Genomic DNA, 107,908 nt, shown 5'->3' with positions numbered 1-107,908 from the left:
ACCGTCAGCACAATGGCTTCATCTGAACAATCCGGCGATGTTTTGAAGCGCTCGGACTCCAGGCGCTTTAGCCAAAGGCAGAAGCCGTTGCGCTCCCAGTACAAAATCTTCACTCGGTTTCGAGGCTTGTTGAGGAACACGAAAAGCACCGGGTCAAACACCGCGACCTTGATGTCCAGTTCGACCAGAGCGGCGAGGCCATCAATGGATTTTCGGAAGTCGACGGGCTTGGGGTAGAGATAGACTTTTTCAACTTTTGCGTCGGGACGCATCATGAGGTGCTGGCTCCGTAAAGGAATCGGGAGCACAGCATCGGGGATCAGGTGGTGACTTTGAATGTGGGGATTATGGAGCGCTTACGTTAATTCAAGCGTTATGGATGTAAATAGGGCGCAAGCCCGGAGCACTCTCACGCCGGATGCAGAATATCTCCGCGCTTTACCGGGCTTCTCGCCTGGTTCCGCAATAAGAAGATTGGCCAGCAGCGCAAACTCACCGAGGGCGACCAATCCAAGCCCCGGCGTCTCACCCACCTCTACCAGAGCAAGGCAGCTGCCAAGCCCGCTTTGATCGTGAGTGGAGACGGATGCAGGAAAAACAAAAGGCCCCGTGATGGGGCCTTCTTTGTCTCATCTATCACTTCGGTCGAAGCAAAGAATGGAGACGCTTGACGATCATGACAATGGTTAATAACAAATTCACCGTAACAAAAACAGTGATTGGAGTGAAAACTAGCTTAGACAAAATCAGCGATACTGATACTGAGGCTGCTTTAGGGTCAGCAAAACTATCCGCCATCGAAAAAGCAAAACATGTAGCAATAAGAACCAACGAAGAAAGAATTGAAAAGCTTATATTGTAATAAAGCTCATCGAGAAGCTTTTTCTTAGCAGCATAGAATGCGTCGACAGGACGTTTTAGCTCGATATCGCGCTGATGCTTGTCATCAAGCTTACTCTCCTGATCGTACACCAGAACTAGGACAGAAAGCAAAAGCGCGGTAAAAATGGCTCCAAAGTTTACCAGGAGTGACGAAACATCCTTGTTTAAGGAAAATCCAATAATGACGCTAGCAGTACTAAAGGCAATAGGAACAAAGCAAAACGTTAAAAAATCGAACCATGACCAACCGCCATCAACCTTTGACAACGTGCCAAGGTGGCCATACACAATGTCCTTAATATTTACTTTGCTGCTCATACTTTTATACCCATCCCAGGATACATGGTAAAAAGAAACTCATTAAGAAGTATCTTACACCATGCATCAAATTCTTTCATATCAGGATTGCCTGCGACAATTGTAACTTTTTTCTCATCGACATCAATCTCACAAACCTGATTACTCTGATTACCCCCGAGTCGAAAGGTTCGTTTCCTGCCATGCATTTCTACAACCGTCTTCACCTCGGCGCAAAGCGGCGCAAGAATTTCTACTGTCGCGTTTTGCTCAGTGCCAGGCGTCAGATAATCAACAAATGTGCCGAGGCTTTTGCTTCGAGACGCTTTGATGATATAGGTATGTTCGGCCTCGTCGTGGCCAAGCTTCTTAATTTGATCTTCGATGGTATTCATGCCGCTAAAGCGTACTAACTTTATCTCTTTTGTGGTGGCATTCTTCCATTCTTCAAAGGCTTTTTCATAAGAGAGGGGATTCATTTGCAAGACTCGACCAGTCACCCGCGCAAACTCTTCTCGCAGAAGTTCATAAACCAATGTCTTGATCCCTACATTTTTCTGGTTATGCAGAAGAACTACGCCCTCATTAAGCTCGGTCGGAACAAAAAATCTGACATAATGATTTAAAACTTCAGCATTTTCCTCCATGCGCTTAAAATCAATTTTGCCGGTCTTGATATTTACTATATCGGTTCTAGATCCGTAGCTTCCAGCCCTTATAATCCCTCGAATCTCTCGCTTAGCGTCATCAAACTTGAAACTGGCCAGAGCATATATCTGCTCAGTAGCTTGAAGTACATGATAGCCAGTGCCCTTAACAGTGATGTACGACTTAAAAACCTCATACATATCGAATTGACCAATCGTCCCGAGAGGCGAATAGGAGTCTACAACTTTCTTGCCCTTCATCAGAGGGTTAAAACAGCGAATTGTGTATGGCGAAATCGTATTCAAGTGCCCCAGCCCTTTTACTTATTAGTCTGCCTTCCTTGGTCTCGCCCTTATTTAGAGCACCTGTAGATCAGGCTTAGGACCAAGACCCCACCACCTGGCGGGGCTTTGTGGCCAGCACCTAGCCAGCCGTTATCAATCACTCACGTACCGTTTGCTCCACCAGCGCGGACAACATCCGTAATATCCATTCCCGGTCCTGCTTATACAGGCCGCGGTAATACTGGACGACCCTCCACTCCACCGGCGTCAAACTCTCAAATTCGGGAACCTCTCCGTCCATCTTCGGCTCTTGAACCGCTACAGCAACCTAGCAACCCGCCAGCTGCGCACCTTTCATGGCAGTGAGCGAAGGAACATAACGACCGGCTTATCGTTTCTCGCCAGACTAGACCAAAAGAGGAGAGGTCCAGCGATTAACCAGAGGTTGCACAACAATTCAGCGACGACATAAGGCCTGCGCGCGCTCCACCAGCGGGGTAAAATTCATTGGGATCTTCGGCATCTCTGGGTTCTGCTTCGCCACGTCGACGGAGTGCAGTTGTACCGTGAAGACGCCGGATGACCGCGAGGTACTGAACTATAAGGAACCCAGGGTAATCCCGCCACTGGATCACTATGGAGCGCGTCCTGATCGTTGAGCTTGAGGTGCAATATCTGGGCTCACAAGCAGCGTCGGTTGGGTTTCACAGGGTTTCGTACAGTGGCTAGCTTGGTCGCGTTCTACTGCGGCACCGAGAGTTGAACAAAATTCTGCAGACCTACGCCGTCGAATGTGGATGAGGTATATGGGCAGTCTTTCGGCCACTTATATGCACATGATGGACAGAGTAGTGGCAAAACTGTAGCGTTTCCGACTTGCGCGGGTCTGTGCTGTGGCTGAGGTTGCCGTGCATTTTGCTGCCCACTGGCATCACCGAGAATGGAATTCGTTTGATGAGCTTGAATTACTTAGAAACGCGATTCGACAAGGTCAGCTATTTACAAAATTTGCTGATCGCTCACGCTACAGGAAAACCTGCTGACTCGAGTGAATATCAGCAACTCCGCCACGAGCTGCTTAATGACAACGATATCGCGATTCGGCTCCCTGCATGGCTAAAGCACCACAGAGACCTTGAATCGTTCTGGGGCTTTATCCAGCCGAAATTCAGCACATATGCTGAACGAAGAACTTACCTGTCGCAACAATTTACTCAGTTACTTGACGAACTTGAATTCGGCGCTGTGGCGGCACCAAACCAGCAATCTGCTGCATTCAATGCCCTGCCGCTGCCCCAAAATATAAATGTTTTTCCTATTCCAGTTCACGACGCCTCTGGTAGTACCAAAATTGCAAGGAACAAACGGAATGTGTTCATCGTACACGGACGGGATAACGAGGTTAAACAAGAAGTCAGTCGTTTCGTTGAAAGCATCGGGCTAAAGTCGATTATTCTTCACGAACAGGCGAGTGGTGGGCGAACCATTATTGAAAAAATTGAGCACTACTCTGGCGAAGCTGACTTTGCCATTGTGCTCTATACACCGTGTGATCAGGGCCGGGGGCATCATGAAAAACAAGTGGTTGGCCCAAGAGACAGAGCACGACAGAATGTTGTATTCGAGCACGGCTATTTGATGGCGAAGCTCGGGCGGGAAAATGTTTGTGCCTTGGTGAAGGGGAACATCGAAACACCTAACGACATCAATGGCGTAATCTATGTAAATCTAGACCCAACAGGGGCTTGGCAGCGAGAAATCGTCAAAGAACTTAGGGTGTGCGGTTACGAAGTGACTAGTTGGTAGTGGCTGAAGTAATAGCTCTCTAGATATTTAACTGCAACAGTCATCCTGTAAGGTTCTTATGTTAACGATTGCTCGCTACTCCACACCTGTTGCACCAGCGGCATGCCAAACGATACTTGAGTTAGTGAGCGACAACGCCACCTCTTTGAGCATGACCCGCCCCCCGCTAGAGCACCCACTCTACGACGGTTATAGAGCGCTTATTGTCGAGGAAATTCGAACATATATTACTCGTCACGACTTCCCTCAAATTGAGGTACTCACGGCAGCGACAGTGGATGGCCAAGTAATAGGTTTTTTGCTTTTCGGACTGGTTATGACTGACGTCCTTGAATGCAATATCTACTACACCTCCGTGCATAGGCGGTTCCGTCGTAAGGGTGCGATGACTCAGATGATGAACTCTGTAATGGACATATCGTCTACTCTTGCCCTGTCCTGCGACCCGTCAATGGTGAAGATCTACGAGCGGTTCGGGTTTATGCCTGCTGACGTTCGTGAAACGCAAGTAGTGATGTTTATCGGTAAACCGAAGGGCATAACTCCAGTAGTCGAGCCCATGGATCTGATGCGTTTGGAAGTTGTAGAAAGAGCCTTCAGGGAAGCCATGGAAAAGACCAACAAACGAGACCTCAAACACGCTGACAAACGGTTTCAAGTGCAAATTACAAAGATGAAGACCCGTGCCAAAGAATTCTTGGAGACCCGGCGGTCTAAAGCACAAGAGCCTGTTTAAGGCCGGCTATTTACCACGATGCATCGCGGCGTGGACGAGAGGGATTGCGATGGCGGGCTTCCTAGATTCATTCGAAGTCCGCTTATGGCTGGTTTTTGCCAGTGCTGACAGGCAGCTAAGGGCAGTCCACTGCCAATCATGGTTACGAAGCTTGCTGATCAAATCGAATGCAAATGGCTAGTCAAGTGGAGTGCAGTATTCCAATTGGTATTCCAACTAAAAATTTAAATAGTTATTAATTTTATAAATCAATAACTTACCGAGCAGATTCAGATTACCCCGGCCCACCAAACAAACATCTAAAGACGTCCAAGGGCGTCTTTTTTTGTGCCTGAAATCGAGTGAAATCAAGGGTTTAAGGGCTACTGGGCTCCGCAGAGGTTTTCTGAGTTCCAGCCGTTTGGGTATTCCAAATGTAAGCGCTCCATGAACCCCACATTTTAAAGGTGGGGTTCATGGAGCGCTTACAAACGTGCGGCCAATACCTCCCTTTACGGTGTCACCGAAATCCCGTGATCGTTACTGGCGGGTTCCCGGTTCGTCTGGCTACTGGCATGCCGGGCCGCACGGCGGCCGGAGAACACGCAGTCGGCGGCAGACAGTCCGCTCACATACAGGTTCGATGGCAGTCCGATTGCCGTTCGTCCTGCCGCGTACAGGCCGGTGATTCGAGTGCCATCCGCGCGCAATACCTGGCCGCTGCCCTCATCGACCCGCAGCCCGCCTACCGTCATGGCGGAGCATGGGAACAAGGTGCTGGAGGCCGAGACATCCACGGCGTAGAACGGCGCGTCGCTGAGTGCGTGGCATTCCGAGCGGCTCTTACCGAACGCATCGGGTTCTGCCCCTCCGGCGGCCCGGTTGTAGTGGGCCACGGCGTCCAGAAGGCTGGCCGCTGGCATCCCGAGTTTCTTGCACAGGCCTTCCAGGGTGCGCGCCTTGCGGGTTTGGAAGAGCAGTGCCAGCACCAGTGGCAGGCGCATGAAGGGGAACAGGTTCTCCCGCACTGCCGCCTTCCAGGCGCCGCGATAAAGCGTCCGGTCGAGGATGATGTAGCCTTTGCCCTGCTGGTGCTCGTTCATCTCGAAGCCAATAGCGGCGCCATAGAGTTCCTCGTTCACAAAGCGCTGGCCCTGGCTGTTGACGAGAATTCCCTTGGGCCACTGAGCGGGTGGGTTGATGAAGCGCCAACTGCTCACCCGCTCCATCAGCGCGGCTTCGGCGCCTACGCTCTGCCCCAGGCGTATACCGCTGCCGTTGTCGCCACCGGGAGAGCCCATCGCCATATTGGAGGTGTATTTGGGGGCATGGGAGGCAAGCATCTGTCGGTTCCAGATAAACCCGCCGGCACTCAGGCAGACACCACGTGTCGCCCGGATACGCTGAACGATCCCATGTTGGCGCTGCAATTCGTCAGCCTCGCGCCAGTAACGTTCGGCCTTGCGCTCCAGGCGCGCGAAGCCCGGCATCGATGAGGGAAGCTTCTGCAACAGTTGCCGGGCTTTCTCCTGCGCGTGGATGTACGCCTGGGTATGCGGCGAATCGGGTGGCATTCGGATGACCACCAGCCCGATCACTTCACCGCTGGCGCAAAGCACCAGGCGCCGGGCTTCGGTTCGCGGCCAGAACGCCACGCCCCGAAGGTGCGCCTGGTGCTGCAGCGGCTCGGTCAGATGCACTCCGAAGCCGACGGCCTGGTTGACCGGCGGATGCCAATACTTGTGCCCCCGGGGTGCAGGCTTGGCAACCGCCGCACAGGTCTCGGCCAGTGAGCTGTCGGAGTGATAAAGGAAATAGCCGGAAGGGGGATAGAAGGTTTTCTTGGGGTAGTAGGTGCTGTCGAACCGCACGCCATGTCCCTGCAGCCACTCCACATCGGCCACGCTGCCTTCGCAGAAACGGCGCAGTGTTTGCGCACTGACCACCTCCTGTACCTCGAGGCTCAAGTAGCGGTACATCGCCTCGACACTGTCGGTAACGCCCGCCGTACGCTGAATCGATGTGCCACCCCCGGCATAGAAAATGCCGCCATTCATCGCCGTCGCCCCACCGCCGCCAAAGGCGTCAACCGCCAGTACCTTCAGGCCATCCTGCGCCGCCTGCAAGGCCGCACTGATGCCTGCGCCCCCGTAGCCGACCACGGCGAAATCGGTGATGACATCCCAGGTGACGTGGTCAGGGCTCTCGACCCGCTCCGGAGCCTCGATGCGGCTGAACCATTGGGGTGAATGCGGGCCAAAATCGGACGACATGGTGGATCTCCATGTGGCTCCCCCCTGTCGGAGGGTGGACGTGAGGATAAGCGGCAGCGATACGCAGTCCCGCATCAAAGACCGGCCAGGAATGAACAAAGGGGCGCCGCTATGACGCGGGCCCCTCCTCTATCAACCGTTCGTCTTGGCAGCCTCCAACTGCGCCCGTTTAGCGAGGTTTTCGCTAGCCTGCTGGTCCCACACTGGCTGTGCGTGACGGGTGTCGGTTTCGGCCTCGAAGCGCTCGACCATTTCCGGCTTGATATCGGCAACATCCTCGAAGAACTGCTGGTACCAGCGACGCAGTTGGTACAACGGGCCGTCGCTGTCGCAAAGCAGCGGATTGTCGATATGCGTCTTGGTTTTCCAGATCGCCACGTCCTGCAGGGTCCCCACGCGATACGCCTCGGCGACGGCAGCGGCGCGAGCGCCATTGTGTTCGGCTGGCAGCACCGCACTGTTGCGCGTGATAAAGCCCATATGCAGCACGAACTTGTTCGCATGCACCGGATAGTGCGCAAGGATTTCGTAGGTTTCTATCGGCTCGCTGCCGGGGATATTGGTCAACAGCCGCGACACCAGGTAGGAAGGGCCATGGTAGGTGGTTTCCCCACGCGAGAAACCATCCAGCTTGCTCAGGTCGCCGGTGTAAGCCGCGTCCTTCTGATAGCTGGGATGCTCCGGTTGCGCCCCCATTTCCAGGTACTGGGTGGCGAAATGATCCTCGAAGACGTTCTTGAAATAGGTACTGCCGCCGCCCAAGCCCTCGCCATGCACATAGAAGAAGTGCGCGACGTCCACCAGGTTGTCGACCAGTTCCCGACTGTTCGTATCGACCTCATGGGTTGACCAGGACCAGTCGCTCCAATCATCGCTGAAAACGCCCTCCAGGCGGGGGATGATCACACCCGGCGGTGGCGGGTTGCCCTCGGGGTCGTGCCAAACGAACAACTGCTTGTTTTCCTCGCAGGTCGTAAAGCTCTGGGTACGCGCGCGCGGCGGCACGCGCTTGGCATAGGGAATGGCCGCGCACTTGCCATCACCGGCCCAGCGCCAGTCATGGAACGGGCAGGCGATGGTGTCACCCTTGATGGTGCCCTCGCCCAGGTTACCGCCCAGGTGCGGACAAAACGCGTTGATCACATTGAGCGTCTTGTTGTGTTCGCCCTCGAACACCACCAGTTTGCTGCCGAACGCCTCGACAGTGTGCGGCTTGCCATCACGGAACGACTCACTCAACCCCAGGCAGTGCCAACCACGGGCAAAACGTTCGCACTGGTCGCTAATGATGATGTGCGGTTTCTCGTTGGCCAGGTTGCTCATAAAACACCTCCACTCGTTTTTATTGTTTACAGGCTAACGACCGTGAACGTCGCTGACCGTCGGGTTGTTGCAGACCGGGGCCTGCTGGAGATACCCGAGGGTCGAGGGGGGGCCCCGACCCTCGGGGCGTTAAAGGAAGAAATCCAGGCTCTGCTGGCCCAACTGCACCTTGGCCCAGTTCGTGCCGAACATCTGGAACTGATTGGCGGCGTGCTGGCGACACACGTTGATGTCGGCCAGGAAGCGCCCATAGGGGTTTCGGCTGTAGACCGCCGCACCGCCGGCCGCCTTGAACAGGCGCGCAGCCATCTCCGCGATGCGCTCCGGCGGGTAGCTCGCCTGGAACCGATACTTCACCCGTTCCTCGATGGGCGGAACCTCGCCTCGCTCGGCGTAGCCTTCGAGCGCCTCAAAATTGCGCTTGAGCACCAGGGTCAGCTCATCGATGGTGTTGATCGCTTCAGCGATCGCCAACTGCGCGACCGAGTCGTCGCTGGTTCTGGCGCCCACCACGTTGATCCGGGTCTTGGCGGTCTCCACAAAGCTGTCGACCATCCCGCGCAAGGCCCCGATTGAAGCCGTGGACACCGCCCGGCTGAACACTTGACCGAACGGCATGCGATACAACGGCGCGGTGTTCAACTGGTTGCCGGGGCTGTTGCAGGTGAAGCCATCGATCATCTTGTGCGTGCGGTAATCCGGGACAAAGACGTCCTTGATGACAATGTCCTTACTGCCGGTACCCTTCAGGCCTGCCGTATACCAGGTATCGACAATCTCGTAGTCCTTGCGCGGGATCAGCCAGGTGCGCGCATCGATCGGTTGCCCTTCGGCCGTTTCCACCAAGCCGCCGAGGAACACCCAGTCACAATGGTCGCAACCGCTGGAGTACCCCCAGCGCCCGCTGAACAGGAACCCGCCTTCGACCGGCTTGGCACGCCCGGTGGGCATATAGGACGACGAGATCCGGACGTTGCTGTCCTTGCCCCAGACATCCTGCGCTGCCCGGTCATCGAACAGCGCCATCTGCCATGCATGCACCGCGACCACCGAGTAGACCCATCCTGCCGACATGTCACCTTCGGCCAGGGTCATGACGATGTCGTAGAACACCTTGGGACTCATTTCATAGCCGCCATAGCGCTTGGGCTGCAGCACGCGGAACAGTCCTGCGGCTTGCAGGTCGGCAATGGTCTCCTGCGCCAGGCTGCGGTTTTCGTCGCCCTGCACGGCGCGCTCGCGCAACAGCGGAATCATGGCCCGTGCGCGGGCGATCAGTTCATCGCTGCCGGGAATGTCCGCGGCAGGCTGTTTCATCTCGACGGTTTGCATTGTTCTTGTCTTCCCAAGTAGTGAATCCAGCATTGGCGCAACGGTGGCTCCAGGCTAATGTTCCACAACGAAAAGCCCCGGCGCGCCCTGCATCAGGAGTAGGCGACGTTAATTCAAGAAGCCGACGGAGCGGCCCACTGATGGCCCCAGTGGCTGCCTCGGGTCGTTTCGAAGACCGAGTGCTCTTTCTCCCAGTCCACGACCATGCCACCGCAGCCGAACTCCAGGGCGAAGCCGCCCGGTGTCCAGACGTAGAACGAGACCATATCGTCGTTGACGTGGCGTCCAAGCGTGGCCGCCAGCGGGACCTTGTGCCGGGCGATGCGGTCCAGCGCGCGGCCCACTTCATCGAGCCCGGGCACCTCCATCATGATGTGCACGCAGCCACTGGGCTGGGGCATCTCGGCCAGCGCCAGGCTGTGCTGGCGCGGGTTGCAGTGCATGAAGTGGATGCGCGCCAGATACTCGGGAGAGAGCTGGACATGCAGCATGTCGGACAGCTGGAATCCGCAGACCTCTTTCCAGAACTGCATCGTTTCCTCGAACTTCATTGACGGCAGCACCACGTGCCCCATGCCCATCGGACCGGTGACGAAACGCTCGACGCCGACTGGCGAAACGAAGCGCACGAAGTCTGAGATCGGTCCCCAGGTCACCTCCTGCCGGTTCCCGGACGGGTCCAGGAAGGAGAACATCCCGGTAACGCAACGCAGCTGCCGATCCAGCGGTGTCGACTCGATGATCTCCACCCCAGCCCTGGCGAGCGATTCTCTAGACGCCAGATACTTCTCCTCGGAGGCAGTCTCCCAGCCTGCTGCATAAAAGCGGTCCCGCTCCCCCGGCACCACCAGGATGCGATAACGGCGGCCATCGGCCTTCAGATACAGCGCGCCATCCTCACCCGACTCCTCGGCCAGGCCGATGATCTGGGTGCCAAAGAAGCGCCACTTTTCAACATCGGTGGACTCGACTACCGCGTAAGCGAATTGATTGATGCTCATGACCTACTCCCTGAGTAATTGCTTGATTTCACCTGAACGTCAGCCGTCGAAGCTGATCGAAACTTTGTCGCTGATCGGGCGCGCCTGACAGGACAGCACCCAGCCCCCGGCCAGGTCGGCGGCACTGAGCACCTCGTTGCTACGCATGCTCACCTCACCCTCCGTCACCCGGCACATACAGGCACTGCAGCGCCCTTCGCGGCAGGAAAAGGGCGCACCAACACCCGCACCGAGTAGCGCATCCAATAAATCCACAGCCGGATTCCAGGCCAGCGCGTGACGCTCGCCGTCGAGCTGGGCCATGAGTTCGACCTGCGGGCCATCGGCAGCGACCAACGGCGCATCGGCCAAGACACCTGGGTCGCTGCTCAGCGAAACAAACCGCTCGATATGAATCCGGCTGCGCGCCACGTTCTGCGCCAGCAGCGTCTGCTCCACGGCGTCCATGAAGGGACCGGGGCCACACACGAAGGCGTGCGCATCCGACTGCCCGCGACAGAGACCGGCCAGTTGCGCCGACGTCGGCAGCCCCTGGACGGACTCCAGCCAGTGCATGACCGTGAGGCGTTGCGGGTACGCACGCGCCAGTTGCTGCAACTCATCGGCGAAGATCACCGAGCGCTCATCGCGGTTGGCGTAGAACAGGTAAACCCGACCGCTACCCTGGTGCAGGCAGGACTTGATGATCGACATCATCGGCGTGATACCGCTGCCGCCCGCGAACATGAGGAAATCGACATCCAGCGACACGGGGCAGAACACCCCTGCCGGCGGCAAGACCTCCAAGGTGTCGCCAGCGCGCAGGTTGTTCCAGATCCAGTTGGAGCCCAGGCCATCGCGTACACGCTTGACGGTGACCTTCAGTGCACCGTCCACCGCGGGTGCACTGGCCAGTGAATAGCAACGCGCGATGCTCCGCCCCTGGACCGGGATACGCAGTGTCAAGAACTGCCCCGGCTTGTAAGCGAATGCCCGTGGCTGCGCGGGGGAGGCGAACACGATCGATTTGCTATCGTGGGTTTCCTCGATGACCTCGACAACCTGCAGGTGGTGATAAAGAGACGTCGACATGACTTCAACTCTTGCGCTAGCAACGGAGCCGGGCTCCTTCACGTGCCCTGCGACCGCAGGGCACTCCCTGGCTCAGCCGAGGAAGTCGAGGACTTCCCGATTGAAGTAGTCCGGTTCTTCGAGCATGAACCAGTGCCCCGAGCGCCCGGAGATCACCACCCGCACATCCGGGACTCGTTCCGCGACGATCAGGGCATGGCGCACCGGCAGGAAGTTGTCCTTCTGCCCCCACAGGCACAGCACCGGCATCTTCAGCTCGCCCAGGCGCTCGGTGAGCACCTCGACCTTTATCGTGGCGTACACCGCCAAGGGTTGTTCGAGCCAGATCGGCAGACGCGAATCGATGATCTCCTCGGTGATGGTCGGCGCCGAGGCGACGATGTGATGCAGCAGCTCGCGGAAGGATTCCCGATCAGTCTTGCGCCCCGCAATAAAGGCGCCCATGCAGCGCAGCCCGCTCATCTGGGCGGCCCACAATGCCGGATCCTCGACGCCACCCGGCCCCATCACCACCAGCTTGTCGATCTGCTCCGGGTAGGTCAGGCCGTACTGGAACGCGATGGCTCCGCCCATGGAGTTGCCGACCAGCACCGCCCGGGTCACGTTCTTCTTGCGCAGCACCTCATGCAGCAACTCCACGTGCAGGGTGGAGGTGTACTGGACGTCCTCTGGTTTGTCCGAAAGCCCGTAGCCCAGAAAGTCTGGAACCAGCACGTGGAAGCCTTGCTCGGCGAAGAATGGGAAATTCAGGTGGAAGTTGCTGTAGCCGCTCGCGCCTGGCCCGCTGCCGTGCAGGAAGACCAGAGTCGGACGCTGCGCCGAGGCCTGGCCGACTTCGTGACAGTGCAGGCGATAGGCGTCGCGCACTTCAATGAAATGGCCCACCGGAATCGGCGACTGAAGGGTGTTTGATTGCGAAGACATAGCCGTTCTCCCTCTGTTGTTATGGCCTGACTATGCTGGGGCGAACGCGCACTGCGCATGATCCGCATGCAGTAGACGCAAAAAAAAATTGGCTCACGGTCCACGACCACTGAGCCCAGGCAGGCACCACTCATCGACCGCGGCAGATGAGCAGGGAGACCGGCGGGGAAAGACAGCGAGGGAAACAGCCAGGCAGGCTGCGTTAGCGGCAAGCGATGCGCGTGGGCGCGCTACGCGATCTTAGCGATGGGGTACGCCAGCGGGCGCGGGCGCCATTGCGCGAACCGCAATGAGCGCCTGCCTTTACCCACTAGCCTGCCGGGCTGGGACTGGGGCTTGAAAGACCGACCACCCCATTGAGCACCAACCTGACCAACTCCGCCTGTCGAGTCACCCCGGCCTTGGCGAAGATTGCGCGCAGGTGCGTGCGTGCGGTATTGCGGCGGATCCCCAGCAACTCCGCGGCCTCATCCAATGACAGACCGTTAGCCAATTCCATCGCCAGGTTCGCCTCGGCCGGCGTGAACTCGAACACCTGACGCATGATTTCGCGCGGCGCCGTGGTTTGCGCATCGGGATCGCAGACGAAGATCACCCAGGCCGGGCGGCACTTGCCTTCGGACTCCTCGCGCAAGGGGATGCTCCTGACCACCAACCCCAGCTTGCGCTTGCCGGAGGCCCGGGAGATGGACATCACCTGCGCCGTCGGGCCCGCCGAGTGGATCAGGTCATCAAGCAACCTGCGCTCGTTGCGGTAGTAGGCCTCCACGCCATTGCCCGCCCACTTCAGGCCATCGCTGTCATTGAGGATTGACTTGGCCATGTGGTTGCAGCGCAGCACCTGCTGGTTCTCGTCGAGCACGATCACACTGATGTGCAACCGATCGAGTGCATCCTCATAAAGCTCGGTCTGGGTCACCTGCAACTCGATACGGGTGGCCAGGTTCAGCGCCTGATTGAAATGCTCCAGCAGGTCGTTCAAACGACGCTTGTCGTGCTCGGTGAACGCCGGTTGGCTGGGCATGCGGTACATACGAATGCGACAGACGGTACCGTTAGTCGAAACGATATTGACGCCCAGGCCATGGATCGGCCCGCCCTGCCCCATGAATTGCTGATAGAAGTCCGATGCCAGCCAATTGTCCATCCCGAGGTGATCATTGATGGTCATCACCCGGCCAATCGGCAGTTCCAGGAACGGGTCCAGGGTCCAGAAATGCGAGCGATACGCATGCTCGACGTCAGGATTCTGTGGCTGGCATACCAGGAACCCCAGGTCCGAGCGGGTGGACGGTCGAATCACGATGACCGCGCTGGAGGACTCCATATAGGCGGCGAGGTGGCGCACCGTGTCGCGCCAGGGGTCATCGCCCAGCAGGCCACGGTAGATGGCGAGCGTCATCCGATTCTGGTCGACCCGCCCGACTATTTCCTCGAGCTCCTGGAGATCCATTTCCAAGGTGCGCGCCCCCGGCCTGGGGAAGATGGCCGGCAGGCACTCCCATACCGCGGGGCCGCTCTGCTTACTTGGGCTCACTGCGCGCGATGTCTTCCGAGCATGCATCACGATCACCTCTCGTTATTGTTGTTTGCAGTTATTTACGTCAACCCAACCTTGCCGTCAATCCGCCGCTAGCGCTCTGCTGAGGCGCGGATCATTGGCCCCGTTCAGCACGCAACGCACCCCGCCGGGGTCATAAATCCCCATCACACAACGGTTGCAACTGGTGCAGCCCGAACGCACCAGCCGCCCGTCGGCAAGCTTGTTGACGAAAGCGGCGTCGTGGATGAGAACCCTGGCCAAGGCAATGGCGTCGAACCCCTCCTCAATCACCCGCTGCGCAGACTCAAGCGACTTGACCCCACCCACCAGCGCCAGCGGCAGGGAGACGGCTTGGCGGATCCGACGGGCACTCTCAAGAAAGTACAGCTCGCGAAAAGACAGGTTCTTGGGCTGTTGCAGCCCCAGCACCCAAGGGCCGATGCGCGACAGTCCTCGCGCATGCGCCTGCATGTCGGCAATGGGCATCGGGCTGCCGAACAACGCCCAAGGGCTATACAGGTTGTGGCCGCCACTGAGCGTCAGCAGGTCCGCGCCATCTCGTTCGAGGGCGCGGGCCGTGACGCCCGCCTGCTGCACATCGATGCCACCGCGGGCCGCATCGGTTTGATTGATCTTGCAGGTCACCGCCAGCCGCCCACCGACAGCGTCCTTGACCCGCCGCAGCACCATGGCCGGAAAGCGGTTGCGGGCCTCGACACTGCCGCCATAGCGGTCACTGCGCCGATTGCTCAGGGGCGATAGGAACTGATTCAGCAGGTAGCCATGGCCCATATGGATCTCGACCGCGTCGAACCCGGCCTCCCGCGCCAGGATGGCCGCCTCGGCGAACTCATTGGCGACGCGATGCAGGTCGGCCTCGTCCATCGCCCTCTGGAACAGGATGCCATGCAGGGCGCCAAAGGCATTGAATCCCGAAGAGGCCGTCCGCGGGTAGCCTCGCGCCGGCTTGAGCAGCGTAAAGGAGCCGCCATGGGTGATCTGCAGGCAGGCTGCGGCCCCCTCGGCGTGGACGGCATCGGTCAGCACCCGCAAGTGGCGTACCGTCTCTCGCGTCATGTGGATCTGATGGTGGAAGGTTCGCCCTTCGGCCGACACCGCGCCATAGGCGACGGTGGTCATGCCCACCCCGCCCGCGGCAATATCGCGATGGTGCTTGACCAGCGCCTGGGTAGGCAGACCGTCGGGCGTCATTCCCTCGTTGGCGCCCGCCTTGATGAAACGGTTGCGCAAGGTGAGCGGGCCCAGCTTGAGCGAGGAAAAGGCAGACCGCACCTCGGCGCCCCTGATGCTCACCGTGTCCATGCCCTCAACCATGGGTGCCGCCATCGATACGCAGCACGGCACCGTTGACGAAGGCACCGTCATCGCTGGCCAGCATGGCGATCACCGCAGCCACTTCCTGGGGCGCGCCCAGCTTGCGGTCCGGGCGAGTCAAGTGCATGAACAGAGAAAGGTCGGCCTGCGCCGGGAAGCCCTGCGCCTGGGCCGCCACCATCGGTGTCGCGATGCCGCCCGGCGCCACGGCATTCACCCGCACGCCGCGCTTGATGTACTCACGCGAGAGCGCCTGGGTCAGCGCCGCCACGCCGCCCTTGCTGGCCGAATACGCGGCCATATAGGGATGGCCAAAAAATGCCGAGGTGGAGGCCGCATTGACGATGTTGCCTTTGCTTTCCAACAGAAAAGGCAAGGCTTCGCGGCAGCACAGGAAGGTGCCGCCCAGGTTGATCTGAACGACCCGCATGAAATCCTCGAACGAGGTCTCGGTGGTGTGAGTGGAACACAGCACCCCCGCCATGTTGACCAGCACATCCAGGCGACCCTGGTCTTGGGCAAAGCGCTGCACCGTACTGCGCACGGCCTGCTCGTCAGTGATCGACAGCCTGGCCGCGAACGCCCGGCCGCCATTCTCCACCGCGTTGGCCTGCGCCAGGGTTTCCTGCAGCCCCGCTTCATCGAGGTCGACGGCAAGCACTGTGCCCCCTTCGCCGACCAGGCGGATCACAGTCGCCCGGCCAATACCGGAAGCCCCGCCCGTGACGATGATGTTCTTGTTCTGGAAGCGCGATGCGGTGGTCATAACTAGGCTCCTTGTTGCAGGGTTGACTGGGCCCGGGAAGCGACGCCCCCAGCGCCTGAAAGTATCGCTAACGGTCCGTCAGGGCCGACTCCTGCGCCAGCTCCTTGCTGAGGGACGCGGGCCGTTGCACGTCAGTGACCGCCTGATCGCCAGCGTTGTCGAGCGTCGGCTGGCGGGTCTCCCCACGCAGCAGGAAATGCGACAGCGCAGGCGTCAGCACAAGAACCCCGAGCATGTTCCACAGGAACATGAACGTCAGCAGGATGCCCATGTCGGCCTGGAACTTGATGGGCGAGAACACCCAGGTCAGGACGCCCGTCGCCAGTGTCAAGCCGACCAGCGCGACCACCTTGCCGGTAAAGCGCAGGGCACCGGCATAGGCCTCTTCCAGACTCGCACCGCGTCGTTGCAAGGTCAGCTGCACGCTGAGCAGGTAGAGGGCGTAATCCACGCCGGCGCCCACCCCCAGGGCAATCACCGGCAAGGTCGCGACCTTCACCCCAATCCCCATGATCACCATGAGTGCTTCGCACAGCAGCGATGTGATGATCAGCGGAATCAGCGCCACCAGCACCGCGCGCCAGCTACGAAACGCGATCAGGCAGAGCAACACCACCGAAGCGTAGAGCATCAGCAGCACTTTCGAGCTGGCATCGGCAACGACCTGATTGGTCGCCGCTTCGATGCCCGCAGGACCTGCCGCCAGCAGGAACTGCCGGTCGTCGGAGTCGTGCTGCTTGGCAAAGGCCTGTACGGCGTCCACTACGCCCTGCAGCGTCCCGGCACGATGGTCGGACAAATAGGCGATCACCGGCGACACGGAACAACTGAAGTTGGCCAGCTCCGGCGATTGCATGGTCGCGATCTGCGAAGCCTGTGCCGCCACCTCATCCTGGCGCGGAATGCTCATCCACTTCGGGCTCGCCTCACCATAGCTGGCATTGATGAACCGCACGGAGCTGGCCAGGCTGGCGACCGACTGTACACCGGGCACGTCACGCAACATCTGGGTCAGGCGGTCGAGTTCGGTCAGGGTCTCGAAGGTGGAGCAGCCACCCGGCCGGGTCTTGATGATCACCGCGAACTGATCGGTGGAACGGCCAAAGCTCTGGTTGAAGAACGCCACGTCACGGTTGTACCGGGACTCGGGGCGCAACTCCGGCGCCCCGGCATCCAGGTCGCCGACCTGCAGCCCGGAACGCACCTGATAAGCCCCGACCCCCACCAGCAGTGACAACAACACCAGCACATGGGCCGGTCCCGGTCGTGTGCACTTGACCAACAACGTACCGATAGTGTCGAAGAACCGGCCTTTGCCTGCCCCTCCCTCCTCGCTTTCGTTGCGTACGCTGCGCCGCGCTGCCGACTGACTGACCCCCACGTAGGAGAGCATCACCGGGACCATGATCAGTTGCGTGAAGATCAGCACGCAGACCCCCATGCTGGTGGTGATCGCCAGGTCGCGGATCACCGGGATGTCGATCACCATCAGGATGGCGAAGCCGAAGACATTGGCCAGCAACGCCGACAGCCCCGCCAGGAACAGACGGCGAAAGGTGTAGCGCGCCGCCACATACTTGTCGGTGCCCCGGCCAATGTCCTGCATGATCCCGTTCATCTTCTGGGCGCCATGGGACATGCCGATGGCGAAGATCAGGAACGGCACCAGGATCGAGTACGGGTCGATTTCGTACCCCAGGAGCTGCATCAGGCCGAGTAGCCAGAGCACGCTACTGAGCGAAGCCACCAACAGCAACAGGGTGCTGCGCAGGCAGTGGGTGTAGCCAAAGATCACCAGCGCCACGATCACGGCCGAAGCGGCGAAGAAGCCCATGACCAGTGTCAGCCCATCGATCAGGTCGCCCACCAGCTTGGCGAAGCCGATGATATGCACGCGCACCTTGGGCAGGCCATCGGCGCCGGGCACCTCGTACTGCCCACGAATGTCTTTCTCCAGAAAGGCGGAGAACTGTCGGTAATCAAACGCCACACCGGTGACCGGGTCCTTGTCCATCAACGGCACCAGGATCACCGAGGAACGCATGTCCAGGGACACCAGGTCGCCGAGCAGATTGCCACGCAACACGTTCACCTGCAGCATCTGCAACTGCTCGAGCGAGCCGTTGTAATCGTTGGGCATGACCGGGCCACCTTCCATTCCCAGCTCGGTGACCTCGCTCCAGCGAACCGCTGGCATCCACAACGAGCGCATCCAGGCACGATCGACCCCCGGCGCCAGGTTGATCTTGTCGTTGATCTCCTGGAGCGCTTGCAGGTAGGCGGGGTCATAGATGGTCCCGCGCGGGTTCTCCACCATCACCCGCACCGAGTTGCCCAAGGCCGAGAGGTCGATCTTGTTGCGCAGGTAGTTGCGGATGAACTCATGGGAGCTGGGCATCATTCGCTCGAAGCTGGCGTTGATACGCAGGTCGGTGGCCTTGTAGCCCAGCAGCACGGTGAGGACCAAACACAGCACCACGAAGAACAGACGGTGATTGAAGATCAGTCGTTCGAGAAAGCTACCCGAGTGGACATCGAACTGGGCGCGATCGCGCAGCACCGGTGTCGCATTGTTGTCCTGAGATGTGGCCATCGTATCTTTCCTCTGAGTCAGGCCCGATAGAGCGTGCGGCCCGGCTCTACTTAAAATTCAGGGTGGTCACGCCATTGAGGCCGACCAACGCCAACTGGTCGCCGGACATCCCCACCACGCCGGAGAGCAGGCTTGGCGGCTGGATGTCGAGCGGCGTGAATGTCGCCCCTTGATCGCGGCTCATGGCTACTTGCGCGGACTGGCTGACCAGCACCATTTTTTGACCTGACAGGGCGGCACCGGCGACCACCAGGTTGTTGAAGTCATTCGTCACCGAGGCCCAGTGCTGCCCCTGGTCCGTGCTGCGGAAAACATGCCCGCGCAGCCCATACGCCAGCAGCGCACCCTGATCCCCCGTGAGACCGAACAGGGTGCCCTCATAGCCGGTCTGCCGCGCGCTGAAGCGCCCCGTGCCGGGTTCCAGGACCCAGACATGACCACGCTCGCCGGTGATGAACAGCCGCCCGCCCACCTCGTCGATGGCGGTCAGGTGCAGCAGGTCATCGTTGTCGATCCGGGTATTGCACGGCTGCCACGTCTTGCCGCCATCGTGGCTGCCGACGATCAGTCCGAAAGGACCGACGGCATAGCCGTTGCGCCCGGACGCGTCGAACCACACGCCCATGAAGAACTGGCCAGGCCCGGGCCGGCTCATGGCAAGGATCGCCGACAGGTAGCTGTCGGCGCGCGCAGGCTCCAGGCCCGACTGCCCGCCCTTGAAGTAGTCGACGACCATGGCTTCGAGCTGGCGGCCGTCGAGCTGCTTCGTCCAGGTTTCGCCGCCGTCGCTGCTGTGGAGAATCGCGGCGCCGTGGCCGACCGCCCAGCCGTGCTGCGCATCGGAGAAATACACCGCATTAAAATCGACGCTCACCGGGACCTGCGCCTGACGCCACGTGGCGGCCTGGTCGTCGGAAAAAATGATCAGCCCGTTGTCGCCGACCGCAATCAGGCGCTTGCCCGTATTGACGATATCGCGCAGCGGCTTGTGCGCCGCCTGGAGCACCGACCTGGCCGGCTGATCGAGGGGGTCGACGAACCCATTGGCCGTGACCGCGACAGAGGACAGCGCCAGCACCAACGCCAGCAGTGCTCCCGGGATCAGTTTGCGGTCGGTTGAGGTGACCGCCGAACGAGCAAAAGCACTCCGCATTGCACGCATGTTGTTCTCCGCTAGATCAAGTCTGCTGTTGTTCTTATTCAGCTTGCTGCCGCGTGGTGCAACCGAGTGCCAGGCCCGGCCAGGAACAGCTTCAGTCTCGAGAAAAACCGCCGTTGCGGCATGCCCCATCTGCAGTAGGCCGCGAGAAAAAACCAGCGACACCGGCACAGGCCTGTGTCGCCGAACGCAGGAGTGAACGCGGCGGCGGACTTCACTGCCGCCGGGCACTCAACGAATACCGCTACCCGCCATGGAGTCCGGGGTCATTTTGCTGTTGGCCCAGCGCGGAACACGCACGTAGCCGCTGCCACCTGCCAGGTGCATGGAGCTGCCGTACTGCCCCTTGCCCAGGTCGTAGATGACCATGGGGGTGTTAGGCACGGACTTGGTGTTCCAGTCGTAGGTCAGGAAGCCCTGGGCCGAACGCATCATCTTCCCTGCCTGGTCGTAGGCCTCGTAGAGCACAATCGACCAACTGTCTTCGTCCACGTAGAACACCTTCTTGCTTTGCGCATGACGCATGCCCGGCTTCAACGTTGCCTCCACGACCCATACACGATGGGGTTCCCAGCGGACCAGGTCGGGGTTGGCGAACTGCTTGCCGTAGGCCTCCTCGGGCGTGCTGTGCATCATGAACTTGTAGTTGTTGTACGGAACTAACATCTCTTTCTTGCCGACCAGCTTGAAGTCGAAGCGATCCAGTTGCCCCTCCCACATGCCGAGTTCGTCGAAGAAATACGCGCCACCGGCCATGGCCATCGGGATGTCGTAGCCGAAGTCCGGGGTCAGGCGCACACGACGCTGCCCCTGGTTGTAGACCCAGTTCTTGTTGCGGCCATCCTTCTTGAAGTTCACCACCATGTAGTTGAGCGATTTTTCACCCACGCTGCGTGGCGGACCGACGTACGTACTCAGGCGACGTTGAAAGTACTGGGCGGGCTCATCCGGACTCTCGTGATAAGGCGACTCCGTGTAGTTCTCCAAATCATGGGTCATGATCATGTTGCCCGAGGAGTCGATCAGATAACCCGCGAACCTGGAGCGATAGGCCGGTCCGTAGTAACGCAGGTTGTGGTTCCAGATCACCTCGGCGCCGCTCTTGGGAATCGGGAACGGATAGCCACCCATGGCTCCGCTGATATCGGCGCCGTCGGTGGTGCTCTGCACGCGGGTGGCGTTTTTCGCGGTGTCTTGCTTCAACCAATCGGGGAAGTCGACCACCCGATAACTCTTGTAGACCTCGACCTTGAAGTCCGGCCAGCGCGAGAGCAGCGCCTTGGTGCCCTCGCTAAGCTTGTCCGCATACTGCGCCATGTTGGCCGCACTGATGCTGTACTGCGGTTTTTCGCCGGGAAAGGGATCGGGATAGATACCGCCCTCCTGCGGCATGGTCGGCCCCTTCCAGTTCGGCGTCCAGGTGGGGATGCTGCCATCGGCGCTGGCCGCACGCTCGGCGCCGACCCCCGTCAGTTTGGCCCCATCCAACTGCGCGGCCTCTTCGCTGGAAACAACGGCCAGGGCGGGCATCGACAGTGACAGTGACATAGCAAGCGATAAGGCGAGTTGACTGATTCTCATCTTTTTTCTCCTCTTTGGGCGCGCCCCAACGAGCACGCGCAACCTTGCGCCCCACCGGGACGCAAGCCCCTTACAGGCTGGTTTGGAAGGTCAGGGTGATACGACCGCGGTCCGTGCTGCCCATCGCACCGAGGCGCTCTTGGGAATCGCCGGCATCCGAATAGAGGAGGCCAACCTTGTACCGCATGTTGATATCGGCAGTGACCCCGGTCGACCAGGCATACGCGCGTTCCGCCGGCCCGGTCGGGATCGGTGAGTTGCCTTGCAGGCCATAGCCGGCCAAGGTCAGGTTGCCGGTCAAGTCGACGCCGGGCATGACCTGCAGCCAGGTGGGCAACAGGATCAGCGAGAAGCTGCTGGCGTCGCGACTACCGCAGCCAGGGCCGTCCAGGGCGTCGCCGCATTTATTGAAGGCCGCTTCGTTGTGCGTCACCTTGTCCAGGTAGGTGTAGGAGAGTTCTGCGACCACAACCCCGGTGTCATACAGCGGCAACACGGGCATCGACGCCTGGGTATTGAGCAGTGCATGCCAGGTATTGCCGGTCGCACCGTCGAGGCTGCCATTGGGCAGTGGCCCCCCGGTGCTATCCAGTGCCGTGCCACGGCGATAGGAAAGCTCGGCGCCCCAACTGAGGTCCTGCCAACTGAAGTTGGTGAAGGCGCCAAACAGGTCGACGCCACGGTTGTACACCTGATGGAAGCGCAGCCCGGTAATCGGGTCCGTCGGGTCGACCTGGAAGTTGACCGGCCACGGCTGCATCTCATCCAGGTGGCGATACACCAGGCCAATGGTGCCGCCGTACCAATCGGGGCTCAGGCTCAACTGCACGCCATAGTTGCCCTTGCTCTTGTCATCCGGCTCGATGATCTTGCCCTGGTTGATGTAGATATTGCCGAAGCCGGGCACGGCAGCCGCAAATAATCGGCCATCGTCGCTGTATAAAAAGTCGGGGCCGCCCAGGAAGGTACCGCCCTCGCTCTGGCGGTTCGGTTTCCAATCCAGGTGGTAATAACCGGACAGCGAGACCTTGTCACTCAGTTGGCTCTGGAAGGACAGCTGCGGCAGCGGCAACGCCAGTTCCTTGGGTGACGCGCCGGGGATCTCCGCGCCCTTCTGGAAGTTGGCCGGTTGCTGACTCCAGGAGATCGAGTCACTGCCATTCACCTGGGACACCCCCCAAATCAGCGAGTACTGGCCCGCCTTCACCGACACCGGGATGCTGCCCATCGTGAATGCGCCGAACACAAACGCATCGAGAATCTCGCCGGACGGTCCGTTGTAATAACGCTGCGCCTGCCCCGAGAGTTTGCCGTTGGCATAGGCGGAGATGTCGCCCAGGCTGGGATTGCCCCTGAGGTCGTGATCGTCATAGGCGTTGTCGTACCAACCGGTGGCACTGACGCGAGCGCCGTAGTCCTCCTTGTAGATGACGTCCATCTCCGTCAGCACATCGAGGCGCCGTTTCCACATATCGCCGCTGTGGGCGGAGTAGTCAGACTGCTGGTTGATCGGATCATTTCCCAGATGCGAGTCTATCGACTCCGCACGCCAACCCAGCCCCAGACGAAAGTCCGTGGTCCAGTTGATCTGCAGGTCGGGGTTGCCGGTATCGATAGAGATGGCGTTAGCCAAGGGGCTGACCACGGCACCGAGCAACAACATCGGTGCCAATAGCCTGCGACCACCCGGGGTCGCAGCCTTCTGTGTCTTGTGCATGTTGTGCTCCGCAAGTCCAAGTCTGGTTTTGTTTTTTGTTCAACTTGTCCTGATGACAGCCCAGGCCGGTTCCCCGGGCCGTGGCTTCGAAGCTAGTTTCAACACAAAGACCCAGTGCCAACATCAACCGTTTGCAGTAGCCAGGAAGATAAATTTCCCCCTCCTCGCCGCGTTGTGCCGAACGAATGTGCTCATCTACTGCATACGGTTGATGATTCCGTAGAAGCATCGCGTTCAACCTATGTGCATCGAAGGACCGCGGCCAAAAACCGGCGGTGGCCTTCGCTCCCAAGAACAAAAAAGCGCCCCCGCTGGCGCGTGACAACGGAGATCGCATGCCATGAATGCATTCGTCGAGGACAAGCACTGCGCGGTCCTGGTAGTCGGTTCCGGGGCGGGCGCCCTGCTCGCCGCCAACCGAGCCCATGACCTCGGCCTGAAGGTCATCGTCATCGAGAAGAGTGACCGCTACGGTGGCACCTCGGCGCTGTCGGGGGGCGGTATCTGGATCCCCAACAACATCGGTATTCGTGAACAGGACACCTATGAAGAGGCATTGACCTACTTCAAGCAATGCACCCACGGGCTGGTGGCGGAGGAGAAACTTCGCGCGTACCTCGATTCGGCACCGGAAATGGTCGAATACATGCGCCACAACGTCGGCGTGAAGTACAACGCCGTCACTGGCTACGCCGATTACTGCCAGCACCTGCCGGGGGCCTCCGACAACGGTCGGACCATGTTCGTCGAGCCGATTGATGCCGGGGTCCTGGGCGATGATTTCTTCGCCCTGCGCGAAGCCGACATGGGCGCCAAACTGTTCGGCCGGGTGGCCCTGGACTACTACGACGGCCAACTGCTGGGGGCCCGCGCCAAGGGCTGGAAGCGCAAGATCTTCTCGCTGATCTGGAACTACTGGTCCGATATCGGCTGGCGCCTGAAGACCCGCCGTGATCGACGCGTCACCATGGGCAGCGCCCTCGTCGCCGGCCTGCGCATCGGCCTGCAGCAGCGCGGGGTGACGCTGCTGCTCAACACTCGACTGGAACGCTTCATCGTCCAGGACGGGGTCGTCCGGGGCGCGGTCGTCAGCCAGGACTGCAACCACTACCAGATCCACGCCAGCCAGGCGGTGATCGTTGCCAGCGGCGGCTTCGAACAGAGCCAGCCGCTGCGTGACGCTCACCTGCCCGGCAGCACCCTGGTCGAGTGGAGTGTGACGCCCATGCACAACAACACCGGCGACGCGTTGATCGCCGGCGAAAAAATCGGTGCCGACACCGAGTTCATGCATGAAGCCTGGTGGGCGCCAACCGTACGCATCCCGGCCGCGGACACGCCCAACGTCAACATGCGCAGCGCGCTGTTCATTGAACGCAGCTACGCCCACAGCCTCTGCGTCAACCGCCAGGCCCGGCGGTTCACCAACGAGGCCATGTCCTATAACGACTTCGGCCACGAGATGCTCAAGGACAACGCCAACACCGGCGCCAACATGCCGTGCTGGTTCATCTTCGACGCCACCTATCGCCAGAAGAACATCCTCGGCCGGATCATGCCCGGCTCGATCATGCCGGACGCCAGCCTCCCCCCAGAATGGTGGGACAGCGTGCTCTACCGCGCCGGATCCATCGGCGAGCTGGCGCGCAAAATCGGGGTCGATCCCGCCACCCTGGAAGCCACCGTGTCGGTCTTCAACGGCTATGCCAAGACAGGCATCGACCTCGACTTCAAGCGCGGTCACTACAGTTTCGACCGCTTCTACTGCGACCCGCGGCAGCAGCCCAATCCGAGTCTCGGCGCGCTTGAGCGGGCGCCCTACTACGCCATCCGGGTCGACCTCGGGGACCTGGGCACCAAGGGCGGCTTGAAAGTCGATCGCGACGCCAATGTGCTGGACATCGAGGGACGCCCGATCCCCGGTCTCTATGCCATCGGCAATGCCTCGGGCGCGGTGACGGCGGACGCCTATCCCGGCGCCGGCGGCACCCTCGGGCCGGCCCTGACCTTTGGCTATCGCGCGGCCAATCACATTGCCCAGCGCATGCCGTCGACTGCCAGCAGCGCCACGCCGCCCAGGGTGCACGCCTAGGACACGGCATGGCGTGCGCGCCGGGGCTCGTGAACATCAGCCTCGGCCAGGGCAAGCCGTGCCAACAACCCTCCCGTCGATTCATCCACGACTCAAAGAAGGAGCGCACCCGTGCTCGCACTATTGAACGACGAACAGCAGATGTTCGAACGCACAGCCCAGCGGTTGGCACAGTCGATTGGCATCGCCAACCCGCACGACCTCACCACCCGGGACCGGGAACAGGACTGGAACAGGCTGACCGAGGTCGGCCTGCTCGGCCTGCGCCTGCGCGATAACGGGATCCCCCTGGCTTCCGGCGTCGAAGTGATGATCGCCGCCCAGGCGTTGGGCGAAACCCTGGTTCCACAACCCTTTGCCTCCGCGGTCCTGGCCAGCGAACTGCTTGTACTGGCGGACGCGCCGCACGCGTTGATCGACGCACTCGCCGCCGGCGAAACCCGCTATGCACTGCTGCTGGACCGAACACTGCAGCGCCTGGCCTCCCCCGACGAACCCGGCTGCATTGCCTGGGATTGCGCAGGCGCCAGCGCGGCCCTGGGCCTGAGTGCTGGCCGCCTGGTGCGCGTCAGCCTGCAGCACGGTTTTACCCCGGGCCTCGCGCCCGCCGACCTGACCCGCGAGGTGCGCCACCTTCGCAGCGCGCCCGGCGCTGTCGAGGTACTCGGTCAACCGATCGACCTCCCCGCCCTCAAACGCTGGTATGCCCTGGCCCTGACCACCGTGGCGGCGGACATCGTCGGCGCCCTCAACGGCGCTCATGCCGGTGCGGTGGCCTACACCAAGGAACGGGTGCAATACGGGGTGTTGATCGGCAGTTTCCAGGCGATCCAGCACCTGTGCGCGGAAATGCTCGTCCAGACCCAGGCCGCCCACAGCCTCACCTGCTACGCCGCGTGGGCGGTAGACCAGTTGGCCCCTGACGAAGCCCTGCTGGCCGCACGGACCGCCAAGGCCTACGCCTCCAGCGTGGCACTGCCGGTGACCGAAGCGGTGATGCAGGTCTACGGCGGCATCGGCCAGACCTGGGAGCACATCGCGCACGTCTACACCCGCCGTGTCTTGCTCGACGCCCGCCTGTTCGGCGACGAGTCCCATCAACTGCAACTGATCGCCGACGCCCGACTGGGAGCACGCTGAATGGACTTTCGAGATACCCCCGAAGAGGCCACGTTCCGCCTCGAACTGCGCCAATGGTTCCAGCACAACACGCCGGCCAACTGGCGCGAAATCACCGACCCGCAAGGCCTGCGCGCGCTGCACAAGCGCTGGCACAAAGCGCTCTACGCCAGCGGCTACATCGGCCTGAACTGGCCCAAGGAGTATGGCGGCCAAGGCTTGCCACCCACCTTCGACGCCATTCTCAATGACGAAGCGGGCCGCGCCGACACCCCTCACCTGCCGGCGATGGTCAACTACCTTGGGCGGGCGATCTTCACCTACGGCACCGAGGCGCAGAAGCAACACTTCCTGCCCACGCTGCTCAGCGGCGAGGTGCAATGGTGCCAGGGCTTCAGCGAACCTGGCGCCGGTTCCGACCTGGCCTCCCTGCGCACCCGCGCCGAGCTGGACGACGACCACTATGTGGTCAACGGCCAGAAAATGTGGACCAGCGGCGCATTGCAGGCAGATTGGTGCCTGCTGCTGGTACGTACCGACAGCAGCGCGGCCAAGCACAAGGGCATCTCCTGCCTGCTGACCCCGCTCGATGCCCCGGGCATCACCGTCAAGCCCATCGTGCTGCACAGCGGCCACCCGGAAACCGCCGAAGTGTTCTTCGATGATGTGCGCATTCCCGCCAGCCAGCGCATCGGCGCACCGGGCGACGGCTGGCGCATCGCGATGACGACCGTGTCCTACGAGCGTGGCGCGTCGGACACCGGCTCCATTTCGACACTGCGCCGCCGACTGCACGAGATCGAGCGGATCGCCGCCGAGCGTGGCCTGCTCGCCGACACCAGCACCCGCCACAAACTGGCGCGCGCCCATGTGCAGATCGAGGCGCTGAGCCTGAACGTGGCACAGCAATTGTCGCTACGCCTGGCCGGTCGCGATCCGGGGCCGGAAGGTTCGGTGGGCAAGCTGCTTTGGTCCAACGCCGCGCAGTACACCATGCATGTCGCGCTCGATGTACTCGGCGCCGATGCCCTGACGGGCAATGCGCCCCGCTGGCTGGCCGAGTACTTCACCTCGCGCCCGGTCAGCGTGTACGGCGGCTCGTCGCAAATCCAGAAGAACATTCTCGCGCGCATGCTCGACATGCCGCGCTGACCTGACCAGGAGTCCCATCATGCGTTTGAACAACCGCATTGCCGTCATTACCGGTGCGTCACAAGGCATCGGTCGTGCCGTTGCCCGCCGCTATGCCGCCGAGGGCGCCCGCGTGGCCATCGTCGACGTCAACGTCAGTGGCGGTGAAGAAACCGTCGCACTGATCAACGCCGAGGGCGGCACCGCCCTGTTCGTGCACTGTGATATTGCCAACCAGGCCGACGTCAACGCTGCCGCCGCGGCCATCAAGGCCGAGTTCGGCCCGATCGATATCCTGGTCAACAATGCCGGGATCACCCGTCCGGCCATGCTGCACAAGATGACCGGCGCCGAGTGGCACCAGGTGATCGATGTGCATCTGCACGGCTCCTTCTACTGGTTGCAGGCGGTCGCCCAGGACATGATCGAGCGTCGCTGGGGGCGCATCGTCTTCGTCAGTTCTTCTACCGCGCAGAACGGCTCCATCGGCCAGATCAACTATGCCGCGGCCAAGTCCGCCATGCTCGGCATGATGCGCACCGCCGCCCGCGAGCTGGGCAAGTACAACATCCTGGTCAATGCCATCGCTCCGGCGGCGGCCACCGAGATGACCAAGACCATCATGAACGACCCGAAATTCGCCGATGCCCATGCGGCCGCGCTCAAGCAGCACCCGCTGCGGCGCTCGGCGGAGCCTGAGGAGATAGCTCCGGCGTTCCTCTACCTCGTCAGCGAAGAGTCCTCCTACATCACCGGCCAGGTGCTGTCGGTGGACGGCGGCTCAATGATGGTGCGCTAAGCGCAAACGCCCGTTCGGAACAGGACAACCCCAATGACTCGTATCGACACCGCCGCTCCCGATCTCGATCGCCTGCTGGCACCACGCACCATCGCCATGGTCGGTGCCTCCAACAACCTCTACAGCATCGGCGGCCTGCTATTCGCCAACCTCAAGCGCTCCTTCGGCGGCGCGCTGTACCCGATCCACCCCCAGGACGACAGCGTCCAGGGCACGCGTGCCTACGCCAGCCTGCTCGATGTGCCGCTCAGCGTTGACCTGGTGGTCATCGCGGTGGCCAACCAGGCCGTCGAAGGCATCATGGAACAGGCCGTGGTCAAGGGCGTGGGTGGCGTGGTGCTGCTTTCTTCCGGCTTCGCCGAGGCGGGCGCCGAAGGGCTCGCCCTGCAGCAGCGCGTCGCCGAGATCGCGCGTGCCGGTGGCGTGCGGGTGATGGGCCCCAACTGCATCGGCTACCTGAACATCGCCGGCGGCGTGATGGCCAACTTCGCCCTGAGCCCGGACGAGCCGGTGCCCCCAGGCGGCAGCGTGGCACTGATCTCCCAGAGCGGCGGCTTCGGTTCCTACCTGACCACCAAGGGCCTGCTCACCGGGCTGCGCCTGGGCTGGTTCGTCAGTACCGGTAACGAGCTGGACGTGAACATTGCCGGCGTCTTGCGCTACCTGGTGGAGCGACCGGAAGTGCGTGTGCTGCTGGCGTTCAGTGAGACCCTGCGTGATCCCGAGGTCTTCATCGCGGCAGCCCGCCGCGCCCAGGCGCTCGACAAACCGCTGGTGGTGCTCAAGGCCGGGCGCTCCGAGGTGGCGGCCAAAGCCGCGATGAGCCACACCGCGTCGGTGGTCGGCGCCGTCGATGTGTTTGACGCGGTCTGCCGTCAGTTCGGCGTGATCGTGGCCCACAGCCTGGAGGAGATGCTCGACCTGGGCATGATCTTCCAGGACGGCCGTCGTGTCACCGGCAACCGCCTGGCGATCATTACCGCCTCCGGTGGCACCGGGGTCTTACTGGCCGACGAAGCCAGCCTGAACGGCCTGGATGTCCCGACCTTCCCCCCCGCGCAGCAGGCCCAGATGCTCAACGTGCTGCATAGCCCCTTCTTCGGCAGCGTGAGCAACCCCATCGACACCACGGCCGCGGTGAAACCCGCGGCCATTGCCGCGCTGCAGAATCTGGTCGCACAGAGCCCATCGGTCGACATGCTCTCCCTGGTTACCTGGGCGCGCGCCACCGCGTCGAACACCGAGTTGGCCGCCCTCTACCAGCGCACTGACAAACCCATGGCCGTGCTCTCCACCAACCTGGTGGACTCCTTGACGCAGGCCGGCGTGCCGACCTACACCGATCCGCAGCGGCTCGCCCGATCGCTCGCCGCCCTGCACCGTTTCTCGACGCGCGCCAGCCTCGCGGCCGATCACGCCTGGGAGCCCAATGCCGAGCGGGCCCAGCGTGCGCGAACGCACCTGCAATTGCCCCCGGGCGAACAGGTGCTGATGGAGGCCCAGGGCAAGCGCTTGTTCGCCGAGTACGGCATTCCCCTCACCCGCGAGGAGTGGGTCCACAGCGAGGAAGAGGCCATCGCGGCGGCGGCACGCATCGGCGGTAACGTCGTGCTCAAGGTCATGTCCTATCAATTGCCACACAAGTCCGATGCGGGGGCCATCCGCCTCGGCCTGCAGGGCGCGGATGCGGTGCGGGACGCCTATCGGGACATGTTCGAAGAAGTCCGCCGACGCGCCCCCCATGCCGTCCTCGACGGCGTTCTGGTCCAGCAGATGGTGCCGGCGCGCCTGGAACTGACCTGCGGCCTGCAGCGCGACCCGGTGTTCGGTCCCATGGTGGCGGTGGGCCTGGGCGGCGTGCTGGTCGAGCAACTGGCGCAGACCACCCTGCTGCGCCCGCCATTCGGCCTGGACACCGCTCGCGCCGCACTCGGGCAATTGCTGCAGGGGCGCCTGGTGCAGGGGCGACGCGGCCTCAGTGCCGAGGAACAGACGCAGATCGCCGCGATCATGGTCGGCGTCGGCAACCTGGCCCTGGAGCTTGACGAAGTCAGCGAAGTCGACATCAACCCGATCCGGGTCGACGACGGCAAGGCCATCGCCGCCGATGCGCTGATCGTACTGGCCGACGCGGTGAAGGAGTGACCCCGATGGCAGACCAATCCCTGATCGGCTACCAGTTCCCCCCTTTCCGCTTCAAAGTGGAAGAAGGCAAGGTGGCCGAATTCGCCAAGGCGATCTTCTGTAGCGACGCCTATTACTTCGACTCCGAGGCCGCGCACCAACAGGACTTCGGCGCCCCGCCCGCGCCCGCGACCTTCAGCACGGTCTGCCTGCACTGGCAGCCCGCCCAGGACGGCAACCCGCTCAAGCTCGACCTCACGCGCGTGCTGGCCGGCGGCAATGAGTGGGAATACCTGCGACCGCTACTGGCCGGCGAGACGTTCACCGTCCGCTCGCACATCGCCGATGTGACCCACAAGCAAGGCACCAAGGGCCCGATGACCCTGATCGTGCGCGAGATGGTGTTCTATGACGAGCATGAACGAATGGCGTTGATCGCCCGCAGCACCATCATCGAACTGCCCCCCCTGCCGCCCATGGACAAGGCTGAGGTACTGCCAACATGAACAGTGTGATCAATGCATCTTCCCCGCACCTTCAGATCGGCGACATCGCCCCTGTGCGACGCGTCGGGCCGATCAGCCGCACCGATATCGTGCGCTACGCCGGTGCCAGCGGCGACTTCAACCCCATCCATCACGACGAGACCTTCGCCCATCGCGCTGGCTACCGCAGCGTGTTCGGCCATGGCCTGCTGACGGCGGGCGTCCTCTCGGCCTACGCCACCTCCTGGCTGGGTCTGGCGGCACTGCGCAAGTACTCGGTTCGTTACGTCTCCCAGGTCTGGCCCGGCGACACCCTGATCCTCAGTGGGCGCGTCACCGCGATCACCCAGCAAGGCCCTGGCGCCAGACAAGTGAGCTGTGAACTGCTGGTGCAGCGCGAAGCGGCCAACGGCCAGCGCCAGGATGTCCTGACGGCCACCGCCGTCGCGGCCTACACCACCCCCGGAGGCGCGCAACATGCCTGATATCCGCGAACAAGCGCCCTACCAGCGCTACCTCGAAGGCCTGAGCCGGGGCGCCCTGGTGTACCAACACTGTCACGAGTGCGGCCAGGCGGTGTTCTACCTGCGCCCTTGTTGCTCGCGTTGCGGCTCGGTGGAACTGCAGCTGCGCGACAGCCTGGGGCTGGGCACGCTCTATTCCTCCAGCGTGATCTTCGACAAGGAACGCAACTACAACCTGGTGCTGGTGGACCTGGATGAAGGCTTTCGCATGATGAGCACGGTCCCTGGCTGCGATGCGCCGTCCATCGGCGCCCGGGTCCGGGCGCGGGTGGAGCGCCTCGAAGGCGAGGAATCGCGCGTGGTATTCGACCTCACCGATGGAGAACGCTCATGACTCAACATGACCTGCGGGGTGCCGCTGCGATTGTCGGGGTCGCCGAATCGGACCTCGGCGACGTCGGCCCACAGCGCTACCCCATCGAGCTGGCCGCCCAGGCGGCGGTGCGCGCGCTTGGCGAGGCGGGCCTGCGCACCCGGGACGTCGACGGCCTGTTCGGCTGCGTCGCGGGCCGCTACATGTCGAACCTGGACCTGGGCGAATACCTGGGGATCCGCCCCCGCTACAGCGACAGCGGCAACATGGGCGGCAGCTCGTTCCTGTCCTATGTGTTCCACGCGGCGGCCGCCCTGAAGGCAGGGCTGTGCGACACCGCGCTGATCGTCTACGGCAGTACCCCGCGCGCGGATGCCCAACGCCGGCAACCGCTGGGCGGCGTGCTGGAGCTGCCGAACTACGAAGCGCCGTACAAGCCGCGCCACCCGTTGTCCGGCTATGCCCTGGTCACGGCCCGGCACATGTATCAATACGGCACGACCCGCGAACAACTGGCCGAAGTGGCCGTTGCCGCACGCGCCTGGGCACAGCTCAACCCCGTCGCGTTCTGCCACGACAAGGGCGCGCTGAGCATTGCCGAGGTACTGGCCAGCAAGATCATCGCCAGCCCACTCAGCGTCCGTGACTGCTGCCTGGTCACCGATGGCGGTGGCGCCCTGGTGATGACCCGTGCCGACCGCGCACGCGACCTGCCCAAGCCGCCGGTCTACCTGCTCGGCGCCGGCGAGGCGCACTCGCACCGGAGCATTTCCCAGATGCCTGACCTGACCACCACCTGTGCCGTCGACTCCAGCGCCAGGGCCTACGCCATGGCCGGAGTCAGGCCGGCCGAGATCGACGTGGTGCAGCTCTACGACGCCTTCACCATCAACACCATCATGTTCCTGGAGGACCTCGGGTTTTGCCCCAAGGGCGAAGGCGGCGCGTTCGTCGCCGACGGCCGCATCGCTCCGGGCGGAACGCTGGCGGTCAATACCAATGGCGGCGGCCTGTCCTACTGCCATCCCGGCATGTACGGCATTTTCGCCCTCATCGAAGCCACCCGACAGTTGCGCGGCGAAGCCGGGGCACGCCAGCAGGCCGGCGTGGAACTGGCGCTGGCCCACGGCAACGGCGGCCAATTCTCCAGCCAGGTCACCGCCATCCTCGGAACGGGGGCCACGCTATGAGTAGCGTCCTGCGTGAACGCCAGGGCTCGCTGCTGCTGGTCACACTCAACCGCCCAGAGGCGCTGAACGCGCTCGATGCGCAGATGCATGATGAGCTCTCTGACGCCTGGCATGAGGCCAGTGACCCACAGGTGCGCGCGGTGGTGCTGACGGGCGCCGGGCGTGGCTTCTGCGCGGGCGCCGACCTTAACGCACGGCCCGCCCCCGAGGTCATGGGGCATCGCACGATGCGCCACACCCTCAATGCACACACCCTGTCCATGGCCGCCCTGGACAAGCCCGTGATTGCCGCCGTCAACGGGGCCGCCGCAGGCGCCGGACTGTCGCTGGCCTGCGCCGCCGATATCCGCATCGCGTCCAGCAACGCCAAGTTCGTCCCAGCGTTCGTCGACATCGGGCTGGTCCCGGATGCCGGCGGCAGTTGGTTCATCACTCGGCTCCTGGGTTACTCCCGGGCGTTTGCCTGGCTGGCCAGCAATCGCCGGCTGAGCGCCGAAGAAGCCCTTGAGTGGGGCCTGGTGAGCGAAGTGCTGCCCCCCGAGCACCTGCTTGGACACGCACTGGCGCTGGCCGAGCAACTGGCCAGCAAGCCCGGACTCGCCGTAGGGCTGACCAAGCGCTTGTTGGCCCAGGCCGCACGCAACAGCCTGGCCGAGCAACTGGAGGCCGAAGTCACCCTGCAGCACCTGGCCATCCTCGATCCCGACCGCGAACGCGCGCGCGCGGCGATGCTGGAAAAACTTGGGCGCCGCTGACGCCCACTCATCCCCAGAATGGAGTTCCCCATGATCGATTACAGTCGTTTTCGCAGCATCCTCGCCGAGCGTCGTGGCCACGTCCTGGCGCTGACCCTCAATCGCCCCGAGCGCCTCAATGCCGTCGGCGACGACATGCATGAAGGCCTCGAAGCCCTGCTTGCCGACCTGCGCCACGACACCAGTATCCGGGCCGTGGTGCTCCAGGGTGCAGGGCGGGCCTTCTGTGTCGGCGGCGACGTCAAATCGTTTGCCGAGGCCCCGACCAACGAGCGCAGCCCTTACGAAACCATGGCCCTGGTCACCCACGGCGCGGCGAATCTGATCGAGCGTTTCCTCGACGTCCCGCAGCCGATCATCGCCGCCGTGCAGGGTTACGCCATGGGGCTGGGCGCAACCCTGGCCCTGCTCTGCGATGTGGTGCTGGTCGCCGATGACGCCCAGATCGCCGACACCCATGTGCCCATCGGCCTGGTCGCAGGCGATGGGGGCGCGCTGGCCTGGCCCCTGGGCATGCCCCTCGGCGCCGCCAAGTACTACCTGATGACCGGCGAGCGCCTCAGCGCCAGCGAAGCGGTCCGACTCGGCCTGGCCCTGCGCGCCATGCCGGTCGCCGAGCTTCACGATCAGGCACTGCAGATGGCCGAGCGCATGGCCGCCCTCCCCCCGCTGGCGCTGCAAGGCACCAAGCGCACGCTGAACCAGATCCTGCGCCAGCGCAGCCAACTGGTGACCGACCTGGGCCTGCAACTGGAAGCGGCGACCTTCCTCAGCGCGGATCACCAGGAAGCGGCCAGCGCCTTCGCGCAAAAGCGCCAGCCCACCTTCCATGGACGCTGAACACCCCATGGCCAAGGCCACTGCAGACACCGGTTGGCTGGCGGGTATCTCCACGGAAGTACGCTGCCTGTGCGTGATCAGCTTTATCTCCGCCGTGGGCTTCGGCATCCAGTCACCGGCCATCCCGGTGTTTGGCCAGGCCCTGGGCGTGGGGAGCAGCATGATCGGCATGATCATCGCCGCCTTTCCCCTCGCTCGCCTGCTGATGGCCTGGCCGGGCGGACGGCTGCTCAATCGCTGGGGCGAATACCGAGTGCTCTGCGCCGGTCTCGGGCTCATGACCCTCGGCAGCGTGGGGGCCGGGTTTTCCACCTCCGCCGAGCAGTTGCTGGCCTTGCGCGGGTTGTGCGGTGTGGGCTCGATCCTCTACAGCGTGTCGGCCATGAGCCTGATGCTGCGCACCACCGCCGCCAGCCACCGGGGCCGGGCAGCAGGCCTGTTCATGGGGGCCTACTACGTCGGGACCGTGACCGGCCCCGCCATTGGCAGCCTGTTCGTGGGGATGTCCGTGCGCCTGCCCTTCTTCATCTATGGCGCGGGAACGGGAGCCGCCGCCCTGGTCGCGGCACTGCTGCTGCGGCACCTGCGGCAGGCGCAACGTGCGTCGAACAGTGACGAGCAGGTGCCGGTCAGCTTTCCCCAGGCGCTGCAACGGGCCGCTTACCGATCCGCAATCGCCAGCAATTTCGCCATCGGCTTCGCCGTCTACGGCGTCAGGGTGTCCGTGCTGCCGCTGTTCCTGTTGACGGTGCTCAACCAGCCGGCGAAATGGATCGGCATCAGCCTGACCATCGGCGCACTGAGCCAAACCCTGCTGCTGCCCAAGGCCGGCCAATGGGTGGACACCTGGGGCCGCAAGCCCAGCCTGATGCTCGGCCTCGGTCTGGTGCTGAGCAGCTACCTGGTCATCCAGGGCGGACACTCGCTGGCAGCCTACCTGGCCGGACTGGCGCTGATGGGCCTCGGCACCGCGTTCTGCACCACCGCCGCAGCCGCCATCGCGGGCGACACCGCCAATGGCCGGGGGGGGACCGTCATCGCCGGCTACCAGATGGCCGCCGACCTCGGCATGGTCATCGGCCCCGTGCTCATCGGGGTGCTCGCCGAACGCTACTCCTACGCCCTGGCCCTGGGTTGCACCACCGGTCTGCTGGTACTGGCCGCCCTGACGACCCTGGCCATGGCGCACACAAAAAACCCTGTGCACCACCCATGAACGGCCGCAGCCTGTCGGCCAAGTCCCCCCAAACCCGAACACCATCGCCTGAACAAGGAGCCGACATGCCAAGCCAAACCCAGATAAAAAATGCCCTTCAAGCCTACATCGACGCCTTCAACCGCAATGACCTGCAGACCCTCATTGCCCTCTACCATGACGACGCGACGGTAGAAGACCCCTACGGCACACCACCGCGCCAGGGCAAGGCACAGATCGTCGAGTTCTACCGCGGCGCCATGGCCAACGGCGCCACCCTGCAACTCTGCGCGCCGATCCGCGGCTCTCACGGTGACGCTGGCGCGATGGCCTTCGATGCCGTGGTGAAGCTCCCCCAGGGTGAAGCCCGGGTGCGGGTCATTGATGTGATGACCTTCGACGACGCCGGGCTCATCACAACCATGCGGGCCTATTTCGGCCCTGGCGACATTGAGGTCAATGCCTCGACCGACAACCGCGACGGCTAGCCGAAGCGATAGGCCGAGACCGCAATGAGCCCCCCCAGCCGCTCGGTGTAGACCCGCCGCGCGGGCAGGTTGCCGGCCGCGGCGCTGGCCACCAGCAAGGGCAGCAGGTGTTCCTCGCGCGGATGGGCGAAGCGTGCCTGCGGGGCCGCCGCCCATTGGCACAGGCGCTGCCGTTGCATGGGTGGCGCCGACATTAGCGTCTCGAACAACCAGTCATCGAATGCCTGTCCCCGCTCAGCCTGGTCCGCGCCCGATGGGCGCATGTTGTGGAATGACATGCCGCTGCCCACGATCAGCACGCCCTGCTCGCGCAATCCCGCCAACGCCGCCCCGGCCGCCAGGTGCGCGGCAGGGTCCAGATCATCGCGCAGCGACAGTTGCACCATGGGGATATCCGCCTGCGGATAGATCAGCTTGAACGGAATGAAGGCGCCGTGATCCAGCCCGCGCGAGGCATCGAGCGTGGCCGCCAGCCCGGCGGCGCACAAGCGCTCGCACGCTGCCCTGGCCAGCCAGGGCGCGCCGGCCACCGGATACTGCAATTGATAGGTATGCGCGGGGAAACCGCTGTAATCGTAGATCAGCTCCGGGGTTGGGCTGGCGGTCAGCCTGAACGACTCGGCCTCCCAGTGCGCCGAAACGACCAGGATCGCCTTCGGCCGCTCGGGCAGGCTCGCCGCCAGACCCTGGAGCCACGCCCCCATCGCCTGCCACATCTCGCTCGGGCCGTAAGTCCAGCGCATGAAGAAACAGGGACCTGCCCCATGGGGGATGAACAGACTCGGAAGACTCATCGAAGGCACAACCTCATGAGGGTGATGGGACAACGGGCCTTGGGTACCTGGCCCATCGGCGTACCCGCGCTGGGTCGCGCAGCGACCCGATAAAAAGGGACGGCGACGTCGTCCAGCGCGAGCAAGCTCGCTCGCCACGAGTGTGGCTGCGATATCGGGACGCCCTTCAGTGAACAGCATTACGCCAGTGTGCGAGGTTCCCCGCCCCCGCGCCTCCCCCAAATCGATTACCCCTCAACGCTGCAAAATCCCCCGCTAAAAACCCGCAAAGAGTGTGGCGGCTACTGCATGCGGGTGAGGGCGGGCGCCGGCGCATCAGGCATGATTTGAACACGCCCGACAAAGAGGACCGTCCAATGTGCCCCATCATCGAACCCACCGGCGCAGCCCCCCAAGACAACAGGCGCCTGCGCCAGAGACTGGCCGAGCGCCTCTACCTGGCACTGCGCAACGGCGAGACGATCGAGCCGCCGACCACCACCGACGCGCTGGCAATCGACGACGCCTACCACATCTCCCTGGCCATTCTGGAACGGCGCCAAGCGGATGGCGAACAGGTCATCGGCAAAAAAATCGGCGTGACCAGCAAAGCGGTCCAGGAAATGCTCGGTGTCCACCAACCGGATTTCGGCTTCCTCACCGACCGCATGCAATTCGCCAACGACGCCTGCATCAGCCTGAGCCAGGCCAACCTGATCCAGCCCCGCGCCGAAGGTGAGATCGCGTTCATTCTCAACCGCGACCTGATGGGTCCCGGCGTCACCCGGGCGGATGTGCTGCACGCCACCGAGTCGGTCATGGCCTGCTTCGAGATCGTCGATTCGCGCATCCGTGACTGGAAGATCGCGATCCAGGACACGATCGCCGACAACGCCTCCTGCGGGATCTTTGTCCTGGGCAGCCAACGTGTATCGCCTGAGGGCCTGGACCTCGCCAACGTCCGCCTGGACATGAAGCGCAATGGCGAACCGCACTCCAGCGGGCTCGGCTCGGCCGTGCAGGGCCACCCCGCCGAAGCCGTGGCCTGGTTGGCCAATACCTTGGGCGCCTTCGGCATGCCCCTGCGCGCGGGCGAAATCATCCTGTCGGGATCGCTGGTGCCGCTGGTCCCCGTAAACGCTGGCGACCACTTCGAGCTGACCGTGACGGACATCGGGTGCGCCTCCATTCGCTTCACCGACTAACCCTGCCTCAATGCGAGAGAACTGGCCATGACACGCAAAATCAGATGCGCCCTGATCGGGCCCGGCAACATCGGTACCGACCTGCTCTACAAGCTGCAACGCAGTGACGTACTGGAGCCCGTTTGGATGGTCGGGATCGATCCCGAATCCGACGGCTTGAAGCGCGCCCGGGAGCTGGGCCTAAAGGTCACGGACCAGGGCGTGGACGGATTACTGCCCCACATCAAGGCCGACAACATCCAGATCGCCTTCGACGCCACCTCGGCCTACGTGCACGCCGAGAACGCGCGCAAGCTCAATGAATTAGGGGTCTTGATGATCGACCTCACGCCCGCAGCCATCGGCCCCTATTGCGTGCCACCGGTCAATCTGGCCGAGCATTTGGGCTCACGGGTGATGAACGTCAACATGGTGACCTGTGGCGGACAGGCGACGATTCCGATGATCTACGCCGTATCGCGAGTGCAACCCGTGGCGTACGGCGAGATCGTCGCGACCGTGTCCTCGCGCTCGGTCGGCCCAGGCACACGCAAGAACATCGATGAGTTCACCCGCACGACCGCGGACGCGATCGTCAACGTCGGCGGGGCCAAGGCCGGCAAGGCGATCATCGTGATCAACCCTGCCGAACCGCCACTGATCATGCGCGACACCATCCACTGCCTGACCGAGACCGAGCCGGACCGCGACGCCATCACCCGGTCCGTGCACGACATGATCACGCAAGTGCAGAAGTACGTGCCCGGCTACACCCTGAAGAATGGCCCGGTGTTCGACGGCAACCGCGTATCGATCTTCATGGAAGTCGAAGGCCTGGGCGACTACCTGCCCAAATACGCCGGCAACCTGGACATCATGACGGCAGCCGCGGCCCGCACGGCGCACATGTTTGCCGAAGACATGCTCAAGCCTTGACCACTCCTGAAGAGAAAATGCCATGACCGACTTACGCGGCAAGCACATCAAACTGCACGACATGTCATTGCGCGACGGCATGCACCCCAAGCGCCATCAGATCACCCTGAAGGAGATGGTGGACGTCGCCACCGGCCTGGACGCGGCCGGGGTGCAACTGATTGAAGTCACCCACGGCGACGGGTTGGGCGGTGCCTCCGTCAACTACGGCTTTGCCGCCCACAGCGACGAGGAGTACCTGCGGGCCGTCATCACGCAAATGAAACACGCCAAGGTGTCGGCCCTGCTGCTGCCCGGCATCGGGACCGTCGACCATTTGCAGATGGCCCATGATTGTGGCGTACACACCATCCGCGTCGCCACCCATTGCACCGAGGCCGACGTTTCCGAGCAGCACATCCACTACGGCCGCAAGCTGGGCATGGACACGGTCGGCTTCCTGATGATGGCGCACATGCTCGACGCCAATGGGCTGGTGAAACAGGCCAAGTTGATGGAAAGCTACGGCGCCAACTGCCTCTACATCACGGACTCGGCCGGCTACATGCTCCCCGAAGACGTCCGCGTGCGCGTCGACGCGGTCCGCCAGGCGCTGAAGCCGGAAACCGAACTGGGCTTCCACGGCCACCATAACCTCGGCATGGGCATCGCCAACTCGCTGGCCGCCATTGAAGCCGGGGCCAATCGCATCGACGGCTCCGCCGCCGGCCTCGGTGCCGGGGCCGGCAACACGCCGCTGGAAGTCTTCAATGCGGTGTGCGATCGCATGGGAATCATCACCGGTGTGGACGTGTTCAAGCTCGCGGACGTGGCCGAAGAACGGGTATTCCCCATGATGGAGCACATCGTGCGCGTCGACCGAGACTCGCTGATGCTGGGGTACGCCGGCGTGTACTCCTCGTTCCTGTTGTTTGCCAAGCGGGCCGAACAGAAGTACGGCGTGCCTTCCCACAAGATCTTGCTGGAGCTCGGTCGCCGCAAAACCGTCGGCGGCCAGGAGGACATGATCGAGGACCTCGCACTGGACATGGCCAGAGACCTGGGCATCACTTCCTGAGCCAGGTTGAGTCCTGTGCACGCCCACTGCAGGGCGTCCCGACATCGAAAGAACAGCCGTGGCGAGCGAGCTTGCTCGCCACGGGCCAAGCAGTACCCGAGGCACAGACCTCACGCTTCGCCCCACGTTCAAATCGTCCGATCGCTCAACATCGTCCGTTCTGACCATGCCAAAAATCGCGTTCAATCGCACACTTCAAACCACGGAACTCGCTCCCAGCGCCAGAGGACAACGAGCATGCACAACGAGAACGATCGCCTGCACGCAACCCCCCAAACGTCCAGTGATGTCACGCTGGACGCCAAGGCGTTCCGCCATGCCTTGGGCACCTTCACCACCGGCGTGACCATCGTCACCGCCCGTGGACAGGACGGTGCCCCCGTCGGCGTAACGGCCAACAGTTTCAACTCGGTGTCCATGGACCCGCCCCTCGTACTCTGGAGCCTGGCCCGCAAGTCGCAGAGCCTGGCGGCCTTTGAGCAGGCCAGCCATTGGGCCGTGCACATTCTCGCCCATGACCAGGGCGACCTGTCGGGGCGCTTTGCCCGCAGTGTCAGCGGTCCGGAGAAGTTCGAGGGCATCCACTGCGAAGAGGGCCTCGGTTCAACCCCCCTGCTGGTCGGCTGCACGACGCGCCTGCAGTGCCGCACAGCTCACATCTACGATGGCGGCGACCACATCATCCTCGTTGGCGAAGTCCTGACGTTCGACAAATGCGATGCACCGCCACTGGTGTTCCAACGCGGCAATTACGCCATCGCCACCAGCACCGCACAAACCATCATGCCGTCCCCGGGTGAAGACCCGCGCAACGTCAGTGAGATGAGCCCCCTGGGGTACTTGCTCGCCAGCGCGTACCTGCACTTCTCGACCAAGTCCCAAGAACAAGCCAGCCTGCTTGAACTGAATGACGTCGAGTACCTGATCGTCAGTGCCCTCGGCGCACGGGAAGGACGCACCTATCACGAACTCATCACCCTCGCGGCCTACACCGGCCGCCAGGTGGGCCCGGAGTCAATCAACGACCTGGCAGCCAGAGGCCTGATTCGCATCGACGATGACGGTGAGGACGAACACTACATGTCGCAGAACCAGGACCACGCACAAATCTATCTGACTCAAGAGGGCCACGCCTTGGTCTCCAGGATCGTCAGCGAGAGCCAACGGGTGGAAGAGAACATGATGCGGCAACTGGGCATACCCGAGACGATTGCGCTACGCACCCTGCTGAGCCGTTTCGTGCGGATCCACAGCCCGCTGATTCCCTACCGCTGGTTCTAGCGATCCCGGGCACGGCACCGGCGCCCGGGACACCTGCGCTTCAGTGATACCTGAATTGCCCCACCAGCGCCTGCAGATCAACCGCCAGGCGCGCCAACTGGCTACTGGCTTGCGCGGTCTGGCCGGCGGAATCGGTGACACGGTCAGCCACGTCGTTGATGTTGACCACGTTCTGATTGATCTCATCCGACACCGAGCTCTGCTCTTCGGCGGCGCTGGCGATCTGCGCGTTCATGTCGTTGATGCGCGTCACCGAGAGGGTGATCTGTTCCAACGCGCCGCTGGCCAGCTGTGCCTGTTCGACACTGTCGCGGGCTCGCGCCTGGCTTTGCTGCATGACGGCAGCGGCTTCGCGGGCGGCGGATTGCAGCTGTTCAATCACCGCCTGGATCTCGCCGGTGGATTGCTGCGTACGCGAGGCCAAGGTGCGCACTTCGTCAGCCACCACGGCAAACCCTCGTCCTTGCTCGCCGGCACGTGCCGCTTCAATCGCGGCGTTCAGGGCCAGCAGGTTGGTTTGCTCGGCGACCCCACGGATCACTTCCAGCACGCCGCTGATGCTTTTGCTGTCGTCCTGCAGGCGGGCGATCACCTGGACCGCGTGTTCGATATCGATGGCCACCGCATCAATCGCATTCACGGCACGCCCCACCACCTGCTGGCCTTGGACCGCCTGCTGATCGGTGCTGTCTGCCGAGTGCGCGGCCTGGGAAGCGTGACGGGCGACTTCCTGCACGGTGGCGGTCATTTCGTTCATCGCCGTGGCCACTTGTTCGATTTCACTGCGCTGGTTGGCCAGCTCACGCTTGAGCTCATCGGTAATCGCGGACATCTCCTCGGCGGCCGAGGCCACTTGATTGGAGGAACCGGCGACATCGCTGATCAGCACCCGGACCTTCTCGGCAAAGCTATTGAAGGCTTGCGCCAGCTCGCTCACTTCATCACGGCCATGGACCGTCAGGCGGCGGGTCAAGTCACCCTCGCCGGCAGCAATATCACGCATGGCCGCCACTGCCGCACGAATCGGCTGGACGATACTGCGCGCGATCAGCATGGCCAGGAGCAGGCCAATCACCAAGGCAATCACGGCCACGACCACCGCGGTGTTGCGCGCGCTGGTCAAGGCGTTGGCGTAGTAGGTGCGGTCCATGGCAATTTCCAACACCCCCAGTGGCTGGCCGGAGAAGTCACGCACCAGCGCCGCAAAGGCCGCGATGGGAAGGCCGTCGACCTGGGTTTGAATCGCTACCGGCTGACCACCGAAAGCGACTTCGCGCTGGGCGTCGGACAGCAGCCGGGTATCGCCGAAGGTGCTGGCGAACGAGGTGTATCGGCCGGCTGAATCCCTGAGCATCAGGCCAACGTCGACGTTGTAGCGTTGTTTGAAGGACTCAAAGAACGGCTTGCCGAACGACAGACCGAACTCCACCGAACCGACGTGTTGGCCGTTGGCCTGGATCGGCGCGACACCACGAATACCCAAACCCGCCACGCCGGACTCAATGCCCCGCAACGAGGTGTGCTGGCTGTTGACCTGCAACACGGTTTTGCGGATGGCTGACAAATCATCACCGAACTTTTGCGGCTCGTGCACACGCAAAAAGGAGGTCGCCGGCGGTTGATGAAACTGGAACTGGCGCACGTCGTACTGTTGCTTCAGGTTTGCATAGCCGGGCACGAACATCGCGGCAAGGCGCTCGCGATCACCGTTGGCCATGGCCTGTTGAACGTCGGGAATGGCGGCCACCAGCGCGGACATGCGCTCGGACATCACCGCTTCCGAGGCGATGGCGGTGCTGATGTTATCGAACAGACCACGCAATTCGCGTTGCTCCGCCTCGGCGACCACATCGCTGAAGCGGCCTAAAAAAAAGGTCAGCAGGACCGCGACGGTCAGGGCTAATAACAGCACCAGGCTGATGGCGATACGTTGGCCAATTCTCATATTGCTTAGCAAGGTGACGCTCCATCTAATAATAGTTTTTTTCGGTGTTATCGCTGGGCGAAGCGAGTGGGCCTGACACTTGGACGCGGCACACCACAGGGTGTTATCGACACTTCGCTGGCAATCTGAAGTACACCGCGGGTCACGCGGGATCCGCGTAAAAAAAAAGACGTCCAGGGACGTCTTTTTCGCTACCGGAAACCCACCCCTATCCCACGGCCACCCAATGCTCCTGCCCAACATCGCGAAACCGCTGCAACGGTGCTTCAAACCCCTTGGCCTTGATCGGGCTGGGTTGTTCGAACTCTTGCAGCAGCGCCTTGAAGTCGCGCTTTTGATCGACGTCCGGCATCGGCACGGCGCTGAGCAGGCGTTTGGTGTAGGGATGCTGGGGATTGTGCAGCACGTGATCGCGGCGACCGATCTCGACGATCTGCCCGCCATACATCACGGCAACCCGGTGGCAGATGCGCTCGACCACCGCCATGTCGTGGGAGATGAACAGGTAGCTGAGTCGATGCTGTTCGCGCAGGTGCTCCAGCAACTCAAGCACCTGGGCCTGCACCGATACGTCGAGGGCCGAGACCGACTCGTCGGCGATGATGACTTTCGGGTTGAGCGCCAACGCCCGGGCAATGCAGATTCGCTGGCGCTGGCCACCCGAGAACTGATGCGGGTAGCGGTACATCGCATCGACCGGCATGTCGACCTGGCCCAACAGTTCAGCGACACGTTCCTGTCGTTGCGCCAGCGGTAGCTGGTCATGAATCAACAGCGGCTCGCCCACCAGCTCCAGGATGGTCTTGCGCGGGTTCAGGGCCGCGTAAGGGTCCTGGAAGACCATCTGGATATCGCGTCGCACCGCTTGCAGATCGGCGCCCTGCAGGCCGTTCAGCTCTTTGCCGAACAACTGCACACTGCCTTGATACGCCAGCATGTTCATCAGCGCCTTGCCGGTGGTGGACTTGCCGCAGCCACTCTCCCCGACCAGCCCCAGGGTCTCGCCCTGGCGCAGTTCGAAGTTGACCCCCTCCACCGCGTGCACGTGCTTGTCTTCTTCGAACCAGCCCATGCGAATCGGAAAGCGCACCGACAAATCACTCACCCGCAAAATCACCGGCTGCTGGCTGACGTCATCCGGTTGGCCGGCGGTTCCCAGCACCGGCACCGCCGAGAGCAACTTGCGCGTGTAGTCGGCTTGCGGCTGAGTGAACAACTGCCGCACGGGAGCCTGTTCTTCGGTACGGCCGTGGTTCATCACCACCACCTGGTCGGCCATTTCCGCGACCACGCCCATGTCGTGGGTGATCATCAGCAAGCTGGTGCCATACACCTGTTGCAACTCGCGCATCAGCTCCAGGATCTGCGCCTGAATGGTCACGTCCAGCGCCGTGGTCGGCTCATCGGCGATCAGCACTTGCGGGCGACAGAGCATGGCCATCGCGATCATCACGCGCTGGCGCATGCCACCGGACAACTCGTGGGGGTATTGCTGCAAGCGCTTTTCCACCTGCGGCATGCGCACCGACTCCAGCATCTCCCGGGCCCGCAAGCGCAAGGCCTGGCGCCCCAATGGTTCGTGACGGCGCAGGGTTTCTTCCAACTGTTGGCCGACGGTCATCAACGGGTTTAGCGACGTCATCGGCTCCTGGAAAATCATCCCGATCTGCTTGCCGCGCAACCGTTGCAACTCTCGCTCGGGCACCCCGATCAAGTCGCGCCCGGCAAAGCTGATCGCGCCTTCGGCCACCCGCACCGACTTGGGCAACAGCCCCATGATCGCCAGCGACGACAGCGACTTGCCACTGCCGGACTCACCGGCGATGCACAGTGTCTGGCCGGGGTACAGGTCGAAGCTCAGGTTATCGACCACACGCCTCGGCGTGGTCCCCAGGCCGACATCGATGGACAAACGCTGCACCGACAGAATCGGTGGGGAGGTCCCGTTACTCATCACAGCTCCTCACGATTGAAGCGATGCAAATACATCAGGCAAACACCACTTTCGGGAAGTAGAACGACACCACCCAGTTGGGCATATCGACAATTTCGCTGATGCGCAAATCACCGCACACCGAGCACAGCATGTAGGCCTGCTCCGCTGGCATGTGGTGTTCACGGCACAGCCAGTCGATGGTGTTGCTCACGGCCTGCCGCGCCGCCTGCATCAGGTCCGGGCCGATGCCGGTAAAGGCTTCGTAGCCGGCGCTGTCCAGGTGACGGGTCACCGGCCCGGGGGTGCTGAATCGCGGCGTCGCCAGCGGGGTGTTCTTGATCAGGTCCAGCTTCACCACCACGTCCATCGCACTTTCAATCGCGGTGCCGCACACCTCGCCATCGCCTTGCGCCGCGTGGGTGTCGCCAATCGACAACAACGCACCGCTGACTTCCACCGGCAAGTACAAAGTGGTGCCGGCCGCCAGGTCGCGAATGTCCAGGTTGCCGCCGACCCGACGCGGCGGCACCACCGAATGCAGGCCCGCCAGCGCCGGCGCCAGACCGATGGTGCCGGCGAATGGCTTGAGCGGCACCTTGGCAAAATCACTGAAGGCCGCCGGGGTCAGTGCGAGCTTGTCGTAGTGCCACAGCATCAGCGCCGGGTCCTGGAACTGGTCCGCCAGCAGGCCAAAGCCCGGGATGTTGGCGGTCCAGCCAAAGCCGCTGGGCTTGAAGCTGTCGAGGGTGATCTTCAGCACATCACCCGGCTCCGCGCCCTCGACGAAAATCGGTCCGGTGACCGGGTTGATCTTGTCGAACGGCACCTTGCCGACATCCGCCACCTTTGAATCCGGCGTGAAGAAACCGTTGGAGGAATCGAGGCAGCAGAACTCCAGCATGGCGCCCGGCGCCACCCAGGCGGTCGGCTCGATGCTGTTGTCCCAGCCGAAGTGGCTGTTGACGCTGTGAATGGTCTTGACCAGGCAGTTCTGGCACATAAGGGAAAACTCCGCGTAAGGCTACAATGCGGCTCACCAAAGACAGTCTGGTCATCGAAAAAACACCTATGGCGAGCAAGCTAAGGTGTTGTTGCCAGAAACATCGCGCTTAGGCGAACCGCATTGAGCGTAAGGCCACGCCTTTTCGCGTGGCCGCAGGCGAGTCGGCTCGTAGACCGACAGCGCTTTATTTAAGGTAGATGTAGTTGTAATTGACCGGGATGTGCACCGGGTCGACGTACAGCGCGTCGCTGCCGCCCATGCGCGAGGAGCGCACAGTGAAACGTCGCTCGTTGAAGATCGGCACCCATGGCGCATCGGCCATCACGTCGATGAAGATCTTCTGCCACAGTGCGGTACGTTCGGCCTGCTGTTCCGGCTTGGCCATGCTGTCCGCCTTGGCGGCCAACGCATCCAGGGTCTTGTTGCAATACAACGCCCAGTTCCAGCCACCGTCCACCGCGCTGTCACAGCCCAGGATCGGCCCGTAGAAGTTCGACGGATCCGGGAAGTCGGCAATCCAGGCCATCCCGCCAGACCACACCATCGGCGCCTGGTCCTTGGCGCTGCCGGCCGCGATCACGTTGGCCTGCGCCAGGGACTTGATCTTCACCCGCACTCCGACCTTCGCCAGATCTTGCTGGATGGCCTGGGCGATACGCGGCTGCGGGTCGGTGTTCATCACGTACATTTCGGTGTCGAAGCCCTTGTCGAAACCGGCTTCGGCCAGGAGCTTCTTCGCGCCTTCGACATCGTAGGCGTAGCCTTTGTAATCCTTGTCGTAACCCGGCATCGCCGGCGGCAGCGGCTGATTGGCCGGGACCGCGCGGCCATTGATGATGCGCACGATGCGATCCTTGCTGATCGCCATGTTCACCGCCTGGCGCACCTTGAGGTTATCGAACGGCGGCAAGGTGGTCTTCAGGGTCAGGTAGCCGGTTTGCAGTTGATCGCCGGTGACCACCAGGTTCTTGAACTTGGGATCGTTCTTGAACTCCAGGAACTTGGCCGGAGGTACGCCGTCGCCGGCGATGTCGACTTCCCCCTTCTGCAAGCGCAACAGCGCCACCATTGGGTCCTGGCCGACCTCGAACGAGATGCTGTCGAGGTGCGGCAAACCGGCCTTGAAGTAGTTCGGGTTCTTCTTGAACAGAATCTGCTGCCCCAGCTTCCACTCCGCCAGGCTGTAGGCGCCGGTCCCCACCGGGTGCTTGCCGAAGTCGGCGCCCCACTTCTCGACCTCTTCCTTGGGTACGACAAAGGAGAAGTTGATCGCCATGACCTGCAGGAACGTCGCGTTCGCCGCCTTGAGCGTGATCTTGACGGTGTAGTCGTCGAGCACCTCAATGCCCGACAAGTGCTCGGCCTTGTTGCCGGTCATGTCTTCATAACCGACGATCGAGCTGAAGAAGCCGGCGCCAGGGCTCTGGGTTTTCGGGTTGACGGTGCGCTCCAGGGAGTACTTGACGTCACTGGCCTTGAGTTCACGACCGTTCTGGAACTTCACGCCCTTTTTCAGGGTGAAGGTATAGACGGTGCCATCCTCGGAGATGGTGTAGTCCGACGCCAGGTTCTTGGTCAGCTCCGTGGTGCCGGGCTTATAGTCCATCAGCCCGTCGAACAGGCTCTTGATCATCGACCAGTTCTGCCAGTCGTAACCAATCGCCGGGTCGAGCGTGGCCACGTCGTTCTGGTAGGTAATGACCGCAGCGCCACCGTCTTTTGCGTTTGGATCAAGGTCATCGGCCAGCAGATTGCCGGCGAATAAAGCAGCCGCGATGGCCAAGGATAATGCTTTGCGATTCATGCTCCAGCCCCTTACCTACGTTGAGTTTCTTAGTGTTTTTTGATGTCGATGCGCGGGTCGACCCATGGGATCACCAGGTCGGCGACCAGGTTGCCCAGCACGATGGCCACCGCCGACACGGTGGTCACTCCGACGATCACCGGGATGTCGACTTGCTGGATTGCCTGCCACGTCAACTGGCCGATCCCCGGCCAGCCAAAGACCGACTCGACCACCACCAGCCCGCCCATGAAGATGCCGATGTCGATGCCGATCATCGGGATCACCGGCACGATGGCGTTGGGCAGCACATGGCGCAGGACCACGCGCACCCGGCTCAGGCCTTTGGCGCGGGCGGTGCGGATAAAATCCTGGTGCAGCACCTCGATCATCGACGAACGCACCATGCGCGAGTACCAGCCGCTGCCCAGGATCCCCAGGGTCAGGGCCGGCAACAGCAGGTGTTCGAAGCCGCCATAACCGCCCATGGGGAACCAGTCCAACTGCACGGCGAAGAAGTACAGGAACAGCATCGCCGCAATGAACTGCGGGGCTGACACCCCAATGAACGAGAGCGCCATCAGGGCTTTGTCGGCCCAACTGTCACGGCGCAGCGCAGCAATCACCCCCAGGCTGATGCCGATCAACAACTCGAAGCCGATACCCGCCGCCATCAACTCCAGTGACGGGCGCAGGCGCGCGCCGATCAACTCGGTCACCGGGCTGCGCTGGATGTAGGAACGGCCGAGATCGCCCTGCACCAGGTTGCCCAGGTAGTTGGCGTATTGCTGATAGAACGGCAGGTCCAAGCCCAACTGCGTGCGAATCCCGGCCACCACTTCGGGGGTGGCGCTGCGCCCGGCGATCTGGCGCGCGGGGTCAGCCGGCAGCATGAACAGCAGCAAATACGTGATGAAGGTCACGCCGAGCAGGATCAGCAGCGAATAGCCGACACGACGACTGATGAAGGCGAACATTCAGCTTCTCCCTTGCAGGGTTGGATCGAGCTCGTCACGCAGCGCATCGCCGACCAGGTTGAAGGCCAGCGACAGCAGGACAATGGCGATCCCGGGAAAGAACACCAGCCACGGCGCGGAGGTGAAGTAGGTCTGGCTTTCGAAAATGATGTTGCCCCAGCTCGGCGTCGGTGGCTGGACCCCCACCCCGAGATACGACAGGGTCGCTTCAAGCAACACCGTGGTGGAAATGCCCAGCGTGGCCCAGACCAGGATGGTCGGCAGCAAATGCGGCAGCAGGTGCGAGAACAGGATGCGCAGCGAACTGGCGCCCAGGGTGCGCTCCACGGCCACGAAGTCGCGGGCACTCAGGGCAATGGTCTCGGAATAGATCACCCGGGCGATCTGCACCCAGTTGACCATGGCGATCACCAACGCGACGATCCACACGCTGGGCTGGAAAATCGCCGACAGCGCAATCGCCAGCAGCAAGGCCGGGAACGCCATCATCAAGTCGGTGAACCGCATCAGCGTGCTGCCGATCCAGCCGCGCAAGAAGCCCGCCGTCAGCCCCACCAGCGTGCCAATCAGCACCGCCAGGCCATTGGCGAGCAAGCCGATGAACAGCGAAGTGCGCGCGCCATAGATCAAGCGCGAGAGCAAGTCACGGCCGAGCAGATCGGTGCCCAACAGGTACGGCGTATCCGGCGGCAGCGGCGCACCCTCCAGCGACAGGCCTTCGACAAATTGCTCGGCGGGATCGTGCGGGCTCATCCACGGCGCAAACAACGCCAGCAACACCACCACCACGATGTACAACAGCGACAACGCCACAGCCGGACGACTGACCAAGGCACGCAACACCTTCATAGTTGGCCCCGGCTCGGTTGCAGATGATCGGCCGCCATGTCGGCACACAGGTCATCCAGGCTGCGGTTCAGGCGCATGGACAGGCTGCGCAGGCGCTCATACGCCTCATGCTCATCAATCTGCTGCTCGACCATCAACCGCGCCAAGGCCCGGGCCTGCAACGGCCGGGCCAAGAGCCGTTGCTGCAGTGTCTCGAGGGTGCGGGCGTCGGTGTCCAGTCGTTCACGCAAACCGACCGCCATCATCAGCGTGGTATAGACCGAGCCTTGGGTGATGGGCTTGTTTAGCAAAGCCGTCGCCCCCAACTCGATGGCCCGCTGGATATGCGACAGGGTTTCGTGGGAGGTCAGCGCAACGATCGGCACCCCGGCTGCGTTCAGGCGTTGCAGGGTGACGGGGCTGGCGAACGGCTCCAGCTCGACGATGGCGGCAAAGCACCCGTCGAGCGAATCATCCCCGTCCTCAAACAACACCTGCGCGGTGATCCCCAGGCGTTGCAGGCTCTTTTGCAGATTGGCCAGGGTGCGCGGTTCGCAGTCGATCAACAGCAACCGTCCCGTTTCAAAGTCCGGGCGTTTGAACAGGCTCATTTGACGATCCTCAGGCGGGGTGCGGGCGCAACCGCGCGCAGGCGATGGAATTCACTCAGGTCAGTGGCGGTCAGGTAAGGGTCCGCCGGCACGGGCTGTGCCTCACTGTGCAAGACCACGAAGCGCCCCCCGCGCAGTTCGGCAATGTGGCACGGCTGGCTGCTGTGGTTGTTGCGCTCGGCGACGTCCAGGGTGCCGAACACACTGTCCTGCGGGTGATCGTAGACGTAGCGGCAGATCCCCTCGGGATCATCGCTGCCGCACTGCTCCAGTGCGCGGGCAAACAGGTGCAGGGCCACGTACATCCCGGTGTAGAAGTGCGAAATCGGATAGGCCCCATGCAGCATGTGCTGCTGCTGGCTGAACGCCGGGGCAACGGCTTCAAAGAATGGCCCGCACGACAGCACGCGCAGGCTGCGCATGTCGCCGACATCCGCCAGCTCGGCCTCGGTCAGGTTGCAGCTCAACACCGGCAGGCGCCAGCCAACGGCGTGGCACGCGGCGTCCAACTGCTGCAAAAAGGCGTAGGAGGACGTCCCGATCAGATTGTTGAGGACGAACGCCGGCCGCTGCGCCAGCAGTGTCTGGATCAACTCACTGAAGGGCGTCGCGTCCAGGTGGATGTAGCGCTCCAGCAGCACCTCGGCGCCCGCCATTTCGAGCACTTCACGGGCAACGCGATTACTTTCCCAGCCCCAACTGTAGTTCGAACCGAGCAGCACGGCACGCGCGCCAAAGGTGCGCAAGGCGTAGCGCAACAACGGGATCAACGTCTGGTTCGGGCACCCGCCCAGATAAAGCACATGCTCGCTGCTCTCAAACCCTTCGTACGGGCAGGCGTACCACAGCAGGCCGGCGCTCTGTTCCAGGTCCGGGATGATCTCCTTGCGACTGGCCGAGGTGGTCGTGCCGAAGATGTGCCGAATCCCGGCCTGCATTAACTGCACAGCGCCTTCGCTGTACTGGTGCAACACACCTTGCGGATCAAGGTGGGTGGCCTTCAGGACAAAGTCATGATCGGCATTGGCATTAATCTGCGCGAGCGCGTGCGTGGCCCCGGCCAACGCATTGCGGCCAACACTTTTGTAAGTCCCCTCGGTGGAGAGCAACAGCCCAACCTCAATGGTTCGACGCATCTTTTTTTCCCAAAAAAAAACCTGATCGACCAGAGAACTGGTCGATCAGGCTTCATTACCTGGCGCTCAAGGCGTGCGATGTCTGTCGGCAAGACTTAATGGCCAGGGCCAGGCTTGCGCGTAGATTTTCCATGAAAAAAGCGTGCCACTTACTCCAGGTCGCGGCCATCAGGTGCTCCGAGCAGCCCAAAGTGGCCGGTTGCACTGACGTGGCGCACGCACCCGGTCGGTTTCCTCAAAAGGGAGCGCACCGCGTTCGATGAGGGGCATACGGGCTGACAGTCATTTTTTGCGAGAAAATGTAACGTTACTTCCCACCGTCCGCCAGCCCATGCGTGATGTGTCGCCTGCTTCGCGAGCAGGCTCGTACCCTGTCCGCGCCCGGCCTACCTCCTGGGGCTCAACCACATCCCCCGTGGGAGCGAGACCGGCTGGCCGACGAAGACGCCGGCTCAGGCCCCCTTGACGCTGGTTGGATTGGCCTCACCACGCCCCTCCACACTCATCGGCGCCCGGAACCCATTGAGCCGCAGCGCGTTGCCGAGTACGAAGATGCTGGAGAGCGCCATCGCGGCCGCCGCGAAGATCGGCGACAGCAGCGTGCCGTTCAGTGGGTAGAGCGCGCCGGCCGCCACCGGGATCAGCACGGCGTTGTAGGCGAAGGCCCAGAACAGGTTCTGCTTGATGTTGCGGATGGTCGCCTGGCTCAAGGCGATGGCATTCGGCACGCCACGCAGGTCGCCCGACATCAGCACCACGTCCGCCGCCTCGATGGCCACATCGGTGCCCGTGCCGATGGCAAGCCCCACATCCGCCTCGGCCAGCGCCGGGGCGTCGTTGATGCCGTCGCCGACGAAGGCGACCCGCGCACCGTTGGCCCGGAACTGCTTCAGCGCCGCGACCTTGCCGTCGGGCAGCACCTCGGCCGCCACTTCATCGATGCCCAACTGCTTGGCAATCGCGGCGGCCGTTGCCGCATTGTCGCCGGTGATCATCGCCACCTTGAGACCCAGCGCGTGCAGCGCCTTGATCGCTTCAAAGGTGGTTTCCTTGATCGGATCGGCGACCGCGATCACCGCCGCCAAGCGACCGTCGATGGCCGCGTAGAGCGGGCTTTTGCCCTGCTCGCCGAGGCGCTGGGCGGTCGCGACGAAGCTCGAGACATCCAACCCCAGCTTCGTCATGAAGCGGTCCGCGCCGACGGCGACGGTGCGCCCGGCGACCTGAGCCGACACGCCAAAGCCCGGTACCGCGTCGAAGGTCTCGATGGGCGCCAGGGTAATGCCCCGCAACTTGGCAGCGGCCACAATCGCTTCGGCAATCGGGTGCTCGGAGCGGGTCTCCACCGCCGCCACCAGCCCGAGCACTTCGTTGTACTCGAAGCCTTCAGCCGGGACCAAATCGGTCAGCTCAGGGCGGCCCTTGGTCAGCGTGCCGGTCTTGTCCAGCGCAATCACACTCACATCGCGCAACGCCTGTAAGGCTTCGCCCTTGCGAAACAGCACGCCCAGTTCAGCCGCGCGCCCGGTCCCGACCATGATCGAGGTGGGCGTGGCCAGCCCCATCGCGCACGGGCAGGCAATGATCAGCACCGCTACCGCGTTGACCAGCGCAAAGGTCAGCGCCGGGGCCGGCCCGAAGATCAACCAGACCAGGAAGGTCGCTGTGGCCGCCGCCATCACCGCCGGGACGAACCACATGGTCACCTTGTCGACCAGCGCCTGGATCGGCAGCTTGGAACCCTGCGCCTCCTCGACCAGGCGAATGATTTGCGCCAATACCGTGTTCGCGCCGATCTTGGTCACCCGGAAACTGAACGCACCGGTCTTGTTGATCGTGCCGCCGATGACCTCGCTGCCCACCCCTTTGGCCACCGGCACCGGCTCGCCGCTGATCATGCTCTCGTCGACATACGACGCGCCCTCGACCACCTCGCCGTCGACCGCCACCTTCTCGCCGGGACGCACGAACACCAGGTCGCCGGTGGTCACTTGATCCAGGGGGATTTCCAGCGTCTGGCCGTTGCGCTCGACCCGCGCCGTCTTGGCCTGCAGGCCGACGAGCCGCTTGATCGCCTGGGAGGTGCGCCCCTTGGCGCGGGCTTCCAGCGTACGACCGAGCAGGATCAAGGTGACGATCACCGCCGCCGCCTCGAAGTACACGTTGGCCGTGCCCAGCGGCAATACGCCGGGGATAAAGGTCGCCACCAGCGAATAGCCATACGCCGCCGCCGTGCCGACCGAGACCAGCGAGTTCATGTCCGGGGCACCGCGCAGCAACGCCGGCACACCTTTATGGAAGAACCGCAGGCCCGGGCCGAACAACACCAGGGTAGTGAACACGAACTGCACGTACCAGTTAGTCTGCTGCCCCATCACCCCCATCACCCAATGGTGCATGGCGGGGATCAGGTGCGAGCCCATCTCCAGGATGAACACCGGCAAGGTGAAGAGCGCGGCAATCGTCAAGGAACGGCGCAATCCACGGGCCTCGTCCTCGCGGCGTTCGGCGTCCTGATCGCCGGCATCCGTGCTGTCGTCGGACACGCGCCGAGCCTGGTAGCCCGCCAGTTTGACCGCGGCCTCAAGGTCGGCCGTGACCACCACGCCGGCCAGGTGGCGCACCCGCGCCCGCTCGGTCGCCAGGTTGACCGAGGCCTGGAGCACGCCCGGCACCTTGGCCAGCGCCTTCTCGACCCGGCCCACGCAGGAGGCGCAGGTCATGTCTTCAATCGCCAACTCGGTGGTCTCTTCGCGCACGCTGTAGCCGGCCTTCTCAATCGCACGCACCGCCGCCTGCGGGTCGGGCACGCCGGTGAAGGTGAGGTCGGCCCGCTCCGTGGCCAGATTGACCGACGCCTTCTGCACACCGGGCACGGCATTCAGCGCACGCTCGACACGCCCGACGCACGAGGCGCAGGTCATGCCCTCGACCGGCAGGCTCAAGCGAGTGACGGCGGTGGATGAGTGGGTCACTGATTGGACAGAAGACATTGGATCTACCCCTTGAATGCGGCTATTGAAGGAGAGCCTAAAGCTTCCCCGCGTGGGAAGGTCAAGGGGCAATGCCGATCCGACACCCAACACACCACATCCGTGAGAGCGGGCCTGGCAGCGAATGCGTGTTCGCCATGGATCCTTGTGGGAGCGAGCCTGCTCGCGAAGGCAGTGGGTCAGTCCACATGGATGGGTCAGACCTGCGGTTTCCCTCACACCTGCGCGCTAGGCATCACCTGGATCGCCGATTGGGTGCCACGTGTCAGCTCGCGGTACTCGTAGGTCACCTTGTCGGGCGTGACCTTGCCGGCGTAGCCCTTCTTGATGTTGGCGACGATGTAGTTGAAGTCGCTCTTGCTGCGGGTGGTGACGACGATGTTGGCCTTGCTGCTGGCGCTGGACACGTAGTTGCCCACTTGCGACAGCGGCTGCTTGAGACGCTTGTCGCGTTTTTTCACCAGGGTCTGCGGCACGTTGACCTGCATCGAGTCCATGCTCTCGACACTCGCGGCCCCGACGTCGTTGCGCTTGTCCGCCGGCACGGCTTCCTGGCGGGTGGTCAGTTGCACCACGGCGACATCACCCGACTGGGCCTCGATGGCCGCCTTGGCCTGCCGGGCGTTTTCCAGGTCCTTCTGACGCCCCACGTAGTAACCCGTCGGCGCCCCCAGGGCGGCGCCGATGGCGCAACCGGTGCCCGGGTGGCCGCCGGTCCCGGCCGCAATCGCCGCACCGCCAATGCACCCGAGCACCCCTCCGACCGCCGTGCTGCCCATGGGCGAATTCTGGCAACCACTCAACAACAAACCGGTGCAGGCGAGCAACACGGTCGATACAGCAAGTGCGCGCGACAAGGGCGACTCCTTTCGAGACTGAAGATGAGCATTCATTGAGGCTGATAACCGTAGGTCAGGCCGCCGAGCAGGTGCAGGCGCACCCGTTCGTTGAGCGGGTAAAACACCGGCTGGACCTGCGCTGTCCACTGCACGCCATGGGCGATGATCCAGCCCATGAGCCCCAGCGACGAGCCGCTTTGCTGCTTGAGGCTGAGAAACAGCGGCTGCTCGGTCACCTTGTTGGTCCAGAACATCGGCACCGTCAGCACCACCAGCGCATAGCCGACGAAGGCGGCCACATAGAGCCTCGGCGGGACGTAACACAGCGCCCGGGTGAAAAAGCCCAGGCACTTGAAGATGTGCGTGAACGCACCGAGCAGGGAAAACAGCAGGGCGATCATCGGCACAATCAGCGCGCGGTAGCTGTCACGGCCGATCTGCTCCTTTTGGCCTCGGTCGCGGTAGTTCTGCGGGTCGACCAAGCGATCTTCGATCAACTGCTGGGCATCGTAGCTGATGGTTGGCCGGTACACGGTTTGCTCGAAGCCGCTGGGCGACAGGTCGGGCTGCAGGGTGATCAAGTACGGCAAGTGCAACGCCTCGCGCCACTTGTTCTGGATCGGCAACTGCGCAAAAAACTGCCCGCGCGGCAAGCCTGGATCGATCCATCGACCGATCGACTCTAAGCCGGAGGCATAGGCGTTGCGGGCATCGCGTTGCACGCTCCGGGCCACGGCCTGGTTGAACCCCGCGCGATCATTGGGCCGCCAATCGTCAGCCACCGCGATGCCCTTCTCGCGCAGCGACTGGCGGACCGTGTTGACGTGGCGTCGGGGCACGTTGCTGGGGGTCAGGCGGCGATTGCGTTGCTTGAGGCTCGCCACGTAATCGCTCCAGGCCTGTTGCTGGTGCCGGGCGATGGAGGCCGCGCTGATGGCTTCCTGGTAGCGACTGCTGCCCTGCTGGTACTGGCGGTAGCTTTCATCCAGCTCGGCGAGGGAGTCCTGGTAGTGGCGATAATTAACCTCGGCATCGCCGCGCACGGTTTCGGCGAACAACTCGAAGAACCCCTGCGCCTGCTGCTTGATGCGATCCGTCAGGCGATCCACCGACAACAGCATGATGGGAAACGTCGCCAGCAGGGTCTTGCCCTCGGGGCGCTGCAAATCCTCGGCGGTGAGGTCCAGGCCCGTCAGGCCGAAATCGTGGTGCACCATCAAGTACGTCATCGGCACACCCAAGGCCGCGCGCGCGCGCTCATCGGGCGTCGAGCGATCCACCAGGTGATTGACCAGCGCCAACTGCGCAAAGTACGTGGTGCCCACACAGCCGACGATCACCGCGACCGCCCAGGCCGTCGTGCGAAGGCGGCTCCAGCCCAGGCGCAGACTCTTCTTCAGCACCATGCCCAGCCCCAGCAGGGCCACTGCCGTGCCGGCGATCAAGCGCCCGTAGACCTCGATGGACTCCACTTGATGATGACTGGCCAGGCCACCGACCACGTCCAGCAAACGGGCGTTGAACCCCATCTCGACTATCAGGTACGCCAGCGTCAGGGTCAGCATCACCAGGACCAGCACCCGTTCCTGGCGTCGTGGCAGCGGGTTCTTGTCTTCCCGTAGCCAGTGCATCAACGCACGGGCCGGCGAGCGGCGGGGAGCAAATCGCTTGAGCGACATCTGGCTGGTCACGACTCGGTCTCCAGCTTGGAGATCAAGTTGATCTCTACCCGGCGCCTGGGCGGCGTACTGGCCTGGGCATGTTCGACGACCGCATCGGCCACCGGCTGCGGCAGCGCGGAAGGAATCGGCACCTTGGCCGGCGGTTTGGCCACGGGCTTGGGCGCAGGCGGTGCGGGGGGCGTGGAAGGCAGCGTGCGCGCAGAGGGCACGGGGGGCACGGAAGCCGCTGCGGTCTTGGCCACCGGAGCAGGCTTGGTGGCCACGGGTGGCTTGGGCGCCGGTGCGGCGGGCAGTGGCGGCCGGGCCTTGGCCAGGCCTTTGAGCAGCCCCGGCAGGTCGACCTTCATCGGCCCACGGAAATTCTTATCCTTCGAGGAATAGGTCCAGGCCTCGGAACGCGGGCCATTCATCTGCATGGCGACGAAACTCTTGCCGTCTTCACTGCGCTGGAAGGCCAGCATGTCGCCACAGCCCCCCAGTCGATAAGGGCCCCAGACCGTCTTGCCGGAGATCACCACCAGGGCGGTTTGCGAGTCGCACTGGGCGGTGCGATAGCTCATGACCACCGCCGTGTCGCCGTCCAGCTCCATCGTGGTTTCAACGGTGCTTTCACGCCAGTCGTCCGGCAGTTGCACCTGCATCTTGCGCTCGTGCAGGCTCAAGTACGCCCTGCCGGCCGGGGTCTCCATGTGACTGAAAGGCCCGGCCACCGAATTGAAGCGACCGATCACCTGGTCGGCCTGCACCCCGAACGCGCTGCACAGCAGTACGAGCAACAAGCCGCGGGGAACCAGACTGGCCAGTGTTCGCAGCGCTCTGATGGGTCTCAACGTGGGTCTTCCTTTACCGGGTACCTGGGCGAGCCGACATTCCGCTACGCGCCCAGATGCTAGCATAAAGCCACAAAATCGCGATAACCCGCTTGGCCGGTGGACGCCCCGAAGCCCCGGTCTGAGCGCAATACGGCTCACTTAAGGACGTCCCGATATCGAAGAAACAGCCGGTGGCGAGCGCGCTTGTTCGCGCCCACAAGGGGATCGTGGCGAGCTTTAGCGCTTCTTCGCCTGTTCCTGGGCCTGGGCCCATACGCGTTCTTCCTGGGCGCGCAGTTCGGGGGTGAACTCGGCGCCGAAGTCTTCGGCCTCGAACACCTGGCGGATCTCGATCTCGGCCTCGGTGCCTGGCATCGGATTGGGGCAGCGCTTGACCCATTCGATGGCTTCTTCCCTGGACTTGACCTGCCACAGCCAGTAGCCGGCGAGCAGCTCCTTGGTCTCGGCGAACGGACCGTCGGTGACGATGTGCTGGCCGCCGGCGAAGCGCACGCGCGCGCCTTTGCTGCTGGGGTGCAGGCCATCGCCGCCGAGCATGATGCCGGCCTTGACCAGCGCCTCGTTGTAGTTGCCCATCGCCGTCAGCAGCGCTTCGCTGGGCATCTGCCCGGCTTCGGAATCGGCGCTGGCCTTGATCAGAATCATGAATCGCATGGCGGTTGCTCCTTGGGGATTGAGTGGCTGACTTCCTTGTCGAATAGCCGGGTCGAAAATCGACAGGGCCTCAATAATAATGGCCGATGTTTCATCCGGCGTTGGCTGGACCCGCCAGCGCTCTGCTCGGCCAGCGTCCACTGATCAGGTCTCTTCTTGCGCCGCATTCAGTGCATAAAACTCGTGCAACTTGGCCTGCAACAGCTGTTTGTCCGGCAATAGCGTCTGGTACTCGGCGACCAAGGCCGGCGACAACGAGCGATTCAGCGCGTACTCCACCACTTCGTCGTCCTTGCTGGCACACAGCAGCACGCCAATGGCAGGGTTCTCATGGTCTTTACGCTCGTTGCGGTCCAGCGCTTCGAGATAGAAGTCCAGCTTGCCCAGGTACTCTGGCTCGAAACGACCGACCTTCAGCTCGACAGCCACCAAACAGTTCAGCTCACGGTGGAAGAACAGCAAGTCCAGCGCGAAGTCGCGCCCGCCCACTTGCAGCGGGTACTCGCTGCCGACAAAGCAGAAGTCGCGCCCCAGCTCGGTCAGGAAATCCTTGAGGCGGGCCAGTAATCCTCGGTGCAGGTCAGCCTCGACATGGTCACTGGGCAGCCCGAGAAACTCGACCATGTAGGCGTCGCGGAACACGTCCAACGCCTTGGGATGCGTCTGTTCCAGCACTGGCGAGATCGTTGCCGGGCGGGTGACGCTACGTTCGAACAGCGCTGTTTTGAATTGGCGCTCCAGTTCACGGGTCGACCACTTTTCCTGGATGGCCAAGCGCAGGTAAAACTCACGTTCTTGCGGGTGTTTGCTTTGGCTCAAAATGATCAGGTTTTGGGTCCAGGGCAATTGTGTCAGCAGTGCTGACACTTTTTCATCATCCCGATAAGTCTCATAGAACTGGCGCATACGGAACAGGTTACGTCGCGTAAAACCACGCAACCCCGGCTGGGTCAGGGCCAGGTGGTCAGCCAACTGACTGACCACCGCGTCGCCCCACTCGGCCAGCGCCAACTTATGGCTGATGTACCCACCGACCTGCCAATACAGCTCGATCAGTTGCGTGTTCACCGCTTGCATGGCCTGCAGCCTGGCTCCCTGAATCAGCGCCAGGACTTCACCGAAGCGCTCGTCCTCTATGCGCCGAGGGGGATCAGCGGGGTTGGGTTGAGAGGTTTTTTGTGTACTCATGCGATGGCTCCAGGGAGCGGGAAAGGGATCAAAAGCCTAACGCTTCACACGGCATGCAGATCGCCAGGGCCGTGTAAACGCGCCCCTGATGCCAAACCCCACTCAAATATCGGATACGTCCTACACACAACCACAAAGCACTCTGCTCTCGTGCGTTGCAGCCCACTGGCCAACCCTCAATTCCCTGCTAGCGTTTGACTCATCCAACCCACGCCTGCCACCGCTAAAACGGCACTGCACACGCCTAGTAAGGGACGCCATGAGCACCACCGTCAAAGACCGCCTCAAACAAGGCAAGGATGCGCGCAAGCTGTGTCCGCGCAGTTCCCATGCCCACCCCGGGCACATCAAGCGCGACCCGATCCCGTTGATCAAACTCTCCAGCGAAGGCCGCGTGCAGTCGCTGGTGGCGCTGCGTTACGGGCGCATGCTGGTCTCGCCGTTTACCTTCTATCGCGGCAATGCCTTGTTGCAGGCCCACGACCTGGCCGGCACACCGGACATGGGCATGCGCTCGATGATTTGCGGTGACTGCCACCTGATGAACTTCGGCGGTTTTGCCACGCCCGAGCGCAATCTGCTGTTCAGCGTCAACGACTTCGACGAGGTGCACCCGGGGCCCTGGGAGTGGGACCTCAAGCGGCTGGTGGCGAGTTTCCTGGTGGCCGCCCGCGACCTGCGCCACGGGGTCTCGGTGGAGGAAGACGTCTGCCACCAGGTGGTGGCTGCCTACCAGAAGAGCATGGCCGAGTGCGCCGAACAGAGCGCCCTGGAAATCTGGTACGACTCCATCAGCTACACCGACCTGCTCCAGCGCGCCCGTTCGGAAAACACCCTGGAACACGTGCAACGGGCCATCGACAAAGCCGCACGGCGCACCCACGCCGAGCTGCTGCCCAAGATCAGCGAGCGCGATGCCCAGGGCCGCTTGTTGATTCGCGATGACCTGCCGGAAATCTTCCACCTGCACAACCACACCACCCTGCTCGACGCCGAGGACGACTGGTTGCGCCTGAGCGACTGGCGGCCGCTGTACGACACGTTCATGCGTGACTACCGCGCCACGCTGGTCGGTGACCGGCGCAATTTGCTGGGGCGCTTCGAGGTCCAGGACATGGCGTTCAAGGTGGTCGGTGTGGGCAGCGTCGGCACCCGTTGCCTGGTGGCGCTGATGACCGACAACCAGGAGCGCCCGCTGTTCCTCCAGTTCAAGGAGGCCCGGCCCTCGGTGCTGGCCAACTTCGTCAAGGTCAAGTCGCCCCGGCACAATGGCCAGCGGGTGGTCGAGGGCCAGCGCCTGATGCAATCGGCCAGCGACCTGTTCCTGGGCTGGACCACCGGCCCCAACGGCCGGCACTTCTACGTGCGCCAATTGCGCGACATGAAGGTCTCGGCGGAGCTGGAAACCTTCGACGACGAAGCCTTCGCCGCCTACGCCCGCACCTGTGGCCGGGCACTGGCCCGCGCCCATGCCAAGGCCAGCGGGCAAGCCGCGCAGATCAGCGGCTACATCGGCAAGAGCGACACCTTGAGCGAGGCGCTGATGCAGTATGCCAAGACCTACGCCGACCAGAACGAGCGGGACTTCGAGCGTTTTCAACTGGCCTGTCGCAAGGGCCGGTTGCTGGCCCGATCGGAGGCGGACTTTGCGGCGGACCACCTGCCGTAGATTTCCCGGCCCCTCGCGAGTGTGCTACCTATAGCGGCCTCTACCCCCGTGCGAGGCCCTGCATGAAGTTCACCACGATCTCTGTTGCGCGCAAACTCAAGTTCTATCAACTGGTGGTGTTCGACCAGGTGCTGCAAAGCGGCTCCCTGGTCCGGGCCGCTCAGGCGTTGAACCTGACCCAGCCGGCCGTGACCAAGATCATTCATGAGCTGGAGTCGTATTTCGATGCGCCGTTGCTGATTCGTGGCAATCGCGGGGTCAGCGCCACTGAGCTGGGCGAGTTGGTGGTGCGCCGGGCCAAGTCGCTGTTGGCGGAACTGCGCTCGCTGACCGACGAGGTCAACGCCTTCCAGGAGGGCACCAGCGGGCACGTGATGGTCGGTACGCTGATCTCCGCATCCACTTCGCTGCTGCCTCGGGCCATGCAATTGCTCAAGCAACAGGCGCCGGGGGTGCTGGTGTCGTTGCGGGTCGGGCAGATGGATCAGTTGTTCCCGGCCCTGGCGGTGGGCGAAGTGGACCTGGTGGTGGGCCGGGTGCCGGACGATTGGCGTTGGCGCAATGAGTCGCCGATGCTCGATGTCGAGGTGTTGTACGCCGAGGAGTTGAGCATCGTGGCCGGGGCGAACCACCCGCTGCACCAACAGTCGCCGGTCAGCCTGGCGGACTTGCATGCGTACCCATGGGTGCTGCCGACCCGCGATTCCCTGCTGCGGCGCACCGCCGACAAGCTGTTCGCCGACGCAGACCTGGCGACGCCGGGCAACGTGGTCGAGTCGCTGTCGATCCTCACCAACATCACCCTGATGCAAGACCAGCAGACCGTGGCGCTGATGCCCTTTGAGGCCTCGCAACAGTTCGTCAGCGCCGGCCTGCTCAAGGCCTTCGACCTGGGCGCGCCGTTGCAGTTTGGCGACATCGGCTGCTTCTTCTCCAACACCCGCGCCCTGGGCCCCGCCGCGCGGCTGTTTCGCGAGTGTTTGAACCAGGCGCGCAGCGAGTCGGATGAACGATTGCCGATCCCGTAGGAGCGAGGCTTGCCCTAATGCCAGTCAGTTAAGCGAAACCCACGTGGGAGCGAGCCTGCTCGCGATAGCAGTAGGTCAGTCAACGGAGATGTTGGCTGTGTTGCCGTCTTCGCGAGCAGGCTCGCTCCCACAGGTTTGGCGCCTTAACTGACTGGCATTAAGGCTTGCCCGCGAACAGGGTGGGTCAGGCAGCATCGATGTTGACGGTGCTGGCGCCTTCGCGGGCAAGCCCGCTCCCACAGGGGCGGCGGCGTAGCGCAAACCGTGTTTACCCCATTGATCCCCGTAGGAGCGAGCCCCATCTATTCCAGATCGCTATAGCCACCCCCAACCTTTTTATTATTCGCTAATAGCCACTCTCCCTACACTCCCTCCGACTACCCATGTTTCCGGAGGTTGATGTGTCTGCACCCTTGCCGTTGCTGCGTCACTACATCGCGGGCGAATTCGTCGCCAGTGCGCAGACCTTCCCGAATATTTCGCCCATCGACGGCACGCCCCTGAGCCACGTCTGCGAGGCCGACCAGGCCCAGGTCGATGCTGCCGTCGCCGCCGCCAAGGCTGCGCAGCACGGTCCGTGGGGCGACTACAGCGCCAGCCAGCGGGCACAGATGCTGCACAAGATCGCCGATGGTATCGAACGGCGCTTCGAAGACTTCGTCGCCGCCGAAGTGGCCGACACCGGCCGCCCGGTGCAGCAGGCGCGCACCCTGGACATCGCCCGGGGCATCCACAACTTTCGCACCTTCGCCGAGCTGATCAACCAGGCCGGCAGCGAGTGCTTCGAGATGCGCGCCAGCGACGGCAACGACGTGTTCAGCTACTCGGTGCGCAAGCCCCATGGCGTGGTGGCGATTATTTCGCCGTGGAACCTGCCGATGCTGCTGATGACCTGGAAAGTCGCCCCGGCCCTGGCCTGCGGCAACTCGGTGGTGATCAAGCCGTCCGAAGACTCACCGTCCACCGCCACCCTGCTGGCCGAGGTGATGCACGACGTCGGCCTGCCGGCCGGGGTGTTCAACCTGGTGCACGGCTTTGGCCCGGGCTCGGCCGGTGAGTTCCTGACCCGCAACAAGGACGTCGACGCGATCACCTTCACCGGCGAGTCGCGCACCGGCGAGACCATCATGAAAGTCGCCGCCGACGGTGTGCGTGATGTGTCGTTCGAACTGGGCGGCAAGAACGCCGCCGTGGTGTTTGCCGACTGCGATTTCGACGCGGCGGTGGCCGGCGTGCTGCGCTCCAGCTTCACCAACTCGGGCCAGGTGTGCCTGTGCTCGGAGCGGGTGTATGTCGAGCGGCCGATCTTCGAACGTTTCGTCGCGGCCATGAAAGCCGGCGCCGAGGCGCTGAAGATCGGCTACCCGGATGAAGACGGGGTGAACATGGGTTCGCTGATCTCCCACAAGCACCGCGACAAGGTGCTGGGCTATTTCGACCTGGCCCGCCAGGAAGGCGCCACGTTGGTGACGGGCGGCGGCGTGCCGGTGTTCGGTGATGCCCGCGACAACGGCGCCTACGTGCAGCCAACGATCTGGACCGGCCTGGGCGACGACGCCCGCTGCGTGCGCGAAGAAGTGTTCGGCCCGGTGTGCCACATCGCCCCGTTCGACAGCGACGAGGAAGTCATACGCCGGGTCAACGACTCCGCGTACGGCCTGGCCACCGCCCTGTGGACCCGCGACTTGAAGCGCGCGCACAAGGTTTCGCGGCGTTTCGAGGTGGGCATGGTCTGGGTCAACACCTGGTTCCTGCGTGACCTGCGCACCCCGTTTGGCGGCACGCGCCTGTCGGGACTGGGCCGCGAAGGGGGTCGTCACTCCCTGGATTTCTACTCGCAGATCACCACCATCTGCGTCAACCCTTAAGCCCCGGAGCCTCACTCATGCATGCAGCTCTCATCGAAGCAGCCGTTCGGCTGCGCCAGGCCGAACGCGACGGCCAGCCCTGCGCGCCCGTGCGCGAGCTGATCGCCACGGCGCTGGCCGCCGACCCTTCGGCCGACCCGGTGGCCTTGGCCTACGCCGTGCAGCAGTACAACAACCAAGCGGCCATCGAGGCCGGCCAGCGCCCGGTCGGGCACAAGATCGGCCTGACCTCACGCGCCGTGCAGCAACAGCTGGGGGTCAATCAGCCGGACTTCGGCCAACTGTTCGCCAGCATGGCCCGTGGTGACGATCAACCGATTGCCTGGGTCGACACCCATCAACCCAAGGTCGAGGCCGAAATCGCCCTGGTCCTGGAACACGACCTGTGCCACGAACGGCACACCGTCGCCGACCTGATCCGCGCCACGGCCTTTGCCCTGCCGGCCATCGAGATTGTCGGCAGCCGCGTCGCCAACTGGGACATCCGCCTGGTCGACACCATCGCCGACAACGCCTCGTCGGGCCTGTTCGTGCTGGGCAGCCGCCCGGTGCAACTGGCGCAACTGGACCTGGTACGCTGCGGCATGAGCATGACCCTGGGCGGCGAGCCGGTATCGGTCGGCGCCGGGGCCGCGTGCCTGGGCAACCCGTTGAACGCCGCCCTGTGGCTGGCCGACACGCTGGTGCGTTTCGGCACGCCGTTGCGCGCCGGCGACATCCTGCTGACCGGGGCGCTGGGGCCGATGGTCGCGGCACGACCGGGCCAGGTGTTTACTGCCCACATCCAGGGCCTGGGCAGCGTCACCGCTGCCTTCGAGCGGAGCGCTGAACATGACTGACAAACTCAAGGTCGCGATCATCGGCTCCGGCAACATCGGCACCGACCTGATGATCAAGGTCCTGCGCAACGCCAGGCACCTGGAGATGGCAGTGATGGTCGGCATCGACCCGGCCTCCGACGGCCTGGCCCGCGCCGCCCGCATGGGCGTGGCGATCACCCACGAAGGGGTTGAAGGCCTGGCGCGGATGGACGTGTTCAAGGACATCGACTTCGTGTTCGATGCCACCTCGGCCGGCGCCCACGTGGCGAACGACGCGTACCTGCGAGCTATCAAGCCCGGTATCCGCCTGATCGACCTGACCCCCGCCGCCATCGGCCCGTACTGCGTGCCGGTGGTCAACCTGGAACAGAACCTGGACCAGCTCAACGTCAACATGGTCACCTGCGGCGGCCAGGCGACGATCCCGATGGTGGCCGCCGTGTCGCGCATCGCCCGCGTGCATTACGCCGAGATCGTGGCCTCCATTGCCAGCAAGTCCGCCGGCCCCGGCACCCGGGCCAACATCGACGAGTTCACCGAGACCACGTCCAAGGCCATCGAAGTCATCGGCGGCGCCGGCAAGGGCAAGGCGATCATCGTGATGAACCCGGCCGAGCCGCCGTTGATGATGCGCGACACGGTGTTCGTGCTGTCGGCAGCGGCGAACCCCGCCGAGGTCGAGGCCTCGATCATTGCGATGGCCGCTGCGGTGCAGGCCTATGTGCCGGGCTATCGCCTCAAGCAAAACGTGCAGTTCGACGTGATCTCCGAGGACGCACCGCTGCACATCCCGGGCCTGGGCACCTTCTCGGGGCTCAAGACGTCGATCTTCCTTGAGGTCGAAGGCGCCGCCCATTACTTGCCGGCCTACGCTGGCAATCTCGACATCATGACCTCCGCTGCCTTGGCCACCGCCGAGCGCATGGCGCAGTCGATGCTTAATGCCTGAGGAGCCTTACGATGACCTTCAACCCCGGCAAAAAGCTCTACATCTGCGACGTGACCCTGCGCGATGGCAGCCATGCGATTCGTCACCAGTATTCGATCCAGAACGTGCAGGACATCGCCCGTGCCCTGGACAAGGCCCGCGTCGATGCCATCGAAGTGGCCCACGGCGACGGCCTGCAAGGGTCGAGCTTCAACTACGGCTTCGCGTCCCACACCGACCTTGAGTGGATCGAAGCGGCGGCGGATGTGCTCAGCCACGCCAAGATCACCACCCTGCTGTTGCCCGGGATCGGCACGGTCCACGATTTGAAGGCGGCCTACAACGCCGGGGCACGGGTGGTGCGCATCGCCACCCATTGCACCGAGGCGGACGTGTCCCGCCAGCACATCGAGTACGCCCGCGCGCTGGGCATGGACACCGTGGGCTTCTTGATGATGAGCCACATGATCCCCGCCGAGCAGCTCGCCGCCCAAGCCAAACTGATGGAGAGCTACGGCGCGACGTGCGTGTACATGGCCGACTCCGGTGGCGCGATGAGCATGCAGGACGTGCGTGATCGGTTCCGCGCGTTCAAGGCGGTGCTCAAGCCCGAGACCGAGACCGGCATGCACGCGCACCACAACCTGTCGCTGGGGGTGGCCAACTCGATCACTGCCGTCGAAGAAGGCTGTGACCGCATCGATGCGAGCCTGGCCGGGATGGGCGCCGGCGCCGGCAACGCGCCGCTGGAAGTGTTCATCGCCGCCGCCGAACGCCTGGGCTGGAACCACGGCACCGACCTCTACACCTTGATGGACGCGGCCGATGACATCGTGCGCCCGCTGCAGGATCGCCCCGTGCGGGTCGACCGCGAGACGTTGGCGCTGGGCTATGCCGGGGTCTACTCCAGCTTCCTGCGCCACGCCGAAATCGCCGCCGCCAAGTACGGCCTCAAGACCCTCGACATCCTGGTAGAGCTGGGCAAGCGCAGGATGGTCGGAGGCCAGGAAGACATGATCGTCGACGTCGCCCTGGACCTGCTCAAGCGCTAACCCAACCCCCCATAACCCCCCCTGTGGGAGCGAGCCTGCTCGCGAACGCGGTAGTCCAATCAACATCACTGTTGGCTGACCCACCCTTTCGCGAGCAGGCTCGCTCCCACAGGAGAAGCGGAGCACCACCCATGACCACCGACATCGCCTACATCGCCAGGGCCCTGGACCAGGCCGCGCAAAAGGCCGAAGCCCTGGCCCAGTTCAGTACCCAGGCACCGTTCAGCCTCGACGAGGCCTACCAGATCCAGCGCGCCTCGATGCAGCATCGCTACGACGCCGGCGAGCGCATGATCGGCCTGAAGCTGGGTTTCACCAGCCGCGCCAAGATGATCCAGATGGGCGTCGACAGCCTGATCTGGGGCTGGCTCACCGACGCCATGCTTGAAGAAGATGGCGGTGTGGTCGACCCGCAACGCTTCATCCACCCACGGGCCGAACCCGAGGTGTGCTTCATCACCCGGCGCACCATCGACCGTCCGCTGACGGCGCTCGAAGCGGTGGACTACCTGGAAGCCGTGGCCCCGGCCATCGAGATCATCGACTCACGCTACCAGGCGTTCACGTTCAGCCTGGAAGACGTGGTCGCCGATAACTGCTCATCCTCCGGCCTGGTGGTCGGCGCCTGGTCCCGGGACTTCGCCAACCTGGCCAACGCCGGGGTGCTGATGCGTATCAACGGCCGGGTCGTGCAAGCCGGTTCCACGGCAGCGATTCTCGGCCATCCGTTGCGCAGCCTGGTGCAAGCCTCGCAGTTGCTGGCCAAGGCCGAGATCGCCCTGCCCGCCGGCAGCCTGATCATGGCCGGCGCCGCCACCGCCGCCGAAGCCTTGACCCCTGGCGACGACGTCAGTGTCGAGATTGCCGGCTACGGCGAGTGCGGCTTCAGCGTCGCGGCACGCCAGGGAGCACACGTATGAACCTCAATCGATCCACCGTCGTCGCCGGCAAGGCCACCCCGCGCGGGCGCTTCCCGCACATCAAGCGGGCCGGGGATTTCCTCTACGTCTCGGGCACCAGTTCGCGGCGTCCCGACAACAGTTTTGCCGGTGTCGAGGTGGACGCCATGGGCACCACCGACCTGGACATCCGCGCCCAGACCCGGGCGGTGATCGAGAACATCCGCGACATCCTCGCCAGCGAAGGCGCCTGCCTGGGCGACCTGGTGGAGGTGTGCAGTTACCTCGTCGACATGAATGACTTTGCTGGCTACAACCAGGTTTACGCCGAATACTTCGACGAAACCGGACCCACCCGCACCACCGTGGCCGTGCACCAGTTGCCGCACCCGCACTTGCGTATCGAAATCAAGGCCGTGGCCTACGCCCCTCTCACTCGCTAAGGACAACAAGATGGACAAGCATCACTTCAGTCCACCCCTGAACTTCAATCGCTGGATCGAAGAGTACGCGCACCTGCTCAAGCCGCCGGTGGGCAATCGCCAGTTGTGGAAAGACGCCGACACCATGGTCACCGTGGTCGGCGGCCCGAACCAGCGCACCGACTTCCACGACGATCCGGTGGAAGAGTTCTTCTATCAGTTCAAGGGCAACGCCTACCTGAACATCTGGGACCGTGGCCAATACGAGCGCATCGATTTGCGCGAGGGCGACATGTACCTGATGGCGCCCCACGTGATCCATTCACCGCAGCGCCCCGAGCCCGGCAGCCTGTGCCTGGTGATCGAGAAGGCCCGGCCCGAAGGCCAGTTCGATGCACTGCAATGGTCCTGCGCCCACTGCGGCACCGTGGTCAAGCGCTACGAGTTGCAACTGCAAAGCATCGTCACCGACCTGCCGCCGGTGTACGAACAGTTCTACGCCACCAGCGACGCCGAACGGCGCTGCACCGGCTGCGGCGAAATCCATCCCGGTCGCGACTGGCAGACCTGGCACCGCACCCTGGAGGCAGTCAAACGCCCATGAAAATCGACATGCACTCGCACTTCTTCCCCACCATCAGCCAGGCCGAGGCCGCGCGCCTGAGCCCCGAGCGCGGGCCCTGGTTGCAGACCAGCGGCCGCACCGGGCAGATCATGGTCGGCGACAACGCGTTCCGTCCGGTGCATGACGTGCTGTGGGACATGCACCGGCGCATCGAGCACCTCGACGAGCAAGGCCTGGACGTGCAGATCATGTGCGCCACGCCGGTGATGTTCGGCTACGACGCGCCGATTGAACGTGCCCTGCCCTGGGCCCAACTGATGAACGACCGTGCCCTGGACATGACCGCCGTGGCCCCCGACCGGCTCAAGGTCCTGGCCCAGGTGCCGCTGCAAGACATCGACGCCGCCTGCGCGGAGGCCAGCCGGGCCAAGGCCGCCGGCCACGTCGGCGTGCAGATCGGCAACCACGTCGGCAACCTCGACCTGGACCACGAAGGCCTGGTGACCTTCCTCACCCACTGCGCCGAAGACGACATCCCGGTGCTGGTCCACCCCTGGGACATGATGGGCGGCGAGCGCATGCGCAAGTGGATGCTGCCGTGGCTGGTGGCGATGCCGGCCGAGACCCAGTTGGGCATCCTGTCGCTGATCCTCTCCGGCGCCTTCGAACGCATCCCGGCGTCACTGCGCCTGTGCTTCGCCCATGGCGGCGGCGGATTCGCCTTCCTGCTGGGGCGCGTCGACAACGCCTGGCAACACCGCGACATCGTGCGCGAAGACTGCCCGAACGTGCCGTCGAGCTACGTCAAGCGCTTCTTCGTCGACTCGGCGGTGTTCGATCCGGGCGCGTTGAAGTTGCTGGTGGAGGTGATGGGCAGCGAGCGGGTGATGCTCGGTTCCGACGCGCCGTTCCCGCTGGGCGAGCAGCGCATTGGCGCCGGCGTGATCGAACATCCGGCGCTGGACCCGGCCAGCAAGGCGCAGATCCTGGGGGGCAATGCCCAGGCATTCTTCGCCCTCTGATTGACCGGGCGCTGCCGTCTCCCCGTTGCCCAGCGCTGCAGCGGGGAGTGTCGGGATGCCCAGCACAGGGCATCAATCACCTACAGATTTTTTAGCCCTTTCCCTCCAACTCTAAAGAATCATCCTACTTATTCAGCTCCAGCTTCTTGTTAGCGTTCGCCTCATTTCGACGGCTAACAAGGAACATCGGATGATCACGCCTCACGCCCAGCCCCACGCCCGCTTCAGCCTGACCATCCTCGACGCCAAGCATGACCTCCAGGTGCTGTCGTTTATCGGCCATGAAGCCATCAGCCAACCTTACGCCGTTGAAGTCGAACTGGTCTGGTACCGCAGCGACCTGGACCTGGAGCACCTGCTGCACCAACCCGCGTTCCTGGCCTTCAATGAAACCGGGCAAGGCATCCACGGGCGGATCCACCGCATTACCCAGGGCGACACCAACCGGCGCCAGACCCATTACCACCTCACGCTGGTGCCACGCCTGGCCTACCTGCAGCACCGCATCAACCAACGCATTTTCCAGCACCTGAGCGTGCCGCAGATCATCGCCAATCTCCTCAAGGAACACGGGATTCTCAGCGACCAGGGCTTGTTTGAGTTGAGCAACGTCTACCCGCCGCGCGAGTACTGCGTGCAGTACCAGGAATCCGACCTGGATTTCATCCAGCGCCTGTGCCACGAGGAAGGCCTGCACTACCACTTCCGCCACAGCCGCACCGAACACCTGCTGGTGTTCAGTGACGACCAGAGCCACTTTCTCAGCCTCGAACCGCCGACGCCCTACCGACATGACTCAGGCCTGGTTGCCGACGACCCGATGGTCCAACGCTTTGCCCTGAGCCTGGCGACCCAGGCCAGCCGCACCACGCGCCGCGACTACAACTTCAGAAACGCGCGCTACACCCTGGAGACCAAGCACCGGCCCGACATCGACAACGTCCATCCCGACCTGGAGGACTACCGCTACCCCGGCGGTTTCCAGGACGGTGAGCACGGCAAGCGCTTGACCCGCCGCGCCCTGGAACGGCACCGCATCCGCTACTGCGAGGTCGAAGGCCAGAGCGACCAGCCGAACCTGATCAGCGGGCACTACCTGCAACTGGTCGAACACCCGCGTGCCGAGTGGAATGACCGCTGGCTGGTGACCTCGGTGCAGCATCAAGGCCGCCAACCGCAAGTCCTCGAAGAGGGCCAGAGCGACACCTTCCAGCCCACCGACGGTTTCTCCCAGGGCTATCGCAACCGCTTTGTCGCCACTCCCTGGGACGCGTTCTACCGCTCGCCCAAGGTCTACGAAAAACCCGTGCTCAGCAGCCAGACCGCGCGGGTCACCGGCCCGGAAGGCGACGACATCCACTGCGACCCACACGGCCGGGTCAAGGTGTTGTTCCACTGGGACCGCGAAGGTCAGCTCGACGAGCACAGCAGTTGCTGGCTACGCGTGGCGTCCGGTTGGGCGGGCAACGCCTACGGCAGCATGCTGCTGCCGCGCATCGGCATGGAGGTGCGGGTCAGCTTCCTGGAGGGCGACCCCGACCAGCCCGTCGTCACTGGCTGCCTGAGCAACAGCGCCAACCCGCCGCCCTACCCGCTGCCCGCCAACAAGACCCGCAGCGTGTTCCGCTCGCGGACCTCGCCCAACGGCGACGGCGCCAACGAACTGCACCTCGAAGACCGCGCCGGCCTGGAACTGATCTACCTGCGCGCCCAGCGCGACATGGAGCAGAAAATCGGCAACGACAGCCGCCTGGAAGTGGGCAACGAGCGGCACGAAATCATCAGCGGCAACAGCGTCGCCCAGCTCCGCGCCGAGGACCACCGCACCGTCACTGGCAACCGCATGACCCGGCTCAAGGCCGACGATCACCTGCAGGTCGATGCCAACAGCCACACCCGCGTCGAACAATCGCTGGTCATCGACGCCGGCCAACACGTGCACATCAAGGCCGGCGCGCACCTGACGCTCGATGCCGGCGCCAGCCTGACCCTGCTCGCGGGTGGCCAGCACATCGTGATCGGCCCCGGCGGGATCTTCAGCAGCAGCGCCATTGAACTGGGCGGCATCCCGGTCTCGGCAATGGTCGCCGCCTCACTGATCCCCGAGACCCCCGCCATCGCCCCGTCACAGCGGCGACTCATGACCGCCAGCAAAGCCCTGGCGGCGGACCTGTGTCCCGTCTGCGAGGCCTGCCTCGAAGGCGTTTGTCCAACCCCAGGAGCCACCGTATGAAGCCCTTGTTGCCCCACACCTGGATGAGCAAACAACGCAGCCAAGGCTACGGCGTCTGCCTGATCCTCGACTCGGCGGACGAGCGCAGCACGCGCCAGGCGTTGTTGAGAAGCACGCCGCCGGACCAGTACCAGAGCCTGTACAACCAAACCTCCGTGGCGGAGCTGGCCGACGTCGGGCCGTTCCTTTTCATGCTCGACAACCCTGACGACCGGCACCTGCTCAAACTGTTCAAGGCACCGCAACGCAACTGGGGTTGGCTCGCCAGCCTGCCACCCGGCGGCCTCGCCACCCTGGCCGAGCATTGGCGCGCGCGGGCGCTGGTCGGTGCCCGCCCGCAACAAGCGCTGTACCGCTTTCACGACAACCGCGTCTTGAGCCGCGCCCTCGAGCAGCTCGCCAACGACGCCCGCCCGACCTACCTCGGCCCGGCGATCAGCGTGTGCTACTGGCAAGGCGAGCACTGGGCCAGCGCGGACAACCCGGCCCCCGGTCGCTACCTGCTGCCGAACGATCCGCCCTGGTTACACACCACCCAACCCAAGCAGGAGGCCGCCGCCATCCTGCGGGTCAATGTGCGGCGCTATTTGCTGGCCGAGCACCTGGAGGCCTACACCCGCCTCGCCGATAAGCATTCCCATGAAGCCTGGCTGGACCAGTGGTTGGCCCAGGCCGACGCCTGGGGCTGGACGACACCGGAGGCACTGGCGCTGCTGCTGACCCACGCCCTCAAGACACCCGCCGCAGGACTGCCGACGTACTGGCAAGCCCGCCCCAACGAAAGCCCCAGCGTTCACTTCGAACGGGTGGTGACGACCACGGCCTTCTGGCAACAAGAGGGCCCGCTATGAATCGCCTCGGGCGCACCCTGGCCCTGGCCTGCGGCATCGCACTGACCCAGGGTTGCACCGCCAAGCCGCCGAACACCTTCACCTTCACCGCCGACTTGCCGCCGAACTTTGCGTATGTGGCCGCCGCGTACTACGGACCTGCCGAGGGCGAGACCTGCACCGTAGCAACCAAAGACAACCGGGCGCCGGTGTTTAACCATCAATGGCGAACCGAGTACAAACCCAACTCGGAGATAACCATTCGCCGCACCCGCAAGGGTTGTCCGTTAGTGATCCAAAAGATCAAGTTGGAGATCAACGCGACCTATGGCGCTGATCGAGGTGACTTTGGCGGAGACTGGGCCAACGTCGTCATCCGTCATGAATTGGAAGAACAATACAAGGGCACGTTCAACGAAGTTGGAACCAGCAACTTCTATGGACAATGTCAGTGGTTATTTCGCACAGCAGGGAAGAACAGGCGAATTGTAAAGATCCTCGACTGCAAAGAGACCAATGCACAGGGCGAACTTGTAAAAGGGCGTCCGTTCTCGGCTTACACCTTGGACCAACTGCCGGGCAAGACCGTGAAGATGGTGATCAGGCTAGCAAAAGAAGAACGGCCTTACATGGGTGATACCTGGGTCAAGTTCCCCAATGGTTGGAAACGTTGCCTGGGTGAAAACTTTGAGGACCAACACGCCTTTTGCTACGGCAACTACAAGGACTTCAGTGATTTTCAAATGCCCGACGGAACGAAATGCACCATCTATCCCGGCTGCACGGAATAAGGGCGACCAACATGACCACTACCCACACCTTATTTAAGTCACCGATAAAACTTAGCGCCCTGGCCTGTTGTTTCGCTCTGACCCTGGGCTGCACCGCCAAGCCGCCGAACACCTTCACCTTTACCGCCGACTTGCCGCCGAACTTTGCGTATGTGGCCGCCGCGTACTACGGACCTGCCGAGGGCGAGACCTGCACCGTAGCAACCAAAGACAACAAGGCGCCGGTGTTTAACCATCAATGGCGAACCGACTACAAACCCAACTCGGAGATAACCATTCGCCGCACCCGCAATGGGTGTCCGTTAGTGATCCAAAAGATCGAACTGGAGATCAACGCAACCTATGGAAATACTCGACGAGACTTTGGTGGAGACTGGGCCAGCGTCGTCATCCGTCATGAACTGGAAGAACAATACAAGGGCACGTTCAACGAAGTTGGAACCAATCACTTCTATGGACAATGCCAATGGTTGTTCCGCACGGCTGGAAAAAAAAGGCGCATTGTAAAAATCCTCGACTGCAAAGAAACCAATGCACAGGGCGAACTTATAAAAGGGCATCCGTTCTCGGCTTATACCCTGGATCAACTGCCGGGCAAGACCGTGAAGATGGTGATCAGGCTAACGAGAGAAGAACGGCCTTACATGGGTGACACCTGGGTCAAGTTCCCCAATGGCTGGAAACGGTGCATGGGTGAAAACTTTGAGGACCAACACGCCTTTTGCTACGGCAACTACAAGGACTTCAGCAGTTTTCAAATGCCCGACGGCACCAAATGCACCATCTATCCCGGCTGCACCGAGTAAGGAGATAACGATATGGCAGTAACCGACGAAAAACTGAACTCACAATTGAGCAACCGAACATTGGCTTGTCCCGCGCAGGGCAAATGGACCCGCTTTCAGTTGGTGGACGAGTTCGGATCGGGTGAGCCCTTTGAAGGACTGGTTTATGAAGCAATAGACGCAGAAGGGCAGAAGTACCGGGGTCGACTGGATGCAACAGGCTCTGGCAAGGTTGAAAACCACTTTGCCGGGCCGGTTGTACTCACCGTTGATCAGAAGTACCAAGGACAAGACAAGGCGTACACCAAGCTTCAACTCCGGGACAGCTACCCACTCAAGATCACCGAACTCCAAGTCCGCGCCGAACAAACCCGCTATCGCAACAAAAACGCCACGCGCCCCGTGGACAACCCGGCATTCGCCTGCGCCGACACGCACTACCAGGTGGAAGTGCGTCACCTGGTCGAGCACGTGTCCCATTTACCCCCCGAGGTCTATCGCCATTTCCCCCACTCCATGGGGGCGGCCCGGCTCATGGGCGAGCACGGCCGGTGCGGCGTGCCCCTGATCCCGCAACAGCACACCGTGCTGGAAGTGCGCCCGCTCAGGGCCTTGCGCCCGTTGCTGTCCACGGGACCTGAGTTCTGCGCGCTCAACCTCTACCAACTCGCACTGATGGCCTGCTTGGTTTACTGCCCCTTTGGCCAACAACCCAATGAACGGCCCATCAAGCAACCGCGGGTGAACTTTCCGGGGCAACCGAGCGTCGGCAACTGGTTCGGTGATGCGCTGGCCAAGGCCGATGAGATCTGGCAGGTCGATGCAGGGCAACCAAACGATTACTACCCGCTGTACGAAGACGTGCCGTATTCAAAGCGCCTGGAAATCGTGCCGTTCGATCCGGCGCTGTATGCCGTCAATGACCCCAAGCTGGGGCAGGACCAGGAGAACCCAGAGGGGATTCATTTCCTTGATGACCGGGGCCAGGACGTGGACACCGATACCCAGGCCTTCATCACCCACAACGATGAACTGATCCTGGTCTCCATACGGGGCACCTGGGAGTTGCCCGCCGACATCTTTCGCGATGCCGATGCCCTGCAAGTGCCGTTCGAGGAAGGCGTGGGCCACGTACACCAAGGCTTTTATGGGGCGGCACAGAGCGCCTATGGCTTCGTCGTCAAGTACCTCGAAAAATTCCACACCGGCCAGAAGCTGCTCATCTGCGGCCACAGCCTCGGCGGTGCCGTGGCCCTGCTGCTCTCGGAAATGCTGCGTCGAAGAGCAGGATTCAACTACGACATCGTCCTCTACACCTACGGTTCGCCCCGGGCCGGTGATGCCGAATTCGTCAAGGGTGCCGCCGCGCTGGTGCACTATCGCATGGTCAACCACAACGACCCGGTGCCGAGCCTGCCCGGCAGTTGGATGAACACCAAGAACGAAGTGATGGGCACGGGGTTGGCCCTGACGTTCACCAATGTCCCGCTCGGCGTCTCGGTGTTTGTCGCCGGGCTGAGCAATGTGACCGGCGAACCCTACACCCACCACGGCACCTTGCGGCACTTCATGACGGTGGAGTTCGACGCCCGGGAACACTCGGCCATCCTCTGGGAACCGGGCTGCACCACCATCGACCAACACGCCGCGTGCAGCATCGCCCTGAAACAGCACAAAGGCCTGCCGCAGCGCCCCTCGCTGCTCAAGCAAGTCTTCAGCGGCGGCGATCACTCCATGAGCAGTTCGTACATGCCCGCGAGCTGGGCCACCTTGCGCCGCTGGCAACAAGCCGAGCAGCACCGTAACTCAGTGCTGACCAAGCGCGAGTTCCAATGGGTCGATAACGCCCTGGTGAAGATCACTGCCCAGCTCAAGGCCGCAGAACGCAACCTGGACAATCGGCCAGAACCCTACGTGCGCGCCTTCGAAAAGGACTACGCCGCGATCCGCCGCGAGCTGGACAACATCCGCACCACCCACGCGCGCCTGGAGACCCTGCGGTTCGCCAGCATCTATCGGCATGACCTCTACGGCTCGCTGTCCGTACAACCCGAGCGCCTGGCCGAGAGCCTGGCGCGCTGGCAGGCGCATCCGCGCAATCAGGCCAAAGAACAACTGGCCATGGCACCCGCGCTCGACGCGGACGACGCCCTGATGGCGTCGCTCTACGGCACCGACCCCAGAGAACCCTACATCTTCGACATCGATTCGCTCACCTGACGGAACCCGGCGCCGGCTGGCGCCCGGTGCTGCGCCCGCCTCAGAACTTATAGCGCACCCCCATCTGCAAGCCTTCGGGGTTTTCGTTCTGCAGCGGGCTTTCCAGGTTCCAGCTCACCGGGTAGCGCACGTCCGAGTCGCGATTGTGGTGGACGTAGCCGTACACGGCGTAGAGGTCGGTCTTTTTGTCGTAGTTGTAGATGTACGCCAGGTTGATCCCGGTGGCGTCGCTCAGCGCTTGTTCCTTGCGGTCGTCCTTGAACACCACGCTGGCGGCGATGTTCTGGTTGTCCCAGAAGTTGTGGCGGATGCCCAGTTGCAGGTCGTTGCCGTTGGAGGAGAAGTCGACCCATGGCGCGTAGGCGTAGTAGCCGACATAGCGGTGGTAGACCGCCGTCAGGTCGGTGGTGCCCATGCTGTAGACCACGGTGAAGTAGGCGTCGGTCGCCTGCTCCATGGTGTGGTTGTCCCACAGGTTGCGCTGGTACTTGCGGTCCACGGCGGCGGCGAAGTACCACGGGCTGTCGGCCCAGTAGTCGATGCTGGTGCTGTAGACCACGCCATCGCGGCTACCGTCGTGCTTGCCCAGGGTGGTCATGCCACGGAACTGGAAGCCCTCGTAGCGCGGGCTGATGTACATCATCGAATCGTCTTCACGCCACGGCGCGTAGAACACCTGGAGGTTGTTGACCAGGCTGTAGTCGTTGCCGTACAGCGGGTCGGCGTAGCCGTAGCTGTTGGCCGACGGCGTGTCCTGGCGTCCACCGCTCAAGGTGCCCCAACGCTCGGAAATGATCTGGAAGTAGGCTTCGCGCTTGCCCCACGCGTCGTTGGAATGGGGGTTGTACATGGCCTCGTAGACACCGTTGAGCTTGATGTCCTCGGTCACGTTTTCGGTCCACTTGAACTGGATGCGGTTGGCCGACAGGCCTGCGCCTGTCCAGCGGTCCACGGTGTCGCCGCCCGAGCGCGCCACTTCGTACGTCAGGTCGACCACCCCGGACACCTTGAACTCGGCGTAGCAAACACTACTCATCATCAACGGGAGGGCGAACAATAATTTGCGCATGTAAAGCTCCGGCCACAGCGAACGTGCAGGGGCGGCCCGTGATCGAGCCGCCGCCAGACGTTTCTTATTTATTTTTATTGTTAAGGGTCAGCGAGTACGTGCTCAGTTTCGGGCCGGCCACTGCTGGGTCGGGGCATCGAAGCTCGGCTTGCCCAACAGCGGCGTCGACAGCGCGTAGAAGCCGTGGTTGGTGAAGACCCAGATCAGGTTGCGGTCGTACTCGGTATAGGTGCCGTGGGTCAGGTTGCCCATCGCGTAGCTGACCACGTTCTTAGTGTCGAACGGCGGCACGAAGTAGGCCCCAATGGTCGGCTTGCCCGGTGTACGCACATCGAACACCTGGACCCCGGCGTTGTAGAACGCGTACGGCAGAATGCCTTCGCGGGCGACGCCCGGTTGGGTGTAGTAGCCCGAACGCTTGGGCCCGAAGCTGCCCTTGCGCTGGCAGTAGTCGGTGAACGCGGCGTCGGCCGGTGGCGTCGGACGTGGCAACACGTACTCGATGGCGGGCTTCCGCGGGTTGCTGACGTTGACCGCGAAGATGTCTTTCTTGGCCTCGAAGCAGTCTTCCGACAGCGGGTAGCCGCTGAAGTAGATGATCCCGGTCTTCTCCACTTGCGAGACGTCGATGTTGTCGCCTTCGGTGCCCGCCACGCTGACCGGGAACTCCAGGTGGCCGACCACTTTCATGTTGGCGCCGTCGGTGATGTCGACGATGTACAGGCCCATCCCGCCCATGGCGGCGTAGCCGTACTTGCCGCCCTGCTCCACGGGTTTGGGAATGAACAACGACATGCGCGCGCCCATCCACGAGGCGCGGTTGCCGGCCCGTGGGTTGGCCTTGAACACCGCTTCGTGTTTCGGATCACCGACGATTTGCCCGGGGACGGTCAGCATCTGCAGCAGTTTCGGGTTGCTGGGGTCCGACATGTCCCAGGACTGGTAGCCGGCGTTGTACAGGTCGTTGGGGTATTCGGTGAGCGCGTACTTGTCGCTTGGCGCAGCGGCCACGTACATCACGTCGCCACCGAAGTAAGCCGGGATGTCGCGCACGCCGGAACCCTGCTGCTCGCCAATCGGCGCATCCGGGTGTTCGATGTCGCTGGTGCGGGTGGCGATCAGTTTCCAGTCCTCCGGCAGCGGGCCGTTCATCTCATAGACCTTGAAGCCCTTGAGGTGCTTGGACTTGCGGATCGCCTCGACCTTGTCCGGCTCGCGGTACTTGTCGCTCAGTACACCGAAGCGGCGCACTTCGAAGGACTGGACCATGATGTTCTTGCCCAGCTTCTTGTTCCACTGCACGGTGGCGGCACCGAACATGTCGTCAGCGGCGTACGGGTTTTCTTCTTTGCTCGGGCCCTCGGGGCCCCAGGTCGCCCCCTTGGTGTAGACCAGCTTCACTTCTTTGGGATGGGTGATGTCGAACACTTTGAGGTTGCGGCGCACGTACTGGTAGAGGTAGCGCTTGCCGTCGAAGTCGACGATGTTCTGCCAGGTGTGGAACGGCTCGACGGTGATCGGGTAGTAGGCCTCGACCGTCATGTTCTTGATGTAGCTCTTGGTGTCCCAGTAATCCAGCTCACCGGCAAACGGTTCGCCTTCATGGCTGAAGGGCGTGGCCACCGGGTGGGTGAACTTGCCCGTGGCCTTGTCCATGCCGTAGCTGCCCGGCGCGGGCATCGGCGGGATCTTGTCCACCGACATCGCCACCTGTTGCTTGACGAACGGGTCGGTGATGTTGACCGGCGCCGAGCTGTCGGCGTGGGCTGTGGTCCAGAGGCCGAGCATCACGCAGGTCGCCAGCGCACCTTTGAGGAACGGCAGGCGCGAGGATGTGGAGAGGTGCATTGTTTTCATTATTCACTCCAGTGGTTAGGCCCAAGTGGGCCGTTGAACAGTCAGGGTTGGCAGGCTTACAAGAGGTCGATGGGGTAATCGCTGATCAGGCGAAAATCATCCAGGTCGCCCGAGCCCTGGTCGGTGTTGGCCCGGTGCCAGGCCTGGCGTGCACGCACGCTCAGGCCCTTGGCCGGACCGGCCTGGACCACGTAGCGCACTTCCAGGTTGGTTTCGTGATGCTGGCCGTCGTCGCCATAACGCCCCGAGTACGGGCCGGTGGCGGCGATGTGGCTGCCGTCGATGCCCCAGCCGCGCACATAGCGGCTCATGAACGTCAGGCCCGGCACGCCGTACGACGCCAGCGACAGGTCGTAGCGCACCTGCCAGGAACGTTCCTGCGGGCCGTTGAAGTCGGAGAACTGCGCGGCGTTGGGCAACTGGATCGAAGCGCCCTGGTCGTTGCCATTGCGGCCGTTGCGATCCTTGTCGCCGACCCCCAGGTAATCGAACGGGGTGTCGCCATCGATCTTCTGCAAGCCCAGCAGCCAGCGATGGGCGCCGCTGCGCCAGAAGGTCGACAGGCCCAGGCTGGTGTTGTTGATGTCGCCGGCCTTAGCCCGCCCTTCGTCCAGGGTGCGATAGGCGGTCAGCCCGAGGCCGAGCTGGTGGTTGGCATCGAGGTCGATGCGGCTGTCGAGGTTGGCGTAGTACTGGTTCCAGATGTCTTCGAAGCGCGAGCCGTACAGCGTGACGCTCACCCCCGGCGTCAGTTGGTAGGTGCCGCCCAGATAGTCCGCCGCAGGCGTAGTGACGCCGGCCATGACCGCCCACAAGTCGCCATCGCCGTTGGTGGTCACCGGGCTGGTGCCCGAGGTGAAGTGCCCGGCCTGGACCTCAAGGCCGTCGACTTCACGGCTGACCAGCGACAGACCGGTGGCCGTCTGCGGCACGATGCGAAAGTGGCTGACCCCGAACACCGGGGTCTCGGGACGTTGTTCACCGACCTTGAGCACGCTGTTGGACAGGCGCAGTTTCAGCGCCGCGCCGGCCTTGCCGTAGCTGTCGGCCGGTTCACCATCATCGTGCACCGGCAGGTTGCCGGTGCCGGATTTGTCGGCCGGGGCATCGAGCTTCAGGCCCAGGTAGGCGAACGCATCCACGCCCAGGCCAAACGTCCCTTCGGTGAACCCGGAGTTGAACTGGCCGAGCACGCCTTGGGTCCAGTCGCGGGCATCGCGGCGGCCGTCTTCCTTGCTGCGGTTGAAATAGGAGTTGCGCAGCAAAAGCTCGGCGCTGCTGTCGGCGATAAAGCCGCCCGCAGACGCCGCCGCATACGAAGGCGACGCGCAGGCGCAGGCGCAGGCCAACAACAGAACGGTGGCTCTGGTGTGATTCATGACAACCCCAAGTGAAAGGTGGGTCGGAGCGCAGCGGTGGTGTGGGAGCGGGCTTGCTCGCGAAAGCGTTGTGTCAGGCGATAGGGATGTCGACTGACACGCCCTCTTCGCGAGCAAGCCCGCTCCCACAAGGGATGCGCTTAGCCCTTGTTCCTGGTGAATGCTTCAGGTGTAGAACGAGCCCAACCGTCCCTGGTCAGGCGGTGATGGTTCAGCGTTGCAGTGGCAACGGCTTGGGCGCGTCCGTCAGGACGGGGGCCTTTTGTCGAAAGCGCAGGTAGTAGATGACCAGGATCACCGCCAGGAACGGAATGCCGCAGTACAGCGTCGGGGCAAACTCTTCGGTGAACAGGGTGGTGATCATCACCGCCAGCATCAGCAGCAACCCGGCCAGGCTGGTCCACGGGTAGCCCCAGAGCTTGAACGCCAGGGGCTGGCCGGCCTGGGCGCGGCGGAAGAACAGGTGGGTGAGGAAGATCCCGGCCCAGGTGAACATCGCGCCGAACATGGCAATCGACATCATCAGGGTGAAGGCTTTCTCCGGGTAGGCCAGGTACAGCAGCGTGGCCAGGGCAATGCCCACCGAGGACAGCAGCAACGCCGGCAGCGGCACGCCCTTGCTGTTGAGGCGACCGAACACCTTCGGTGCCTGGTCGGCGCGCGACAGGCTGAACATCAGGCGAGTGGTGATGTACAGCTGGCTGTTCATCGCCGAGAGGGCCGCGATCAGGATCACCGCATTGAATACCGCACCGGCATACGGCACGCCGGTGGCCGCCATCACGGTCACGAACGGGCTCTGGCCGCCGGTGTTCTGGCCCCAAGGCACAATCGCCAGCACCAGCGCGATGGTCAGGATGTAGAACACCACCAGGCGCACCACGGTGATCCGGAAGGCGCGGGTCACGGCGCGTTGCGGGTCCTTGGCTTCACCGGCAGCGACGGCGATCATCTCGATGCTCAGGTAGCTGAAGAACGCGACAATCACCGCCACCCAGGTGCCCCACCAGCCGTTCGGGAAGAAGCCCCGGTCGTTGGTGTAGTTGGCAAAGCCAATCGAGGTGTCGGCCGGCGCGCCATAGACCACGTAGGCACCGAGCAGGATGAAGATGACGATGGCGCACAGCTTGATCAGGGAGAACACGTACTCGATGGCACCGAACACCTTGACGCTGAAGGCGTTGGCGACGATCAGGGCCATGGAGAACGCGACCATCCAGTAGCCGCCCGGGACGTCCGGGTACCAGTACTTCATGTACATCGCGGCGGCGGTGATTTCCGTGCCCACCGCGAACACGATGGACGACCAGTAGGCGTAGCGAATCGCGAAACCAAACCACGGCGACACATAGAACTCGGCGAACGAGCCGAACGAGCCCGAGGTCGGATGGCGCACGGTCATTTCCGCCAGGCAGCCCATCAACAACAGGGCAATCAGGGCGCCGATGCCGTAGCTGACCAGGACGCTGGGGCCGGCAAAGCCGATGGCGAAACCGCTGCCCAGGAACAGCCCGGTGCCGATGGCGCCGCCAATGGCGATCATCGACAACTGGCCGCTGGTCAGGCTTTGCTTCAAGCCCTTTTCACGGTCTATCAGGTGTTCGAAGGTGCTGGTTGTTTTTGTCATTGCACGTTTACTCCGAAGCGATGGGTGGGGAGCCTCAGGTCACTGACTTGCGCGCCAGGAACTCGGGGCGATCCCATTCTTTTTGTTCGAGGATTTCACGCAGGGCCGCCACGCTGTCCCAGATATCCACATAGCGGATGTACAGCGGGGCAAAGCCGAAGCGCAGGATGTCCGGGGCGCGGAAGTCACCGACGACGCCACGGGCGATCAGCGCCTGCATCACCGCGTAGGCCTGCTCATGGGCCAGCGACACCTGGCTGCCGCGCTGCTCGCCGTCACGCGGGGAACGCAACTCGATGCCCAGGCCCGCCAGTTGCTCGTCGCACAGGCGGATGAACAAATCGCCCAGGGCCACGCTCTTGGCGCGCAGCAGGTCCAGATCGACGCCGTCGAACACTTCCAGCGCGGCTTCCAGGGCCAGCACGCCGATCTGCGGCGCAGTGCCGGTGAGCATGCGGTCGATGGTCGGGTGCGGGCGGAAGTGGTGATCGAAATCAAACGGCTTGGCGTGCCCGTGCCAGCCGGTGAGCGGCTGGCGAATGTGCGGGATGTGGCGCTCGGCGACGAACACGAACGCCGGGGCGCCCGGGCCGCCGTTGAGGTACTTGTAGCCGCAGCCCACGGCGAAGTCGGCGTTCACCCCGTTGAGGGCAATCGGCATGGCACCGGCCGAGTGGCACAGGTCCCAGACCACCAGCGCGCCAACCGCCTGGGCCCGCTCGGTGATGCGCGCCATGTCGTAGCGCTTGCCGGATTTGAAGTTGACGTGGGTCAGGGACACAATCGCCACGTCTTCGTTCAGGGCGTCGTAGATCTCGTCCGGCTCCACGCACTTCAACTGCGTACCGGTCAGCTCGGCCACGCCATCGGCGATGTAGACGTCGGTGGGGAAGTTGCCCTTCTCCGCCAGGATCACGTTGCGCCCAGGACGCAGGCGGGTCGCGGCCACCAGGACTTTGAACAGGTTGATCGAGGTCGAATCGGCGACGATCACCTCATGGCCCTCGGCGCCGATCAACGCGGCAATCTTGGCCCCGGTGCGCTGTGGCGCCGGGTACCAGTCGGCATCGTTCCAGGAGCGGATCAGGCCGTGGGCCCATTCCTCCTTGAGGACTTTTTCGATGCGCGCCGGGATGTGCGCGGGCATCGCGCCCAGGGAGTTGCCGTCGAGGTAGATCTCACCCTCGGGCAAGTCAAAACGTTCACGGGATGCGCGCAGCTCATCAAGACGGTCAAGCTGCTCAACGTCCGCTCGGGTGGCGGGGGTGGACATGGACATAAACGCTCCTTCTGAATGCTTTCTTCTTCTAATGGGGGACCGCACGCCCTTGTGGGAGCGAGCCTGCTCGCGAAAGCGGTACATCTGCCATCCGTGCTATCGGCCAAGACGCCCTCTTCGCCGGCAAGCCGGTCGCTCCCACAGGGGTAGGTGAATAACTGGCTGATTCCCTGGTGCACAAGCCCTTACAAAGTGGCCTGATGCTACCCTCCCATGCCATTACCCGAAAATAGAAAAGAGCGCGTCAAGTATTCTCGACCGTTATAGCCAGCCCCTTCCCACACGATAAAAAACCTCAGCCCGGTGTGCCACGTTCACTAAACGTTCAGAAACCGCGTCCTATACTCCCCAGCCCATAGGTCTTCCCTCCCGGTATCGGTAGCCCACTGCACATGACTCGCCCTGCCCCGCTCCTCTTCCTGCTTGCCGCCCTGCTGTTGTTTTTTGCCCTGGGCAACCACCAACTGCAGGGCTCCACCGAAGCCCGGGTCGCGGGCATTGCCATGCAAATGCACCTGGACAACGACTGGGTCACGCCGCGCCTGTTCGGTACGCCGTTCCTGGAGAAACCGCCCCTGAGCCTGTGGCTCGACGCCGGTGCCATCCGCGCGTTTGGCGCCACGCCCTGGGCGGTGCGCCTGGCGTCGGCGTTTGCCGGGCTGTTCAGCGTGATGCTGCTGTACGCGATGCTGCGCCGTTTTGGCCGGCCGAAAGAGGTGGCCTTCACGGCGGGGATCGTGCTGGCGACGATGGCCAGTTACTGGGTCAACGCGCGCAGTGTCGGCGAGGATGCGCTGCTGGCCCTGGGGGTGAGCATGGCGCTGCTGGCGTTCTTCCAGGGGCTACGCCAATCATCGCTGGGCAACGCCTTGCTGTTTATCGCCGGGATCGCCATCGCCACCCTGAGCAAAGGCGTTCTGGGCCTGGCGATGCCGGGGGTGGTGATCTTCGCCTACCTGCTCACAGAGAGCCTGCTGGATAAACGCCTGAAGCCGACGGACTGGCTGCGGCCCGGGCTGTTGACGGTGCTGGGGCTGATCCCACTGCTGATCTGGCTGTTCATGCTCTATCAGCGCGGCGGTTCCCAGGCCCTGGCCGAAGTGCTGCTGACCAACAGCCTCGGGCGCTTCGACGGTTCGTTCGTCGAGGCCGGGCACTACGAGCCGTTCTATTACTACCTGGCCAAGCTGCCGGAAGCCTTCCTGCCGTGGAACATCCTGGTGTACCTGGGGCTGTGGCACTTTCGTAAACAGTTGGCGAGCAACCGCTACCTGCTGTTCTTCACCGTCTGGCTGCTGGCCCAGTTCCTGATGCTGAGCCTGGCCTCCAGCAAGCGCACGGTGTACCTGATGTCCCTGACCCCGGCCGCCGCGGTGATCGGCGCCGAATACGCCTTCGTGCTGCTGGAGCGTTTGCGCCTGCGCACTGACGCCTCGGGCCTGCTGGGAACTATCGCCCGTCATCGCCGGGGCATTGCCATCGGCATCATCAGCGTGCTGATCGCCGCCTACCTGGCCGCCGCACAATGGGCGGCACCGATGGCGGATCGCAAGCTGTCGTTCCTGCCGCTGACCGAGCAGATCCAGGCGATGCAAGCCAACGGCCAGAACGTGGCGCTGTACCAGGCCAACGAGCGCACCGCCGGGGCGACGGTGTTCTACACCCACAGCCTGCTCAATGACCTGGAGACCGAGGCCGAGTTGAAAGCGTTCCTCGGGGCCTCACCGGCCAACGTGGCACTGATCGCCAGCGACACCCCGCCCGCACCGCCATTGAAGGTGCTCAAGCAGATGATCGTGGGACGCCAGCCGTACTATTTCGTGGGGATGTGAAGCACGCTCGGGCCCGAGAGCACACCAGACCTGTGGGAGCGAGCCTGCTCGCGAAAGCCGAGGGGGCAGTCACCTTTAATGTTGACTGACTGGGCCCATTCGCGAGCAGGCTCGCTCCCACTCAAGAGTCGCTTGACCAACCGCCATCAGGCCGCTGCGGGATCACCACAGCGCCAGCTCATAGGTCAGGTACAGGCGGTTGTTGTCGCGGTCGCTGGCGAAGGTCGAGCGGTACGTCGCCTTGCGGTATTCCATCCCCACCCCCTTGAGCGCGCCGTCCTGGATCACGTAGCGCAGGTTGGTGTCGGACTCCCACTCGCGGGTCTCGCGGCCTTTGAATTCGCCGTTTTCGCCCTTGTAGTAGCGGGTCATGAACGTCAGGCCCGGCAACAGGACGGCCAGGTCGTGGTCGTAGCGCAGCATCCAGGTCTGCTCGCCGGCCTGGATGAACTTGCCGACCCCGGCGTTGGAGAAGGAGTAGACGGTGGACACGCTGGTGTAGGGCAGCGCGGTGGAGCCGCTGACTTTCTGGTAGCCCACGCCCAACGCACCCGCGCCCAGCTTATAGGTGAACAGGCCGCTGAACATGTCGGCGTCCACTGCCCCGTTGCGCGCCTCGCCCGCTTCGTTGCTGATGAAGTAACGCAGGTCACTGGTCAAGGTGCCGCTGCCCACCGGCTGCTTGTGCACCAGCCCGAGGAACTGCTGGCGATAGAACTCGCGCATTTCCCCGTAGTACCAGGTGCCGGTGAGCGTGGGGGTGAAGCCATAGGTGGCGCCGGCGAAGTCGAAGTCGGTGCCCTTGCCGCTGTAGCCCTGGGGATAAATATCGACGCTGTCGGTGGAGTTGCGCTGCTTGAACTTGTCCAGGTGGCCGGTGTGCAGGTACAGGTTGCGGATGCCGCTGTACTCCACTTGGGTGCCCTGGAAGGTTTGCGGCAACAGGCGCCCGTCGTTGGCGACCAGCACCGGAATCTTCGGCAGCAACGTGCCCGTCTTCACCAGCGCGGCGCCGATGCGCATCTTGGCGGTGAGGCCCAGGCTGGAGAACTCATCGGCCGCCTGGCCGTAATCGTGTACCGGCAGCAGGCCGGTCCCGGCATGGGCCGGGCTGGAATCGAGCTTGAGCCCGGACAGCGCCAGCGCATCGAGGCCAAAGCCGACGGTGCCTTCGGTGTAGCCCGATTGCAGGTTGAGCAAGAAGCCCTGGGCCCACTCCCGGCGGTCGTTGCCACCGTCGCGGTAGTCGTCATTGAAGTAGTAGTTGCGCAGGGTCAGCCTGGCGTGGGAATCCTCGATGAAACCCTGGGCCATCAGCGCTGGCGAGACCGTCGCCAGCAAGCCCGCGGACACGATGCCGCTTGTCGTGAACAGCTCACGCATGGTTGTTTCCTCAGTGCCGTCTTGTCGATTTTATGGGCAGTCGCAATGGTGTTGTGATGGATCGTCAACGTTGAACGCTAATGGGCTGGTGCATTCGCGAGCAGGCTCGCTCCCACAGGGTTCGTGTCGTGACGATCATGGCGCCGCGCTGGACTCGGCGGCGCGTTGGAGCGGACACTAACGACTCGTCGGCACGCCCACAACGTTATGCGAGAAGCGCATCAGGCTATGCGTAAGTTCGTCAGGCGGGGCGTCGCGCACCTGGAAACCATGGGAATCGTCGTGTGAACCTCAAGCAACTCGAAGCCTTCAAAGCCATCATGTCCACCGGTTCGACCATCGGTGCCGCCACGCGCATGGACCTGTCGCAATCAGCGGTCAGCCGCCTGCTCACCCAACTGGAAGAGTCCCTGGGCTTCGCCCTGTTCCTGCGCAAGAAGGGCCGCCTGATGGCCACCCCCGAAGCCGAGGAACTGCTGGCCGAAGTCGCCGGCCTGGTCGATGGCATGCAGCGCATCCAGCGCCTGGCCGATGAGTTGCGCATCGGTCGTTCACACAAGCGCCTGCTCAAGATCGGCGTGCCCACCAGCATGGCTTCGGAGTTGCTGCCCAGGATCGTCGCCGAGTTCCTCAAGGATCACGACGACGTGGTGATCGAGTTGCTCACCGGCTCCTACGACATGATCGAACGGGCGGTGCTGGACCGCTCCGCCGACCTGGGGTTTGTGCGCCTGCCCACCGAGCTGCCGGACTTCGAGATCGAGCCGGTGCTGCAAACCGAAGGCGTGTGCGTGATGCCGGCCAACCATCCGCTGAGCCGCCACGCCGAAATCGACGTGCGCCTGCTGCATGACGTGCCGTTGGTGCTGTTGGGGCGCCAGCGGGCCCTGCGCGCCGAGCTCAACCAAGTGTTCCGCGCCGCCCACCTGACGCCACAGGTGCGCATCGAAGTGCACTCGGTGGGGGCGGCGTGCGCCTTTGTCGCCGAAGGCCTGGGGGTGTCGATTGTCAACGGGCTGCTGGCCAGCCACTTCGCCCATTTACCGATTGTCACCCGCCCCTTCCGCCCTACGCTGCCCTACGCCTTTGGCCTGGCGTTCCGGCGCGACGAGCCGCGCTCGCTGATGGTCGGCACCTTTGCCGAGCACCTCAAGCAGCGCTTGAGCGCGTCGCTCACGACCCCGTCATAGCCACCGTGGCTTGGCCCCAAGATAACCGGAGCACTGTGCACGCCAGCGCGAGTAAGCTCGCTCGCCACACCCGCCCCATCACACCAACACGTTCCCCACCACACCTACACATTTGTCCTTCATACCCTTGAGCAGCACGTGGGTATTTGGTTACAAAACGCATAGCCCAACCCGCCCCACGCATAACGTTGTCGCCCTCAAAGGTTTGCCCTAGTGTCTGCCCCGTCCACGCGCCGACACCCACAACAATAACTTCCCGAGGGCACGCCTCAATGCAACCACCACCGATCACCCTCACTCCGCCGGGAGCCACTTCGGCACCCGCGCAGCCGGCGCAAGAGCGCCAGCGCAAGCAGATCAACCCGGCGATCATCCTGCTCAGCATCGTGTTGCTCGCCGTCGCGTTCACCTATGCGGTCAACTCCGGCAAGTTCCAACGGGCCAACGGCCTGGTTGTGCCGGGCTCATATCAGGTGCTGGAAAAAGATCACTCGCTGAGCCAGTTGTTCAACGCCGAACCGCGCACCGCCAAAGACCCGATCGCCCGCCCGGTGTCGTTGATCGAAGGTTTCATGGCCATCCCCCAGGGCATCGAAAAACGCGCGGCGCTGATTTTCATGGTGCTGTTCATCGGCGGCATGTTCGGCGTGCTGAACAAGGCCGGGGTGATCGACGCCGGGCTGGAACGCTTGCTCGGCATGACTCGCGGCAACATCTACGTGCTGGTGCCGATGTTGATGCTGGTGTTCTCCGCCGGCAGCACCTTCATGGGCCTGGCCAAGGAATTCATCCTGATCGTGCCGTTGATGGTGGCCATGGCCAACCGCCTGGGGCTGTCGAACCTGATTGGCCTGGCCATCGTGTGCATCTCGGTGAAGATCGGTTACCTGGCGTCCATCACCAACCCGGTGGCGCTGTCCGTGGCGCAACCGATGGTCGGCCTGCCGATCTTCAGCGGCATGAGCATGCGCATCGCCGCCTACGCGCTGTTCCTCGCGGTGGGCATCGTGTTTGTGCTGTGGAGCATCCGCAAGCACGGCTACGACGCCAGCGTCAAAATCACCTTCGAACACAAGCCACTGCCGCTGCGTCACTTGCTCAACCTGCTGGTGCTGGCCTTTGGCGTCGGCTTCATGGTGTATGCCTCCAACCGCTTCGGCTGGAAGTACCACGAGCTGTCGGCGTTCTACTTGCTGCTCAGCGTCGCCTTCGCGGTCATCGCCGGCCTGGGCGCCAGCGTCGCCGCCAGTGCGTTCGTCGATGGCATGAAGAAAGTGTTGATCGCCGGGGTGTTAATCGGCCTGGCCACGGCCGTGGAAATCATCCTCAGCACCGGCCAGGTGCTGGACACCATCGTCAATGGCCTGGCCAGCGTGGTCAGCGATCACGGCCCGGTGGTCTCGGCCTATGCCATGTTCTTCTCGCAGTTGGGCCTGGATGTGCTGATTCCGTCCACCTCGGGGCAGGCGGCCGTGACCATGCCGATCTTCGGTCCGCTCGGCCAGCTTTCCGGGGTCAGCCCGCAGACCACGGTCTATGCGTTCTTGCTGGGTAACGGCTTGACCAACATGATCACGCCCACCTCCAGCGGCCTGCTGGTGTTGCTCGCCACCGCGCAAGTCGGCTGGGGTCAATGGGCGCGCTACATCTTGCCGCTGTTTCTGATCTACACCGTGCTGGCGATGGTCTTGCTGGCGATTGCGGTGTCCACCGGCTACTGAGTTCCACGGCGCCCATGCCCCGTGTGATGGGCGCCGACTTGCACAAGGTTTTTTATGATGATCGCTTCTCTACCCGCCATGCAGCTACTGCGCAATCAAATGATCCCGATGCGCGACGGCGTGCGCCTGGCCACCGACATCTACCTGCCAACCGGCACGCCCGGGCCGTTTGCGGTGGTCATCGAGCGCACGCCCTACGACAAGCGCAAACCCTCGCGCTCGGAGAAGCAGCTCGACGGCCAGCACATCAGCCGCGAGCACATGGCCGCGCGGTTTACCGCCAAAGGCTTCGTCGCGATCTTCCAGGACTGCCGTGGGCGCTACGCCTCCGAAGGGCTGTTCACCAAGTACACCGCCGAGGGCGAGGACGGTTTCGACACCCTGGCCTGGATCGTCGCGCAGCCGTGGTGCAACGGCCGGATCGGCAGCATGGGCCTGTCCTATGCCGCCCACACCCAACTGGCGATGGCCTGCCTGCACCCCCCAGGGCTGGCCAGCATGGCGCTGGACTCCGGCGGCTTCGCCAACGCCTACCAGTGCGGCATTCGCCAGGGCGGCGCGTTCGAACTCAAGCAGGCGACCTGGGCCTTTCGCCAGGCCAAGGAAAGCCCCGCCGCGCTGGCCGATCCGCTGATCCGCGAGGCGCTGGAGCAGGAAGACATCCACCAATGGTTTGCCCGCATGCCGTGGCAACCGGGGCAGTCGCCGATTCGCCATGTCCCCGAATACGAAGCCTACCTGCTGGAGCAATGGGCCCAAGGCAGCTTCGGCCCGTACTGGCAAAAGCCCGGGATCTACGCCGAAGGTCACTACGACGAGTTGCCGGACATCCCGGTGTTGTTCATGTCCAGTTGGTATGACGCCTACGTCAGCTCGACGCTGGCCAACTACACCGCGTTCAAGCGCCACAACCGCGCGCCACAGCGCCTGATCATGGGGCCCTGGCTGCACGGCGACCGCAACATCACCCACAGCGGCGATGTCGAGTTCGGCCCGCAGGCGGCCTTCGATGGGGCGGTGGCCGAGAACTGGCTAGCGTGCCGGCTGGACTGGTTCGAGCGCTCGCTCAACGATTCGCCAGCCGCCTCGCCGGCCAGTGCCTCGGTGCAGGTGTTCCTGATGGGCGGTGGCGCCGGCACCCCGGACACCCACGGGCGCCTGCAACATGGCGGGCGCTGGCTTGAAAGCACGCAATGGCCACTGCCGGGGAGCCAGACGCTGAGCCTGTACCTGGATCACCACAAGCGCCTGACCCCGCACCCGCCCACCGCGCCAGACGCCCGCCTGGGCTATCGCGCCGACCCCGATCACCCGGTCCCGACCCTGGGCGGCGCCCTGACGTCCGGGGCGCCGGTGTTTGTCGGCGGCGCCTTCGATCAGCGCGAGCGCCCGGACTTTTTCGGCACCCACGGCAACCATCAGCCACTGGCCGAGCGCGCGGATGTGTTGAGTTTTGAGACCGAGCCATTGGCCGAGGACCTGATCGTCGCCGGTCCCCTGCAGATCGAGTTGTGGATCGACAGCGACGCCCCGGACACCGACTTCACCGCCAAGCTGGTGGACGTCTATCCGCCGAGTGCCGAGTACCCCGAAGGCTACGCGATGAACCTCACCGACGGCATTCGCCGCTGCCGCTACCGCGACTCCTGGGAGCACCCGACACTGCTCACCCCAGGGCAACGGGTCAAGGTGGTGATCGAGCCGTTCGCCACCTGCAACCTGTTCAAGCGCGGCCATCGCCTGCGCCTGGACATCGCCAGCAGCAACTTCCCACGCTTCGACGTCAACCCCAACAGCGGCGAACCCGAGGGTCAGGCCCAACACAAGCGCATCGCCAACAACACGGTGCACCTGAGCGCAGGCTTTGCCTCACGCCTGATCCTCACCACCCTGGCGCCGGATGCCTAGGCCTGACGCCGCCCGGTCAACCGCGCGGGCCCGTAAAAGGCCAGCGCGGTGAGCCAGCAGACCAGCCAGACGATGATCCCGGCCCACAGGTTTTGCGACATGAGGTGCCAGCCCTGCAGCACCCGGACGGCGCCGTAACCCAGGCCCAGCAACAACGCGCCCCACATCACCCAGCGACGATAACGCCACTGGTGCCGCAGCGCCACGAAGTACAACACCAGCATGCTGAAGCCGCTAGCCGCATGCCCACCCGGCCAGCAACGGCCTTCGTCCGCAGTGCCCGACAGTTCCATGTGACGAAACCATTGCGTCTGTTCATGGGGACCACCAAAGCGCGTGGTCTGAATCGGGCAATAGACCCCGGTATGCGCCTTGAGCCATTGGACCACGCCGATGCAGAGGACAAACGCCAGCACCACGTACCACAAGTCCCGACGATGGCGGGCGGCGAGCCGGAGCAAAGGCGCGGTGCGGATCGCGGTCAGGACGCCAACCGCACGCGGGTGTCGTTCAATCAGCGGCCAGATCAGCGACAGCAATGCCCCTATCAACGCCAGGCGCACAACACCATTGGTCAACCAGCGCGCCCAGGTCGCCGTGAATTGCTCGACCTGGGGAATGAGGTTGGCCGCGAAGACCTGGGTGGCCGGGTCATAGAACAGCTTGCTGATGGCGACATCCAGCGAAGTCAGGTCGAACAGCACCAGCACCAGCACCGCGCACAGCAACGGGATGCCGAGATTCAGCCAATAGAAACGCATCGAAGGCCCTTGTTGTAACGACTCAGACCCGCGCGTGCATCCGACTCGACACTCGCCCCACAGCCCGACCCGCCCTGCCTGATGAAACGTACAGGCGTCAACACGACGCCAGGATGACCCGGACAATAACGACAGGCAAATCGACCTTCCGTGAAAAGCCTGTGAAAAAACCGTGAGGTGCCACTGACGACGCCTACATCTGTACAGGCGTGACGCGCGTATTTTCGGAAACCTCCTACAACATCCATTTGAAGCCGTGTAATAGCATCTTCGCCCCCCTCGCCACTTCTTGTAACAAAAATCGGTTCAGCTATCGCCCGCCCTGCCGATACAGGCCATCTACACGCTCGCTGGCCGCCAAAAACAACAATCTTCCAGCCAACTGACGATTAAGCCACACACCGTTTCTGGAGGATTTTCTATGAACAGCTGGTTCGCCAACATCAGTGTCAATCTCAAGCTGGGCCTGGGTTTTGGCCTGGTCCTGGCCCTTACGTGCGTCCTGGCCCTGACCGGCTGGACCAGCCTGGGCGGGCTGATTGACCGCAGCAACTGGATGAGTGACATCACCCAGCTCAATTCGGGACTGACCAAGCTGCGTATCACCCGCCTGCAGTACATGCTGGCCAACGGTGACGAGGCCACGGCGCAAACCGTGCAAACCGCCCTCGACGATTTCGAGGCCCAGCAGCAGAAACTGGCGTCGAGCTTCAAGAGCCCGGAAAACGTCAAGCTGCTCAAGGAACAAGGCACGATCATCGACGCCTACCAGCAGTCGCTGGGCAAGATGCGCAACGCCTACCGCACAGCCAACAGCGCGCGCCAGGCCATGGGCGAGAACGCCGAAAACGCCGCGAAACTGATCAATGACATCAAGCACCGCGTGCGCCAGTCGCCCCTGAGCGACCAGCGCTTCGAGCAGTTCCAGGCGATCAGCGAAACCCAGCAGCTATTGCTCATGACCCGCTACAACGTGCGCGGCTACATCCTCGACAACAACCCGGCCACCGAACGCCAAGCCACCGACCAGTTGGACGCGGCGATTGCCAGCCTCAAGCCTCTCGACAGCCACTTCGCCGATACCCAGCAAGACGCCCTGCGCCAACTCGAACGCTACCTGGGCAACTACCGCAGCGCGGTGCACTCCTTCAAGGCCGCCACCAGCGACGCGGCGCAGGCCCGGGCGGAGATGACCGTGCAGGGCAATGACATCCTCAGCCGCAGTGATGCGCTGTATCAGATCCAACTGGAGCGTCGCGATGCCGAAAGCGCCCAAGCCCGAACTCTGCAGCTGATCAGCGCGTTGCTGGCGTTGCTGGTGGGCGTGCTGGCTGCCGTGATCATTACCCGGCAGATCACCCGGCCGCTGCGCGAAACCCTGGCCGTGGTCGAGCGCATCGCCAGTGGCGACCTGACCCAAAACCTGCACGTCACCCGCCGCGATGAGCTGGGGGTGCTGCAACAAGGCATCGTGCGCATGGGTGTGACCCTGCGCGACTTGATCGGCGGCATCCGCGATGGCGTGACCCAGATCGCCAGCGCCGCCGAAGAGCTGTCGGCGGTCACCGAAGAAACCAGCGCCGGGGTCAACAGCCAGAAGATCGAGACCGATCAGGTGGCCACCGCCATGCATGAAATGACCGCCACCGTGCAGGAAGTGGCGCGCAACGCCGAGCAAGCCTCGCAAGCGGCAGCCGCCGCCGATGGCGAAGCCCGCGAAGGCGACAAGGTGGTCAACGAAGCGATCGACCAGATCGAACGCCTGGCCTGTGAAGTGGAGCGTTCCACCGCCGCCATGAGCGTGCTGCAACAGGAAAGCGACAAGATCGGCAGCGTGATGGACGTGATCAAGGCCGTGGCCGAACAGACCAACCTGCTGGCCCTCAACGCCGCCATCGAGGCGGCCCGGGCGGGTGAAGCCGGACGCGGTTTTGCCGTGGTGGCCGATGAAGTGCGCGGCCTGGCGCAGCGCACGCAAAAGTCCACCGAAGAGATCCAAACCCTGGTCGCCGCGCTCCAGAGCGGCACCCAACAAGTGGCCAACGTGATGACCAACAGCCGCAGCCTGACCGACAGCAGCGTCGAACTGACCCGCAAGGCCGGTGTGTCGCTGTCGAACATCACCCGCACGGTGTCGAACATCCAGTCGATGAACCAACAGATCGCCGCCGCTGCCGAGCAGCAAAGTGCCGTGGCCGAAGAGATCAGCCGCAGCATCGTCAACGTGCGCGACGTCAGCGAACAGACCGCCGCCGCCAGCGACGAAACCGCCGCGTCCAGCATTGAGCTGGCGCGCCTGGGCAATCAGCTGCAGATGATGGTCAGCCACTTCCGAGTCTGACCGCTACCGATAGGCGCGAGGCGCGCCCGCGAAGGCATTGGGTCGGTCACATTGATGTTGGCTGTGCCGCCGCCTTCGCGGGCAAGCCTTAATGCCAGTCAGTTAAGCGAAACCCACGTGGGAGCGAGCCTGCTCGCGATAGCAGTAGGTCAGTCAACGGAGATGTTGGCTGTGTTGCCGTCTTCGCGAGCAGGCTCGCTCCCACAGGTTTGGCGCCTTAACTGACTGGCATTAGGGCAAGCCTCGCTCCTACGGGTGGTGCGCGACCCAACGCAATCCCCACCTGTAGGTCGACGGTGGGCACAGGACCATTCCCCTACACCGACCCGTGGTGTGGAGCCGGGCTTGAAAACACGGTGGGAACGAGTCTGTCGGCCATTAGCGTCGGATCAGCCAACAGGGGAGTTCTACCTCGTTCCCACAAAAACGTTACGGCTCGCTTACCGCGTACCACGCTGGCGCAGGGCCGATGGCATGAAGTAGGCGTCTTCCGGCACTGGCTGGGCGAAGTCGACCGTCTCTGACTCTTCGTTGTCCAGGTTCTGCACGTAGTAGCGACGAGCTTGCAGGTCGTGGAAGACGTCCAGCGCGCTCCAGGTGGTCGGCAGGTCGTAGAAGTTCTTCAGGTAACCCATCGATACCCGCCACAGTTCCCCGCGACCGTCGTACTGATCGACGATGGCGGCACCCCAGCTGTCTTCATCCAGGTACAGCGTGCGCTTGGAGTAGATATGGCGCGAGCCCGGCTTGAGCGTGCCTTCCACTACCCACACCCGGTGCAGTTCGTAGCGGGTGAATTTCGGGTTGAGGTGCCCAGGCGTGAGCAGCTCGGCGTATTTCACGTCGGGGGCGCCGACCTTGTAGTTGTTGTAGGGGATGTAGACCTCTTGCTTGCCCTTGAGCTTCCAGTCGTAGCGGTCCGGCGAGCCGTTGAACAGGTCGGTGTCATCGGCGGTGCGCAGACCGTCGGACGAGGCGATGGGCGTGTCGTAGGCCAGGTTCGGCGCACGACGGACGCGACGCTGGCCGGCGTCGTAGACCCAGGCTTGGCGCGGGTCCTTGAGCTGGTCGAGGGTCTCGTGGATCAGGGCGGCGCCACCGGCCAGGCGGGCCGGGCTTTTCACGAAGGCCAAGTAATAGAACAGGATGTTCTTCAGGTCAGCGAACTGACCGCCCGGGCGGTAGTAGTTGAACAGCGCTTCTTGCTGCGACGTCACCAGGGCGAAGCTGCCGTTGCGCTGCACCGGGGCTTCGGACGCACGGCGTACGACGTAGATGCCGCGGTAGCGGGTGATGTGGTTCCACAGTGCCTCGACGCCATCCTTGGGCACCGGGAACGGCACACCGCCATAGGCTTCGGAGAAGCCGCTGCCGCCATCCAGCAGCTTGGCGCTGGTGGCGTTCTTGAAGGTGTTGTCGTACAGCCACTGCGGCGCCGAACCCGAACGACGGCTGGTGTAGACCGGCATCTGGAAGGTGTCGGGGTAGCTGTTGAACAGGGCGATCTGGCCCGCGCTCAGGTGAGCCTTGTACTGCTCGAGGTTGGCCTTGGTGATGGTGAACTCAGGCTTGTCCGAGGCGTACGGGTCGGGGTGATGCTGGCCCGGCTTGTAGCCCGCCGGGGCCTGGGTGATCCCGCCGGTCCAGGCCGGGATGGTGCCGGCCGCGTTGCCAGCCCGCTCGGCGCCCAGCGGCGTGAGGGTGGTCTTGAGCTGTTGGGCCTGGTCGGCCGAGATGGCCGCCAGCGCACTGCCGGCTGCCAGGCTCAGGACCAGTGCCAGGGTGGTCTTCAATAATCGTGGTGTGTGACGCATGGAGGTTCTCCGAAATAAAGGTGCCCCCCCGTGGGAGCGAGCCTGCTCGCGAAATCGCGCTATCAGGCAACATCGCTGTTGACTGACACGCCCGCTTCGCGAGCAGGCTCGCTCCCACAGGGGGCGCACTTAACTGACTATGGCACTCACAAGAAGTACTTGAGGTTGAAGCCAACGTTGTCACGGTCACGAATGCTGTTGTTCTGGCCACCGCCGTAGAACTCGGTGTACTGCAGCTCCGCTTCCAGCTTGTTCTGGTAGTTGGCCTTGATCCCCAAGGTGTAGGCCTTGCGACCTTCGATGGTGTTGCCGGCCTGGTAGCTGTTGCCCTTGAAGTCGTCTTTGTAGACCACGTACGGCGAGACGTTGACCCCGGCGTACACGTCGTTCCAGGTGCCGTTGACCATCAGGGTGTAGCTGTAGGAATCGCGATTGATCTGATCGTCGCGATCACCGCCCGAGACATAGGAGGTGTTGCCGGTGCCGGCGTAGTAGCGGTTGCTGCCGTCGTAGGCGGTGTATTGCAGGCTGCTGCCGCGCAAGTGCTCGGAGGCCAGTTCGAACACGCCGAACATCGAATCGAACGACAGGGTCGGGCCGAAGTTGTAGATGCTGCCCAGCGAGGTGTTGAACGCTTCCACGCGCTCGGCGTTGTTGATCTGGCTGTCGAGGGTGACCATCTGCCCGCCGACGTTGATCGCCTGGCCGGTGACCGCCGCGGCTGCGCCGTTGGCCAGGTCGCCGATCAGGTCGTTGGTTGCCGCGATGCCAATCGGCAGGTTCGGTCGGTAGGCCAACTCACCGAAGACCGACGCCTGGCCCAAGGTGGTGTTGAAGCTGAAGCCATACATGCGGATGTCTTCGGCGTAGCGACGATTGGCCTGGATGTTGCCCATCACGTCGGCGGTGGCCAGGCCGCTGGCCAATGCACCGGCCTGGCTACCGGCCAGGCCGCTCAGCATAGTGGTCAGGGCGTCCATGTCGATGCCCTTGTAGCCGCCCAGGTTGGCGGCGATGGTCGGCTCCTTGGCGTGGTAGTTGACCATGTACAGGCCGAACTCGGTGCTGTTGAGTTGTTCGGCGATGTAGCGGAAGGCGAAGCCGAACTGGCCGTCGTTACGCGCGTTGATGTCCTTGCCGATGGACGCCACCTTGAGGGTGTTGCCGTAGGCCGGGGTCACGCCGTTGGCGTACAGGCCGGTGGTCTTGAGCGCATCGCTGAGCATGGGGTTGTTGCCCAGGGCGCTGTACAGGCCAATGACGTTGCCAAACACCGGCACCGGGGTGTCGAGGGCGGTGCCGCTGAAGTTGTTGTAGCCGGTGTTGCCGCCGTCGGCGAACAGGTCGCCCTGGGAATAGAAGGTGCCAACCGGGTCGATGCGGGTTTCTTTCCAGTTGGTCTGGTAGAAGGTTTCCATCGTCAGGTTGTCGGTCAGGCCGATGTTGAAGCTGATCGCCTCCACCGGCATCAGCACTTCCTTGACCTCGGCGCCCGGCAAGCGGTACTTGGCCGCGTCCACCGGGTTGGTGGTGTTGATGCCACCGCGATAGAAAATGCCCTCGCCCCAGTTGAACACCTGGCGCCCCAGGCGCGCGGTGACGGGCATCGAGGCCACGTCCCAGTTGCCGTAGACATAGGCGTCGAGCATCTCGACCCGGCTGCCGGCGATGTCGCGGGTGGCGTCGGTGAAGTGGTCGTCGTGGGGGGAGCTCTGGCTCGGTTGCGACGGGCTGTTGTTGCTGTAGTAGTCGTTGCGCTTGTCCATCAACTGGGTGTCATAGAACGCGGTGCCGCGCATGAACACCCCGTAGTTCTGGTAGTTGGCTTCCAGCTCGGAGGTGATCTTGTACACCTCGGAAACCAGGCCGGTATCGAAGTTGCGATTGCCGTCGTTGGTGTTGACGTCATCGTTGTTCTTGTCCCGGCCCTGGACCCGATACAGGCGGCCATAGGACAACGTGCTGTCTATCGAGCCGGTGACCTGTTTGTCCAGCACGCTGAACTCCACGGCCTGCGCCCCGTCGACGGCGAACAGTTGCAGCAGTCCCGCCAACCCGACGCCCGGCAGTGCGACCGCCGACAGACCTGAACGAATCCTCATTGCGTGTTCCTCCCTTTAAAACTGATCTTGTTGTTTTTGTGTGGCCCGGGCGCTCTATGGCGTCTCGGGCTTAGCCATGCCGGCACCCACGTAGTTGCGGCTGTGGGCGCCGAAGTGCCCGATCAATTGCAGCAACTGCTGGTTGAGAGCGGGGTGGTCGTAATCTTCGCGCTGCACCTGGTTGCCGGCGCTGAAACGGGTGGTCGGTGGCGCGGTGTCCAGCCATTGGCCGATGGCCGCGTCGAACGCAGCGGCCTGGGCCGCAGACTCGGCGCTGACCACGTTCGTCAGGTAGTCCACCGAATACGGCGGGTAGCTGGCGTCCCGGCGGGTATCGGCATAGGCCGCCAGCATCGGATGCGGCTGACCGCTCAGCAGCAGGCGCGAGAGCCAGGTGAATTGGTACTTCTCGACTTCCGTGTGGCGCGTGGCGACGCGTTCGATGGCGGCTTTTTTGTCGGTGTCGAAACCGGCCAGGGCCTTGCCTTCCATCAGCAGCATGCTGGGCAGGTCGACACCCGGCAGCGGCTTGGCGTGATAGGGCTGGGTCAGGTCCTGGATGTGGTGCAGGCCCCAGCCGAGAAACCGGTAGCCCCAATAAGGATGCCCGGTGGCAAACGCCAGGCGCGACAAGCCCAGGTATTGATAGGCCCGCCATTGCGGCCAACTGCGCTGCAGGAAACCGGCAGCGGCGTACACCACCGGGCTTTCATGGAAGAAGCCCATGTGGAACGGGGCCTGGGAGCTGAACTGGAAGCGCGCATCGCCAAACGGCTGCGGGCCGAAGCCGTACAGCGCGGCGACTGGGCCCGGGTTGTCGCTGAACAGGTTGATGTCGTGGCCGTAGTCCGGCTCGTCGGCCGCACTGGCCAGCACCGCCACCGGGCTCACGGCCTCCCCGCTGGTCAGCTGCACGAAGCGTTGCTGGTTCCACGGAGAGAGGGTCTGCGCCACCATCACCTGCTCGGCCTTGAGGTGCGGGTGTGCCGGCATGTCCTGCCCCGGCAGCGGCTGGATCACCATCGACAGGTGGATCAACGGATTGACGCGCAGGGCGTGCAGCAAGGCTTGTGACAGATCGTCCGGGGGCGTCGCGGGCAGTTTCAGGCTGTCGGGGCGTGGCGGGTAGGCGTTGAAATGTTCGCGGGCGAAACGCTCCTGCTCGTCCAGCAATTGCGCCACGGCGCTGTACTGCTGGGCGACAAATTGCGCCAGGGGCTCGACTTCGACCGGTGCGGCGTCACGCAAGGCGGGAACGTCCTGCAACGCCAGGTAGCTGCCCACCGTATGGTTGGACCAGCCCCAGGCTGCCGGGGCTGCGGTGCAAAGCAGCAGCAGGAGGAATCGGGGCATCATCGGCTTTTCGCTCTTATTGGATGGCTACGTTGAGGGGGAGCCTAACAATCGACCCCGGTGCTGACACTGTCCAATCTGGCCAAAAAAGCTCTCCGATGGCGCCATGCCAGCACGAAACCTGGCGCCAAATCCCCGGAGCAGCACAGATCCCACGCTGGATCTGTGCTGGACACGTAACCTGTGCTCGACACCGCCCCCTGTGGGAGCAACTGTCTTAGCCATGCCGCTCGTCACCGCCATTGCGAGCAGGAATCTGGGTTGAGCCCGTAGGAGCGAGGCTTGCCCGCGAACCGGCCAGCCCATTCAACATTGATGTCGCCAGACTTACCGCCTTCGCGGGCAAGCCTCGCTCCTACAAGGAATTGAGCTGCCCCCGGATGTGTGTTCGCCGTGGACCAGGGTGGGAGCGGGCTTGCCCGCGAATGCAATCTGCCAACCGATATCAATGTTGACTGACCCGACGCTTTCGCGAGCAAGCCCGCTCCCACAGGGGATTTACGGTGTTGATGAGTGCATCGTCAGGCCGGGTAGCCGGTGATCTGCCGGATGCTCTGGTACAACGGCTTGAGCTGGCGATACATGCGCAGGTAGACCTCGCTGTACAGCCGCTGATAGATCGCCTGGGCCTCGGGATTCGGGGTGAACACCTCGCCGACCCGGGTCATCGCGGCCATGGCCGAGGGGAAGTCCGCATGCAGCCCGAGCCCCACCGAACAAGCAATCGCCGCCCCCAGGCCGGAGGCCTCATACACATGGGGCCGCTCGGCCGGCAAGCCGAAAATGTCCGCCGTCAGTTGCATCGCCGCGTCGCTCTGGGAACCGCCGCCGGCCACCCGCAGGCGGGTGATCGACACCTTGGAGCGGCTTTCGATCTTCTCCATGCCCTGGCGCAACGCGTAGGCCAGCCCCTCAAGGATCGCCCGGTAGATGTGCGCGCGGGTGTGCACGTCGCCAAAGCCGATCATCGCGCCCTTGGCTTCCATCCCCGGGTCACGAATCCCCGGCGACCAGTACGGTTGCAGCATCAACCCCATGGAACCGGCCGGCACTGCATTGACCAGCGCGTCGAACAGTTGCTCCGGCTCCAGCCCCAGCTCCTTGGCCTGTTGCATTTCCCGCAGGCCAAACTCGTTCTTGAACCAACTGACCATCCAATAGCCGCGATAGATCATCACCTCGCAGTTGTAGCGATCGGGCATGGCGGCCGGGTACGGCGGAATCAGCGGGACGATTTCCAGGTAGCGCGAGCGGGTGCTGGTGATCGTCGCCGTGGTGCCATAGGACAGGCACACCGTGTTGGCGTCGACCACGCCTGAGCCCAGCACCTCGCAGGCCTTGTCGGCACCGGCGGCGATCAGCGGCAAGCCCTCGGGAATGCCGGTGTGGCGGCTGGCCTCGGCGCTGATCTGGCCCAGGGTTTCCCCCGGTTTGTAGAGGGTTGGCAGTTGCTCGGGACGCACCGCCAGCGCCTGCCACTTCCAGTCGCCGGGCGCGGCCCAGCGCAGGTGCTTGAAGTCGAACGGCAGGTAGCCGACGCAGCCGCCCACCGAGTCGACGAAGCGCCCGCACAGGCGATGGGTGAGAAAGCCCGACAGCAGCAGGAACTTGTCGGTAGCCGCCCACACCTCGGGCTGGTGGCGGGCGATCCAGTTGGCCTCGGCCTGGGCGCGGAAGTAGTCCACGGTGGCCTGGGCACCGATCAGCTTGAACAGCCAGCCCCACGGACCCTTGATCCCGCCTTCGACCTCGGTCTGGCGCTGGTCGAGCCACAGGATCGCCGGGCGCAATGCCTGGCCTTGCGCGTCGACGTTGATCAACGTGCCGCGCTGGGTGGTCAGGGACACGCCGGCAATCAGCGAACGGTCGATGCCGGTTTGCGCCCACAGTTGCTGGCAGGCTTCGCCCAGCTTGGCCCAGTAGTAATCCGGGTCCTGCTCGGCCCAGCCGGGCTGCGTGGAGTAATAGGCCTGGAGTTCGACCTTGCCTTTGCCCAGCAGATTGCCCTGCAGGTCGAACAACAACGCCCGCACGCTCTGGGTGCCATTGTCGATTGCCAGCAGGTAACGCGTGTTCGGATGGTTATCCATGGAGCTCTCTTTGATGGGCATCAGTGCGTGGCATCCGGTAAACCGTGATGGCGTTGCCACAACGCCCGGTAACGCGCTTCTTGCGCCAGCCAGCGCTCGTCACTCCACCCCAGCCGTGGCTGGCACAGCCGGCGAATGGCGGGCAGGTACTGCGCCGCGCCCTCGGGTAACAACAGGCCAAGCCGGGTGCGGCGCAGCAGCAGGTCATCGAGGTACAAGACCATCTCCGTGTCGCAGGCCAAGGCCAGCTCGGCCCACAAGGTGTCGCTGGCGCCCACGGTGTCGTGGCCCAGTTCGGCCAACAGCAGCGCCAACCGGGGCAGATCCCGGCCATGGCGCCCGGCCAGCCGCCGCCATTGGCGCGCACTCACGCTCGACAGGGGCAGCGCGACCACCGGCGCAAACACCGGCGCACCGTCATCCACCACCTCGCGACCGAGCATCGCCCCGCAGGCCTGGAGCACTTCGATGGCCTGCGGGCGAAAGGTGGTCAGCTTGCCGCCGGCCAGGGTCACGCAGCCGGGCTCCTGCCACAGCACGTGCTCGCGGGTTTCATTGGACGGCGCGCCCTCGCCGCTGCCGACCACCGGGCGCACCCCCGACCAGGTCGACAACACATCCGCCGCGCCCACCCGGGCCTGGGGGAATTGCTGGGCGCAGGCGGCCAGCAGGTAGTCGAGTTCTTCCAGGCTGATCCTGGCGCTCTGGTCCAGGTCCTCGGTGTGATCCAGGTCGGTGGTGCCGACCACCGTCGCGCCTTCCCACGGGAAGACGAACACCGGGCGCCGGTCATGCTCGTGGAGGAAGGTGAACGCCTGGGCCACCGGCAGGCGCCAGCCCGGCAGCAACAGATGACTGCCACGCAGCGGACGCAACTGACGCGGCACATCGGTCGGGCGCAAGCGCTCGGCCCAGGCGCCGGTGGCCACGGCCAGGGTGCGGCAACGCACCTGCAACGGCTCGCCGCCCTCGCTGTCTTCGACCTGCACCCCGCAGACCCGGCCGTTCTCACGCAGCAACTGCTGCACCCGCACGCCGTTGAGCGCCAGGGCGCCGTCGGCCCGAGCCTCGCTGAGCACGCGCATCACCAGTCGCGCGTCGTCGGTCAGGGCGTCGACAAAGCAGGTGCCGCCGAGCAAGTCGTGGTCCTTGAGGCCCGGCGCCAGGTAGCCCAGTTGCTGCGCAGTGTGAAAGCGATGGCTGCGCCGCCCCGCCAGGGCGTCGTACACCGTGAGCAAGCCGCCCATGACCCGTGGCCCGGGAAAGCCGCCACGGTAGTGCGGCATCATGAAGCTCATCGGTTCGACCAGCCCCGGCGCTTCGTCCAGCAAGCGCTGGCGCTCGCGCACCGAGTCGCGGGTCAGGCGCCACTGGCCCTTGGCGATGTAGCGCAAGCCGCCATGGACCATCTTCGAGGAGCGGCTGGAGGTGCCCCAGGCGAAATCCCGTTGCTCCAGCAACAGGCAACGCCAGCCACGGCGCGCCGCTTCACGCAGGATGCCGGCGCCACTGATGCCGCCGCCGATCACGATCAGGTCCCAGGTCTCATCCGCCAGGGTCGGCAGCACCTGCTGTCGCCACGCGGCATTCCAGTCCAGGCTCATCGCCTTACTCCTGCAACAACGTGCCGGGGTTCAAGCGCCCGGCCGGGTCGAAGTGCCGGCTCAGCGCTTGCAGGGTGTCCATCGCCAGGGCGCCCTTCTCCCGTGGCAGGTACGGCGCGTGGTCCTTGCCCACGCCGTGTTGGTGACTAATGGTGCCGTGGTTGTCGACGATGGTCTGGCTGGCGGCGTGCTTGAGCGCCTGCCAGCGGGCCAGCGTGGCCGGGTAGTCCGCCGCCGGGCGGAACACGTAGGTGGTGTAGATGCTCGACCCTTCGCCATACACATGGGACAGGTGAGTGAACACGTGGACCTGCTCGCCCTCGGCCGCCAGGCCCGCGCGCAGGCTGTCTTCGACGCGGTTCAACAGGTTGTCGACGTTGCTCCAGTCGGTGGCGGTCTCCAGGGTGTCGACCACGTAGCCGGCGTTCCACAGGTTCTCGCGCAGGTACGGGAAGCGGAAGCGGTTCTGCGCCCACTTCTTGCCCAGCAGGGTGCCGGTGAACACCCCGCCGAAGGCCTTGAGGTGCTTGCGCGCCTGGCGCAGGGACAGCGCGTTCTGCTGGCGGTTGCCGGTGACGCCGAAGGTCAGCATGCATTTGCCGGCCCCGGCACCGCGCAGGGCCAGGTACTTCTCCAGCCAGGCAATCTGCTGCGGATGACCGGCCAGGGCCAACTGGGTTTCGGTCTCCACGGCGTTGGACAGGCGCAGCATCGACAGCGGTACGCGGGCCTGGGCCAGCTGGCGGATGGCTTGCAGGGCGTGGTTCCAGTCGGGCAGGAACACCCCATAGAAACGCTCGTCGTCCGGCAGCGGGCTGATCCGCACCTTGACCTCGGAGATGATCCCGAAGCGCCCTTCGCTGCCCAGCACCACCTCACGCAAGTCCGGCCCGGCCGCCGAGGCCGGGAAGGTGGCGATGGCCATGGGGCCGGCGAAGGTTTCCAGGGTGCCACCGGCAAACATCTGCTCGATGCGCCCGTAGCGCAACGATTGCTGGCCACTGGAACGACTGGCGACCCAGCCGCCGAGGGTCGACAGCTCCCAGGACTGGGGGAAGTGGCCGAGGGTGTAGCCCTTGGCGCGCAATTGGCTTTCGACCTGCGGCCCCGTGGCGCCAGGGCCGAAGGTGGCCAGCAGGCTCTGCTCGTCGAGGTCCAGCAGGCGATTCATATGGGCCAGGGACACGGTCAGCACCGGACGCGTCGAGGCCGGCGGATTGATGTGCCCGGCCACCGACGTGCCGCCGCCGTAGGGGATCAGGCACAGGTCTTGATCCTGGGCCAGCGCCAGCAACTGGCGGATGTGCTCGGCACTCTCGGGGAACGCCACGGCATCCGGATACAACCCCGGCGCACCCTCGCGCAGCGCCAGCCAGTCCGCCAGGCTCTGGCCACGGGCGTGCAGCAAGCGGTCCTCGGCACTGACGCTGTACAGCGCGTGCGCCGCCAGGCGTGAAGCCGGCACCCTGGCCAGCGCCGTCTCCAGCGTGGCATCGGGCAGCGCCCGCCCGGTCCCCACCCGCGCGGCGAGAAACCCCGCGCCCTGGGCCGGCAACTCGACCACCGTGCTTGCATCTCCCCAGCCATTCCAGCGTCGCATGCGTGTGTCCTTTTGCGGATTCTTCAAGGTGTCATTTCAGGCGCCTATGTTAGTCAGCCGCCAAAACCTGTCACGGTCGCATCCGGCCAGTTCGAGTAGCCAATTGAGTCATCCTGACCGGCCGGTTCCAGGCATTTACTTTAGCTGTGCTTTGCCCGTACCTTTCAGGGTCTGCACCTGCGCCCGCACCTGTCTCGATCAAAGGACCCCGATCATGCACTCCCTCGGCTACACCTCGGTCCCGCCGCTGCTCAAGTATTTGCGTCACGCCGAACAACTGGGCGTGGCCATTGAGCCGGCGCTGGCGGCGGCGGGGCTGCAGGCCGAACAGTTGAACGACAACAGCCTGCGCTTGCCGGGCGAAGCCCATGAACACTTGCTCGACTACTTTTGCGAGCACTCGGGCGATCCGTTGTTCGGCCTCAACGCAGCGCGGTTCGTCTTGCCCAACTCCTGGAGCGTGTTGGGCTACATCACCATGAACTGCGCGACACTGGGCGATGCCATGAGCCGCATCATGCCGTTCGAGAAACTGGTCGGGGACATGGGCACCAGCCGCGCCGAACTGCACGCCCAGCACGTGCACCTGATCTGGACCTGCCGCCACCAACGCCCGCGCATCCGCCGCCACCTGGTGGAGAACGTCCTAGGCTCATGGTTGCAATATGCGCGCTGGATCGCCGATACCCAGCTCACGGCCGAGGCAGTGTGGTTCGAGCATGCCCAACCCGCCGACACCACGCTGGCCCAGTACGAGGAGTTCTTCAACTGCCCGGTGCTGTTCAGCCAGCCCTACTCGGCACTGATCGTGCCCCTGCCGTACCTGCAACTGCCCCTGCGCCAGTCCGATGCACAGTTGCTGCGCACCCTGGAGGAACATGCCCTGGGATTGATGGCGACCCTGGAGGACGCCTCGCTGGAGCAGCGGGTGAAGAACATCCTGCGCCAACTGCTGAAGGAGGGACTGCCGCGCAAGGAACAAGTGGCCGAGCAGTTCGCGATCTCCGTGCGCACCCTGCAACGCCAACTGCACCAGGCCGGCACCTCATACCAACACATCCTCGACGACCTGCGCCAGGAACTGGCCGAGCACTACCTGCTCAACAGCACCCTGCCGATCCAGGACATCGCCCAATACCTGGGCTTCACCGAACCGCGCTCATTCCACCGCACCTTCAAAAGCCGACGCGGCATGCCACCGGGCGAATTCCGGCAGATGCACCGGGCGGCGCATCCAGACAGCTGACGCCGTCTTTTTATAGGTGGGAGCGAGCCTGCTCGCGAAGGCGGTGGGCCAGCCACCCTGGACATCGACTGGAAAAATGCCTTCGCGAGCAGGCTCGCTCCCACAAGGGCTATCGGCCTGGAGCGATCCGTTCAAACACAGACTGCGTTGGTGAACACCAGCCGATTGCCGAACGGGTCGATGATCCTCATGTCCTCACTGCCCCACGGCGTGGTCTCGATGCCGGGCTTGGCGTAGCGGTAATCCTTGGCCAGCAGTTGCTGGTGAAACGCCTGCAACGCATCGGTCTCGATCCGCAACGCCGCACCCGGCGAACCATCACCGTGGTGCTCGGACAAATGCAACACACACTCGCCACGGGACACCTGCAGGTACAACGGGAAGTTCGCCTCGAAACGGTGCTGCCAATCGAGGGTGAACCCCAGGAACTCAACGTAGAACTCCACGGCCTTGGCTTCGTCGAAGATACGCAGGATGGGGGTGGTCTTTCCAAAGTTCAGGGTGGGGCTCCCTGATTGAAGGGCTGATCATATACACACGAGCGGCAGACCACCGCAACGGATGCGCCCCTCACCTCGGACATGATTGGGGCTGCGGTAACTGCAGCGCGGTATTGATCGGGTACTGGGGGCTGCCATAGGCGTGGCAGGAGGTGGTGACTTGTACTTCGTCACA

At 63.3% G+C, this 107,908-nt stretch carries 85 protein-coding genes and 1 pseudogene; 40 read left to right on the top strand and 46 right to left on the bottom strand.

What is annotated here, in order from left to right; genetic code table 11:
• The 3 genes from tnpB to BMW74_RS20865 form a co-directional block, all read right to left on the bottom strand.
• Nucleotides 1-275 (bottom strand): IS66 family insertion sequence element accessory protein TnpB (gene tnpB, locus BMW74_RS20875; RefSeq protein ID WP_139208440.1); only part of this gene is annotated, 275 nt, incomplete at its 3' end.
• Nucleotides 276-636: 361 nt separating this feature from the next.
• Nucleotides 637-1,200, bottom strand: a complete 564-nt coding sequence (locus BMW74_RS20870; protein WP_093425996.1) for a hypothetical protein — start codon at nucleotides 1,198-1,200, stop codon at nucleotides 637-639.
• Entirely contained in the window at nucleotides 1,197-2,132 is a 936-nt protein-coding gene (locus BMW74_RS20865) for a hypothetical protein (protein WP_139208439.1), read from the bottom strand. The genes BMW74_RS20870 and BMW74_RS20865 overlap by 4 nt, the downstream gene beginning before the upstream one ends.
• 933 nt (nucleotides 2,133-3,065) lie before the next feature.
• On the opposite strand from BMW74_RS20865, the gene BMW74_RS20860 reads away from it, so the two are divergent.
• Both BMW74_RS20860 and BMW74_RS20855 read left to right on the top strand, forming a co-directional pair.
• Nucleotides 3,066-3,917 carry a TIR domain-containing protein gene (locus BMW74_RS20860; RefSeq protein WP_093425991.1) on the top strand — a complete coding sequence of 284 codons (852 nt, stop codon included), beginning with the start codon at nucleotides 3,066-3,068 and terminating at the stop codon, nucleotides 3,915-3,917.
• Between the two features lie 124 nt (nucleotides 3,918-4,041).
• Entirely contained in the window at nucleotides 4,042-4,653 is a 612-nt protein-coding gene (locus BMW74_RS20855) for a GNAT family N-acetyltransferase (protein ID WP_175479273.1), read from the top strand.
• 491 nt (nucleotides 4,654-5,144) lie between these two features.
• Here BMW74_RS20855 and BMW74_RS20850 read toward each other — a convergent pair whose 3' ends face one another.
• From BMW74_RS20850 to BMW74_RS20790, 13 genes are all read right to left on the bottom strand, one after another.
• Complete coding sequence (locus BMW74_RS20850; protein WP_175479272.1) at nucleotides 5,145-6,905, bottom strand: FAD-binding protein; 1,761 nt, start codon at nucleotides 6,903-6,905, stop codon at nucleotides 5,145-5,147.
• 132 nt (nucleotides 6,906-7,037) lie between these two features.
• Nucleotides 7,038-8,228 carry a 3-ketosteroid-9-alpha-monooxygenase, oxygenase component gene (locus BMW74_RS20845; protein ID WP_093425985.1) on the bottom strand — a complete coding sequence of 397 codons (1,191 nt, stop codon included), beginning with the start codon at nucleotides 8,226-8,228 and terminating at the stop codon, nucleotides 7,038-7,040.
• Nucleotides 8,229-8,357: 129 nt separating this feature from the next.
• Entirely contained in the window at nucleotides 8,358-9,560 is a 1,203-nt protein-coding gene (locus BMW74_RS20840) for a flavin-dependent monooxygenase (RefSeq protein ID WP_093425983.1), read from the bottom strand.
• 113 nt (nucleotides 9,561-9,673) lie between these two features.
• The gene (locus BMW74_RS20835) at nucleotides 9,674-10,561 is read right to left on the bottom strand and encodes a VOC family protein (protein ID WP_093425981.1); all 888 of its coding nucleotides are present in this window, start codon (nucleotides 10,559-10,561) and stop codon (nucleotides 9,674-9,676) included.
• A gap of 39 nt (nucleotides 10,562-10,600) precedes the next feature.
• A complete protein-coding gene (locus BMW74_RS20830) occupies nucleotides 10,601-11,632 on the bottom strand; it encodes a ferredoxin--NADP reductase (RefSeq protein WP_093425979.1) in 1,032 nt (343 codons plus the stop codon).
• A gap of 72 nt (nucleotides 11,633-11,704) precedes the next feature.
• Nucleotides 11,705-12,556, bottom strand: coding sequence for an alpha/beta fold hydrolase (locus BMW74_RS20825; protein ID WP_093425977.1), 852 nt, complete (start codon nucleotides 12,554-12,556; stop codon nucleotides 11,705-11,707).
• Between the two features lie 310 nt (nucleotides 12,557-12,866).
• Nucleotides 12,867-13,958: a helix-turn-helix transcriptional regulator gene (locus BMW74_RS20820; protein ID WP_093425974.1), complete on the bottom strand. Its 1,092-nt coding sequence runs from the start codon at nucleotides 13,956-13,958 to the stop codon at nucleotides 12,867-12,869.
• A gap of 219 nt (nucleotides 13,959-14,177) precedes the next feature.
• Nucleotides 14,178-15,422, bottom strand: coding sequence for an NADH:flavin oxidoreductase (locus BMW74_RS20815; protein WP_093426012.1), 1,245 nt, complete (start codon nucleotides 15,420-15,422; stop codon nucleotides 14,178-14,180).
• 4 nt (nucleotides 15,423-15,426) lie between these two features.
• Entirely contained in the window at nucleotides 15,427-16,200 is a 774-nt protein-coding gene (locus BMW74_RS20810) for an SDR family NAD(P)-dependent oxidoreductase (RefSeq protein WP_093425972.1), read from the bottom strand.
• A 67-nt stretch (nucleotides 16,201-16,267) separates the two neighbouring features.
• On the bottom strand, nucleotides 16,268-18,793 hold the full coding sequence (locus BMW74_RS20805; RefSeq protein ID WP_093425970.1) for an efflux RND transporter permease subunit: 2,526 nt from the start codon (nucleotides 18,791-18,793) through the stop codon (nucleotides 16,268-16,270).
• Between the two features lie 46 nt (nucleotides 18,794-18,839).
• Nucleotides 18,840-19,955, bottom strand: coding sequence for a WD40/YVTN/BNR-like repeat-containing protein (locus tag BMW74_RS20800; RefSeq protein WP_175479271.1), 1,116 nt, complete (start codon nucleotides 19,953-19,955; stop codon nucleotides 18,840-18,842).
• Nucleotides 19,956-20,183: 228 nt separating this feature from the next.
• Nucleotides 20,184-21,533 (bottom strand): DUF1329 domain-containing protein, encoded by a 1,350-nt coding sequence (locus BMW74_RS20795; protein WP_093425965.1) that lies wholly within the window; start codon nucleotides 21,531-21,533, stop codon nucleotides 20,184-20,186.
• A 70-nt stretch (nucleotides 21,534-21,603) separates the two neighbouring features.
• Nucleotides 21,604-23,250 carry a DUF1302 domain-containing protein gene (locus BMW74_RS20790; RefSeq protein WP_093425962.1) on the bottom strand — a complete coding sequence of 549 codons (1,647 nt, stop codon included), beginning with the start codon at nucleotides 23,248-23,250 and terminating at the stop codon, nucleotides 21,604-21,606.
• A 340-nt stretch (nucleotides 23,251-23,590) separates the two neighbouring features.
• On the opposite strand from BMW74_RS20790, the gene BMW74_RS20785 reads away from it, so the two are divergent.
• The 13 genes from BMW74_RS20785 (at nucleotide 23,591) to BMW74_RS20725 (ending at nucleotide 36,305) form a co-directional block, all read left to right on the top strand.
• Entirely contained in the window at nucleotides 23,591-25,342 is a 1,752-nt protein-coding gene (locus tag BMW74_RS20785) for an FAD-dependent oxidoreductase (protein WP_093425960.1), read from the top strand.
• Nucleotides 25,343-25,453: 111 nt separating this feature from the next.
• Complete coding sequence (locus BMW74_RS20780) at nucleotides 25,454-26,482, top strand: acyl-CoA dehydrogenase family protein (protein WP_093425958.1); 1,029 nt, start codon at nucleotides 25,454-25,456, stop codon at nucleotides 26,480-26,482.
• Complete coding sequence (locus BMW74_RS20775) at nucleotides 26,483-27,613, top strand: acyl-CoA dehydrogenase family protein (protein WP_093425956.1); 1,131 nt, start codon at nucleotides 26,483-26,485, stop codon at nucleotides 27,611-27,613.
• Between the two features lie 19 nt (nucleotides 27,614-27,632).
• On the top strand, nucleotides 27,633-28,391 hold the full coding sequence (locus BMW74_RS20770; RefSeq protein WP_093425954.1) for an SDR family NAD(P)-dependent oxidoreductase: 759 nt from the start codon (nucleotides 27,633-27,635) through the stop codon (nucleotides 28,389-28,391).
• A 33-nt stretch (nucleotides 28,392-28,424) separates the two neighbouring features.
• Nucleotides 28,425-30,536 carry an acetate--CoA ligase family protein gene (locus BMW74_RS20765; RefSeq protein WP_093425952.1) on the top strand — a complete coding sequence of 704 codons (2,112 nt, stop codon included), beginning with the start codon at nucleotides 28,425-28,427 and terminating at the stop codon, nucleotides 30,534-30,536.
• Nucleotides 30,537-30,541: 5 nt separating this feature from the next.
• Nucleotides 30,542-31,021, top strand: coding sequence for an FAS1-like dehydratase domain-containing protein (locus BMW74_RS20760; protein WP_093425950.1), 480 nt, complete (start codon nucleotides 30,542-30,544; stop codon nucleotides 31,019-31,021).
• Nucleotides 31,018-31,485 carry a MaoC/PaaZ C-terminal domain-containing protein gene (locus tag BMW74_RS20755; RefSeq protein ID WP_093425948.1) on the top strand — a complete coding sequence of 156 codons (468 nt, stop codon included), beginning with the start codon at nucleotides 31,018-31,020 and terminating at the stop codon, nucleotides 31,483-31,485. The genes BMW74_RS20760 and BMW74_RS20755 overlap by 4 nt, the downstream gene beginning before the upstream one ends.
• Entirely contained in the window at nucleotides 31,478-31,858 is a 381-nt protein-coding gene (locus BMW74_RS20750) for a Zn-ribbon domain-containing OB-fold protein (protein WP_093425946.1), read from the top strand. Before BMW74_RS20755 ends, BMW74_RS20750 begins: the two co-directional genes overlap by 8 nt.
• Nucleotides 31,855-33,027, top strand: coding sequence for an acetyl-CoA acetyltransferase (locus BMW74_RS20745; protein ID WP_093425943.1), 1,173 nt, complete (start codon nucleotides 31,855-31,857; stop codon nucleotides 33,025-33,027). Before BMW74_RS20750 ends, BMW74_RS20745 begins: the two co-directional genes overlap by 4 nt.
• Nucleotides 33,024-33,782, top strand: coding sequence for an enoyl-CoA hydratase/isomerase family protein (locus tag BMW74_RS20740; RefSeq protein ID WP_093425941.1), 759 nt, complete (start codon nucleotides 33,024-33,026; stop codon nucleotides 33,780-33,782). Before BMW74_RS20745 ends, BMW74_RS20740 begins: the two co-directional genes overlap by 4 nt.
• Before the next feature lie 30 nt (nucleotides 33,783-33,812).
• Nucleotides 33,813-34,622, top strand: coding sequence for an enoyl-CoA hydratase/isomerase family protein (locus BMW74_RS20735; RefSeq protein ID WP_093425939.1), 810 nt, complete (start codon nucleotides 33,813-33,815; stop codon nucleotides 34,620-34,622).
• Entirely contained in the window at nucleotides 34,612-35,838 is a 1,227-nt protein-coding gene (locus tag BMW74_RS20730; protein ID WP_093425937.1) for an MFS transporter, read from the top strand. The genes BMW74_RS20735 and BMW74_RS20730 overlap by 11 nt, the downstream gene beginning before the upstream one ends.
• Before the next feature lie 65 nt (nucleotides 35,839-35,903).
• Nucleotides 35,904-36,305, top strand: a complete 402-nt coding sequence (locus BMW74_RS20725; protein ID WP_093425935.1) for a nuclear transport factor 2 family protein — start codon at nucleotides 35,904-35,906, stop codon at nucleotides 36,303-36,305.
• Here the strand turns inward: BMW74_RS20725 and BMW74_RS20720 are convergent.
• Complete coding sequence (locus BMW74_RS20720; RefSeq protein WP_093425933.1) at nucleotides 36,302-37,099, bottom strand: DODA-type extradiol aromatic ring-opening family dioxygenase; 798 nt, start codon at nucleotides 37,097-37,099, stop codon at nucleotides 36,302-36,304. The two genes, BMW74_RS20725 and BMW74_RS20720, sit on opposite strands and share 4 nt — an antisense overlap.
• A 356-nt stretch (nucleotides 37,100-37,455) precedes the next feature.
• Between BMW74_RS20720 and BMW74_RS20715 the strand changes: the two genes are divergently transcribed.
• From BMW74_RS20715 to BMW74_RS20700, 4 genes are all read left to right on the top strand, one after another.
• Nucleotides 37,456-38,283 carry a fumarylacetoacetate hydrolase family protein gene (locus tag BMW74_RS20715; protein ID WP_093425931.1) on the top strand — a complete coding sequence of 276 codons (828 nt, stop codon included), beginning with the start codon at nucleotides 37,456-37,458 and terminating at the stop codon, nucleotides 38,281-38,283.
• Nucleotides 38,284-38,310: 27 nt separating this feature from the next.
• Nucleotides 38,311-39,198 (top strand): acetaldehyde dehydrogenase (acetylating), encoded by an 888-nt coding sequence (locus BMW74_RS20710; protein WP_093425929.1) that lies wholly within the window; start codon nucleotides 38,311-38,313, stop codon nucleotides 39,196-39,198.
• 22 nt (nucleotides 39,199-39,220) lie between these two features.
• Nucleotides 39,221-40,255 carry a 4-hydroxy-2-oxovalerate aldolase gene (gene dmpG / locus BMW74_RS20705; protein ID WP_093425927.1) on the top strand — a complete coding sequence of 345 codons (1,035 nt, stop codon included), beginning with the start codon at nucleotides 39,221-39,223 and terminating at the stop codon, nucleotides 40,253-40,255.
• Between the two features lie 237 nt (nucleotides 40,256-40,492).
• Nucleotides 40,493-41,536, top strand: a complete 1,044-nt coding sequence (locus BMW74_RS20700) for a flavin reductase family protein (RefSeq protein ID WP_093425924.1) — start codon at nucleotides 40,493-40,495, stop codon at nucleotides 41,534-41,536.
• Between the two features lie 40 nt (nucleotides 41,537-41,576).
• Here the strand turns inward: BMW74_RS20700 and BMW74_RS25835 are convergent, their stop codons facing one another.
• The 15 genes and pseudogenes from BMW74_RS25835 to BMW74_RS20630 form a co-directional block, all read right to left on the bottom strand.
• Nucleotides 41,577-42,368, bottom strand: coding sequence for a methyl-accepting chemotaxis protein (locus BMW74_RS25835; RefSeq protein ID WP_371911821.1), 792 nt, complete (start codon nucleotides 42,366-42,368; stop codon nucleotides 41,577-41,579).
• A 69-nt stretch (nucleotides 42,369-42,437) separates the two neighbouring features.
• Nucleotides 42,438-43,481: pseudogene (locus BMW74_RS25830) on the bottom strand (cache domain-containing protein); the annotation flags it as partial.
• A 208-nt stretch (nucleotides 43,482-43,689) separates the two neighbouring features.
• Nucleotides 43,690-45,435 carry an ABC transporter ATP-binding protein gene (locus BMW74_RS20690; RefSeq protein ID WP_093425920.1) on the bottom strand — a complete coding sequence of 582 codons (1,746 nt, stop codon included), beginning with the start codon at nucleotides 45,433-45,435 and terminating at the stop codon, nucleotides 43,690-43,692.
• A gap of 34 nt (nucleotides 45,436-45,469) precedes the next feature.
• The gene (locus tag BMW74_RS20685; RefSeq protein ID WP_093425917.1) at nucleotides 45,470-46,417 is read right to left on the bottom strand and encodes an acetamidase/formamidase family protein; all 948 of its coding nucleotides are present in this window, start codon (nucleotides 46,415-46,417) and stop codon (nucleotides 45,470-45,472) included.
• Between the two features lie 187 nt (nucleotides 46,418-46,604).
• On the bottom strand, nucleotides 46,605-48,224 hold the full coding sequence (locus BMW74_RS20680; protein WP_093425915.1) for an ABC transporter substrate-binding protein: 1,620 nt from the start codon (nucleotides 48,222-48,224) through the stop codon (nucleotides 46,605-46,607).
• A gap of 29 nt (nucleotides 48,225-48,253) precedes the next feature.
• Nucleotides 48,254-49,180 carry an ABC transporter permease gene (locus BMW74_RS20675; RefSeq protein WP_093425913.1) on the bottom strand — a complete coding sequence of 309 codons (927 nt, stop codon included), beginning with the start codon at nucleotides 49,178-49,180 and terminating at the stop codon, nucleotides 48,254-48,256.
• Nucleotides 49,181-50,029 carry an ABC transporter permease gene (locus BMW74_RS20670; protein WP_093425911.1) on the bottom strand — a complete coding sequence of 283 codons (849 nt, stop codon included), beginning with the start codon at nucleotides 50,027-50,029 and terminating at the stop codon, nucleotides 49,181-49,183.
• Nucleotides 50,026-50,619, bottom strand: a complete 594-nt coding sequence (locus BMW74_RS20665; protein WP_093425909.1) for an ANTAR domain-containing response regulator — start codon at nucleotides 50,617-50,619, stop codon at nucleotides 50,026-50,028. Before BMW74_RS20665 ends, BMW74_RS20670 begins: the two co-directional genes overlap by 4 nt.
• Nucleotides 50,616-51,755 carry a transporter substrate-binding protein gene (locus BMW74_RS20660; protein WP_093425907.1) on the bottom strand — a complete coding sequence of 380 codons (1,140 nt, stop codon included), beginning with the start codon at nucleotides 51,753-51,755 and terminating at the stop codon, nucleotides 50,616-50,618. The genes BMW74_RS20665 and BMW74_RS20660 overlap by 4 nt, the downstream gene beginning before the upstream one ends.
• Nucleotides 51,756-52,207: 452 nt before the next feature.
• Nucleotides 52,208-54,748, bottom strand: a complete 2,541-nt coding sequence (locus BMW74_RS20655) for a heavy metal translocating P-type ATPase (RefSeq protein ID WP_093425905.1) — start codon at nucleotides 54,746-54,748, stop codon at nucleotides 52,208-52,210.
• A gap of 215 nt (nucleotides 54,749-54,963) precedes the next feature.
• On the bottom strand, nucleotides 54,964-55,605 hold the full coding sequence (locus BMW74_RS20650) for a glycine zipper domain-containing protein (protein WP_175479269.1): 642 nt from the start codon (nucleotides 55,603-55,605) through the stop codon (nucleotides 54,964-54,966).
• Between the two features lie 32 nt (nucleotides 55,606-55,637).
• Nucleotides 55,638-57,278, bottom strand: a complete 1,641-nt coding sequence (locus tag BMW74_RS20645; RefSeq protein ID WP_093425901.1) for a hypothetical protein — start codon at nucleotides 57,276-57,278, stop codon at nucleotides 55,638-55,640.
• Nucleotides 57,275-58,099, bottom strand: coding sequence for a hypothetical protein (locus tag BMW74_RS20640; protein WP_139208437.1), 825 nt, complete (start codon nucleotides 58,097-58,099; stop codon nucleotides 57,275-57,277). The genes BMW74_RS20645 and BMW74_RS20640 overlap by 4 nt, the downstream gene beginning before the upstream one ends.
• Before the next feature lie 219 nt (nucleotides 58,100-58,318).
• Nucleotides 58,319-58,756, bottom strand: a complete 438-nt coding sequence (locus BMW74_RS20635) for a YciI family protein (RefSeq protein ID WP_093425897.1) — start codon at nucleotides 58,754-58,756, stop codon at nucleotides 58,319-58,321.
• A gap of 144 nt (nucleotides 58,757-58,900) precedes the next feature.
• A complete protein-coding gene (locus BMW74_RS20630) occupies nucleotides 58,901-59,944 on the bottom strand; it encodes a PDDEXK nuclease domain-containing protein (RefSeq protein ID WP_093425894.1) in 1,044 nt (347 codons plus the stop codon).
• 259 nt (nucleotides 59,945-60,203) lie between these two features.
• On the opposite strand from BMW74_RS20630, the gene BMW74_RS20625 reads away from it, so the two are divergent.
• The 15 genes from BMW74_RS20625 to BMW74_RS20555 all read left to right on the top strand — a co-directional run bounded on the left by BMW74_RS20625 (nucleotide 60,204) and on the right by BMW74_RS20555 (nucleotide 77,077).
• Nucleotides 60,204-61,613, top strand: a complete 1,410-nt coding sequence (locus BMW74_RS20625; protein ID WP_093425891.1) for a DUF2252 domain-containing protein — start codon at nucleotides 60,204-60,206, stop codon at nucleotides 61,611-61,613.
• 62 nt (nucleotides 61,614-61,675) lie between these two features.
• The gene (locus BMW74_RS20620) at nucleotides 61,676-62,641 is read left to right on the top strand and encodes a LysR family transcriptional regulator (protein ID WP_093425889.1); all 966 of its coding nucleotides are present in this window, start codon (nucleotides 61,676-61,678) and stop codon (nucleotides 62,639-62,641) included.
• Between the two features lie 401 nt (nucleotides 62,642-63,042).
• Nucleotides 63,043-64,509, top strand: coding sequence for a 2-hydroxymuconic semialdehyde dehydrogenase (locus tag BMW74_RS20615; protein ID WP_093425887.1), 1,467 nt, complete (start codon nucleotides 63,043-63,045; stop codon nucleotides 64,507-64,509).
• Nucleotides 64,510-64,526: 17 nt separating this feature from the next.
• Nucleotides 64,527-65,348 carry a 2-keto-4-pentenoate hydratase gene (locus BMW74_RS20610; protein ID WP_093425884.1) on the top strand — a complete coding sequence of 274 codons (822 nt, stop codon included), beginning with the start codon at nucleotides 64,527-64,529 and terminating at the stop codon, nucleotides 65,346-65,348.
• Complete coding sequence (locus tag BMW74_RS20605) at nucleotides 65,341-66,279, top strand: acetaldehyde dehydrogenase (acetylating) (RefSeq protein WP_093425881.1); 939 nt, start codon at nucleotides 65,341-65,343, stop codon at nucleotides 66,277-66,279. The genes BMW74_RS20610 and BMW74_RS20605 overlap by 8 nt, the downstream gene beginning before the upstream one ends.
• Before the next feature lie 11 nt (nucleotides 66,280-66,290).
• The gene (dmpG, locus tag BMW74_RS20600; protein ID WP_093425878.1) at nucleotides 66,291-67,310 is read left to right on the top strand and encodes a 4-hydroxy-2-oxovalerate aldolase; all 1,020 of its coding nucleotides are present in this window, start codon (nucleotides 66,291-66,293) and stop codon (nucleotides 67,308-67,310) included.
• A 131-nt stretch (nucleotides 67,311-67,441) separates the two neighbouring features.
• Nucleotides 67,442-68,230, top strand: coding sequence for a 2-keto-4-pentenoate hydratase (locus BMW74_RS20595; RefSeq protein WP_093425875.1), 789 nt, complete (start codon nucleotides 67,442-67,444; stop codon nucleotides 68,228-68,230).
• Nucleotides 68,227-68,652, top strand: coding sequence for a RidA family protein (locus tag BMW74_RS20590; RefSeq protein ID WP_093425872.1), 426 nt, complete (start codon nucleotides 68,227-68,229; stop codon nucleotides 68,650-68,652). The genes BMW74_RS20595 and BMW74_RS20590 overlap by 4 nt, the downstream gene beginning before the upstream one ends.
• A 10-nt stretch (nucleotides 68,653-68,662) precedes the next feature.
• Nucleotides 68,663-69,235, top strand: coding sequence for a 3-hydroxyanthranilate 3,4-dioxygenase (locus BMW74_RS20585; protein ID WP_093425869.1), 573 nt, complete (start codon nucleotides 68,663-68,665; stop codon nucleotides 69,233-69,235).
• Nucleotides 69,232-70,218: an amidohydrolase family protein gene (locus BMW74_RS20580; protein ID WP_093425867.1), complete on the top strand. Its 987-nt coding sequence runs from the start codon at nucleotides 69,232-69,234 to the stop codon at nucleotides 70,216-70,218. Before BMW74_RS20585 ends, BMW74_RS20580 begins: the two co-directional genes overlap by 4 nt.
• 190 nt (nucleotides 70,219-70,408) lie before the next feature.
• The gene (locus BMW74_RS20575; protein ID WP_093425864.1) at nucleotides 70,409-72,451 is read left to right on the top strand and encodes a type VI secretion system Vgr family protein; all 2,043 of its coding nucleotides are present in this window, start codon (nucleotides 70,409-70,411) and stop codon (nucleotides 72,449-72,451) included.
• Nucleotides 72,448-73,302, top strand: a complete 855-nt coding sequence (locus tag BMW74_RS20570; protein WP_093425861.1) for a DUF4123 domain-containing protein — start codon at nucleotides 72,448-72,450, stop codon at nucleotides 73,300-73,302. Before BMW74_RS20575 ends, BMW74_RS20570 begins: the two co-directional genes overlap by 4 nt.
• A complete protein-coding gene (locus BMW74_RS20565; RefSeq protein ID WP_093425859.1) occupies nucleotides 73,299-74,072 on the top strand; it encodes a hypothetical protein in 774 nt (257 codons plus the stop codon). Before BMW74_RS20570 ends, BMW74_RS20565 begins: the two co-directional genes overlap by 4 nt.
• A gap of 11 nt (nucleotides 74,073-74,083) precedes the next feature.
• Nucleotides 74,084-74,878, top strand: a complete 795-nt coding sequence (locus BMW74_RS20560) for a hypothetical protein (RefSeq protein ID WP_093425856.1) — start codon at nucleotides 74,084-74,086, stop codon at nucleotides 74,876-74,878.
• Between the two features lie 12 nt (nucleotides 74,879-74,890).
• Nucleotides 74,891-77,077, top strand: coding sequence for a lipase family protein (locus BMW74_RS20555; RefSeq protein ID WP_093425854.1), 2,187 nt, complete (start codon nucleotides 74,891-74,893; stop codon nucleotides 77,075-77,077).
• Nucleotides 77,078-77,117: 40 nt separating this feature from the next.
• Here BMW74_RS20555 and BMW74_RS20550 read toward each other — a convergent pair whose 3' ends face one another.
• The 5 genes from BMW74_RS20550 to kynU form a co-directional block, all read right to left on the bottom strand.
• A complete protein-coding gene (locus BMW74_RS20550) occupies nucleotides 77,118-78,146 on the bottom strand; it encodes a porin (protein WP_093425851.1) in 1,029 nt (342 codons plus the stop codon).
• Nucleotides 78,147-78,248: 102 nt separating this feature from the next.
• Nucleotides 78,249-80,003 (bottom strand): LVIVD repeat-containing protein, encoded by a 1,755-nt coding sequence (locus BMW74_RS20545; protein WP_218189046.1) that lies wholly within the window; start codon nucleotides 80,001-80,003, stop codon nucleotides 78,249-78,251.
• A 56-nt stretch (nucleotides 80,004-80,059) separates the two neighbouring features.
• Nucleotides 80,060-81,382, bottom strand: coding sequence for an OprD family porin (locus BMW74_RS20540; protein ID WP_093425849.1), 1,323 nt, complete (start codon nucleotides 81,380-81,382; stop codon nucleotides 80,060-80,062).
• 211 nt (nucleotides 81,383-81,593) lie between these two features.
• Entirely contained in the window at nucleotides 81,594-83,009 is a 1,416-nt protein-coding gene (locus tag BMW74_RS20535; protein WP_093425847.1) for an amino acid permease, read from the bottom strand.
• Nucleotides 83,010-83,043: 34 nt separating this feature from the next.
• Nucleotides 83,044-84,288 carry a kynureninase gene (gene kynU, locus BMW74_RS20530; protein ID WP_093425845.1) on the bottom strand — a complete coding sequence of 415 codons (1,245 nt, stop codon included), beginning with the start codon at nucleotides 84,286-84,288 and terminating at the stop codon, nucleotides 83,044-83,046.
• A gap of 392 nt (nucleotides 84,289-84,680) precedes the next feature.
• On the opposite strand from kynU, the gene BMW74_RS20525 reads away from it, so the two are divergent.
• On the top strand, nucleotides 84,681-86,120 hold the full coding sequence (locus tag BMW74_RS20525; protein WP_093425843.1) for an ArnT family glycosyltransferase: 1,440 nt from the start codon (nucleotides 84,681-84,683) through the stop codon (nucleotides 86,118-86,120).
• A gap of 162 nt (nucleotides 86,121-86,282) precedes the next feature.
• Here BMW74_RS20525 and BMW74_RS20520 read toward each other — a convergent pair whose 3' ends face one another.
• On the bottom strand, nucleotides 86,283-87,503 hold the full coding sequence (locus BMW74_RS20520) for an OprD family porin (RefSeq protein WP_093425841.1): 1,221 nt from the start codon (nucleotides 87,501-87,503) through the stop codon (nucleotides 86,283-86,285).
• A 284-nt stretch (nucleotides 87,504-87,787) separates the two neighbouring features.
• Between BMW74_RS20520 and BMW74_RS20515 the strand changes: the two genes are divergently transcribed.
• From BMW74_RS20515 to BMW74_RS20505, 3 genes are all read left to right on the top strand, one after another.
• Entirely contained in the window at nucleotides 87,788-88,693 is a 906-nt protein-coding gene (locus BMW74_RS20515) for a LysR family transcriptional regulator (RefSeq protein ID WP_093425838.1), read from the top strand.
• A gap of 272 nt (nucleotides 88,694-88,965) precedes the next feature.
• On the top strand, nucleotides 88,966-90,414 hold the full coding sequence (locus BMW74_RS20510; RefSeq protein ID WP_093425836.1) for a YfcC family protein: 1,449 nt from the start codon (nucleotides 88,966-88,968) through the stop codon (nucleotides 90,412-90,414).
• Nucleotides 90,415-90,492: 78 nt separating this feature from the next.
• Nucleotides 90,493-92,322: a CocE/NonD family hydrolase gene (locus BMW74_RS20505; protein ID WP_093425834.1), complete on the top strand. Its 1,830-nt coding sequence runs from the start codon at nucleotides 90,493-90,495 to the stop codon at nucleotides 92,320-92,322.
• Here BMW74_RS20505 and BMW74_RS20500 read toward each other — a convergent pair.
• Nucleotides 92,319-93,083 (bottom strand): phosphatase PAP2 family protein, encoded by a 765-nt coding sequence (locus BMW74_RS20500; RefSeq protein ID WP_093425832.1) that lies wholly within the window; start codon nucleotides 93,081-93,083, stop codon nucleotides 92,319-92,321. The genes BMW74_RS20505 and BMW74_RS20500 overlap by 4 nt on opposite strands.
• Nucleotides 93,084-93,504: 421 nt before the next feature.
• Between BMW74_RS20500 and BMW74_RS20495 the strand changes: the two genes are divergently transcribed.
• Nucleotides 93,505-95,424, top strand: coding sequence for a HAMP domain-containing methyl-accepting chemotaxis protein (locus BMW74_RS20495; protein WP_093425830.1), 1,920 nt, complete (start codon nucleotides 93,505-93,507; stop codon nucleotides 95,422-95,424).
• Between the two features lie 440 nt (nucleotides 95,425-95,864).
• Here BMW74_RS20495 and BMW74_RS20490 read toward each other — a convergent pair whose 3' ends face one another.
• The 6 genes from BMW74_RS20490 to BMW74_RS20465 form a co-directional block, all read right to left on the bottom strand.
• Nucleotides 95,865-97,238 (bottom strand): DUF1329 domain-containing protein, encoded by a 1,374-nt coding sequence (locus BMW74_RS20490; protein WP_093425827.1) that lies wholly within the window; start codon nucleotides 97,236-97,238, stop codon nucleotides 95,865-95,867.
• A gap of 146 nt (nucleotides 97,239-97,384) precedes the next feature.
• The gene (locus BMW74_RS20485; protein WP_093425824.1) at nucleotides 97,385-99,340 is read right to left on the bottom strand and encodes a DUF1302 domain-containing protein; all 1,956 of its coding nucleotides are present in this window, start codon (nucleotides 99,338-99,340) and stop codon (nucleotides 97,385-97,387) included.
• A gap of 54 nt (nucleotides 99,341-99,394) precedes the next feature.
• Nucleotides 99,395-100,696 carry a phospholipase C/P1 nuclease family protein gene (locus BMW74_RS20480; RefSeq protein ID WP_093425821.1) on the bottom strand — a complete coding sequence of 434 codons (1,302 nt, stop codon included), beginning with the start codon at nucleotides 100,694-100,696 and terminating at the stop codon, nucleotides 99,395-99,397.
• A 518-nt stretch (nucleotides 100,697-101,214) separates the two neighbouring features.
• Nucleotides 101,215-102,783, bottom strand: a complete 1,569-nt coding sequence (locus tag BMW74_RS20475; protein ID WP_093425817.1) for an FGGY-family carbohydrate kinase — start codon at nucleotides 102,781-102,783, stop codon at nucleotides 101,215-101,217.
• Nucleotides 102,784-102,803: 20 nt separating this feature from the next.
• Nucleotides 102,804-104,387, bottom strand: coding sequence for a glycerol-3-phosphate dehydrogenase/oxidase (locus BMW74_RS20470; protein ID WP_093425815.1), 1,584 nt, complete (start codon nucleotides 104,385-104,387; stop codon nucleotides 102,804-102,806).
• 4 nt (nucleotides 104,388-104,391) lie between these two features.
• Complete coding sequence (locus BMW74_RS20465; RefSeq protein ID WP_093425812.1) at nucleotides 104,392-105,987, bottom strand: FAD-binding oxidoreductase; 1,596 nt, start codon at nucleotides 105,985-105,987, stop codon at nucleotides 104,392-104,394.
• 214 nt (nucleotides 105,988-106,201) lie between these two features.
• Here BMW74_RS20465 and BMW74_RS20460 point away from each other — a divergent pair, with 214 nt between their 5' ends.
• Complete coding sequence (locus BMW74_RS20460) at nucleotides 106,202-107,233, top strand: AraC family transcriptional regulator GliR (RefSeq protein WP_093425809.1); 1,032 nt, start codon at nucleotides 106,202-106,204, stop codon at nucleotides 107,231-107,233.
• A 131-nt stretch (nucleotides 107,234-107,364) separates the two neighbouring features.
• On the opposite strand, the gene BMW74_RS20455 is transcribed toward BMW74_RS20460, so the two are convergent.
• A complete protein-coding gene (locus BMW74_RS20455) occupies nucleotides 107,365-107,733 on the bottom strand; it encodes a glyoxalase superfamily protein (RefSeq protein ID WP_093425806.1) in 369 nt (122 codons plus the stop codon).
• Nucleotides 107,734-107,908: the final 175 nt, after the last annotated feature.

Origin of the sequence: Pseudomonas sp. ok272, from assembly GCF_900109995.1 — a bacterium.
GTDB lineage: Bacteria > Pseudomonadota > Gammaproteobacteria > Pseudomonadales > Pseudomonadaceae > Aquipseudomonas.
This window is presented reverse-complemented; position numbering and strand designations above follow the sequence as displayed.

Excerpts from the sequence above, each read along its gene's own strand:
- BMW74_RS20765 (WP_093425952.1), top strand. The coding sequence starts at position 28,425 with ATGACTCGTATCGACACCGCCGCTCCCGATCTCGATCGCCTGCTGGCA.
- BMW74_RS20595 (WP_093425875.1), top strand. The coding sequence starts at position 67,442 with ATGACCACCGACATCGCCTACATCGCCAGGGCCCTGGACCAGGCCGCG.
- BMW74_RS20700 (WP_093425924.1), top strand. The coding sequence starts at position 40,493 with ATGCACAACGAGAACGATCGCCTGCACGCAACCCCCCAAACGTCCAGT.
- BMW74_RS20460 (WP_093425809.1), top strand. The coding sequence starts at position 106,202 with ATGCACTCCCTCGGCTACACCTCGGTCCCGCCGCTGCTCAAGTATTTG.
- BMW74_RS20660 (WP_093425907.1), bottom strand. The coding sequence starts at position 51,755 with ATGCGTCGAACCATTGAGGTTGGGCTGTTGCTCTCCACCGAGGGGACT.
- BMW74_RS20690 (WP_093425920.1), bottom strand. The coding sequence starts at position 45,435 with ATGAGTAACGGGACCTCCCCACCGATTCTGTCGGTGCAGCGTTTGTCC.
- BMW74_RS20670 (WP_093425911.1), bottom strand. The coding sequence starts at position 50,029 with ATGAAGGTGTTGCGTGCCTTGGTCAGTCGTCCGGCTGTGGCGTTGTCG.
- BMW74_RS20850 (WP_175479272.1), bottom strand. The coding sequence starts at position 6,905 with ATGTCGTCCGATTTTGGCCCGCATTCACCCCAATGGTTCAGCCGCATC.
- BMW74_RS20560 (WP_093425856.1), top strand. The coding sequence starts at position 74,084 with ATGACCACTACCCACACCTTATTTAAGTCACCGATAAAACTTAGCGCC.
- BMW74_RS20755 (WP_093425948.1), top strand. The coding sequence starts at position 31,018 with ATGAACAGTGTGATCAATGCATCTTCCCCGCACCTTCAGATCGGCGAC.
- BMW74_RS20535 (WP_093425847.1), bottom strand. The coding sequence starts at position 83,009 with ATGACAAAAACAACCAGCACCTTCGAACACCTGATAGACCGTGAAAAG.
- BMW74_RS20550 (WP_093425851.1), bottom strand. The coding sequence starts at position 78,146 with ATGCGCAAATTATTGTTCGCCCTCCCGTTGATGATGAGTAGTGTTTGC.
- BMW74_RS20680 (WP_093425915.1), bottom strand. The coding sequence starts at position 48,224 with ATGAATCGCAAAGCATTATCCTTGGCCATCGCGGCTGCTTTATTCGCC.
- dmpG (WP_093425878.1), top strand. The coding sequence starts at position 66,291 with ATGACCTTCAACCCCGGCAAAAAGCTCTACATCTGCGACGTGACCCTG.
- BMW74_RS20635 (WP_093425897.1), bottom strand. The coding sequence starts at position 58,756 with ATGCGATTCATGATTCTGATCAAGGCCAGCGCCGATTCCGAAGCCGGG.
- BMW74_RS20490 (WP_093425827.1), bottom strand. The coding sequence starts at position 97,238 with ATGCGTCACACACCACGATTATTGAAGACCACCCTGGCACTGGTCCTG.
- BMW74_RS20825 (WP_093425977.1), bottom strand. The coding sequence starts at position 12,556 with ATGTCTTCGCAATCAAACACCCTTCAGTCGCCGATTCCGGTGGGCCAT.
- BMW74_RS20570 (WP_093425861.1), top strand. The coding sequence starts at position 72,448 with ATGAAGCCCTTGTTGCCCCACACCTGGATGAGCAAACAACGCAGCCAA.
- BMW74_RS20805 (WP_093425970.1), bottom strand. The coding sequence starts at position 18,793 with ATGGCCACATCTCAGGACAACAATGCGACACCGGTGCTGCGCGATCGC.
- BMW74_RS20725 (WP_093425935.1), top strand. The coding sequence starts at position 35,904 with ATGCCAAGCCAAACCCAGATAAAAAATGCCCTTCAAGCCTACATCGAC.
- BMW74_RS20860 (WP_093425991.1), top strand. The coding sequence starts at position 3,066 with ATGAGCTTGAATTACTTAGAAACGCGATTCGACAAGGTCAGCTATTTA.
- BMW74_RS20590 (WP_093425872.1), top strand. The coding sequence starts at position 68,227 with ATGAACCTCAATCGATCCACCGTCGTCGCCGGCAAGGCCACCCCGCGC.
- BMW74_RS20740 (WP_093425941.1), top strand. The coding sequence starts at position 33,024 with ATGAGTAGCGTCCTGCGTGAACGCCAGGGCTCGCTGCTGCTGGTCACA.
- BMW74_RS20565 (WP_093425859.1), top strand. The coding sequence starts at position 73,299 with ATGAATCGCCTCGGGCGCACCCTGGCCCTGGCCTGCGGCATCGCACTG.
- BMW74_RS20830 (WP_093425979.1), bottom strand. The coding sequence starts at position 11,632 with ATGTCGACGTCTCTTTATCACCACCTGCAGGTTGTCGAGGTCATCGAG.
- BMW74_RS20845 (WP_093425985.1), bottom strand. The coding sequence starts at position 8,228 with ATGAGCAACCTGGCCAACGAGAAACCGCACATCATCATTAGCGACCAG.
- BMW74_RS20760 (WP_093425950.1), top strand. The coding sequence starts at position 30,542 with ATGGCAGACCAATCCCTGATCGGCTACCAGTTCCCCCCTTTCCGCTTC.
- BMW74_RS20815 (WP_093426012.1), bottom strand. The coding sequence starts at position 15,422 with ATGGACACGGTGAGCATCAGGGGCGCCGAGGTGCGGTCTGCCTTTTCC.
- BMW74_RS20500 (WP_093425832.1), bottom strand. The coding sequence starts at position 93,083 with ATGCGTTTCTATTGGCTGAATCTCGGCATCCCGTTGCTGTGCGCGGTG.
- BMW74_RS20800 (WP_175479271.1), bottom strand. The coding sequence starts at position 19,955 with ATGCGTGCAATGCGGAGTGCTTTTGCTCGTTCGGCGGTCACCTCAACC.
- BMW74_RS20505 (WP_093425834.1), top strand. The coding sequence starts at position 90,493 with ATGCAGCTACTGCGCAATCAAATGATCCCGATGCGCGACGGCGTGCGC.
- BMW74_RS20720 (WP_093425933.1), bottom strand. The coding sequence starts at position 37,099 with ATGAGTCTTCCGAGTCTGTTCATCCCCCATGGGGCAGGTCCCTGTTTC.
- BMW74_RS20735 (WP_093425939.1), top strand. The coding sequence starts at position 33,813 with ATGATCGATTACAGTCGTTTTCGCAGCATCCTCGCCGAGCGTCGTGGC.
- BMW74_RS20495 (WP_093425830.1), top strand. The coding sequence starts at position 93,505 with ATGAACAGCTGGTTCGCCAACATCAGTGTCAATCTCAAGCTGGGCCTG.
- BMW74_RS20710 (WP_093425929.1), top strand. The coding sequence starts at position 38,311 with ATGACACGCAAAATCAGATGCGCCCTGATCGGGCCCGGCAACATCGGT.
- BMW74_RS20685 (WP_093425917.1), bottom strand. The coding sequence starts at position 46,417 with ATGTGCCAGAACTGCCTGGTCAAGACCATTCACAGCGTCAACAGCCAC.
- BMW74_RS20580 (WP_093425867.1), top strand. The coding sequence starts at position 69,232 with ATGAAAATCGACATGCACTCGCACTTCTTCCCCACCATCAGCCAGGCC.
- BMW74_RS20610 (WP_093425884.1), top strand. The coding sequence starts at position 64,527 with ATGCATGCAGCTCTCATCGAAGCAGCCGTTCGGCTGCGCCAGGCCGAA.
- BMW74_RS20785 (WP_093425960.1), top strand. The coding sequence starts at position 23,591 with ATGAATGCATTCGTCGAGGACAAGCACTGCGCGGTCCTGGTAGTCGGT.
- BMW74_RS20770 (WP_093425954.1), top strand. The coding sequence starts at position 27,633 with ATGCGTTTGAACAACCGCATTGCCGTCATTACCGGTGCGTCACAAGGC.
- BMW74_RS20655 (WP_093425905.1), bottom strand. The coding sequence starts at position 54,748 with ATGTCTTCTGTCCAATCAGTGACCCACTCATCCACCGCCGTCACTCGC.
- BMW74_RS20540 (WP_093425849.1), bottom strand. The coding sequence starts at position 81,382 with ATGAATCACACCAGAGCCACCGTTCTGTTGTTGGCCTGCGCCTGCGCC.
- BMW74_RS20625 (WP_093425891.1), top strand. The coding sequence starts at position 60,204 with ATGAGCACCACCGTCAAAGACCGCCTCAAACAAGGCAAGGATGCGCGC.
- BMW74_RS20745 (WP_093425943.1), top strand. The coding sequence starts at position 31,855 with ATGACTCAACATGACCTGCGGGGTGCCGCTGCGATTGTCGGGGTCGCC.
- BMW74_RS20870 (WP_093425996.1), bottom strand. The coding sequence starts at position 1,200 with ATGAGCAGCAAAGTAAATATTAAGGACATTGTGTATGGCCACCTTGGC.
- BMW74_RS20510 (WP_093425836.1), top strand. The coding sequence starts at position 88,966 with ATGCAACCACCACCGATCACCCTCACTCCGCCGGGAGCCACTTCGGCA.
- BMW74_RS20665 (WP_093425909.1), bottom strand. The coding sequence starts at position 50,619 with ATGAGCCTGTTCAAACGCCCGGACTTTGAAACGGGACGGTTGCTGTTG.
- BMW74_RS20485 (WP_093425824.1), bottom strand. The coding sequence starts at position 99,340 with ATGAGGATTCGTTCAGGTCTGTCGGCGGTCGCACTGCCGGGCGTCGGG.
- BMW74_RS20545 (WP_218189046.1), bottom strand. The coding sequence starts at position 80,003 with ATGAAAACAATGCACCTCTCCACATCCTCGCGCCTGCCGTTCCTCAAA.
- BMW74_RS20840 (WP_093425983.1), bottom strand. The coding sequence starts at position 9,560 with ATGCAAACCGTCGAGATGAAACAGCCTGCCGCGGACATTCCCGGCAGC.
- BMW74_RS20820 (WP_093425974.1), bottom strand. The coding sequence starts at position 13,958 with ATGACGCTCGCCATCTACCGTGGCCTGCTGGGCGATGACCCCTGGCGC.
- kynU (WP_093425845.1), bottom strand. The coding sequence starts at position 84,288 with ATGTCCATGTCCACCCCCGCCACCCGAGCGGACGTTGAGCAGCTTGAC.
- BMW74_RS20475 (WP_093425817.1), bottom strand. The coding sequence starts at position 102,783 with ATGGATAACCATCCGAACACGCGTTACCTGCTGGCAATCGACAATGGC.
- BMW74_RS20675 (WP_093425913.1), bottom strand. The coding sequence starts at position 49,180 with ATGTTCGCCTTCATCAGTCGTCGTGTCGGCTATTCGCTGCTGATCCTG.
- BMW74_RS20790 (WP_093425962.1), bottom strand. The coding sequence starts at position 23,250 with ATGCACAAGACACAGAAGGCTGCGACCCCGGGTGGTCGCAGGCTATTG.
- BMW74_RS20810 (WP_093425972.1), bottom strand. The coding sequence starts at position 16,200 with ATGACCACCGCATCGCGCTTCCAGAACAAGAACATCATCGTCACGGGC.
- dmpG (WP_093425927.1), top strand. The coding sequence starts at position 39,221 with ATGACCGACTTACGCGGCAAGCACATCAAACTGCACGACATGTCATTG.
- BMW74_RS20575 (WP_093425864.1), top strand. The coding sequence starts at position 70,409 with ATGATCACGCCTCACGCCCAGCCCCACGCCCGCTTCAGCCTGACCATC.
- BMW74_RS20520 (WP_093425841.1), bottom strand. The coding sequence starts at position 87,503 with ATGCGTGAGCTGTTCACGACAAGCGGCATCGTGTCCGCGGGCTTGCTG.
- BMW74_RS20470 (WP_093425815.1), bottom strand. The coding sequence starts at position 104,387 with ATGAGCCTGGACTGGAATGCCGCGTGGCGACAGCAGGTGCTGCCGACC.
- BMW74_RS25835 (WP_371911821.1), bottom strand. The coding sequence starts at position 42,368 with ATGTCCGCGATTACCGATGAGCTCAAGCGTGAGCTGGCCAACCAGCGC.
- BMW74_RS20715 (WP_093425931.1), top strand. The coding sequence starts at position 37,456 with ATGTGCCCCATCATCGAACCCACCGGCGCAGCCCCCCAAGACAACAGG.
- BMW74_RS20605 (WP_093425881.1), top strand. The coding sequence starts at position 65,341 with ATGACTGACAAACTCAAGGTCGCGATCATCGGCTCCGGCAACATCGGC.
- BMW74_RS20775 (WP_093425956.1), top strand. The coding sequence starts at position 26,483 with ATGGACTTTCGAGATACCCCCGAAGAGGCCACGTTCCGCCTCGAACTG.
- BMW74_RS20750 (WP_093425946.1), top strand. The coding sequence starts at position 31,478 with ATGCCTGATATCCGCGAACAAGCGCCCTACCAGCGCTACCTCGAAGGC.
- BMW74_RS20555 (WP_093425854.1), top strand. The coding sequence starts at position 74,891 with ATGGCAGTAACCGACGAAAAACTGAACTCACAATTGAGCAACCGAACA.
- BMW74_RS20730 (WP_093425937.1), top strand. The coding sequence starts at position 34,612 with ATGGACGCTGAACACCCCATGGCCAAGGCCACTGCAGACACCGGTTGG.
- BMW74_RS20585 (WP_093425869.1), top strand. The coding sequence starts at position 68,663 with ATGGACAAGCATCACTTCAGTCCACCCCTGAACTTCAATCGCTGGATC.
- BMW74_RS20465 (WP_093425812.1), bottom strand. The coding sequence starts at position 105,987 with ATGCGACGCTGGAATGGCTGGGGAGATGCAAGCACGGTGGTCGAGTTG.
- BMW74_RS20480 (WP_093425821.1), bottom strand. The coding sequence starts at position 100,696 with ATGATGCCCCGATTCCTCCTGCTGCTGCTTTGCACCGCAGCCCCGGCA.
- BMW74_RS20525 (WP_093425843.1), top strand. The coding sequence starts at position 84,681 with ATGACTCGCCCTGCCCCGCTCCTCTTCCTGCTTGCCGCCCTGCTGTTG.
- BMW74_RS20630 (WP_093425894.1), bottom strand. The coding sequence starts at position 59,944 with ATGAGTACACAAAAAACCTCTCAACCCAACCCCGCTGATCCCCCTCGG.
- BMW74_RS20795 (WP_093425965.1), bottom strand. The coding sequence starts at position 21,533 with ATGAGAATCAGTCAACTCGCCTTATCGCTTGCTATGTCACTGTCACTG.
- BMW74_RS20620 (WP_093425889.1), top strand. The coding sequence starts at position 61,676 with ATGAAGTTCACCACGATCTCTGTTGCGCGCAAACTCAAGTTCTATCAA.
- BMW74_RS20835 (WP_093425981.1), bottom strand. The coding sequence starts at position 10,561 with ATGAGCATCAATCAATTCGCTTACGCGGTAGTCGAGTCCACCGATGTT.